The sequence below is a fragment of the Actinospineispora acaciae DSM 45401 genome, from assembly GCF_000620785.1.
Classification (GTDB): Bacteria; Actinomycetota; Actinomycetes; order Mycobacteriales; family Pseudonocardiaceae; genus Pseudonocardia; species Pseudonocardia acaciae.
Window position 1 is genome coordinate 750,177 of record NZ_JIAI01000002.1, and the last position, 111,725, is coordinate 861,901.

At 72.4% G+C, this 111,725-nt stretch carries 110 protein-coding genes and 1 pseudogene (1 of these 111 only partly in view); 55 read left to right on the forward strand and 56 right to left on the reverse strand.

The window, feature by feature from the left end; all coding sequences use genetic code 11:
• The 3 genes from N912_RS66995 to N912_RS63465 form a co-directional block, all read right to left on the reverse strand.
• The coding region (locus N912_RS66995) for a hypothetical protein (RefSeq protein ID WP_211261227.1) at positions 1-518 on the reverse strand (518 nt) is incomplete at its 3' end.
• Positions 511-1,056, reverse strand: coding sequence for a hypothetical protein (locus tag N912_RS63460; RefSeq protein WP_156993499.1), 546 nt, complete (start codon positions 1,054-1,056; stop codon positions 511-513). The genes N912_RS66995 and N912_RS63460, both read right to left, overlap by 8 nt.
• Positions 990-2,606, reverse strand: a complete 1,617-nt coding sequence (locus N912_RS63465; RefSeq protein ID WP_156993502.1) for an ATP-binding protein — start codon at positions 2,604-2,606, stop codon at positions 990-992. The genes N912_RS63460 and N912_RS63465 overlap by 67 nt, the downstream gene beginning before the upstream one ends.
• 156 nt (positions 2,607-2,762) lie before the next feature.
• Between N912_RS63465 and N912_RS0113150 the strand changes: the two genes are divergently transcribed.
• Complete coding sequence (locus tag N912_RS0113150) at positions 2,763-3,119, forward strand: hypothetical protein (protein WP_156993505.1); 357 nt, start codon at positions 2,763-2,765, stop codon at positions 3,117-3,119.
• Between the two features lie 24 nt (positions 3,120-3,143).
• Here the strand turns inward: N912_RS0113150 and N912_RS0113155 are convergent, their stop codons facing one another.
• The 4 genes from N912_RS0113155 to N912_RS0113170 form a co-directional block, all read right to left on the reverse strand.
• Positions 3,144-4,040 carry an amino acid ABC transporter permease gene (locus N912_RS0113155; protein ID WP_028922801.1) on the reverse strand — a complete coding sequence of 299 codons (897 nt, stop codon included), beginning with the start codon at positions 4,038-4,040 and terminating at the stop codon, positions 3,144-3,146.
• Entirely contained in the window at positions 4,037-4,684 is a 648-nt protein-coding gene (locus tag N912_RS0113160; protein WP_028922802.1) for an amino acid ABC transporter permease, read from the reverse strand. Before N912_RS0113160 ends, N912_RS0113155 begins: the two co-directional genes overlap by 4 nt.
• Before the next feature lie 185 nt (positions 4,685-4,869).
• Positions 4,870-5,760, reverse strand: coding sequence for a glutamate ABC transporter substrate-binding protein (locus N912_RS0113165; RefSeq protein ID WP_028922803.1), 891 nt, complete (start codon positions 5,758-5,760; stop codon positions 4,870-4,872).
• Positions 5,761-5,812: 52 nt separating this feature from the next.
• Positions 5,813-6,541, reverse strand: a complete 729-nt coding sequence (locus N912_RS0113170; protein ID WP_028922804.1) for an amino acid ABC transporter ATP-binding protein — start codon at positions 6,539-6,541, stop codon at positions 5,813-5,815.
• Between the two features lie 160 nt (positions 6,542-6,701).
• Here N912_RS0113170 and N912_RS0113175 point away from each other — a divergent pair, with 160 nt between their 5' ends.
• Both N912_RS0113175 and N912_RS51555 read left to right on the forward strand, forming a co-directional pair.
• Positions 6,702-7,382, forward strand: coding sequence for a response regulator transcription factor (locus N912_RS0113175; protein ID WP_028922805.1), 681 nt, complete (start codon positions 6,702-6,704; stop codon positions 7,380-7,382).
• Between the two features lie 9 nt (positions 7,383-7,391).
• Complete coding sequence (locus N912_RS51555) at positions 7,392-8,804, forward strand: sensor histidine kinase (RefSeq protein ID WP_051580120.1); 1,413 nt, start codon at positions 7,392-7,394, stop codon at positions 8,802-8,804.
• On the opposite strand, the gene N912_RS0113185 is transcribed toward N912_RS51555, so the two are convergent.
• On the reverse strand, positions 8,795-9,799 hold the full coding sequence (locus tag N912_RS0113185) for a TAXI family TRAP transporter solute-binding subunit (protein WP_051580121.1): 1,005 nt from the start codon (positions 9,797-9,799) through the stop codon (positions 8,795-8,797). The two genes, N912_RS51555 and N912_RS0113185, sit on opposite strands and share 10 nt — an antisense overlap.
• Positions 9,800-9,893: 94 nt before the next feature.
• Between N912_RS0113185 and miaB the strand changes: the two genes are divergently transcribed.
• Together miaB and N912_RS0113195 are read left to right on the forward strand one after the other, a co-directional pair.
• A complete protein-coding gene (gene miaB, locus N912_RS0113190) occupies positions 9,894-11,351 on the forward strand; it encodes a tRNA (N6-isopentenyl adenosine(37)-C2)-methylthiotransferase MiaB (RefSeq protein WP_028922807.1) in 1,458 nt (485 codons plus the stop codon).
• Entirely contained in the window at positions 11,351-11,824 is a 474-nt protein-coding gene (locus N912_RS0113195; protein WP_037064302.1) for an Rv2732c family membrane protein, read from the forward strand. Before miaB ends, N912_RS0113195 begins: the two co-directional genes overlap by 1 nt.
• On the opposite strand, the gene N912_RS51560 is transcribed toward N912_RS0113195, so the two are convergent.
• A complete protein-coding gene (locus N912_RS51560; protein WP_084210929.1) occupies positions 11,821-13,161 on the reverse strand; it encodes a DUF349 domain-containing protein in 1,341 nt (446 codons plus the stop codon). The two genes, N912_RS0113195 and N912_RS51560, sit on opposite strands and share 4 nt — an antisense overlap.
• Before the next feature lie 559 nt (positions 13,162-13,720).
• Here N912_RS51560 and miaA point away from each other — a divergent pair.
• The 4 genes from miaA to N912_RS51570 are packed head-to-tail and all read left to right on the forward strand — an operon-like array spanning position 13,721 to position 18,063.
• Positions 13,721-14,650, forward strand: a complete 930-nt coding sequence (gene miaA / locus N912_RS0113205; protein ID WP_028922809.1) for a tRNA (adenosine(37)-N6)-dimethylallyltransferase MiaA — start codon at positions 13,721-13,723, stop codon at positions 14,648-14,650.
• Between the two features lie 9 nt (positions 14,651-14,659).
• Entirely contained in the window at positions 14,660-15,505 is an 846-nt protein-coding gene (gene dapF / locus N912_RS0113210; protein ID WP_084210848.1) for a diaminopimelate epimerase, read from the forward strand.
• Between the two features lie 51 nt (positions 15,506-15,556).
• A complete protein-coding gene (hflX, locus tag N912_RS51565) occupies positions 15,557-17,029 on the forward strand; it encodes a GTPase HflX (protein WP_037064305.1) in 1,473 nt (490 codons plus the stop codon).
• Between the two features lie 23 nt (positions 17,030-17,052).
• Positions 17,053-18,063 carry an esterase-like activity of phytase family protein gene (locus tag N912_RS51570; protein ID WP_037064307.1) on the forward strand — a complete coding sequence of 337 codons (1,011 nt, stop codon included), beginning with the start codon at positions 17,053-17,055 and terminating at the stop codon, positions 18,061-18,063.
• 79 nt (positions 18,064-18,142) lie between these two features.
• Here the strand turns inward: N912_RS51570 and lexA are convergent, their stop codons facing one another.
• Entirely contained in the window at positions 18,143-18,892 is a 750-nt protein-coding gene (gene lexA / locus N912_RS0113225; RefSeq protein WP_028922811.1) for a transcriptional repressor LexA, read from the reverse strand.
• 245 nt (positions 18,893-19,137) lie between these two features.
• Between lexA and N912_RS0113230 the strand changes: the two genes are divergently transcribed.
• The 5 genes from N912_RS0113230 to N912_RS0113250 all read left to right on the forward strand — a co-directional run bounded on the left by N912_RS0113230 (position 19,138) and on the right by N912_RS0113250 (position 25,449).
• Positions 19,138-19,710: a LysM peptidoglycan-binding domain-containing protein gene (locus N912_RS0113230; protein WP_156993508.1), complete on the forward strand. Its 573-nt coding sequence runs from the start codon at positions 19,138-19,140 to the stop codon at positions 19,708-19,710.
• Between the two features lie 130 nt (positions 19,711-19,840).
• Positions 19,841-20,293 carry a transcriptional regulator NrdR gene (gene nrdR, locus N912_RS0113235; RefSeq protein WP_028922813.1) on the forward strand — a complete coding sequence of 151 codons (453 nt, stop codon included), beginning with the start codon at positions 19,841-19,843 and terminating at the stop codon, positions 20,291-20,293.
• 89 nt (positions 20,294-20,382) lie between these two features.
• On the forward strand, positions 20,383-24,321 hold the full coding sequence (locus N912_RS0113240) for a vitamin B12-dependent ribonucleotide reductase (RefSeq protein ID WP_028922814.1): 3,939 nt from the start codon (positions 20,383-20,385) through the stop codon (positions 24,319-24,321).
• Positions 24,322-24,393: 72 nt separating this feature from the next.
• On the forward strand, positions 24,394-24,633 hold the full coding sequence (locus N912_RS63470; protein ID WP_156993511.1) for a hypothetical protein: 240 nt from the start codon (positions 24,394-24,396) through the stop codon (positions 24,631-24,633).
• 60 nt (positions 24,634-24,693) lie between these two features.
• Positions 24,694-25,449 carry a ferritin-like domain-containing protein gene (locus N912_RS0113250; protein WP_051580123.1) on the forward strand — a complete coding sequence of 252 codons (756 nt, stop codon included), beginning with the start codon at positions 24,694-24,696 and terminating at the stop codon, positions 25,447-25,449.
• 1 nt (position 25,450) lies between these two features.
• On the opposite strand, the gene N912_RS0113255 is transcribed toward N912_RS0113250, so the two are convergent.
• Entirely contained in the window at positions 25,451-26,419 is a 969-nt protein-coding gene (locus N912_RS0113255; RefSeq protein WP_156993514.1) for a PAC2 family protein, read from the reverse strand.
• 112 nt (positions 26,420-26,531) lie between these two features.
• Here N912_RS0113255 and N912_RS51575 point away from each other — a divergent pair, with 112 nt between their 5' ends.
• The 3 genes from N912_RS51575 (at position 26,532) to N912_RS0113270 (ending at position 29,973) form a co-directional block, all read left to right on the forward strand.
• On the forward strand, positions 26,532-27,863 hold the full coding sequence (locus N912_RS51575; RefSeq protein ID WP_037064310.1) for an MFS transporter: 1,332 nt from the start codon (positions 26,532-26,534) through the stop codon (positions 27,861-27,863).
• 74 nt (positions 27,864-27,937) lie between these two features.
• Complete coding sequence (locus N912_RS0113265; RefSeq protein WP_028922817.1) at positions 27,938-28,912, forward strand: ATP-binding protein; 975 nt, start codon at positions 27,938-27,940, stop codon at positions 28,910-28,912.
• A gap of 101 nt (positions 28,913-29,013) precedes the next feature.
• Positions 29,014-29,973: a hypothetical protein gene (locus N912_RS0113270; RefSeq protein ID WP_028922818.1), complete on the forward strand. Its 960-nt coding sequence runs from the start codon at positions 29,014-29,016 to the stop codon at positions 29,971-29,973.
• Here the strand turns inward: N912_RS0113270 and N912_RS0113275 are convergent, their stop codons facing one another.
• The gene (locus N912_RS0113275) at positions 29,974-30,438 is read right to left on the reverse strand and encodes a winged helix-turn-helix transcriptional regulator (protein ID WP_028922819.1); all 465 of its coding nucleotides are present in this window, start codon (positions 30,436-30,438) and stop codon (positions 29,974-29,976) included.
• Between the two features lie 140 nt (positions 30,439-30,578).
• Between N912_RS0113275 and N912_RS0113280 the strand changes: the two genes are divergently transcribed.
• Positions 30,579-31,925: an SCP2 sterol-binding domain-containing protein gene (locus N912_RS0113280; RefSeq protein ID WP_028922820.1), complete on the forward strand. Its 1,347-nt coding sequence runs from the start codon at positions 30,579-30,581 to the stop codon at positions 31,923-31,925.
• Positions 31,926-31,979: 54 nt separating this feature from the next.
• Here the strand turns inward: N912_RS0113280 and N912_RS51580 are convergent, their stop codons facing one another.
• Positions 31,980-32,732 (reverse strand): PadR family transcriptional regulator, encoded by a 753-nt coding sequence (locus tag N912_RS51580; protein WP_051580124.1) that lies wholly within the window; start codon positions 32,730-32,732, stop codon positions 31,980-31,982.
• A gap of 173 nt (positions 32,733-32,905) precedes the next feature.
• On the opposite strand from N912_RS51580, the gene N912_RS60270 reads away from it, so the two are divergent.
• Both N912_RS60270 and N912_RS0113295 read left to right on the forward strand, forming a co-directional pair.
• Positions 32,906-33,424 carry a COG4315 family predicted lipoprotein gene (locus N912_RS60270; protein ID WP_084210849.1) on the forward strand — a complete coding sequence of 173 codons (519 nt, stop codon included), beginning with the start codon at positions 32,906-32,908 and terminating at the stop codon, positions 33,422-33,424.
• Between the two features lie 47 nt (positions 33,425-33,471).
• Positions 33,472-33,822, forward strand: a complete 351-nt coding sequence (locus N912_RS0113295) for a YkvA family protein (RefSeq protein ID WP_037064863.1) — start codon at positions 33,472-33,474, stop codon at positions 33,820-33,822.
• Here the strand turns inward: N912_RS0113295 and N912_RS0113300 are convergent.
• From N912_RS0113300 to N912_RS0113310, 3 genes are read right to left on the reverse strand one after another with little or no spacing between them, the layout of a single operon-like run.
• On the reverse strand, positions 33,779-34,627 hold the full coding sequence (locus tag N912_RS0113300; protein ID WP_028922822.1) for a helix-turn-helix domain-containing protein: 849 nt from the start codon (positions 34,625-34,627) through the stop codon (positions 33,779-33,781). The two genes, N912_RS0113295 and N912_RS0113300, sit on opposite strands and share 44 nt — an antisense overlap.
• Complete coding sequence (locus N912_RS63475; RefSeq protein ID WP_051580126.1) at positions 34,624-35,211, reverse strand: DUF6879 family protein; 588 nt, start codon at positions 35,209-35,211, stop codon at positions 34,624-34,626. The genes N912_RS0113300 and N912_RS63475 overlap by 4 nt, the downstream gene beginning before the upstream one ends.
• Positions 35,211-35,411, reverse strand: coding sequence for a hypothetical protein (locus tag N912_RS0113310; RefSeq protein ID WP_037064313.1), 201 nt, complete (start codon positions 35,409-35,411; stop codon positions 35,211-35,213). Before N912_RS0113310 ends, N912_RS63475 begins: the two co-directional genes overlap by 1 nt.
• A 111-nt stretch (positions 35,412-35,522) precedes the next feature.
• On the opposite strand from N912_RS0113310, the gene N912_RS0113315 reads away from it, so the two are divergent.
• On the forward strand, positions 35,523-35,741 hold the full coding sequence (locus N912_RS0113315; protein WP_028922824.1) for a hypothetical protein: 219 nt from the start codon (positions 35,523-35,525) through the stop codon (positions 35,739-35,741).
• Positions 35,742-35,750: 9 nt separating this feature from the next.
• On the forward strand, positions 35,751-36,695 hold the full coding sequence (locus N912_RS0113320; RefSeq protein ID WP_342670851.1) for an NADP-dependent oxidoreductase: 945 nt from the start codon (positions 35,751-35,753) through the stop codon (positions 36,693-36,695).
• A 2-nt stretch (positions 36,696-36,697) separates the two neighbouring features.
• On the opposite strand, the gene N912_RS0113325 is transcribed toward N912_RS0113320, so the two are convergent.
• The 4 genes from N912_RS0113325 to N912_RS51595 form a co-directional block, all read right to left on the reverse strand.
• A complete protein-coding gene (locus N912_RS0113325) occupies positions 36,698-36,901 on the reverse strand; it encodes a 2-hydroxymuconate tautomerase (RefSeq protein WP_028922826.1) in 204 nt (67 codons plus the stop codon).
• Between the two features lie 73 nt (positions 36,902-36,974).
• The gene (locus N912_RS0113330) at positions 36,975-37,742 is read right to left on the reverse strand and encodes a 2-keto-4-pentenoate hydratase (protein ID WP_037064315.1); all 768 of its coding nucleotides are present in this window, start codon (positions 37,740-37,742) and stop codon (positions 36,975-36,977) included.
• A gap of 4 nt (positions 37,743-37,746) precedes the next feature.
• The gene (locus N912_RS0113335; RefSeq protein ID WP_028922828.1) at positions 37,747-38,535 is read right to left on the reverse strand and encodes a 2-keto-4-pentenoate hydratase; all 789 of its coding nucleotides are present in this window, start codon (positions 38,533-38,535) and stop codon (positions 37,747-37,749) included.
• Positions 38,492-39,316 carry an IclR family transcriptional regulator gene (locus tag N912_RS51595; protein WP_064745246.1) on the reverse strand — a complete coding sequence of 275 codons (825 nt, stop codon included), beginning with the start codon at positions 39,314-39,316 and terminating at the stop codon, positions 38,492-38,494. Before N912_RS51595 ends, N912_RS0113335 begins: the two co-directional genes overlap by 44 nt.
• A 160-nt stretch (positions 39,317-39,476) precedes the next feature.
• Between N912_RS51595 and N912_RS0113345 the strand changes: the two genes are divergently transcribed.
• The gene (locus tag N912_RS0113345) at positions 39,477-42,977 is read left to right on the forward strand and encodes an indolepyruvate ferredoxin oxidoreductase family protein (RefSeq protein WP_245645265.1); all 3,501 of its coding nucleotides are present in this window, start codon (positions 39,477-39,479) and stop codon (positions 42,975-42,977) included.
• A gap of 2 nt (positions 42,978-42,979) precedes the next feature.
• Here N912_RS0113345 and N912_RS63480 read toward each other — a convergent pair whose 3' ends face one another.
• Entirely contained in the window at positions 42,980-43,138 is a 159-nt protein-coding gene (locus N912_RS63480) for a hypothetical protein (RefSeq protein ID WP_156993517.1), read from the reverse strand.
• A 102-nt stretch (positions 43,139-43,240) separates the two neighbouring features.
• Between N912_RS63480 and N912_RS0113355 the strand changes: the two genes are divergently transcribed.
• Positions 43,241-43,480 carry a type II toxin-antitoxin system Phd/YefM family antitoxin gene (locus tag N912_RS0113355; protein ID WP_028922830.1) on the forward strand — a complete coding sequence of 80 codons (240 nt, stop codon included), beginning with the start codon at positions 43,241-43,243 and terminating at the stop codon, positions 43,478-43,480.
• A complete protein-coding gene (locus tag N912_RS0113360; RefSeq protein WP_028922831.1) occupies positions 43,464-43,850 on the forward strand; it encodes a type II toxin-antitoxin system VapC family toxin in 387 nt (128 codons plus the stop codon). The genes N912_RS0113355 and N912_RS0113360 overlap by 17 nt, the downstream gene beginning before the upstream one ends.
• A 2-nt stretch (positions 43,851-43,852) precedes the next feature.
• Here N912_RS0113360 and N912_RS63485 read toward each other — a convergent pair whose 3' ends face one another.
• The 4 genes from N912_RS63485 to pruA form a co-directional block, all read right to left on the reverse strand.
• Complete coding sequence (locus tag N912_RS63485; RefSeq protein WP_156993520.1) at positions 43,853-43,999, reverse strand: hypothetical protein; 147 nt, start codon at positions 43,997-43,999, stop codon at positions 43,853-43,855.
• 75 nt (positions 44,000-44,074) lie between these two features.
• Positions 44,075-45,562, reverse strand: coding sequence for an APC family permease (locus N912_RS51600; RefSeq protein ID WP_051580127.1), 1,488 nt, complete (start codon positions 45,560-45,562; stop codon positions 44,075-44,077).
• 27 nt (positions 45,563-45,589) lie between these two features.
• Positions 45,590-46,504 carry a proline dehydrogenase family protein gene (locus tag N912_RS0113375; protein ID WP_028922832.1) on the reverse strand — a complete coding sequence of 305 codons (915 nt, stop codon included), beginning with the start codon at positions 46,502-46,504 and terminating at the stop codon, positions 45,590-45,592.
• 2 nt (positions 46,505-46,506) lie between these two features.
• The gene (gene pruA / locus N912_RS0113380; protein WP_028922833.1) at positions 46,507-48,132 is read right to left on the reverse strand and encodes an L-glutamate gamma-semialdehyde dehydrogenase; all 1,626 of its coding nucleotides are present in this window, start codon (positions 48,130-48,132) and stop codon (positions 46,507-46,509) included.
• A gap of 125 nt (positions 48,133-48,257) precedes the next feature.
• Here pruA and N912_RS51605 point away from each other — a divergent pair, with 125 nt between their 5' ends.
• Positions 48,258-49,922, forward strand: a complete 1,665-nt coding sequence (locus N912_RS51605; protein ID WP_051580128.1) for a PucR family transcriptional regulator — start codon at positions 48,258-48,260, stop codon at positions 49,920-49,922.
• Here N912_RS51605 and sthA read toward each other — a convergent pair.
• Positions 49,861-51,300, reverse strand: coding sequence for a Si-specific NAD(P)(+) transhydrogenase (gene sthA, locus N912_RS51610; protein ID WP_051580288.1), 1,440 nt, complete (start codon positions 51,298-51,300; stop codon positions 49,861-49,863). The genes N912_RS51605 and sthA overlap by 62 nt on opposite strands.
• A gap of 217 nt (positions 51,301-51,517) precedes the next feature.
• On the opposite strand from sthA, the gene N912_RS51615 reads away from it, so the two are divergent.
• Positions 51,518-52,579, forward strand: a complete 1,062-nt coding sequence (locus N912_RS51615) for a DUF4192 domain-containing protein (protein WP_051580129.1) — start codon at positions 51,518-51,520, stop codon at positions 52,577-52,579.
• Between the two features lie 16 nt (positions 52,580-52,595).
• Here the strand turns inward: N912_RS51615 and N912_RS62015 are convergent, their stop codons facing one another.
• The 6 genes from N912_RS62015 to N912_RS0113420 form a co-directional block, all read right to left on the reverse strand.
• The gene (locus tag N912_RS62015; protein WP_245645266.1) at positions 52,596-53,144 is read right to left on the reverse strand and encodes a flavoprotein; all 549 of its coding nucleotides are present in this window, start codon (positions 53,142-53,144) and stop codon (positions 52,596-52,598) included.
• A gap of 20 nt (positions 53,145-53,164) precedes the next feature.
• A complete protein-coding gene (locus N912_RS63490; protein ID WP_156993523.1) occupies positions 53,165-54,604 on the reverse strand; it encodes a helix-turn-helix domain-containing protein in 1,440 nt (479 codons plus the stop codon).
• 493 nt (positions 54,605-55,097) lie between these two features.
• Positions 55,098-55,694, reverse strand: a complete 597-nt coding sequence (locus N912_RS51625; protein ID WP_051580130.1) for a TetR/AcrR family transcriptional regulator — start codon at positions 55,692-55,694, stop codon at positions 55,098-55,100.
• Complete coding sequence (locus tag N912_RS0113410) at positions 55,691-56,500, reverse strand: alpha/beta fold hydrolase (RefSeq protein WP_028922835.1); 810 nt, start codon at positions 56,498-56,500, stop codon at positions 55,691-55,693. Before N912_RS0113410 ends, N912_RS51625 begins: the two co-directional genes overlap by 4 nt.
• Before the next feature lie 226 nt (positions 56,501-56,726).
• Complete coding sequence (gene galE / locus N912_RS0113415) at positions 56,727-57,695, reverse strand: UDP-glucose 4-epimerase GalE (RefSeq protein WP_028922836.1); 969 nt, start codon at positions 57,693-57,695, stop codon at positions 56,727-56,729.
• An 88-nt stretch (positions 57,696-57,783) separates the two neighbouring features.
• Positions 57,784-58,500, reverse strand: coding sequence for an iron-dependent transcriptional repressor DtxR (locus tag N912_RS0113420; protein ID WP_028922837.1), 717 nt, complete (start codon positions 58,498-58,500; stop codon positions 57,784-57,786).
• Between the two features lie 110 nt (positions 58,501-58,610).
• Here N912_RS0113420 and N912_RS0113425 point away from each other — a divergent pair, with 110 nt between their 5' ends.
• The 4 genes from N912_RS0113425 (at position 58,611) to N912_RS0113440 (ending at position 63,764) form a co-directional block, all read left to right on the forward strand.
• Positions 58,611-59,474 carry a sulfurtransferase gene (locus N912_RS0113425; RefSeq protein WP_028922838.1) on the forward strand — a complete coding sequence of 288 codons (864 nt, stop codon included), beginning with the start codon at positions 58,611-58,613 and terminating at the stop codon, positions 59,472-59,474.
• A complete protein-coding gene (locus tag N912_RS0113430) occupies positions 59,471-60,637 on the forward strand; it encodes an acetoin utilization protein AcuC (RefSeq protein WP_028922839.1) in 1,167 nt (388 codons plus the stop codon). The genes N912_RS0113425 and N912_RS0113430 overlap by 4 nt, the downstream gene beginning before the upstream one ends.
• Entirely contained in the window at positions 60,634-63,288 is a 2,655-nt protein-coding gene (locus tag N912_RS0113435) for a bifunctional acetate--CoA ligase family protein/GNAT family N-acetyltransferase (RefSeq protein ID WP_028922840.1), read from the forward strand. Before N912_RS0113430 ends, N912_RS0113435 begins: the two co-directional genes overlap by 4 nt.
• 191 nt (positions 63,289-63,479) lie before the next feature.
• Positions 63,480-63,764 carry a DUF1905 domain-containing protein gene (locus N912_RS0113440; RefSeq protein ID WP_037064318.1) on the forward strand — a complete coding sequence of 95 codons (285 nt, stop codon included), beginning with the start codon at positions 63,480-63,482 and terminating at the stop codon, positions 63,762-63,764.
• On the opposite strand, the gene N912_RS0113445 is transcribed toward N912_RS0113440, so the two are convergent.
• The 4 genes from N912_RS0113445 to N912_RS0113460 form a co-directional block, all read right to left on the reverse strand.
• Complete coding sequence (locus N912_RS0113445) at positions 63,761-65,434, reverse strand: fumarate hydratase (RefSeq protein WP_028922842.1); 1,674 nt, start codon at positions 65,432-65,434, stop codon at positions 63,761-63,763. The genes N912_RS0113440 and N912_RS0113445 overlap by 4 nt on opposite strands.
• A 41-nt stretch (positions 65,435-65,475) precedes the next feature.
• On the reverse strand, positions 65,476-66,288 hold the full coding sequence (locus N912_RS51630; protein WP_051580131.1) for a right-handed parallel beta-helix repeat-containing protein: 813 nt from the start codon (positions 66,286-66,288) through the stop codon (positions 65,476-65,478).
• A gap of 225 nt (positions 66,289-66,513) precedes the next feature.
• Positions 66,514-68,271: a hypothetical protein gene (locus N912_RS0113455; RefSeq protein WP_156993527.1), complete on the reverse strand. Its 1,758-nt coding sequence runs from the start codon at positions 68,269-68,271 to the stop codon at positions 66,514-66,516.
• 608 nt (positions 68,272-68,879) lie between these two features.
• Positions 68,880-69,890 carry a sigma-70 family RNA polymerase sigma factor gene (locus tag N912_RS0113460; protein WP_084210852.1) on the reverse strand — a complete coding sequence of 337 codons (1,011 nt, stop codon included), beginning with the start codon at positions 69,888-69,890 and terminating at the stop codon, positions 68,880-68,882.
• 170 nt (positions 69,891-70,060) lie between these two features.
• Between N912_RS0113460 and N912_RS60280 the strand changes: the two genes are divergently transcribed.
• The 3 genes from N912_RS60280 to N912_RS0113475 are packed head-to-tail and all read left to right on the forward strand — an operon-like array spanning position 70,061 to position 72,780.
• On the forward strand, positions 70,061-70,690 hold the full coding sequence (locus N912_RS60280) for a hypothetical protein (RefSeq protein WP_051580132.1): 630 nt from the start codon (positions 70,061-70,063) through the stop codon (positions 70,688-70,690).
• Complete coding sequence (locus N912_RS51640; RefSeq protein ID WP_037064322.1) at positions 70,680-72,296, forward strand: PHA/PHB synthase family protein; 1,617 nt, start codon at positions 70,680-70,682, stop codon at positions 72,294-72,296. Before N912_RS60280 ends, N912_RS51640 begins: the two co-directional genes overlap by 11 nt.
• Before the next feature lie 55 nt (positions 72,297-72,351).
• Complete coding sequence (locus N912_RS0113475) at positions 72,352-72,780, forward strand: helix-turn-helix domain-containing protein (RefSeq protein ID WP_028922845.1); 429 nt, start codon at positions 72,352-72,354, stop codon at positions 72,778-72,780.
• Here N912_RS0113475 and dtd read toward each other — a convergent pair.
• Together dtd and N912_RS51645 are read right to left on the reverse strand one after the other, a co-directional pair.
• Complete coding sequence (gene dtd / locus N912_RS0113480) at positions 72,777-73,223, reverse strand: D-aminoacyl-tRNA deacylase (RefSeq protein WP_028922846.1); 447 nt, start codon at positions 73,221-73,223, stop codon at positions 72,777-72,779. The genes N912_RS0113475 and dtd overlap by 4 nt on opposite strands.
• Positions 73,220-74,812 carry a DUF7782 domain-containing protein gene (locus tag N912_RS51645; protein WP_051580134.1) on the reverse strand — a complete coding sequence of 531 codons (1,593 nt, stop codon included), beginning with the start codon at positions 74,810-74,812 and terminating at the stop codon, positions 73,220-73,222. The genes dtd and N912_RS51645 overlap by 4 nt, the downstream gene beginning before the upstream one ends.
• 70 nt (positions 74,813-74,882) lie before the next feature.
• Between N912_RS51645 and N912_RS0113490 the strand changes: the two genes are divergently transcribed.
• The 3 genes from N912_RS0113490 to N912_RS0113500 are packed head-to-tail and all read left to right on the forward strand — an operon-like array spanning position 74,883 to position 76,098.
• Entirely contained in the window at positions 74,883-75,461 is a 579-nt protein-coding gene (locus N912_RS0113490; RefSeq protein WP_028922847.1) for an HhH-GPD-type base excision DNA repair protein, read from the forward strand.
• Positions 75,462-75,494: 33 nt separating this feature from the next.
• On the forward strand, positions 75,495-75,815 hold the full coding sequence (locus tag N912_RS51650; RefSeq protein ID WP_037064325.1) for a DUF3099 domain-containing protein: 321 nt from the start codon (positions 75,495-75,497) through the stop codon (positions 75,813-75,815).
• A gap of 25 nt (positions 75,816-75,840) precedes the next feature.
• Positions 75,841-76,098: a DUF3039 domain-containing protein gene (locus N912_RS0113500; protein WP_064745247.1), complete on the forward strand. Its 258-nt coding sequence runs from the start codon at positions 75,841-75,843 to the stop codon at positions 76,096-76,098.
• Here N912_RS0113500 and N912_RS51655 read toward each other — a convergent pair.
• Positions 76,062-77,123 carry a YihY/virulence factor BrkB family protein gene (locus tag N912_RS51655; protein ID WP_051580135.1) on the reverse strand — a complete coding sequence of 354 codons (1,062 nt, stop codon included), beginning with the start codon at positions 77,121-77,123 and terminating at the stop codon, positions 76,062-76,064. The genes N912_RS0113500 and N912_RS51655 overlap by 37 nt on opposite strands.
• Before the next feature lie 268 nt (positions 77,124-77,391).
• Between N912_RS51655 and N912_RS0113510 the strand changes: the two genes are divergently transcribed.
• Positions 77,392-79,191 carry a DEAD/DEAH box helicase gene (locus N912_RS0113510; protein WP_084210854.1) on the forward strand — a complete coding sequence of 600 codons (1,800 nt, stop codon included), beginning with the start codon at positions 77,392-77,394 and terminating at the stop codon, positions 79,189-79,191.
• Between the two features lie 80 nt (positions 79,192-79,271).
• Here the strand turns inward: N912_RS0113510 and N912_RS0113515 are convergent, their stop codons facing one another.
• Both N912_RS0113515 and N912_RS0113520 read right to left on the reverse strand, forming a co-directional pair.
• On the reverse strand, positions 79,272-79,454 hold the full coding sequence (locus tag N912_RS0113515; RefSeq protein WP_028922850.1) for a DUF7455 domain-containing protein: 183 nt from the start codon (positions 79,452-79,454) through the stop codon (positions 79,272-79,274).
• Positions 79,455-79,830: 376 nt separating this feature from the next.
• Entirely contained in the window at positions 79,831-80,040 is a 210-nt protein-coding gene (locus N912_RS0113520; protein WP_028922851.1) for a DUF7455 domain-containing protein, read from the reverse strand.
• 223 nt (positions 80,041-80,263) lie between these two features.
• Between N912_RS0113520 and N912_RS0113525 the strand changes: the two genes are divergently transcribed.
• The gene (locus tag N912_RS0113525) at positions 80,264-80,710 is read left to right on the forward strand and encodes a hypothetical protein (RefSeq protein ID WP_028922852.1); all 447 of its coding nucleotides are present in this window, start codon (positions 80,264-80,266) and stop codon (positions 80,708-80,710) included.
• Positions 80,711-80,768: 58 nt separating this feature from the next.
• On the opposite strand, the gene N912_RS0113530 is transcribed toward N912_RS0113525, so the two are convergent.
• Positions 80,769-82,220, reverse strand: a complete 1,452-nt coding sequence (locus N912_RS0113530) for an RNA polymerase sigma factor (RefSeq protein WP_084210855.1) — start codon at positions 82,218-82,220, stop codon at positions 80,769-80,771.
• 207 nt (positions 82,221-82,427) lie between these two features.
• Between N912_RS0113530 and N912_RS0113535 the strand changes: the two genes are divergently transcribed.
• Entirely contained in the window at positions 82,428-83,240 is an 813-nt protein-coding gene (locus tag N912_RS0113535) for an inositol monophosphatase family protein (RefSeq protein WP_028922854.1), read from the forward strand.
• Between the two features lie 117 nt (positions 83,241-83,357).
• On the opposite strand, the gene cei is transcribed toward N912_RS0113535, so the two are convergent.
• On the reverse strand, positions 83,358-84,017 hold the full coding sequence (cei, locus tag N912_RS51660) for an envelope integrity protein Cei (protein ID WP_064745248.1): 660 nt from the start codon (positions 84,015-84,017) through the stop codon (positions 83,358-83,360).
• Positions 84,018-84,297: 280 nt separating this feature from the next.
• Here cei and N912_RS0113545 point away from each other — a divergent pair, with 280 nt between their 5' ends.
• Positions 84,298-84,597 (forward strand): DUF4193 domain-containing protein, encoded by a 300-nt coding sequence (locus N912_RS0113545; protein WP_028922855.1) that lies wholly within the window; start codon positions 84,298-84,300, stop codon positions 84,595-84,597.
• A 44-nt stretch (positions 84,598-84,641) separates the two neighbouring features.
• Here the strand turns inward: N912_RS0113545 and N912_RS0113550 are convergent, their stop codons facing one another.
• Positions 84,642-85,148, reverse strand: coding sequence for a DUF3093 domain-containing protein (locus tag N912_RS0113550; protein ID WP_245645269.1), 507 nt, complete (start codon positions 85,146-85,148; stop codon positions 84,642-84,644).
• A gap of 25 nt (positions 85,149-85,173) precedes the next feature.
• On the opposite strand from N912_RS0113550, the gene dut reads away from it, so the two are divergent.
• Together dut and N912_RS63495 are read left to right on the forward strand one after the other, a co-directional pair.
• Entirely contained in the window at positions 85,174-85,701 is a 528-nt protein-coding gene (dut, locus tag N912_RS51665) for a dUTP diphosphatase (RefSeq protein WP_037064330.1), read from the forward strand.
• Complete coding sequence (locus N912_RS63495) at positions 85,702-87,648, forward strand: DUF3710 domain-containing protein (RefSeq protein ID WP_051580136.1); 1,947 nt, start codon at positions 85,702-85,704, stop codon at positions 87,646-87,648.
• A 9-nt stretch (positions 87,649-87,657) separates the two neighbouring features.
• On the opposite strand, the gene N912_RS0113565 is transcribed toward N912_RS63495, so the two are convergent.
• On the reverse strand, positions 87,658-88,386 hold the full coding sequence (locus N912_RS0113565) for an alpha/beta hydrolase (RefSeq protein WP_342670852.1): 729 nt from the start codon (positions 88,384-88,386) through the stop codon (positions 87,658-87,660).
• Positions 88,387-88,490: 104 nt separating this feature from the next.
• Between N912_RS0113565 and N912_RS0113570 the strand changes: the two genes are divergently transcribed.
• Entirely contained in the window at positions 88,491-88,874 is a 384-nt protein-coding gene (locus N912_RS0113570; RefSeq protein WP_028922858.1) for an OB-fold nucleic acid binding domain-containing protein, read from the forward strand.
• The gene (locus tag N912_RS51675; RefSeq protein WP_245645270.1) at positions 88,871-89,584 is read left to right on the forward strand and encodes a DUF3159 domain-containing protein; all 714 of its coding nucleotides are present in this window, start codon (positions 88,871-88,873) and stop codon (positions 89,582-89,584) included. The genes N912_RS0113570 and N912_RS51675 overlap by 4 nt, the downstream gene beginning before the upstream one ends.
• 6 nt (positions 89,585-89,590) lie before the next feature.
• On the opposite strand, the gene N912_RS0113580 is transcribed toward N912_RS51675, so the two are convergent.
• Both N912_RS0113580 and N912_RS0113585 read right to left on the reverse strand, forming a co-directional pair.
• On the reverse strand, positions 89,591-90,247 hold the full coding sequence (locus N912_RS0113580) for a potassium channel family protein (protein WP_028922859.1): 657 nt from the start codon (positions 90,245-90,247) through the stop codon (positions 89,591-89,593).
• Between the two features lie 5 nt (positions 90,248-90,252).
• Positions 90,253-90,915: a potassium channel family protein gene (locus tag N912_RS0113585; RefSeq protein ID WP_028922860.1), complete on the reverse strand. Its 663-nt coding sequence runs from the start codon at positions 90,913-90,915 to the stop codon at positions 90,253-90,255.
• Between the two features lie 99 nt (positions 90,916-91,014).
• On the opposite strand from N912_RS0113585, the gene N912_RS51680 reads away from it, so the two are divergent.
• Together N912_RS51680 and N912_RS0113595 are read left to right on the forward strand one after the other, a co-directional pair.
• Positions 91,015-93,093 carry an APC family permease gene (locus tag N912_RS51680; RefSeq protein ID WP_051580137.1) on the forward strand — a complete coding sequence of 693 codons (2,079 nt, stop codon included), beginning with the start codon at positions 91,015-91,017 and terminating at the stop codon, positions 93,091-93,093.
• Complete coding sequence (locus N912_RS0113595; protein ID WP_037064332.1) at positions 93,090-94,286, forward strand: class I SAM-dependent RNA methyltransferase; 1,197 nt, start codon at positions 93,090-93,092, stop codon at positions 94,284-94,286. The genes N912_RS51680 and N912_RS0113595 overlap by 4 nt, the downstream gene beginning before the upstream one ends.
• Before the next feature lie 31 nt (positions 94,287-94,317).
• Here N912_RS0113595 and N912_RS65150 read toward each other — a convergent pair whose 3' ends face one another.
• The 4 genes from N912_RS65150 to N912_RS0113615 all read right to left on the reverse strand — a co-directional run bounded on the left by N912_RS65150 (position 94,318) and on the right by N912_RS0113615 (position 98,367).
• Positions 94,318-95,097, reverse strand: coding sequence for a hypothetical protein (locus tag N912_RS65150; RefSeq protein ID WP_211261229.1), 780 nt, complete (start codon positions 95,095-95,097; stop codon positions 94,318-94,320).
• 387 nt (positions 95,098-95,484) lie between these two features.
• Complete coding sequence (locus N912_RS0113605) at positions 95,485-96,534, reverse strand: Gfo/Idh/MocA family protein (RefSeq protein WP_051580290.1); 1,050 nt, start codon at positions 96,532-96,534, stop codon at positions 95,485-95,487.
• A 43-nt stretch (positions 96,535-96,577) separates the two neighbouring features.
• Complete coding sequence (locus N912_RS0113610; protein ID WP_028922864.1) at positions 96,578-97,591, reverse strand: prenyltransferase; 1,014 nt, start codon at positions 97,589-97,591, stop codon at positions 96,578-96,580.
• A 14-nt stretch (positions 97,592-97,605) separates the two neighbouring features.
• Positions 97,606-98,367: an SDR family NAD(P)-dependent oxidoreductase gene (locus N912_RS0113615; RefSeq protein ID WP_028922865.1), complete on the reverse strand. Its 762-nt coding sequence runs from the start codon at positions 98,365-98,367 to the stop codon at positions 97,606-97,608.
• Between the two features lie 129 nt (positions 98,368-98,496).
• Between N912_RS0113615 and dxs the strand changes: the two genes are divergently transcribed.
• Positions 98,497-100,425 (forward strand): 1-deoxy-D-xylulose-5-phosphate synthase, encoded by a 1,929-nt coding sequence (gene dxs, locus N912_RS51685; protein WP_037064334.1) that lies wholly within the window; start codon positions 98,497-98,499, stop codon positions 100,423-100,425.
• Positions 100,426-100,452: 27 nt separating this feature from the next.
• Here dxs and N912_RS51690 read toward each other — a convergent pair whose 3' ends face one another.
• The gene (locus N912_RS51690; protein WP_425415290.1) at positions 100,453-101,178 is read right to left on the reverse strand and encodes an enoyl-CoA hydratase/isomerase family protein; all 726 of its coding nucleotides are present in this window, start codon (positions 101,176-101,178) and stop codon (positions 100,453-100,455) included.
• 98 nt (positions 101,179-101,276) lie between these two features.
• Between N912_RS51690 and N912_RS51695 the strand changes: the two genes are divergently transcribed.
• Positions 101,277-101,780: a GNAT family N-acetyltransferase gene (locus N912_RS51695; protein WP_051580138.1), complete on the forward strand. Its 504-nt coding sequence runs from the start codon at positions 101,277-101,279 to the stop codon at positions 101,778-101,780.
• Here the strand turns inward: N912_RS51695 and N912_RS51700 are convergent.
• Positions 101,699-102,484: a TetR/AcrR family transcriptional regulator gene (locus N912_RS51700; RefSeq protein WP_245645271.1), complete on the reverse strand. Its 786-nt coding sequence runs from the start codon at positions 102,482-102,484 to the stop codon at positions 101,699-101,701. The genes N912_RS51695 and N912_RS51700 overlap by 82 nt on opposite strands.
• A 205-nt stretch (positions 102,485-102,689) precedes the next feature.
• On the opposite strand from N912_RS51700, the gene N912_RS51705 reads away from it, so the two are divergent.
• From N912_RS51705 to N912_RS0113655, 4 genes and pseudogenes are all read left to right on the forward strand, one after another.
• Positions 102,690-104,108 (forward strand): amino acid permease, encoded by a 1,419-nt coding sequence (locus N912_RS51705; protein ID WP_084210857.1) that lies wholly within the window; start codon positions 102,690-102,692, stop codon positions 104,106-104,108.
• Positions 104,105-105,321, forward strand: a pseudogene (locus N912_RS51710) (P1 family peptidase). The gene N912_RS51705 and the pseudogene N912_RS51710 overlap by 4 nt, the downstream one beginning before the upstream one ends.
• 25 nt (positions 105,322-105,346) lie before the next feature.
• Positions 105,347-106,012 (forward strand): response regulator transcription factor, encoded by a 666-nt coding sequence (locus N912_RS0113650; RefSeq protein ID WP_028922866.1) that lies wholly within the window; start codon positions 105,347-105,349, stop codon positions 106,010-106,012.
• A gap of 96 nt (positions 106,013-106,108) precedes the next feature.
• Complete coding sequence (locus N912_RS0113655; RefSeq protein WP_028922867.1) at positions 106,109-107,206, forward strand: sensor histidine kinase; 1,098 nt, start codon at positions 106,109-106,111, stop codon at positions 107,204-107,206.
• Between the two features lie 81 nt (positions 107,207-107,287).
• On the opposite strand, the gene N912_RS51715 is transcribed toward N912_RS0113655, so the two are convergent.
• The 3 genes from N912_RS51715 to N912_RS0113670 all read right to left on the reverse strand — a co-directional run bounded on the left by N912_RS51715 (position 107,288) and on the right by N912_RS0113670 (position 110,198).
• A complete protein-coding gene (locus N912_RS51715; RefSeq protein WP_037064902.1) occupies positions 107,288-108,469 on the reverse strand; it encodes a ribonuclease D in 1,182 nt (393 codons plus the stop codon).
• 149 nt (positions 108,470-108,618) lie between these two features.
• Positions 108,619-109,272: a LuxR C-terminal-related transcriptional regulator gene (locus tag N912_RS0113665; protein WP_037064904.1), complete on the reverse strand. Its 654-nt coding sequence runs from the start codon at positions 109,270-109,272 to the stop codon at positions 108,619-108,621.
• Positions 109,273-109,610: 338 nt separating this feature from the next.
• Positions 109,611-110,198, reverse strand: coding sequence for a DUF3000 domain-containing protein (locus N912_RS0113670; protein WP_028922869.1), 588 nt, complete (start codon positions 110,196-110,198; stop codon positions 109,611-109,613).
• Between the two features lie 143 nt (positions 110,199-110,341).
• Here N912_RS0113670 and hemE point away from each other — a divergent pair, with 143 nt between their 5' ends.
• Positions 110,342-111,418: a uroporphyrinogen decarboxylase gene (gene hemE / locus N912_RS0113675; RefSeq protein ID WP_051580293.1), complete on the forward strand. Its 1,077-nt coding sequence runs from the start codon at positions 110,342-110,344 to the stop codon at positions 111,416-111,418.
• Positions 111,415-111,725, forward strand: partial view of a protoporphyrinogen oxidase gene (hemG, locus tag N912_RS0113680; RefSeq protein WP_028922871.1) — the beginning only. 1,165 nt of this gene lie beyond the right edge of the window; the window shows 311 of its 1,476 coding nt (coding positions 1-311); its start codon is at positions 111,415-111,417; its stop codon lies beyond the right edge, outside the window. Before hemE ends, hemG begins: the two co-directional genes overlap by 4 nt.

The window sequence follows — 111,725 nt, forward strand, 5'->3', positions numbered from 1 at the left end:
GCTCGACGCTCGACGCTCGACGCTCGACGCTCGACGCTCGACGCTCGCACAAGAATACCCGATGACCAGGGGAAATACGGGTGGCAGGCGACGGCCAGCCGGTCAGCGAGATCGGTCGCGGAGATCTCGATGTCCTCGGTGCGCGCATCGAGGCCGAACAACAGCGGACGCCCGGCCGAGGCCCGCGCGGCGGTCTCGACCAGGTCGTCGAGTCGGAGCATGCTCCTGGGCCGGCCTGGAACGCTGTCCGGCAGCACCAGCGCCCATATGTCACCGGCCCTGCGAACGAAACGAGTGACCGCGCCGCTCACGACGAGTAACAACGGATCGCCGGGTCGGGCCAGGTTCTTCGATATGGCGGCCAACATCGTCGCGGGCGATGTCAGCTGTCCCGGACGGACGATGCTGACCTCGGCCCCAAAACGGTCACGTAAGCCATCGGCCATGTCGTGCCACCGCTCCGGCCGTTCGGGAGCACAGCGCACCAGCATTGCCCTGGCGAACGGACGATCAGTCACCGCCGGTCGTCCAGTCCGTGAACCTCAGCCGGGGCTTTCCGGTTACCCGCATGCGGCGCCATGGCATCCACAGGCATCGGGCGGCTTCGGTGACCACCGCCTCCGCCTCGGCCTGTTCGCCACGTAACGGGAGGTATGCGGCGGCCCGCGCGGCTTCGGATGCGGTGTCACGGGCGCGGCGCACACGCCCGGCGAACAGGTGCAGGCGTGCCTCGGTGAGCTGGAGCCTGGCGAGCTGACGGCTGTCGCGGTACTCGGTGGCGATCGCTTTCGCCTGTGCCGTCAGGTCCTCGGCCTCGCGCTGATCGCCGCGCATCAGCCGCACCTCGGCCAGGTCCCGCAGCGCATACGCCTTGCCTCGCTCCCACGGCATGCGTTCGCACTCGTCGCGGAACCGGAGCACGGTGGCCTCGCATGCGTCCAGGTCGCCGAGGTGGAACTGGGCCGCGCCGACCAGGGACAGAATGTCGATCATGGTGTTGGGATCGCGGGCCTCCCGGGCCATGCGCTCGGCATCCTCCGACAGCACGACGTCCAACGCCTCTCTGGCCAGGCCCGCCCGGTAGAGCCGGAAACCTTCACAGCGCAGTTGCCGGGCGATCTCCCGCGCCGAGCCCGCTCGGCGCGCGATCTCCAGACCGGTCGCCGCGGCGCGCGCGGCCTCGGCATCCTCACCCCGGATCGCGTGTGTCGAGGACACCACCGAGAGCGCGAGCGACTGCTCCTCGACCAACCCGGCCGAGCCGGCCGCGCGGAAAGCCACCCGACCCAGCGTGATCCGATCATCGAACAGGCCGAGGGTGAGCAGGATGTCGTACACGGCGGCGAACAGATCGAGACACAGCCGGTGCTGGCCGTTGTCGGCCAGGTCCTGGATGAGCGTCCGGATCGCTTCGACATGGGTCGCCGCCCCGGCGGCGTCCTCCCAGTCTCTGCCGAACCGCTCCGCCAGCGCCCTGGCGAGGCGGGTGCGGGCTTGATCCTGTCGCTCGGTGTCGGTGTGGTCGAGGACGAATCGGCGCAGGGCCGGCGGGCATCGGTAGATCGTGCGGCCGAGCGCCTGGCGGACTCGACCAGCCCGTCGATCCACAGCCGGCGCAGGGCCAGCTTCGTGTCGGGCTCGGGCCGGGCCAGGGCGATGGCCACCTGGCTCAGGTCGGCGCCGGACACCAGGAGAGCGCACGTGGCCAGCGCGGCTCGCGCGTCCGCGGACAGTTCCGTCCAGATGACGCCGTACAGCGTGTCCATCCCGCCGGCGCCGGATTCGATCTCGTCGAGCAGCTCGGCGACCGTGCCGGGCTGGCCGGCACACGCGGTGACGAACAGCCTGATCGCGCGCGGGTTGCCGCCGACGAGCCGGTGCACCCGCGCCATGATGGACTCATCCGCGGCGCTCAGCCCGTCGACCTTGGACCGTTCGGCCTCCCGCACGACCAAGGCCCGCGCGTCCTCCCTGGGGAGCTCGGTCACCGTCACCCGAGGGCCGCTCAGCACGCCGACGGTGTTGGAACTGATGATCGCGCGCGACCCGGACGGCAGCATCTCGAACAGCTCACGCAGCGGCGCCGGCTCATCCGACCGCAGGCGCAGGTTGTCCACCACGAAGACGGTGGGGTTGGCGGCCAGGTACGAGCGGATCGCGTGCGCCTTCTCCGCCGGGGCGGTGGTCAGGGAGCGTACCCCGCTGTGCAGGCCCAGCTTCCGCGCCAGGTCAGGCAGGTCCGGGCAGGCGTTCTGCGCGTCGATCCAGAACAGCGCCGCATGCTTGGCCACCTTGCCCCGGCGGTTGCCGGTGGCCGCGAAGCGGTGTGCGGCCACCAGGACGAGCGCGCTCTTGCCCACACCGCGGCCGCCTTCGACCGTGATGATCGGTTCGCCGGAGGCCATGTACCCCAGGATCTGCGCGAGTTCGGCGACCCGGTCGACGAGCGTGACCGGGGCCGGCAGCAGGGTGGCCGGCCCAGATTCCTCGGTCGCTTTCGCTTTCCGTTCCCGTCGGTCGGCGAGAATTTTCGGTAGGCCGATCGCCGTAAGCGCAACAGCGATGACAGGGATCCAAATGCGGATTTCCGTAAGCACGTCCGGCATCGGCTCCCCCTTGGCACGTCGGACCCGCGGCACGTCGGCCGAAGATTACCGGTCGCCGGCTTCCCTCGGTGCCATACTTCAAGGATCGCTCCCGATCGGTGCGCGGAGGTGATGAGAATGTCGGCACGATGGACCGGCCAACACCCGCTCGTCACCGTGCACAGCTTCGTGATCGGCGATCGCCGTGTCGACGTCGACTCGGCCGAGCTTCGCGTCATCGCCTCGGCGGGTTACCGGCCGGGCCTGGTGCCGGAGGAGCAGGTGGCCACGTTCGGTGCCGACCCGAGCACCGAGCCCGGCGTGTACATCACCGGCGGCGAGAGCCACCCGACACGGTGGACGCGCGTCGATCACGTCGTCGCAATGCCCGCCACGGACGGCTCGCCGCTGTTGCGGTTTCGAGCGGTCGGCGGCAACAAGTTGCCCACAGCCTTCCTGGAAACGGCCAGGCGTACCCGCCGCGTCCTTGTCATAGTCGGCAACGCGGACCGGCGGACGGTCATCCTCTATTAGGAGGGTTATTCATATCCGGGAGGCTCAGACGCCGGCGCCGCCGCCCTGGGCCTGGGCGGACAGCACCTCGCTCTCGGCTTCGCCCTTGATCTTCGGGTCCAGGGCCAGCCGCTTCTTGCTGCGCCGGGTGCGCCGCTCCAGGTAGTTGGCCAGCGCCGAGAGCAGCAGGCACATCGTGATGTAGAGCGCCGCCACCACGATGGCGACCGGGATGATCGGCAGCCCCAGCTGGCCCTGGCTGCCAAGGAAGCGGGCCTGGTAGAGCAGCTCCGGGTACAGGATCAGGAACCCGAGCGCGGTGTCCTTGAGCACCACGACGAGCTGGCTGACGATCGTCGGCAGCATCGCGCGCAGCGCCTGGGGCAGCAGCACGTTGGTCATGACCTGCGTCTTGCGCATGCCCAGCGCAAACGCGGCCTCCCGCTGGCCGGTGGGCAGCGCGCGCACGCCGGCGCGGAAGACCTCGGCGAGCACCGAGCCGTTGTAGAGCATCAGGCCGAGCACCAGCGCCCAGAACACCGGGATGTCGACGCCGACGCCCCGGGACACCCCGTAATACAGGATGAAGATCAGGATCAGCAGCGGCACCGCGCGGAAGAACTCCACGATGACCGCGGCGGGGCGGTTGAGCCAGCGGTGGTCGGACAGCCGACCGGCCGCGAACACGGCCCCGAACAGCAGCGACAGCACGGCGGCCACCGCGAACGCCTTGAGCGTCGCCAGCAGCGACTGGATCAGCAGCACCTGGATGGTCTGGTACTCGATCCACTCCCAGACCCTGGCGTCGAACTGGCCGGTGACCGTGAGCCGGTAGAGCACGAAACCGACCAGCGCGAGCACCAGCAGGGTGCCGAGCACCCCGGTGCCGAGGTTGCGGGCGCGTGCCTTCGGGCCTGGCACGTCGTACAGCACGGCGGTCATCGGGCCACGCTCCAGCGGCGCTCCAGCCGTTGCTGGAAGGCGGTCAGCGGGATCACGAGTATCACGAACCCGGCGGCCACCCAGAGCAGCCCGACCAGCACGTTGTAGCCGCGCTCGGAGAGCGTCTGGTACAGGCTGCCGGCCTCGGCCACCGAGAAGCCGGCGGCGATGGTGGTGTTCTTCAGCAACGCGATCTCGATGTTCGTCAGCGGCGGGATCACCGAGCGGACCGCCTGCGGCAGGACTATCGAACCCAGGGTCTGGGAGAACGTGAAGCCGAGCGCCCGGGACGCCTCGGCCTGGCCGACCGGCACCGTGTTGATGCCGGACCTGACCACCTCACAGACGAACGCCGAGGTGTACACGATCAGAGCGGCGCAGGCCCTGGTGAAGAACGAGAGGTCCAGGATCTCCAGCCTCGGGTAGGCGAAGGCGAAGAAGAAGAACACCAGGGTCAGCGGCGTGTTGCGGACCGTGTTGACGTAGACGGTGCCGAACGAGCGCAGCACCGGGACCGGGCTGACCCGCATGGCCGCGAGCAGCATCCCGCCGATCAACGAGCCGATCGCCGCGATCACGAACAGCTCGACGGTCTGGAGAAACGCCTGCCCGAACAGTCCGAGGTTGTCCACGAGGACGTTCACGCCAGTACTCCCTGTCGGATTCGTCCGTTCCCCGGCGTGGACACCCGCCGCCGGGGAACGGACCTGAGACTCAGTGACTCCTATTCTGAGGGTTGTTCACGAATCGCCTTCGGCGATCAAACCGCCTGATCCAGCCACTCGGACGAGCCTCCGGCCCGCCCTCGCGCCAGGAGCGTGAACAACCCTCAGTACCTCTGCAGCTTCGGCACGCTGCTCGTGGTGCCGGACTTGCCCAGGGTGCCGTCGTAGATCTTCTGCCAGGTGCCGTCGTCGAACGACGCCTGCAGGATGTCGTTCACCTTGTCCCGCAGGGCCTTGTCGTCATGGTTCAGGCCGACCCCGTAGGGCTCGCTGGAGAACGAGTTGCCGACCAGCTTCAGCTTGTCCGGCGACTGTGCGGCGAAGCCCTTGAGGATCGCGTCGTCGGTGGTCATCACGTCGACCTGCTTGTTGAGCAGCTGGTCCACGCACTGGCTGTAGGTCTGGAACTGGACGATGTTGTTCGGCTCGGTGAGCTGCTGCTGCTGGACCCGCTGGATCGGCGTGGACCCGGTCACCGAGCAGACCTTCTTGCCCTTGAGGGTGTCCTTGCTGGTGATCGAGTTGTCGTCCTTGCGCACCAGCAGGCTCTGGCCGGCCTCGAAGTACGGCCCGGCGAAGGAGACCCGCTGCTTGCGGTTGTCGTTGATGGTGTAGGTGCCGACGTAGAAGTCCACCTCGCCCCGGGAGATCGCGTCCTCCCGAGCGGCCGACGGCACAGTCTTGTAGTCGATCTTGTCGGGGCCGTAGCCCAGCTTGGCCGCGACCAGCCTGCCGATCTCAACGTCGAAGCCGGAGAACTGGTTGGTGGTGGCGTCCTTGAACCCGAGCCCGGGCTGGTCGTCCTTGACGCCCATGATCAGCCGGCCGCGTTGCTTGATCTTGTCGAAGGTGGGGGAGCCCGGTACCTGGACGTTGGAGGCCACCTGCTGGTCGACCACGGGGCCGCCGCCTCCGCCGGGGGCGCCCTCCTTACCGCATCCGGTGAGTGACAGGGCGCCTACCAGGAGCCCCACGGCGAGCGTTCGCCACTTCATCTGCTTCTCCGTCTCGTGTCTTACGGGTGGGTCGTTGGAGCGCAGACTAGCCCTAATGGGTGAGGATTTTGCTCAAGAAGTCCTTCGCGCGCTCGGATCGGGGGGAGGTGAAGAACTCGTCGGGGCTGGCGTCCTCCACGACCTCGCCGTCGGCCATGAAGCAGACCCGGTTCGCCGCGCGGCGGGCGAAGCCCATCTCGTGGGTCACCACGAGCATGGTCATGCCGTCGCGGGCCAGGCCGGTCATGACGTCCAGCACCTCCTGGACCATCTCCGGGTCCAGCGCCGAGGTGGGCTCGTCGAAGAGCATGACCTTGGGGCGCATGGCCAGCGCGCGGGCGATGGCGGCGCGCTGCTGCTGGCCACCGGAGAGCTGGGCCGGGTACTTGTCGCGCTGGTTGGCGATGCCGACGCGGCCGAGCAGCTCCATGCCGCGCTCCTCGGCGTCCGCCTTCGACGACCTGCGCACCTTGACCGGGGCGAGCGTGACGTTCTCCAGGATGGTCTTGTGCGCGAACAGGTTGAAGCTCTGGAACACCATGCCGACGTCGGCGCGCAGCCTCGCCAGGTCCCTGCCCTCGGCGGGCAGCGGTTTGCCGTCGATCTCGATGGTGCCGTTGTCGATGGGCTCAAGCCGGTTGATCGCGCGGCACAGCGTGGACTTGCCGGAACCGGACGGGCCGAGGACCACGACGACCTGGCCGGCGTCGACCTCCAGGTTGATGTCCTTGAGCACGTGCAGCTCGCCGAAGTGCTTGTCCACGTGGACCATACGGATCATGGGGGCGCCGTTGGAGGTGGACGCGTCCTCGGTCATGTACGTCCTCCCGGGTCGTTGGGCGAAACCTAGGTGTCCCTGCCCACACTCGTCTAGGCGTTTGGGGAACACTTAGGGTCTCACTTGGGTCACGTAGGGGTGATCTATCACAGGGAGCGACACGGTGCGGATTCTGCTGGTCGAGGACGACGACCGGGTTGCGGCCGCGCTCAAGCCGGCGCTGCGTCGCCACGGGATGACGATGATACGGCTCTCCACCGGCCGTGACGTGCTGACACATCTGGCCGACGTGGACGTGGTGCTGCTCGACCTCGGGCTGCCGGACGTGGACGGCGTCGACGTGTGCCGCACCATCCGGGAGGCCACCGACCTGCCGATCATCATCGTGTCGGCCCGGGGCGAGGTGGACGACCGGATCCTCGGGCTGCACTCGGGCGCGGACGACTACCTGGTCAAGCCCTATGACGTGGGCGAGCTGGTGGCCAGGGTGGAGGCGGTCTACCGGCGGCGGCGGGCGGCGCTGCCCGGGGTCGGGACGCCCGAGCTGATCGAGATCGAAGGGGTGTCGCTGGACCTGGCCCGGCACACCGTGGTGGTGGACGGCGCCCAGGTGACGCTGTCCCGCAAGGAGTTCCAGGTGCTCGCCATGCTGGCCACCGCCGGCGGCGCGGTGTGCACCAGGAACCGGATCGTGGCCGAGGTGTGGGGGCGCAGCTGGCCGGGGGCGAACCGGACGCTGGACGTGCACGTGGCCACCCTGCGCACCAAGCTGGGACGCCCCGAGCTGGTGCAGACCGTGCGCGGCGTGGGGTATCGCCTGGGCCTGCCCGCCCCGGCGGAGTAGGGGCCACCGGTGCGTCGCCGGTTGCTGGTCACCGTCATGGTGATGGTGGCGATGGTGCTGGTCGGGCTCGGGGTGCCGCTGGCGCTCAGCGACGCCCGGACCGCCACCCAGCGCCAGTTCGTGGACCGGCTGGCCGACACCGTGCGGTTCGCCTCGCTGTCCCAGCGGGCGGTGGTGGAGGACGACCCGTCCGCGGTCGCGGCCGAGATGCGCCGCTACGACGAGGTGTACGGCATCGCGGTGGTGCTGCTGTCCCGGGACGGCAGGCCGCTGGCCGAGTCCCGCCCCGGGCTGGCGGTGGCCGATGCGGACCGGGTGTCGGTGGCGCTCACCGGCCGCCGCTCCGAGCCCTACCCGGCGATCATGCCGTGGACCGAGGGCGCGATGCTGCTGGCCGAGCCGGTGCTGGTGGACGGCGAGGTGCGCGGGGCCGCGGTCACGGTGTCGCCCACCGGCGCGCTGCGCAACGAGCTGCTGGCCGAGTGGCTGGTGCTGCTCGCGGCCGGGCTGATCGCGCTCGGGCTGGCCGCGCTGGCCGCGCTCCCGGTGGTGCGCTGGATCATGCGGCCGGTGCAGCTCCTGGACTCCGGGCTGCCCAGGGTGGCCGCCGCCGTGCTCGCCGGGCGGGCCGCCGAGCCGGTCGGGGACGGTCGCGGCCCGGCCGAGCTGCGCCGCCTGATCGGCTCGTTCGACAAGATGGCGGCCACCGTGAGCCAGGCGCTCGCCGCCCAGCGCGGGTTCGTCGCCGACGCCAGCCACCAGCTGCGCAACCCGCTCACCGCGCTGCGGCTGCGGCTGAACAACCTGGACAGCCACGTCGACCCGACCGCCGCCGAGGAGCACCAGGCCGCGATGGAGGAGGCCGACCGGCTGGCCGACGTGCTGGACGGCCTGCTCGCGCTGGCCAAGGCGGAGCGGGCCGCGGCCGAGGCGGAGACGATCGAGCTGGACCGGGCGCTGGACGACCGGCTGGACGCCTGGGGGGTGCTCGCCGAGCACGAGCGGCTGGCGCTGCGCCGGACCGGGGACACCGGGCTGCGCGCGCACGCCCCGGCGGGCACCGTGGAGACGGTGCTGGACGCGGTGCTGGACAACGCGATCAAGTTCAGCCCGCCGGGCGGCGAGATCGTCGTGCGCACCGAGGCGGACGGCGAGGACGTGCTGGTTTCGGTGCGCGACCACGGGCCGGGGCTGAGCGAGGATGAACTGGAGCGCGCCACCGACCGGTTCTGGCGCAGCCCGTCGCAGCACAACGTGGAGGGCTCCGGGCTCGGGCTGGCCATCGCGCGCAGCAGCGCCCGGCAGTGCGGCGGTGAGCTGAGCCTGCGGCGGCCGAGCGGCGGCGGGCTGCGGGTGGTGCTGCGGCTGCCGGCCGTCCCGGCGGTCAGCGGCGCCGGCGTGGTGGCGCAGGATCAGTCGTAGTCCTTGAGCTCGCGGTAGTAGCGCTCGGCGCCGGGGTGCAGCGGCACCGGCTGGGTGCCGATCGCGGAGCGGGTGTCGATGGCCCGGCCGGCGGGGTTCGCCCTGACCAGCCGCTCGCGCTCGTCGAACATGGCCTCCACCAGCCCGCCGGCCAGCTCGTCGGGCATCTGCGCGGCGACCAGCAGGAAGTTGCGCACCAGCAGGGCGGTCACCGGGGCCGGGATGCCGTAGGTGCCCGCCGTCACGGTGCCCACGTCGTACACCGGGTACCGGTGGCGGACCGCGGTGGCCACCTCGGCCAGGTCGAGCAGCCGGATCGGGCGCACCTTGGCCAGGGCGGTGAGCCCGACGGTGGGCAGCCCGCCGGTCCAGAAGAACGCCTCGATCCGCCCGTCGCGCAGCGCGGCCACCGACTCGTCCAGGCCGAGCAGGCTGGCCTGCAGGTCGTTGCCGGGGGACAGCCCGGCCGCCTCCAGCAGCCGCTTCGCCGCGACCAGCACGCCGGAGTCGGCGGCGCCCAGGGAGACACGGTGGCCGCGCAGGTCCGCGAGCCGGGTGATCGGCGAGTCGGCCGGCACCACCACCTGCAGCGCGTCGTCGTAGATCCTGGCCAGCGCCCTGGGCATCCGGCCGGGCGCGGACGGGGCGGCCAGCGCGGCGTCCGCCACGTCGGCGGTGGCGAAGATGACGTCCACCGAGCCGGCGCCCAGCAGCGTCAGGTTGTCCACCGAGCCGGCGGTGGGGCGCACCACCGGCCGCTGGGCCAGCTCCAGCCGGTTCTGCCAGGCGTCCGCCAGCGCGCCCCCGAGCGTGTAGTAGACGCCCTGGGAGAAGCCGGTGCCCAGGGTCAGCCGGGTGCCGGCCAGCCGGGAGCCGCAGCCCGGCAGGCTCGCCGCGACGGCGGTGGCGGCTGTGGCGGCGGAGGCGCGCAGCACGGCACGGCGCGGGATCCGGACCCGGCCCTGGGCACGGTCGCTGGCCGTGATGCGCGGCATCCGGGCATACTGCCGGGTGACCGGGGTCGCGCGCCACAGCGGACGGCCGATCCCGCGCCCTCCCGCCGGTATGTCCGGTCGTACCCTGGACGGCGTGACTCGCAGCTACGCGATCCGCACCTACGGATGTCAGATGAACGCTCACGACTCCGAGCGGTTGGCCGGCATGCTCGAGTCCGCCGGCTACCGGCCGGTCGCCCAGGACGGCGAACAGGCCGACGTGGTGGTGTTCAACACCTGCGCGGTGCGGGAGAACGCGGACAACCGGCTGTACGGCAACCTCGGGCACCTGCGGCCGGTCAAGGACGCGCACCCGGGCATGCAGATCGCGGTCGGCGGCTGCCTGGCGCAGAAGGACAGGGCCGAGATCGTGCGCAGGGCGCCCTGGGTGGACGTGGTGTTCGGCACCCACAACCTGGGCTCGCTGCCCGCGCTGCTGGAGCGCGCCCGGCACAACCAGGCCGCCCAGGTGGAGATCAAGGAGTCGCTGGAGGTCTTCCCGTCCACGCTGCCCGCGCGCCGGGAGTCGGCGTACGCGGCCTGGGTGTCCATCTCCGTGGGGTGCAACAACACCTGCACCTTCTGCATCGTGCCGTCGCTGCGCGGCAAGGAGGTGGACCGCCGGCCCGGCGAGGTGCTCGCCGAGGTGTCCGCGCTGGCCGCCGAGGGCGTGCTGGAGGTGACCCTGCTCGGGCAGAACGTCAACTCCTACGGCGTCGAGTTCGGCGATCGGGCCGCGTTCGGCAAGCTGCTGCGGGCCTGCGGGGACATCGACGGGCTGGAGCGGGTGCGGTTCACCTCGCCGCACCCGCGCGACTTCACCGGTGACGTGATCGCGGCGATGGCCGAGACGCCGGTGGTCTGCCCGCAGCTGCACATGCCGCTGCAGTCCGGCTCGGACGCGGTGCTGCGCGCGATGCGCCGCTCGTACCGGTCGGGTCGGTACCTGTCCATCCTGGACGAGGTGCGGGCGGCCATCCCGGACGCGGCGATCAGCACGGACATCATCGTCGGGTTCCCCGGCGAGACGGACGCCGACTTCGAGGCCACCCTGGACGTGGTGCGCGCGGCCCGGTTCGCGCAGGCGTTCACCTTCCAGTACTCGCCCCGGCCGGGCACCCCGGCCGCCTCGCTGGACGGCCAGGTGCCCAAGGCCGTCGTCTCGGAGCGCTACCAGCGGCTGGTCGCGGTGCAGGAGGAGATCTCCTGGGAGCTGAACCGCTCGTTGGTCGGGCGCACGGTCGAGGTGCTGGTGGCCGAGGGGGAGGGGCGCAAGGACGGCGCCACCCGCCGGATGAGCGGGCGGGCCAGGGACGGGCGGCTGGTGCACTTCGCGCCGGGGCCCGGGGTGCGGCCGGGGGACGTGGTGCACACCGAGATCACCTATGCCGCGCCGCACCACCTGGTCGCGGACGGGCCGCTGCGCGGCCACCGCAAGACCGCGGCCGGAGACCTCTACGAGCAGGGCAGGAGGCCGAGCCGGCCGACCGTGACCGGGCTCGGGTTGCCCGCGATCGGGCGCCCGGTGGCCACGGCTTCAGGAGGTGCGTGATGGAACCGGCGAACGGTTCGCTGGACCGGTTGGACAAGGAGCTTTCGGGCTTCCGGTCCTGGCCCCGGGTCGAGCCGGGGGTGTCGGCGATGGTGGTGGCGGTCGGCGTGCTGGTGTTGCTGGGCGGGTACGCGCTGCCCTGGGCCGGCTCGACCAGCGGCTGGAACGTGCTGGTCGGCAGCGGGCAGCTCGGCGTGCTGCCCCGGCTGTTCGTGATCACCTCGGTGTTGTTCGGGGTGCTCGGGTCGACCCTCGGGCTGATGACCCGGCTGTGGGCGGTGGGTTGGGCGTGCGCCCTGGGCGGCGGGTTCTCCGTGGTGAACGGGCTGTGGGCGGTGTGGTCGCGACAGACCGCCCCCGGAGCGCCCGGCCCCGGGGTCGGCCTGGTGCTGGCCGTGCTGGCGATGGCCCTGCTCACCCTGATGTGGGTGCGGATCGCCTGGACCCGGCCGGGCGGCCGCGAACACGGTTAACGCTGTACGGCCTTCTCGGCGGTGGCCAGCCACTCGCGCCACTGCTCGGCCTGGCCCTCGGCCTGCTCGGCGCGGCGGGTGTCCCCGGCCGCGCGGGCCTTGGCGGCCTGCGCCTCGAACTGCTGCACCCGGTCCCGGAACTGGGCGACCCTGGCGTCCGCCTCCGGGTCGCTGCGCCGCCAGCGGCGGTCCAGGTCGCCCCGGATGCGGTCCTCGGCGGCGCGCATCCGCTCCTCCAGCTCACGGATCCGCTCCCGGGGCACCTTGCCGGCCGCCTCCCAGCGCTCGTGGATGGAGCGCAGCGCGGCGCGGGCGCTGTCCGGGTTGCTGGTGTCGACCTGGGCGGCCTCGGCGAGCAGCTGCTCCTTGCGGGCGGCGTTGGCGGCGAACTCGGCGTCCCGCTCGGAGAACACCGAGGAACGGTGGCTGAAGAACGCCTCCTGCGCGGCCCGGAACCGCTGCCAGAGCGCGTCGTCGGCGTCCTTCTGCGCGCGGCCGGCGGCCTTCCAGTCCGCCATCAGCTGCTTGTACCGGGCCGCGGTGGCGCCCCACTCGGTGGACTCGCTCAGGCCCTCGGCCTCGGTGACCAGTTCTTCCTTGCGAGCCTTGGAGGCGGCCCGCTGGCGGTCCAGCTCGGCGAAGTGCGAGCCCCGGCGCCTGTTGAACGCGTCGCGGGCCCGGGAGAACCGCTTCCAGAGCTGCTCGTCGGCCTTGCGGTCGATGCCCCGGATGGTGCGCCACTCCTCCAGGATCGCCTTGAACCGGTCGCCGGCGTGCTTCCACTGGGTGGTGTTGGCGGCCAGGTCCTCGGCCTCGGCGGCCAGCCGCTCCTTGCGTTCGACGGCCTTCGCCCTGGACGCCTCGCGGGCCTCCTTCTCCCCGCTGATGGCCTCCTCGGCGCGCCCGACCAGCGCGTCCAGGTGCCTGGACAGCCCGGCCACGTCGCCGACCACGGCGGCGTCGGCGAGGCCGTCGCGGAGCTGGCGGGCGCTGGACAGGGTGTGCTTGGCGTCGCCGCTGCCGGCGGCCAGCCGGGAGGAGAGCAGCTCGACCTCGGTGAGCAGGTCGTCGAAGCGGCGGGCGAAGTGCGCGAGGCCCTCCGCCGGCGCGCCGGCCTGCCAGCTGCCGACCACCCGCTCGCCCTCCGGGGTGCGCAGGTAGACGGTGCCGTCGTCGGCCACCCGGCCCCAGCGGGACGGGTCGGTGCCGGCGGGCGGGACCGGGTGCACGATCGCGGCGGCCGCCGACGCCGGGGCGGGCGCGGGGGCGGCGGGTGCCGGGGCGGACGGGGGGTGCGGCGCGGACGGCGCTGGGGCGCGGGTCGCCTGGCCGGGCATCGGCATGGGACGCGGCCGGGGCGGGACCGGACCCGGCGTCCGACCGGCCGCCTGACCGGTCGCCGGCGGTGCGGGGCGCGGCGCGGGGGCGATCGGGACGGCCCGCGCCGGGTCGATCGCGGGCCGGTTCGTCTCCTCGGCCTCGGCGGCTCCCAGCTCCGCGCCAGCGGTGCCGGCCACGCCTGTCCAGATCCTCTCCTGCTGCCCCACGATCGGCCTCCCTGTTCCGGCCCGCTAGGTTCACGGCGGGCGCCCCGCGCGCGGCGGGGCCTTCACGTCGGGGTCGTGCTGTGACGCGCGACCCGTCCGCGATTCAAACAGCTCGGCCGGCCGTCCGAAACCAGATCGGGCCGATTCAGGCCCTCAGCGGCAGCTCCGGAGAGACGAGGAACCGAATCGACCCCCGGACGGGGCCGGATATAGCGAATATCCAGGTCATCCGGACCCGCGTGGGGCCGGGAGGCCGATCGTTAGGCTCGTCGACAGTGGGGTCGGCCGTGGGGAGGATGGTGGCGGTGGTGCGCGTGCCGCTGATGGTCTCTCAGCTCGCGGCGGCCCGATGAGCGGGCCCGTGCGGCTGGTCGCCGTCCTCGGCCCGACCGCGACCGGCAAGTCCGACCTCGCCGTGGAGCTGGCCACCCGGCTGGGCGGCGAGGTGCTCAACGCCGACGCCATGCAGCTGTACCGGGGCATGGACATCGGCACCGCCAAGCTCACCGTGGCGCAGCGGCGCGGCGTGCCACACCACCTGCTGGACGTCCTCGACGTCACCGAGACCGCGTCGGTCGCCGCCTACCAGCGCGACGCGCGGGCGATCGTGGAGCGGCTGCTCGCGGCCGGCCGCACGCCGGTGCTGGCCGGCGGCTCGGCGCTGTACCTGCGCGCGGTGCTGGACGAGATGTCGTTCCCCGGCACCGACCCGCGGGTGCGGCGGCGGCTGGAGCACGAGCTGGCCGAGGACGGGGCGGACGCGCTGCACGCCCGGCTGGCCCGGCTGGATCCGGAGACGGCGGCGGCGGTGCCTGTCGCGAACGGCCGGCGCATCGTGCGGGCGCTGGAGGTCATCGAGATCACCGGGCGGCCGCCGCGCGCCAGCCTGCCCGAGCTGGGACCGCCCCGGTACGACGCGGTGCTGCTCGGGCTGGACATGGTGACCGAGGAGCTGGACCGGCGGATCGAGCGGCGGGTGGAGCGAATGTTCGCCGCCGGGCTGGTGGACGAGGTGCGCGGGCTGGTCGGCGTTGGCCTGAGGGAGGGGCGGACGGCCTCGCGGGCGGTCGGCTACCAGCAGGTGCTGGCCGCGTTGGACGGCGGCGGTGACCTCGGTGACTTCGAGGTGGCCGCCGCCGAGACCGCGAGGGCCACCCGGCGGCTGGTGCGCAGGCAGCGGTCCTGGTTCCGGCGCGACGCTCGTATCGAGTGGCTGGACGCCTCGGAGGACCCGGTCGGGGCGGCGCTGCGCGGACTGCGGTCCGGCGTGGCTCAGTAGGCTGGGTGCATGGCCGATCCGGAGGCGGGCATCGCGTTCCGCAAGGGGCACGGTACGGAGAACGACTTCGTGCTGCTGCCGGACCCGGACGGCGCGCTGGAGCTGACCCCGGCGCGGGTGCGGGCGCTGTGCGACCGGCGGCGCGGGCTGGGCGCGGACGGGGTACTGCGGGTGGTCCGGAGCGCCGCGCTGGGCGAGCGCGAGCCCACCGAGGCGGAGTGGTTCATGGACTACCGCAACGCCGACGGCTCGGTGGCCGAGATGTGCGGCAACGGGGTACGGGTGTTCGCCCGGTACCTGGCCGAGGCCGGCCTGGTCGACGGCGACGAGCTGGTGGTGGCCACCCGGGGCGGGCCGAAGCCGGTGCGGTTCCTCGGTGACTCCGGCGAGATCGCCGTGGCGATGGGTGCGGTGCGGCTCGGGGGTGCGAGCGCGGCGACGGTGGGCGGCCGGAAGTTCGACGGGCTGGTGGTGGACGTCGGCAACCCGCACCTGGCCTGTGTCACGGACGCGGCCCTGGACGAGCTGGACCTGACGGTCGCGCCCGGCTATGACGCCGAGGTGTTCCCGTCCGGGGTGAACGTCGAGTTCGTCACCCCGCTGGCCGGCGGCGAGGCGCGGATGCGGGTGTACGAGCGCGGGGTGGGGGAGACCCGTTCCTGTGGCACCGGCACGGTGGCCGCTGCCGCCGCCGCGCTGCGCCACGACGGGCGCTCCTCCGGGACGGTGACGGTGCACGTACCGGGCGGCCGGCTGCGGGTCGAGCTGGCCGACGGGACGGCGACCCTGACCGGCCCGGCGGTGCTGGTCGCGGCCGGCGAGATCGACCCGGACTGGTGGCGTTCGGCGCGCTGACCGCCTTCGGCGGCGGAAATTGGGTGCGGACCGTGGGACCATGGATGACATATGAACGAACCGTCTCCGTACATCGAACCCTCGACCGGTGACCTGGAGCTCGAGGAACGGACCTCGCTGCGCCGGGTGGCCGGGCTGTCCACCGAGCTCGCCGACGTCACCGAGGTCGAGTACCGCCGGCTGCGGCTGGAGCGGGTGGTCCTGGTCGGGGTGTGGACCGAAGGCACCGCCGAGGCCGCCGACGCCTCGCTCACCGAGCTGGCCCGGCTGGCCGAGACGGCCGGCTCGACGGTGCTGGACGGCCTGGTACAGCGCCGGCCCCGGCCCGACCCGGCCACCTTCGTCGGCTCCGGGAAGGTCGAGGAGCTGCGCAACGCGGTCCTGGCCACCGACGCCGACACCGTGATCTGCGACGGCGAGCTGTCCCCCGGCCAGCTGCGCCAGCTCGAGGACAGGCTCAAGGTCAAGGTGATCGACCGGACGGCGCTGATCCTGGACATCTTCGCCCAGCACGCCCGCTCCAGGGAGGGCAAGGCGCAGGTCGAGCTGGCCCAGCTGTCCTACCTGCTGCCCCGGCTGCGCGGCTGGGGCGAGGCGCTGTCCCGGCAGGTCGGCGGCCGCGCGGCCGGCGGCGTCGGGATCGGCGGCCGTGGCCCCGGCGAGACGAAGATCGAGCTGGACCGCCGCCGGATCCGCCGCCGGATGGCCAAGCTGCGCCGCGAGATCGCCGCGATGCGCACCGTGCGGGACACCAAGCGCGGCTCGCGGCGGCGCAACGAGGTGCCCGCGGTGGCCATCGCCGGCTACACCAACGCCGGCAAGTCGAGCCTGCTCAACGCGATCACCGGGGCCGGCGTCCTGGTGGAGGACGCGCTGTTCGCCACCCTGGACCCGACCACCCGCCGCGCCGAGACCGCCGACGGGCGGGCGTACACCCTGACCGACACCGTCGGGTTCGTCCGGCACCTGCCGCACCAGCTGGTCGAGGCGTTCCGGTCCACCCTGGAGGAGGTCGCCCAGGCCGACCTGCTGGTGCACGTGGTGGACGGCTCGGACCCGATGCCCGAGGAGCAGATCAAGGCGGTCCGCGAGGTGCTCGCCGAGATCGGTGAACAGCAGGGCGAGCGGATGCCGCCGGAGCTGCTGGTGGTCAACAAGATCGACGCGGTGACCGACCTGCCGCTGGCCCGGCTGCGCCACCTGCTGCCGGACGCGGTGTTCGTGTCCGCCGCCACCGGCACCGGGATCGACCGGCTGCGCGAGACGATCGACACCCGGCTGCCCAGGCCGGACCACCAGCTCGAGGTGCTGCTGCCCTACACCGAGGGCTCGCTCACTGCGCGGGTGCACGAGCACGGCCAGGTGCTGGCCGAGGAGCACCGCGCGGACGGCACCTGGCTGCGCGCCCGGGTCGGCGACGAGCTAGCGTCCGCGCTGCGCGAGTACCGGGTACCCACCGCCGTCGAGGAGCCCGCGGTCGAGGAGCCCGCCGTCGCCGAGCCGTCCCGGAGTGTCGCCCGCTGACCGGACGCCGCGCGGGGGCTGTCATGGTGCTCGCCGCGACCATCCTGCTGGCCGGCGTGGCATCGCCAGGGCTCGCGTCCGCGCAACCGCCCGGCCCGACCCCGCTGTGCACCGTCACCGACTCCCGGCTGGCCGAGCTGTCCGGCCTGGCCACCGACGGCGGCGACCGGCGCTGGGCGATCGTGGACAGCGGCCGGCGGGTGCAGGTCTTCGAGCTGGGCGCGGACTGCTCGGTCCGCAAGGTGCTGACCGCGCCGCCGGACCCGTACGACGTGGAGGACCTGGCCAGGGCGCCCGACGGCACGTTCTGGCTGGCCGACACCGGCGACAACCGGCGCGCCAGGGACACCGTCGCGTTCATCACGCTCACCCCGGCCGGGGCCGCCGCCGTGCACCGGATGCGCTACCCGGACGGGCCGCACGACGCCGAGGCGGTGCTGCTCGGCCGCGACGGCGTGCCACTGATCGTCACCAAGGAGCCGCTCGCCCCGGCCGGCGTCTACCGCCCCGAGCGGCCGATCACGCCCGCGTCGAAAGAGACCGAGCCGGTCCCGCTGCGTCGGGTGGGGGAGGTGTCGCTGCCGGCCTCGGACACGGTCGGTGGGCCGGTCGGCGCCATCGGCGGGCGCACCGTGACCGGCGGCGCCACCACCGCCGACGGCAGGGTCGCGGCGCTGCGCACGTACACCGACGCGTGGCTGTTCGCCGCCCCGGACGGCGACCTGGTGGCCGCCCTGCGCGGGGCGCCGGTGCGGGTCCCGCTGCCCGGCGAGCCGCAGGGCGAGGCGATCGCGTTCGACGGCCGGGGCGGGCTGCTCTCCGGCTCGGAGACCAGGCAGGGTGCGCGTGGCGTGCTGCGGGTCGTGCCCGGTGCGGCCGCGCTGGTCGCCCCGGCGAGCGAGCCGACCGAGAGCGGCGGCAACGCCGTCACCGCCCCCGCGACCGGCTCGCTGCTGTCCTGGTGGCCGGTTGCCGCCGTGCTCGCGCTAGCGCTCGCTGCCGCCGCCGTGCTCCGCCGCGCCCGCCGCCGCTAGGGGTGCCCGCACACCCGCTTTGTCACCGGCACATGCGCTGCAACACGTGTGCGGCGTACACGGTGGGTGTGCGAGCCCATCACAGCCGCCGCAGGACGGCGACCACGCGGCCGAGGATGGTGGCGTCGTCGGCGGGGATGGGGTCGTAGGCGGGGTTGCTAGGCATGAGCCAGACGTGGTTGTCGCGGCGTTTGAAGGTTTTGACCGTGGCTTCGCCGTCGATCATGGCGGCGACGATGTCGCCGTTCTCGGCGACCGACTGCTGGCGTACCACCACCCAGTCGCCGTCGGTGATGGCCGCGTCCACCATCGAGTCACCGGTGACGGTGAGCAGGAACAGGGTGCCCTCGCCGACGATCTCGCGGGGCAGCGGGAAGACGTCGGAGATGGCCTCCTCGGCGAGGATCGGGCCGCCGGCGGCGATCCGGCCGACCACCGGCACGAACGTGGGCGACGGCCGGTGCGCGCGCAGCTCCTCGGTGACCTCCGTCTCGTCCTCGTCCGCGGCGCCGACGGTGACCACGCCCTCGGCCTCCTCGGGGCCGCGCACGTCCACCGCCCGCGTCCGGTTCGGGTCGCGCCGGAGGAACCCCTTGCGCTCCAGCGCGCGCAGTTGGTGGTGCACCGACGAGGTGGAGGTGAGCCCCACCGCGTCGCCGATCTCCCGAACGCTCGGCGGGTAGCCGAAACGCTCCACCCAGTCCCGAATGACCTCGAGGACCTTGCGTTGCCTGGGGGTGAGCGCGGCGGACTCCGCGCCCGGTGGGTCGGGGAAGGTGTGAACCTCCGCCCCGGTGCCCCCGGATTCCCCTGTCGACCCGCGCGCCATCGTCGCCGATCCTCCTCGCTGTTCCCGTGCCGCCGACCAGTGCCTATGCCACGGCGCCGGCCAGGTTCGGCCCCGACGGCCGACTCCGTTCGGATGAACGGTAGACCCGCGGTCGGACAAGTCCAAACACATGTTCGAACGACACGCCCCCAATTTTCCAGTTTTGTCGGGCCGTGGTGGTACACCTAATCGCACACGCGTTCGATCGAACGTGTGTGCGACGGACGTGACGCTGAGGAGGCGTGATGGGCGCGAGCGCGGTGCGGACGGTGGCGGCCGGCGAACCGGTTGGGCCGTCGGGCTCGGAGCGGCGGAGGGACAGGGTCGAGGTGGGGGTCGGGTCGCCGGTGCGCCGGGCGCGGCGGGCCGCGGCGTACCGGGGTGGCACGGCGCCGGCGCCCACCGGCCCCGGGCGGGTGGCCAGGCCGCTGCCGGGCCGAGGTGAGAGCCTGGGGGTGCGCCGGCCGACCGCGGCGCGGCCGGTGGCGGTGCGTCCGGCCCCGGTGCGGGCGGCGGTCGCGGGGCGGGGCACTGCGGCCGGCGGGGTGCGCGCGGTCGCGGCGGTCGTGCTGGTGGCGGTCGCCGCCGCGGTCGTGGTGTTCGCGCTCGGCCTGCTCGGCGAGGGTGTGCGGACCGCGCGGGTGCCGTCCACGGTGGGCACGGTCCAGGTGCGCGGCGACGAGTCGCTGTGGCAGGTGGCTCGCCGTGCTGCCCCGTCCGCCGATCCGGGCGCGGTCGCGGCGCGCATCGTCGAATTGAATGACCTCGGCTCACCGACCGTACAGGCCGGCCAGGTGCTGCTCAGCCCCATCGGGTGAGATTTTGTATATCTCCGGCATCTTGGGCTGACCGGCTTTGCGAACCCCTACATGTTGTGGTTACACTGCTGTAGTTCGGTCATCGTGCTATGTGGCTGAACAGGGATGTTGTGGGGGAGGATGTCCAGCGGTGCGTTGCCCGTTCTGCCAGCATGCGGACTCCCGGGTCATTGACTCCCGGGATGTCGACGAGGGGAAGGCCACTCGCCGCCGCCGAGCCTGCCCGGAGTGTGGGCGCAGGTTCACCACGGTGGAGGAGGCGGTGCTGGCCGTCGTCAAGCGCAGCGGCGTGACGGAGCCGTTCCTGCGTGACAAGGTGGTCAACGGGGTACGACGGGCCTGCCAGGGCAGGCCGGTCAGCGAGGACGCATTACAACACCTGGCCCATCGGGTCGAGGAGAGCATTCGGTCCAGCGGGGCCGCCGAGGTGCCCAGCCACGAGGTGGGGCTGGCGATCTTGGGTCCGCTGCGTGAGCTCGACGAGGTCGCCTACCTCCGCTTTGCCAGCGTGTATCGCTCGTTCTCCAGCATCGAGGACTTCGAGAAGGAGATCGCCGACCTGCGCGAGGCCAGTCCCGGATAACCGGTGGCCCCGGCCGCCGACCCCAGCCGGCGACCAGAGCTCACCACATGCACTCCGCCAGACCTGAAAGCCAGAGAGGGACGACACGCATGACCGACGCAGTGGGAGATCGGACCCGCCGGGGTGGCAAGGCCACCCGGGCCAGCGGCGCGAAGGGCCGAGGGGGCGCCAGCAGGACGGGCCCCGGTGGTACGGCGCTGCGGATCGAGCGGGTGCACACCACGCCGGGCGTGCATCCCTACGACGAGGTCAGCTGGGAGCGCCGGGACGTCGTGATGACGAACTGGCGGGACGGCTCGATCAACTTCGAGCAGCGCGGCGTGGAGTTCCCCGAGTCCTGGTCGATGAACGCCACCAACATCGTGACCAGCAAGTACTTCCGGGGCGCCGTGGGTACCCCGCAGCGGGAGAACAGCCTGCGCCAGCTCATCGACCGGGTGGTCTCCAGCTATGTCTCCGCCGGGATCCAGCACGGCTACTTCGCCACCGAGGCCGACGCCGAGGTCTTCGACCACGAGCTCACCTGGATGCTGCTGCACCAGGTGTTCAGCTTCAACTCCCCGGTCTGGTTCAACGTCGGCACCAGCTCGCCGCAGCAGGTCAGCGCGTGCCTGACGTACGACTCGCTGGTCAGCACCCCGGCCGGGCTGGTGCCGATCGGCGAGCTGGTGCAGCGCGACGCGGTCGGCACCAAGGTGTTCGACGCGCACGGCATCACCTCGATCCTGGCCACCAAGGCCAACGGGGTGCGCGAGGTGATCCGGCTGCACACCGCGGCCGGCCACCGCCTCGACGTCACGCCCGACCACCTGGTCTGGAAGTCCGAGCTGGACGGCGCCGGCCGCTGGGTGGAGGCCGGCGAGCTGGTCGCCGGTGACCACCTCGACTGGCACCGCACGCACTCCTACGGCGAGTCCGGCATCGAGGTGGCCCAGCTCGCGGAGGCGTCCCTGGCCGGCTGGCTGCAGGCGCACGGCGCGGTCTCCCGAGAGGACGGCGACGATGGAGAGACCCGTATCGACGCCGTCACCGTCACCCCGAGCGAGCTGAGCTGGGTCACCGCCATGCTCGCCGCCGTGTTCCCCGACGTGCCGCGGGAGGAGCACGCGGTCAGGACGACGCCGGACATGTCGCTGGACTGCCGGGGGACCAGGCTGCGGGGCGCGGCGCTGGACGGCTTCGCGCGGCGCTGGGGGCTGCTCGCGCACGGCACCGACATGACGGTCCCGGCGCACCTGTTCACCGCGCCGCTGCCGGTGGTCGCCTGCTACCTGCGCAGCCTGTTCCAGGCCGAGGGATACGTGTCCCGCCGCGACGGCTCGACGGTGGTCAGCATGGACCTGGCCAGCGAGCGGCTGGTCCGGGGCGTGCGCTCGCTGCTCGGCCGGTTCGGCGTGCTGGCCACCGTGGCCCGCGAGGCCGGCCACCGCTCCGGGCGGGAGGGCCTGTGGGGCGTCCAGATCGCCGACGCCGGCGACCGGCGGACCTTCGCCGACGAGATCGGGTTCATCGACCCGGTCAAGGAGGCCGAGCTGGAGGCGTCCTTCGAGCTGTCGGGGAAGGCGGCCCGGGACGTCCGGCGGGTGGAGATCGCGGCCATCGAGCGCCTCGGCGACCGTGAGGTCTACGACATCCAGACCGAGTCCGGCGAGTTCGTCACCGACGGCCTGCGGGTGCACAACTGCTTCATCCTCTCCGTGGACGACACCATGGAGTCGATCCTGAACTGGTACCGGGAAGAGGGCCTGATCTTCAAGGGCGGCTCCGGCGCCGGGCTGAACCTGTCCCGGATCCGTTCGTCCAAGGAGCTGCTCTCCTCCGGCGGCACCGCCTCCGGGCCGGTGTCGTTCATGCGCGGCGCGGACGCCAGCGCGGGCACCATCAAGTCCGGCGGCGCCACCCGGCGGGCGGCCAAGATGGTCGTGCTGGACGTGGACCACCCGGACATCGGCGAGTTCGTGCAGACCAAGATGCGCGAGGAGGAGAAGATCCGGGTCCTGCGCGACGCCGGCTTCGACATGGACCTCGGCGGCTCGGACATCGCCTCGGTGCAGTACCAGAACGCGAACAACTCGGTGCGGGTGTCCGACGAGTTCATGCGCTCGGTGGAGGACGACACCGAGTTCGGGCTGCGCGCCAGGCTGACCGGCGACGTGATCGACAGGGTCCGCGCGCGCGGGCTGTTCCGCGACATCGCCGAGGCGGCCTGGGCCTGCGCCGACCCCGGGCTGCAGTACGACGACACCATCAACGACTGGCACACCTGCCCGGAGTCCGGCCGTATCACCGCGTCCAACCCGTGCAGCGAGTACCTGCACCTGGACAACTCCAGCTGCAACCTCGCCTCGCTGAACCTGCTCAAGTTCCTCGGCGAGGACGGCGAGTTCGACGCGGACCGGTTCGCCAGGTCCGTCGAGCTGGTGATCACCGCGATGGACATCTCGATCTGCTTCGCGGACTTCCCGACCGAGGCGATCGGCGACACCACCCGCAGGTTCCGCCAGCTCGGCATCGGCTACGCCAACCTGGGCGCGCTGCTGATGGCCACCGGGCGGGCGTACGACTCCGAGGGCGGGCGCGCGCTGGCCGCCGCGATCTCCTCGCTGATGACCGGCACCGCGTACCGGCGCTCGGCCGAGCTGGCCGGCGTGGTCGGCCCGTACGACGGCTACGCCCGCAACGCCGACGCGCACCAGCGGGTGATGCGCAAGCACGCCGCGGCCAACGACGCCGTCCGCACCCTGCACCCGATGGACACCGCCGTGCACAAGCTGGCCACCAAGGCCTGGCAGCAGTGCCTCAAGGTCGGCGAGAAGAACGGCTGGCGCAACGCCCAGGCCAGCGTGATCGCCCCCACCGGGACCATCGGCCTGATGATGGACTGCGACACCACCGGCGTCGAGCCGGACCTCGCGCTGGTCAAGTTCAAGAAGCTGGTCGGCGGCGGGTCCATGCAGATCGTCAACCAGACCGTGCCGCGCGCGCTGACCGCGCTGGGCTACCAGCCCGAGCAGGTCGAGGCGATCGTCGAGTACGTCGGCGAGCACGGGCACGTGGTGGACGCGCCGACCCTGCGGCCCGAGCACTACGAGGTGTTCGACTGCGCGATGGGCGAGCGGTCCATCCCGGCCATGGGCCACGTGCGGATGATGGCCGCCGTGCAGCCGTTCATCAGCGGCGCGATCTCCAAGACGGTGAACATGCCGGAGTCGGCCACCGTGGAGGACGTCGAGGAGATCTACCTGCAGGGTTGGCGGCTCGGGCTCAAGGCCCTGGCCATCTACCGGGACAACTGCAAGGTCGGCCAGCCGCTGTCGGTGGCCAAGTCGAAGTCGGCCGAGAAGCCCGCCGAGGACGAGCCGGCGGTGGTCGTGGAGAACCGCCCGGTCCGGCGCCGGCTGCCCAAGAAGCGCCCCAGCCAGACCGTGTCGTTCACCGTCGGCGGCGCCGAGGGCTACCTGCACGCCGGCTCCTACCCGGATGACGGGCTGGGCGAGATCTTCATCAAGCTGGGCAAGCAGGGCTCCACGCTGGCCGGCGTGATGGACGCGTTCTCCATGTCCATCTCGGTGGGCCTGCAGTACGGCATCCCGCTGGAGTTCTACGTCTCGAAGTTCTCCAACCAGCGCTTCGAGCCGGCCGGCATGACCGACGACCCGGACATCCGGATCGCCACCAGCGTGCTGGACTACCTGTTCCGCCGCCTGGCGCTGGACTACCTGCCCTACGAGAAGCGCGCCCAGCTCGGCATCTTCTCCGCCGACGAGCGCACCGCGCAGGTGGCCGACAGCTACGGCGACGGGGACGTCGACCTGGAGGACCTGCGCAGCACCGTGGACGCCAGCCCCGCCTCGGCGTCCGAGTCCGACAAGGCACCCGCCGACGTGGGCAGCTCGACCGAGCTGATCGAACTGCAACAGGGCAAGCACGCCGACGCCCCGCTGTGCCTGACCTGCGGCACCAAGATGCGCCCGGCCGGCTCCTGCTACGTGTGTGAGGGCTGCGGCTCCACCTCGGGATGCAGCTGACGCGGTAGCCGACAGGCTCGTCCGCTCCCCGCGCTGGCGGCCACCCCCCGAAGAACCGGGCGGTGGCCGTCAGTGTGCGGTGTCAGGGGCCTGGCCAGGGTCAACCCCGATGCCACCGCCGCCCGCGAGGCGTTTACTGGAGGCATGCTGAAGGTAATCGGGATCGCGGCCCTGGTGATCATCGCTGTCGCGGTGCTCGGCTGGGTGGCGAAGGCGGTGCTCTGGATCGCGCTGATCGCCGCGCTGGTCGTGATCGGCGGCGCCGCCTACAAGGTGATCGCGAACAAGCGCAAGCGGGACGCGATCCGCTAGCTAGCGCGCCCAGGTCTCGTGCGTGGCCCAACCGGCGGCCTCCCGGCCCGGTCGTCCGTCATGAACCCGGAGGGTTCCGGGGAGCGGACGCGGGAGGCGATCGAGGCGTTGGGACGGTTCACCTGGTGGCTGCGAGACTTCGAGGTGCAGGCCGAGCGGCGGCACACATGCGGTGAGCCGGACTGGGGGCGGGGTGCGCGGCTCCACCGGGCGGTCATCCGGAGCATCCAGCGCTTCCAGGTGGGCGAGTCGGGCGACGGCGCGAACCTCATCGCCAAGGCGGACGCCGACCAGCACGCGGACTACGCGGCGGCGGTGCGGCTGTTCGTGGCCGAGGAGCGCGAGCACGCGCGGATGCTGGGGCGGCTGCTGGCGGCGGCGGGCACCCCGACGATCACCGCTCACTGGAGCGACGTGGTGTTCGTCCGGCTGCGGCGTGCGCTCGGGCTCCGGCTGGAGCTGATGGTGCTCATGGTGGCCGAGGTCATCGCGCTGCGTTACTACCGCGCGCTGCGGGACGGCCCGGAGGACGCGCTCACCACCGAGGTGGCCGGGCGGATCCTGGCCGACGAGGCTCGGCACGTGTCGTTCCACACCGTGCGGCTCGCGGCCTGGCTCGCGGACCTGCCCCGTGTTGCCCGGCCTGTGGTGGCCTGGTCGTGGTGGCTGCTCCTGCTCGGCGCGGCGGTCACGGTCGCGGTCGACCACGGCCCCGCGTTGCGCCGGCTCGGGGTGGCCAGGCGGACGTTCGTGAGCGAGGTGGCCGCCGAGTTCCGGTCCGTGGTCGCCAGGGTCAGGATCCTCTCCAGGCGCTGACCTACTCCGTGGGGCCGTTCTCGAACTCGGCGAGGAACCGTTCGACCTCGGCGCCCAGTTCTTCGGCGGTGGGCAGCGGCTCGTTCTTGGCCAGCAGCGACGGCCGGGCGTCGGCCTCCGCCGCCGAGTCGTAGCGCCGCTCCAGCGCCCGGACCACCCGGCTGGCCTGCTCCGAGCTGGCCACCTTCCGCTCGATGTCGGCGCCGATCTCCTCGGCCGCCTCGGTCAGCGCGTCGGTGGGCAGCAGCAGCCCGGTGCTCACGCTCACGTGGTCGAGCAGGGTGCGGGCGGCGTGCGGGTACTCGGTCTCGGCCAGGTAGTGCGGCACGTGCACGGCCAGGCCCATCGCGTCGTGCCCGGACTGGCCCAGCCGCAGCTCCAGCAGCGCGCCCGCGCTGCCGGGCAGCTCGGCGGTGGTGGCCCACTGCTCGCTGTGGTTGATCAGCTCGGGACGGGTGGCGTGCGCGGTCACCCCGGCCGGGCGGGTGTGTGGCACCGCCATCGGGATGGCGTTGAGCCCGACCGCGATGTCCACCCCGAACCGCTCGATCAGCTCGGTGACCGCCGCCGCGAACCGCTCCCACTGCACGTCCGGCTCCGGGCCGGTGAGCAGCAGGAACGGCGTGCCGGCCAGGTCGCGCAGGGCGTAGAGCGCCAGGATCGGCTCGTCGTAGTCGGCCCAGTGGTCACGGTCGAACGTCATGGTGGGCCGCCGCGAGCGGTAGTCCAGCAGCTGGTCGACGTCGAAGGTGGCGATCACCGTGCCCGGCAGCGCCGTCAGCAGGTGGTCCATGGCCAGCCGACCGGCATGCCCGGCATCGATGTAGCCGCCGAAGTGGTGCAGCATCACCCTCGGCTCCGGGGTGCCCGCCATGGGCACCGCGTCCGCCGAAGGGGCCAACGCCGCGTCGGCGTCTTCCTCGACCTGGTACAGCTCGGTGGGATCCAGCACAGTGGACCTCCTCCTCATGGTGCTTCACTCCGGCCGCGACCGGCCTCTCGAGAAGTGTCAACGCCGGGGAGCGTCAGATCCATCCCATTCCCGTGCCAGAAGGCCGTCGGCTCGGTCACGATGGAAGCAAATGGATACGCGGCTCTCGAACGTGAACAAACGTGGTCTCTACGTAGTCTGGTCGGTCGGAGTCTTCGCCTATCTGGTGGCGGTGCTGCAGCGTTCGTCGTTCGGGGTAGCCGGGTTGGATGCTACCGCGCGCTTCCACGCCGCACCCGCCGTGCTGTCCGCGTTCGTGGTGCTGCAGTTGGTGGTGTACGCCTGCCTGCAGGTTCCGGTGGGGCTGCTGCTGGACCACTTCGGCGCGCGGCAGCTCATCGTCGTGGGTGGCCTGACCATGATCGCCGGTCAGCTGGTGCTGGCGTTCTCCACCGCGCTGCCGGCCGCGTTCGCGGCGCGCGCCCTGGTCGGCGCCGGCGACGCGCTCACCTTCATCAGCGTGCTGCGGGTGGTCAACGCGTGGTTCCCGGCCCGGCGCTCGCCGCTGATGACCCAGCTCACCGCGCTGCTCGGGCAGTTCGGCCAGGTGCTCAGCGCGATCCCGCTGGTCGCGCTGCTGCACGGGCCGGGCTGGAGCGCGGCGTTCGCCTCGGCGGCGGGGTTGGGCGTGCTGGCGGTGGTGCTGGTGCTCGCGGTGGTTCGGGACCGCCCGCCGGGGACCGGGTCGGTGGCCAGGCCGGCGCCGTCGCTGGCGCTGGTGGGCAGGGGTCTGCGGGCGGCCTGGGGAGCCCCGGGCACCCGGCTGGGCTTCTGGTCGCACATGGGCACGCAGTTCTCCGGCACGGTGTTCGCGCTGCTGTGGGGGATGCCGTTCCTGGTGGCCGGCCAGGGGTTGACGCCGGTGCAGGCCAGCGCGCTGCTGACCGTGTTCGTGCTGGCCGGGGTGCTGGTGGCGCCGGTCATCGGCGAGCTCACCGCGCGGCACCCGATGCGCCGGTCCTGGCTGGTGCTCACCGTGATCGGGGTGACCGCCACCGCGTGGACGGCGGTGCTGGCGATGCCGCAGCCGGTGCCGCGCTGGCTGCTGGTCGCGCTGGTGCTGGTGCTCGCGGTGGGCGGCCCGGGCTCGATCGTGGGGTTCGACTACGCGCGCCAGTTCAACCCGGGCGGGCGGCAGGGGACCGCGGTGGGGATCGTGAACGTCGGCGGGTTCAGCGCCTCGGTGGTCGTGGTGCTGGCGATCGGGGTGCTGCTCGGCGCGGTCGGCGGGCCGGACGGCTACACCCCGGAGGCGTTCCGGGTGGCCTGGTGCGCCCAGTACGTGGTGTGGCTGGTTGCGGTGGTCGGGGTGCTGCGGTGCCGGCGGCTGACCCGGCGCCAGCTCGCGGCCGAGGGAGTTGTTGTGCCGCCACTGTTTGCCCGGCGGCGCGCGCGACCCGCTCGTCCGGCGAAGGTGAGCTGATCACCCGTTCGTGACAATGACTATCATCTTCGCGGAAGTCGGTCGGGTCGGGTGCGGAGAAGGGTAGATGCAGCGTGCGCGTCGCATTCGTGGGCAAGGGTGGCAGCGGCAAGACGACGCTCGCGGCGCTGTTCACCCGGTATCTGGCCGAGCTCGGACGGCCGGTGCTGGCCGTGGACGCGGACATCAACCAGCACCTCGGGCAGGCGCTCGGGCTGGACGAGGACGCGACGCCCCGGCCGCTCGGCGCGGACCTGGGCTGGCTGAAGGACCACCTGCGCGGCGGCAACCCCCGGCTGCCCTCGGCCGACGTCGTGATCAAGACGACGCCGCCCGGCCGGGGCTCGCGGCTGGTCCGGCTGTCCGAGGACGACGAGGTGCTGCGCCGCCATGCGGTGCGTTGCGCGGGCGGGGCGCGGCTGATGGTCACCGGAGAGTTCGACACCGAGGACATCGGGGTGTCCTGCTACCACTCCAAGACCGGCGCGGTGGAGCTGTACCTGAACCACCTGATGGACGGCCCCGGCGAGTACGTGGTGGTGGACATGACCGCCGGTGCGGACGCGTTCGCGTCCGGGCTGTTCACCCGCTTCGACCTGACGGTGCTGGTCAGCGAGCCGACCCAGCGCGGCATCGGCGTCTACCGGCAGTACCTGGCGAACTCGGCAGGGCACCGGTTGGCGCTGCGGGTGGTCGGGAACAAGGTGGCCGACCGGGCGGACGCGGACTACCTGCGCGAGCAGCTCGGGTCCGCGCTGCTGGCCAGCGTCGGGCACTCGGCGTGGGTGCGGGCCGCCGAGCGCGGCGCGCCGGAGCCGCTGGCGTCGCTGGAGCCGGCCAACCGGGCGGCGCTGGACGCGGTGCTCGCCGAGCTGGACGCCACCGAGCGGGACTGGGCGGCCTACCACCGGGGGACCGTGGAGTTCCACCTGCGCAACGCGCGGGCGTGGGCGAACCGCGCGTTCGGCCGCGACCTGGCCGACCAGGTCGACCCCGACTTCGTGCCCGGCCCGGTGGCTGCCGCCTCGGTGGCTGCCGGCACGGCCTGAGCGTCCCTCGGCGGCGTGCCAGCGCTTGACAGCACACGACCCGGCGGGTGGGATCATCGCACCTCTAACCCCCGGCGAGTGAACAGGTCGAGGAGCGTTGCATGGGACGGAAGCGCGCGCTGCGTCGCTCGATCCGCTCGCTTGCCCCGCTCGCGTTGGCCGCCGGCCTGCCGCCGGTCGTTCCGCTCGCGCTCGACGAGCCCGCCGCCGTCTTCGACGAGTGGGGCGGGCCGGTCACCTGGGACGTGCTGGTCGGCACCACCTCGGTGTGGCTGATGGTGGGCCTGGCCGCGCTCACGCTGCGGCTGTACGCCTGCCGGTTCTCCCCGACGGCGCAGCGTGCGGTCGCGCTGTTCAGCTGGGCCAGCGCCGGCGCCTGGCTGATCCACCTGGCCGGGCTGGTCGCTCGCGGGCTGGAGCGTCCGGGACCGCTGCCGTGGTGGGCGGGCCCGTGGGCGACCGTCGCGGGCGCGCTGCTGGCCGGGGCGACCGGCTGGCTCGTGGTCGGGCGAGGTCCGGCCGTGCCGATCACCGACGCCCCGCCCACCCCGGGCGCGCTGCGCATCGACCCGAGCGCCGAGGAGCGGGCGGTGTGGGCGCGCTCGTTGTTCTCCCCGCTCGCGCTGGCCGGGGCCGCGGTGTTGACGGTCGCCGGCGCGGTCGGGGTGGCGGCCGACGGGCTCGGGCTGGTCGACGTGTTCGTCGCCGGCCTGGCGGTCAGCACCGGCATCGGCTCGTGGGCGCGGATCCGGGTGGACAGGTCGGGGATCGTGATCACCCAGCCGGTGCTCGGCCGGGCCCTGGTCTCGGTGGACCGCGCGCGGATCGTGCACGCCTGGGCCGAGGACCGGGGCGCGGCCGGCCTGCCGCTGACGGCCTACGGCGTGTTCGAGTCCGGCCGCCGGTTCGGCTACCGGACCCGCTCGCGCGGCCCGGTGCTGTGCGCGGAGGTCTCCGACGGGCGGCGGCTGGTGGTCACGGTGAACTGCCCGTACCTGCCGGCGGCGCTGGTCAACACCGAGCTGGACCGGTGGCGCATCCCGGGGCAGCGGACGGGCTGATCAGGCGTTGTCCGGTGGGCGCGCGCCGGGGCCGGGCACCAGCTCCACCCCCTGGCGCACTGCCTGGCCGCAGTGCCCGCAGGTCAGCCCGACCACGAGGTCGCCGTCGCAACCGGAGTGCCTGGCCAGCCTTGGCGGTCCGTCCGGGCCGGCCAGGTGGGCGTCGCCCCACTGCATCAGCGACAGCACCGGCAGCGACAGCCCCCGGCCCCTGGCCGTCAGCCGGTACTCGAAGCGGTCGGGCCGGCGCTGGTAGCGCACCCGCTCCAGCACCCCGGCGTCGACCAGCCGCGCGAGCCGGTCGGTGAGCACGTTGCGGGCCAGGCCGAGGCTTTCCGAGAACTCCTCGAAGCGGCGCAGCCCGAGCAGCGCGTCCCGCACGATGAGCAGCGTCCAGCGCTCGCCGACGACCTCCAACGCCCGCGCCAGCGAGCACACCTGGCTGTCGTAGGTCCGTCCGAGCACGCGGTGCCTCCCGGGGGTCGTCGCGGCCACACTACGGTGGCTCAAGCAATGTTAGCAGTGAGAGTTGCTTCACGGGACTGACCTGCTCTAGATTGCGTTTCATCACGCTACTGACGCGCTCGACGGGAAGGCGCCGGACCATGGCCAAGATCGACTCACATCCCAACGTGATCGAGGTGCGCCGGCGTGCCGAGCAGGGCCGGGCCGAGGCGCCGCCGGCGGTGCTCGACGCGGAGTGGCTGCGCCGGCTGTGTATGGCGGCCGGGGCCGAGGACGTGGGCTTCGTCGACTTCGAACGGCCCGAGCTGGCCGACGAGCGGGTCCAGATCGAGCGGGCCTTCCTCGGGGCGAAGGCGGCGATCAGCTTCGTCTGCCGGATGAACCGGGAGAACGTGCGCAGCCCGGCGCGCTCGGCCAGCAACCTGGAGTTCCACCTCACCAACCACGACACCAACGAGGTCGGCCGGCGCATCGTCACCGAGCTGGAGTCGATCGGGGTGCGCGCGTTCAACGGCAACGTGGGCTTCCCGATGGAGGCGGACAGGTTCCCCAGCGAGCGGATCTGGGTGGTCGCGCACAAGCCGATCGCGGTGGAGGCCGGGCTCGGGCACATGGGCATCCACCGCAACGTCATCCACCCCAAGTTTGGCAACTTCATCCTGCTCGGCACGGTGGTGGTGGACACCGAGATCAGTGCCTATGACCGTCCGATCGACTACAACCCGTGCCTGGAGTGCAAGCTCTGCGTGGCCGCCTGCCCGACGGGGGCGATCAACCCGGACGGCCGGTTCGACTTCTCCGCCTGCATCACGCACAACTACCGGGAGTTCCTGGGCGGCTTCGAGAACTGGGTGGAGACGGTCGTCGAGTCGAAGGACGCGAAGGACTACCGGCAGCGGATGTCCGAGCCGGAGAACGCGTCGCTGTGGCAGAGCCTCGGGTTCGGGCCGAACTACAAGGCGGCCTACTGCGTCTCGGTCTGTCCGGCCGGCGAGGACGTCCTCGGCCCGTACCTGGACAGCCGCAAGACGCACCTGGCGAACGTGGTCAAACCGCTGCAGAACAAGGTGGAGACCGTCTACGTGGTGGCCAACTCCGACGCCGAGGCGCACGTGGCCAAGCGTTTCCCGCACAAGCGCATCAAGCGGGTGGGCAACGGGCTGCGGGCGCGCACCGTGGACGCCTTCGTGGTCGGCCTGCCGCTGATCTTCCAGCGCGAGGTGTCGCGCGGCCTGGACGCCACGTACCACTTCACCTTCACCGGCGCCGAACAACGCAAGCTTACGATCGTGATCCGCGACGGCGAGCTGACGATCGCCGAAGGTCACGAGGGCGAGCCTGACCTGCGGGTACGGGCGGACGCCGCCACGTGGTTCGGCTTCGTGGCCAAGGAGCGCTCGCTGGTCTGGGCGCTGCTCACCCGGCGGATCCGGCTCAGCGGGCCGCCTCGGCTGCTGGTGGCCTTCGGGCGCTGTTTCCCGAACTGAAAGCCGTGAGTGGCTAGGGGTGCCATAGCGCCCCTAGCCACTCACGGGTTGGGCTCAGTCCTCGGCGAGGAGGCGGTAGATCGTCTTGCGGGCTTCGGCGAGCGCGGCGGACGCGGTGGCCCGCTGCTCGTCGGTGCCGGCGGACATGATCTGCGCGACGGCGGCATGGAGCTGGCCGTACTGCGTGCGCAGGTTGGCCACCGACTCGCTGACCTCGTCGCCCGCCACGTTCCACACCTTGTCCAGCTCGGCGCGGTGCTCCTCGACGTAGCGGGTGCCCTCCTCGGTCAGGGCCACCGTGCGGCGGCCCTCGGACTCCTCGGTGCGCACCAGCCCCTCGTCCTCGAGTTGCTGCAGGGTCGGGTAGACCGAGCCCGGGCTGGGCCGCCAGGCGCCGCTGGTGCGCTCGGCGACCTCCTGGATGATCTCGTAGCCGTGCCGGGGCTGCTCGGCGAGCAGCGCGAGCACGGCCAGCCGGATGTCACCCCTGGACCGGCGGCCACGACGGCCGCCGCGCGGGCCACCGCCGAACCCGCCGAAGCCCGGTCCGCCGAACGGCGGGACGACCGGGCCGAAACCGGGTCCGAACCCCGGGCCGCCACCGGGCGGGCCGAACCCTGGGCCGCCGTGCGGGCCACCGTGGTGGCCGCCGTGCGGGCCGCGGAACCGGCCGCGCCGGCGGCCGCGGGGCTCGTCGTCGTACTCCTCGTCATCGCCCGGACCCCGCTGGGCGAAGGCGGCGAAGCGGCCGCCGTGCCGGAGGGCGCCGCGAAGCGCCGACCAACGGGGGTCCCAGGCTGCGTTCATGCTACTCATGGTGATACCTCCTGGATAGTTCAAGTCATGTCACGACTGTCGCCGTTGCATCAACGATATGTCGTTACGCATCGCTTGGCAAGTGACTCCGCTCACTGAGTGTGAACCGGGCTCGGGAGGCGGCCGTGTGTTCCGGGAAGCTCCCCGAACCGCGCAGGAGAGAGATGCCCCGGCTCACAGCACTGCTTGTGCTCGCGGCGCTGGCGCTGGCCGCGCTCGGCGCCTACGACGTCATGCGTGGCGACCCCGACCTCGCCACCGCCGCCGAGCCACCGCCCGCCCCGGCCGCGCCGCCCGCCCCCGCGCTCGACCTGGCGACCGCGCACACCCCCGTCGGCACCGTCGTGACCAGCGGCGGAAAGACGCTGTACCGGTTCGACAAGGACACCGCCAAGCCGTCCAAGTCCGCCTGTACGGGGCAGTGCGCGACCAACTGGCCGCCGCTGCTGGAGGACGGCAAGCCGAAGCTGACCGGGGTGGAGCCGGGGTTGGTGGGCATCGCCGTGCGCCCGGACGGCTCCCGGCAGGTCACGCTGGGTGGTTGGCCGCTGTACCGGTACTCAGGGGACAAGGCGCCCGCCGAGGTCCGGGGCGAGGGCATGGCGGGCGGCGCCTGGCACGCGGTCGGCGTGAACGGCAAGCCCGCCGCCGCGACCAAACCCAAGCCGCGCGGCGGGTCCTGACGCGGAACCGTGGGCGGTGGCGGCGCGTTGTGGAGGACGTGTCGGGGATGGTGAACGTTCGGCGGATCGGTGCGTTTCGTGCGCTCTGGGGCGCGCTGGTGCGGAGTCGTCGGCCCGGTGCGCCCGGGTTGGGCGAGCGGGCTCGGGCGCTGCCTCGGATGGTCGGGGGCGCGGTGAGCGGGCGTTATCCGGGGCTGAGCCGGGGGCGGTTGGTGCTGATCGTGCTCGGGCTGGCGTATCTGGTGTCGCCGGTGGACCTGGTGCCGGAGGCGGTGCTCAGCGTGTTCGGGCTGGGCGACGATGCGGTGGTCGGGTTGTGGCTGGCCGGGTGGTTCCTCGCGGAGACCGACCGGTTCATCGGCTGGGAGGTGTCAGCTCCAGCGCGAGCGCCGCAATGAAGTCGAACGCCTCCTGGCCGTGCAGCGCGACGTCCCAGAAGGCGTTGAAGGTCCGTTCGTAGGGCACGATGTCGTCGCGGTCTCTGATCGCGAGTTCCGCGCCGATGGTCTCCACCAGGACGAGCGTGTCGTCGAAGATGGCGAAGCCATGGTCGGCGGCGATGGGTAGCCGGGTGGAGAACGGAATGACAGCCAACTCGACGTTCTCCAGTCCGGAGAGCACCAGCAGCCGGTCCAACTGTGCGCGGAGCACGGCAGGTGGGCACAACCTGGCGCGCAGCGCCCCCTCGGTCATCAGGAACTGGAACTTGTGTTCCGGGTCGTAGAGGACCTCCTGACGCCGCATCCGGCTTCGAACCGCCTCCTCGACGTCCTTCGGCTCCCCGTCGAACTTGGAGACGCCGCTGAACATGTGTCGGGCGTAGTCGGTGGTCTGCAGGAGCCCGGGCACGATCGCGGTGGTCATGCTGCGCAGGTGGGTCGTCGCGTGGGAGAGGACCACGTGCGCGCGCTGTACCGGCGCGAAGCCGGTTCTGAGCTGGCGGCGCCAGGTGGCGTACTCCACGCGCAGACTACGGAGGTCCGCGACCAGTTCGTCGCGAACCTCCGCTGTCGTGTCGACCGCCTCGGCCCAAGCGCGGACGTCCTGGGCCGAGGCGGTTTGGCGGCCGTTCTCCAGCCGCGACACCTTGGACGCCGGCCAGCCCAGCCGCTCGGCCAGCTCCTTGCCGGAAAGCTCGGCGTCCTCGCGGAGCCGGCGCAACCGGTTGCCGAAACCGGCCCTTCCGTCGTGCTCGTCTGTCACTGTCCTCCAGTGGTCACCTCCGGACGCAGCCGGATTGGCGGTTCTGCCCTGGTCGGGTCTTCTGCAACGTAGTCCTTCCACGGCGTGGCATGCGTTAACGCCAGGTCGATCCACGCCTCGTGCCAGGCGATCATCTCTGGGTCGGTGATCAGCTGGGTCTCCAACAGTCGGTCGTCAGCGGTGTGCGGCATGAGCAGCAGCCGGGACGAGTCGAACACCCAGAAGTCGTGGTCCGGCAGGTCCAGCTCGTTGGCCCTACCTCGTGCCAGGTAGCGGATGTCCTCGCCGTTGCGCGCGTTCTGGGCGTTGCCCCAGATCATGAACCTGTTGTACGGCGTGAGCGGCTCGTTCATCACCCGTACCCGTTCGAAGCGTGCCCCGGCAGCGGTCTTGGCCTGTACGTTCTGGTCCCACTCGGTGAACCGGGCCGGGCGATCGGGAGGCTGCTGCCCGGACAGGAATGCCTCCCGATCCGGTGTTTCTTCCTCGACGTCGTATCGACTGCGGTTCTCAAGCCTGCGCGCCGAGTGTTCGACGGTGAAGAAGAGCCGGAAGAACTCCGCGTCGGTGAGCTTGACGGCCATCAGTCCTGCGTCCCGGGTAGGAAGCGAAACAAGGCCATCGGCACCTCGACCGCGTCTTCGGTGCAGGGGATCTTCATGGCGGCCAGCGCCGCCGGATCGGTCACCTTCCAGCCTTGGACCACGCAGGTGCCTCGGTCGGTGGCGTAGAGCGTGGGGCTCTTGCCGTCGTTGGACTCGGAGCCCAGCAGGGTCAGTTTCATGGCCTCTCCCTTGCTCGTCGGTGTGGCCATCGTCACGCCAACGCGCCACAAAGTCAAGCAATTGTGTGCAATTGCAAATCCTTGAGGCGCGACCTGTGGCAGGGTTCCCGCATGAGCGAAATCGCGCTGGTGCTGTCCGTCTTGGGATGCGTGGGTTGGCTGACGTTCCTGACCAGGGACCACCGGCGGCATGTGCGGCAGTGCGTGGACGGCGAACCCGTGTACCGCAAGCTGCCGGACGGGCGGGTGCGGTTCTCCTGGATGGTTGCCGAGCGGCTGGAGGAGTGCGAGCGGCGTGCCGGTGCGGACGGTTCGACATCCATCCGATAGACAAGCTTCATGGAGTTCATGCGTGCGGTCGTGCTGGACCGCTACGGCGACGCCGACGTGCTCTCGGTCGGGCGGCGTCAGGTCCCGGAGCCGTTGCCGACCGAGGTCCGGGTCAGGGTGGTCGCGGCCGGGGTGAACCCGGTGGACTGGAAGACCCGCAACGGCGACGGCATGGCCTCCGTGCTCGGTGACCCGCCGCAGGTGCTCGGCTGGGACGTCTCCGGCGTGGTGGACGCCGTCGCCCCCGGCGTGACCCGGTTCGCGGTCGGTGACCCGGTGTTCGGCATGCCGTGGTTCCCCCGGGCCGCCGGGGCCTACGCCGAGTACGTCACCGCGCCCTCGCGGCACTTCGCCGCCCGCCCCGACGAGCTCGACGAGGTGGCCGCCGCCGCGCTGCCCCTGGCCGGGCTGACCGCCTGGCAGGCCCTGGTGGACACCGCGCGGGTCCGAGCCGGCCAGCGGGTCCTCGTGCACGCCGCCGCCGGCGGGGTAGGCCACCTGGCCGTGCAGATCGCCAAGAACCTGGGCGCATACGTGATCGGCACCGCCACCACCGCACGGCACCGCCGCCTCGGCGAGCTGGGCCTGGACGAGGCGATCAACTACCAGGGAACCGCGTTCGAGCAGGTCGTCGAGCCGGTGGACGTGGTGCTCGACCTGGCCGGCGGCGAGGTCGCCACCCGCTCGCTCGACGCCCTACGCCCGAACGGCCTGCTGGTCAGCGTGGCCCGCCCCGCGGACGACACGTTCGCGCGCGCCGCCGACCGAGGCCTGCGCACCGCCCGCGTCCTGGTCGAGCCGGACGGCCACGGCCTCGAGAAGCTCGCCGAGCTGGTCCAGGCCAAACGCCTGCGCCCGCTCGTGGACCGCACCTTCCCACTCGACCAGGCCGCCGAAGCGCACCGGCTCAGCGAAACCGGCCACACCTTCGGCAAGATCGTCCTGACGGTCTGAGCTCAGCGCTTGCCGGCCGCCCGCAGCTCGGCCACCGACTCACCGCCCACGAACCAGAGGTCCGGCTCGCTCTCGCGCACCACCACCCGCACCGACTCCGCCGGCGCCCCCAACGACCGCTGCACCGCCTCCGTAACCTCCCGCCCCAACGCGGCCAGCTGCTCCGGCGTACGCCCGGCCAACAACGTGATCTGCACCAACGGCATATGCATCCTCCCAGGTCAGAACCCGTGAGTGGTTAGCGTTGCCATAGCAACGCTAACCACTCACGGGTGGTGATCAGCGGCAACCGAGTTCGAGGGTGCCGAGACGGTCGATGGCGGCGACCACGACGTCGCCGGGGGCAACGGGGACAGCGGCGGTCAGGCCGCCGGAAAGGACGACCTCGCCGGCGCGCAGGCCCTCGCCCCGAGCGGACAGCGTGCGGACCAGCCAGGCGACGGCGGCGGCGGGGTGGCCGAGCGAGGCGGAGCCGGAGGCGGTGGCCACTACCTCGCCGTTGTGCTCCAGCAGGATGCCGACCAGGCGCAGGTCGATCCCGGTCACCGGGACGGGGGCGCCGATCAGGTAGCGGGCGGCGGAGGTGTTGTCGGCGACCACGTCGGGCATGGTGAACCGGTAGTCGCGGAACCGGGAGTCCAGGATCTCCAGGCCGACGGCCACGCCGGAGGTGGCGGCCAGGACGTCGGAGGCGGTCACGTGCGCGCCGGACAGGTCGCGGCCGAGCACGAAGACGATCTCCGGCTCGGCGCGCGGCTGGATCAGCTCGGCGGTGTGCAGCGGGGCGCCGATGTCCAGCGCGTTCCCGGCGGCCAGGAAGCCGTAGATCGGGTCCGCCACGCCGACCTGGGCCTGCTTGGAGCGCGAGGTCAGCCCCAGCTTCCAGCCGGCCAGCGGACCGGCCTGGGCGCGCAGCTCGCGCTGGACGGCGTATCCGGTGGCCAGGTCCAGGTCGGGCAGCTCGTCGGTGAGCGGCTCCAGCGCGGTGCGGTCGGTGACGGCCTTGGTCAGGCGGGCGGCCAGCTCGGTCACGTTGATGTCGGTCATGTCGTCAGGCCCCCGTCACTCGCACCGTCACCGGCCCGAGCCGGTCGAACTCCGCTCGGAACACGTCTCCAGGGTTCATCGGCACCGCCGCGTGCAGCGCCCCCGTCATGATCAGGTGGCCCGGTTCCAGCGCGATGCCCTCGGCGCCGAGCACGTTCGCCAGCCAGGCCACCACCGCCACCGGGTCGCCGAGCGCGGCCGCCCCGGCGCCGGTGTCGACCAGCTCGCCGTTGCGGGTCAGGGTCATGCCGATCAGGCGGGTGTCCAGGTCGTCGACAGGCACCAGCCGGCTGGAGGTGGCGACGGCGCCGTTGGAGGCCAGGTCGGCCACGGTGTCCGCGAGCTTGATCCGCCAGTCCTGGATCCGCGAGTCCACGATCTCCATCGCGGCCGCCGCGCCGGCGATGGCCCGCCGCGCGTCGGTGATGCCGACCCCGGGGCCGGCCAGCCGGGAGCCGAGCACGAACACGATCTCCGCCTCGATCTTCGGCTGGATGAACCTTTCGACCGGCACGTCGTCGCCGTCGGCGTACACCGTGGAGGCCAGCACCGGCCCGTAGTCCGGGGAGTCGACGCCGATCATGCGCTGCATGGCCTTGGACGTCAGGCCGACCTTGTAGCCGATGACCCGGTCGCCGTCGGCGAGCAGCAGCGGCACCAGCTCGCGCTGGATGGCGTACCCGTCGGACATCCCGAGGCTCGGGTCCTCGTCGGTGAACGGCGGGATGGGCACCCGCGTCCGCCGCGCCTCATACAGCGCGCGGGCCTTTGCGGGTGCGTCCGTTACGGGCATCTCTCGGGTCTCCTGTCGTTGGTTCTGACCACCCAAGCCGGCGGGACACCGCCTCGCCGGCCTGCATCACCGCGAGCGCGAGCCGCCGGCGCGGCACTCCCCGGAACCGTACGACGGGCGCCCGGATGCTGATCGCGGCGACCACCGCCTCGGTGAGGTCGCGGATCGGCGCGGCCAGCGTGGCCACCCCGACCTCGCGCTCGTTGACCGACTCGGCCCAGCCCCGGGCGCGGACCATCGCCAGCTCGTCGCGCAGCCGTGCCCGGTCGGTGATGGTGTACCTGGTGAACGGGGTGAGCGTGGCGGTGGCCAGGAACTGGTCGCGTTCGGCGTCCGGGCGGTAGGCCAGCAGCACCTTCCCGGTGCTGGTGCAGTGCATCGGCCAGCGCCAGCCGGTCTCGGTGCCGGTGCGCAGCGAGCTGGCCGTCTCCATGTGTTCCACGTACACCACGTCGTCGCCCTCGGGAATGCCGACGTGCGCGGACTCACCTGTCTGCTCGCGCAGCCGGGCGAGCACGGACAGCGCCGCGGAGTGCAGGTCCATCCGGGCGCGGACGGCCTCGCCGAGCTCGAACACCAGGATGCTCAGCCGGTACCGGCCGGTGCGCCCGTCCTGCTCGACCAGGCCCTCGCGGCGCAGCGTGGTGAGCAGCCGGTGCACGGTGCTCTTGCCCAGCCGCAGCCGCCGCGCCAGCTCGGAGACGCCGAGCTCGCTCTCGGTGGCGAAGGCCTTGAGCAGTCGGGCGGCGTTGCGCACGGTGGACAGCGTCGCGTCAGGCATCACCGGTCGCCCGTCATGTTCTGGTATCTCCGAACATCAAGTGCTCGGTTCGGACGCTAGGCGGGCGCCGGGGACGCGTCAAGCGCTCCCGTTGCCGATCGGGCAGAGTGGTGCGCACAATCCCCGCCGAGGTGGTACGCGGTAGATCAGGAGCGAGCCGGTGACGTCAACGTCCGAAATGGGCACGGCCGTGCCCGTCGAGTTCTCGCTGGCGCAGCGGTACCGGGCAGGGGCGGGCCCGGTGCTGGTGACCGGGGTGCAGGCCATCGGCCGGATGCTGGCCGAGCAGCACGCCGCCGACGCGCGCGCCGGGCTGCGGACGATGTCGTTCGTCTCCGGATACCAGGGCAGCCCGCTCGGCGGCCTGGACCGGACGCTGGCCGGCGCGCCCGAGCTGGTCGAGACGGCGGGGCTGAAGCTGGTGCCGGCGGTGAACGAGGAGCTGGCGGCCACCGCCATCTGGGGCAGCCAGGTCGAGGTGCCGGGGCGCTCGCGGGGCGTGGACGGCGCGGTCGGGGTCTGGTACGGCAAGGCGCCGGGGGTGGACCGGGCCGGTGACCCGATGCGGCACGCCAACATCTGCGGCGCCGACCCGCGCGGCGGGGTGCTGGTGCTGGCCGGCGACGACCCGGCGTGCAAGTCCTCGACCATCCCCTGCATGAGCGAGCGGACGCTGGCCGGCTTCGGGCTGCCGGTGCTGTATCCCGGCACCGCCGAGGAGATCGTCCGGCTGGGCCGCTACGGGGTGGCGCTGTCCCGGGCGTCCGGGATCTGGGTCGGCATGAAGATCGTCGCGGACGTGGCGGACGGGGTGTGGACCGTCGACGGTGACGTCGGCGAGGTGGACATCACCGTGCCCGAGCTGGAGTGGGAGGGGCGGCCGTGGCAGTACGAGCAGGTGCCGATGCTGATCCCGCCGGCCTCGCTGCGCGCCGAGGAGCAGCTCTACGGGCCGCGCTGGGCGATGCTGCGCGCGTTCCTGGCGGCGAACCCGATCAACGCCGTGGAGCTGGACACCCCTGACGCCTGGCTGGGCATCGCGGCCGGCGGGAAGGCGTTCCACGACGTCCGCCAGGCGCTGCGCGACCTCGGGCTGGCCGACGACGACGCGGTCCGTCGGGCCGGGATCCGGCTGCTGCGCCTGGGCATGGTGCACCCGCTGGAGCGCGACCTGCTGCGGCGGTTCGCCACCGGGCTGGACAGCGTCCTGGTGGTCGAGGAGAAGACCGAGTTCGTGGAGTCCGCCGTCCGGGACGCGCTGTACCGGCTGCCGGGCGCGCCCGAGGTGCTTGGCTCTTACGATCAAGATGGAGCGCCGCTGGTGCCGGTCGCCGGGGAGATCACCGCCGCCGCGCTGGCCGGCCCGCTGCGCCGCGTCCTGCGGGCGCGCCCCCGGGCCGCCGAGCTGCTCGCGCCCCCGCCGCCGCCCGCTCGCGCCACGCTGGAGCTGCTGCCGGTCTCGCGCACGCCGTACTTCTGCTCCGGCTGCCCGCACAACCGCTCCACGCTGCTGCCGGAAGGCTCGGTGGCCGGCGGCGGGATCGGCTGCCACGCCATGGTGGCGATGGTCGGGCGCCCGGAGTCGCAGGTGTCCTCGCTGACCCAGATGGGCGGCGAGGGGGCGCAGTGGATCGGGCAGTCCGCGCTGTTGGACGGGGACGCGCACGCCTTCCAGAACATGGGCGACGGGACGTTCGCGCACTCCGGGCAGCTGGCGGTGCAGGCCTGCGTCGCGGCCGGGGTGTCGATCACCTACAAGCTGCTCTACAACAAGGCCGTCGCGATGACCGGCGGCCAGGACGCCGAGGGCGGCCTGGAGGTGCCCGCGCTGACCCGCAAGCTGGCCGCCGAGGGCGTCGCCAGGATCATCGTGTGCGCCGACGAGCCGGAGCGGTACCGGTCGATGGAGGCGCTGGCCGCGGGAGCCGAGCTGTGGCACCGGGACCGGCTGGACGAGGCGCAGCGGGTGCTGGCGGCGATCCCCGGCGTGACGGTGTTGATCTACGACCAGCGCTGCGCGGCGGAGTCGCGGCGGCTGCGCAAGCGCGGCGTGCTGCCGGTGCGGCCCACCCGGGTGGTGATCAACGAGGCGGTCTGCGAGGGCTGCGGCGACTGCGGGGCGAAGAGCAACTGCCTGTCCGTGCAACCGGTGGACACCGAGTTCGGCCGCAAGACCCGGATCGACCAGACCTCGTGCAACACCGACTACACCTGCCTGACCGGCGACTGCCCGTCGTTCGTGACGGTGGAGCAGCCCTCGGGCGGGGCGCGGCCGGCGTCGTCATCCGGGCGGCGTCCAGAGCCGCCGGAGGTTCCGGAGCTGTCCTGGCGGGCGCCGACGGGCACGGTGGACGTGTTCCTGGCCGGCATCGGCGGTACCGGCATCGTGACCGTCAACCAGGTGCTGGCCAGCGCGGCGGTGCGCGACGGGCTGGCCGTGCACGGGGTCGACCAGACCGGGCTGTCGCAGAAGGCCGGGCCGGTGGTGTCGCACCTGCGGGTGGCCGCCGACGCCGGCGAGCTGGCGCCGGCGAACCGGGTCGGGCCGGGGCGGGCGGACTGCTACCTGGCGTTCGACGCGCTGGTCGGCGCGGACGCGCGCAACCTTTCCTATGCCAGCGCGGACGCGACCACGGCGGTGGTGTCCACCAGCGAGGTGCCCACCGGCTCGATGGTGCGCGACGCCTCGGTGACCGCCCCGGAGGGCGGCTCGCTGCTCGACCGGATCGGCACCACCGTGCGCGAGCTGGTGGCGCTGGACGCGGCCGGTGCCGCGCTGGCGCTCTTCGGCGACGCCATGCCGGCGACGTTCCTGCTGGTCGGCGCCGCGTACCAGAAGGGCGCGCTGCCGTTCTCGGCGGCCGCCGTCGAGTGGGCGATCGAGCTGAACGGCGTGGCCGTGGCCGCGAACACCGCCGCGTTCCGCTGGGGCCGCGTCGCGGTGGCCGACCCCGACGCGTTCGCCGCCGCCACCACCCGCACCGCCGCCGGCGCCGCCGAACCGGTGGAGCTGCCCGCCGGGCTGGACCTGGGCGAGCTGGCCGGCGAGACGCGGCGGCTGGCGCGGGTCAGGGCCGCCGGGCTGGTCGGCTTCCAGGACGTGGCCACCGCGCGCCGCTACCTGGACGCGGTCCGCGCCGCCTGGCGGGCCGAACGCGCGCTCGGCGAGCGCACCGCGTACAGCGAGGCGGTGGCGCGCGGCCTGCACAAGCTGACCGCCTACAAGGACGAGTACGAGGTGGCCCGGCTGCTCACCGACCCGGAGTTCGAACGCCGGCTCGCCACCGAGGTCCCCGGCGGGACGAAGATGCGCTACCGGCTGCACCCGCCGCTGCTGCGCGCGCTCGGTCGGGACAAGAAGATCGCGTTCGGGCCGTGGCTGCGGCCGGCGCTGCGCACGCTCGCGCACGCCAAGCGGCTGCGCGGCACGCCGCTGGACCCGTTCGGCCGCACCGAGGTCCGCCGGGTGGAGCGCGAGCTGCGCGACTCGTACACCGCCATGATCCGCCGGCTCACCGACGGGCTGACGGCGGAGAACTACGACACCGCCGTGGCCGCCGCCGACGCCGCCGACCTGGTGCGCGGATACGAGCAGGTCAAGCTGGACAACGTGGCCCGCTACCGGGCCCGGCTGGCCGAGCTCGGGGTCGCCGACGGCTAGAGCTACGCCGTCTGCTCCACCTTCGGCAGCTTCGCGATCAGCTCCTTGATCGTGTGCTGCAGGTCCGCCTGGTCGTGCCCGAAGTCGAACAGGAACGAGCGCAACGCCGCGGTGAGCAGCGCAAGCTCGCGCTCTGTGACCTCAATCACATACGTACTCATGTGACCACGGTAGATCGCGCCCGCCCGGCACGCACCACTTCCCGTCGATGCACCATGCTCTGGACTAAACTAAGTCGGACTAGCTACGCTGTGGGCGTGGCGATGAACGTCAATATCCACGAGGCGAAGACCCACCTGTCGCGGCTGCTGGAGAGGGTCGCGGCGGGGGAGCGCGTTGTGATCTCCAAGGCGGGCAAGCCGATCGCCGACCTGGTGCCGCACCAGGCCTCGCGGGTCGCCTTCGGCGGGCTGAAGGGCCAGCTCAGCTACGACGACGCGGCGTTCGCCGAGGTCGACCCGGACATCCAGCGCATGTTCTACGGCGATGATGCTGCTTCTTGACAGCCAGGTCGTGCTCTGGGTCCTCGACGACAACCCCCGGCTCGGCGCCGACGCCAGGAACACGATCGGCTCGGCGCCCGGCGTGTTCGTGTCCGCCGCGACGGTCTGGGAGCTGACCATCAAGTCGATGCTCGGCAAGCTGTCGGTCCCCGCCGACCTGGCTGGGCACCTGGTCGAGCAGGGGTTCGCGCCGCTCAACGTCAACGCCGAGGACGCCGAGGCGATCCGCGACTTTCCCGAGCTGGCGCGACACGACCCGTTCGACAGGTTGCTGGTCGCCCAGGCGCACCGGGCCGGCCTGAGTCTCCTCACGGCCGACCGGGTGCTGCTGAAGCTGGACAGGGACTTCGTGGTCGACGCCACGGTGTGACGTCAGCGGGCGGTGCGGCGGAACAGCGGCACGAGCACGGCGGCCACCGCGTTCACCGCCACCGTCGAGACCACGGCGGCGGCGCGCCGAACGCGGCCGTCGCGGGCGGTCGACTGGGCGGGGACGACGGTGGCGGTGATCTCGGTCATGGTTCCTCCTCGGTGGGTTCCTGCCCATGCGTCGAACCAGCCCGCGCCGGATCAACACGTCCGGGGAGAAACTTTTCAGGGGCGCTCGTGCCTCGGCGGGTTGCCCTCCGACTCCGCCTGCTCGACCAGCGCCAGCCGCGAGTGCCGCCGGCTGTAGAACAGGTAGACGACCAGGCCGATGGCGAACCAGATGATGAACCGCAGGTAGGTCTTGGCCTCCAGGAACGCGATCAGCCAGATCGAGAAGGCGACGCCGATGATCGGAACGACCGGCATCCACGGCAGCCGGAACGCGCGGGGCAGGTCCGGCTGCCGGTAGCGGAGCACGATCACCGCGACGCACACGACGATGAACGCCAGCAGGATGCCGATGTTGGTGAGCTCGGCGGCCTCGTTGATGTTGAGCAGCCCGGCGATCACGGCCGAGGCGATGCCGAGCACCCAGGTGACCCGGCTGGGCACCTGGCGGGTCGAGTGGGTCTTGCCGAACCACGCCGGGAGCAGGCCGTCGCGGCTCATGGAGTACCCCACCCGGGACGCGCCGAGCAGGAAGGTGAACATGACGGTGAGGATGCCGAGGATCGCGCCGACCGCGATGACGATCGCGACGGCGTTGAGCCCGACGGAGGCGAACGCGCTGGAGAACGCGGCCTTGGTGTCGATGTCCGAGTAGCGGACCATGCCGGTCAGCACCAGGCAGGCGAGCACGTAGAGCACCATCGAGACGGCCAGCGAGTAGAGGATCGCCTTGGGCATGTGCCGCTGCGAGTCGGTGGACTCCTCGGCCGCCGTGCTCATCGCGTCGTAGCCGAACACCGCGAAGAACACCGTCGCCGCCCCGGCGAACGCACCGGCCAGGCCGGACGGGAAGAACGGCTGGTAGTTGCCGGCCTTGATGTGGAACACCCCGACCACGATGACCAGCAGCACGATGCCGACCTTGAGGTAGACCAGGCTGGTCTCGAACCGGGCGGCGCTGCGCATCCCCCGGTTGAGCACGTACGCGATCAGCAGGCAGAGCAGGACGGCGAAGAGGTCGATCTTGTACGAGCCGCTGGGGACCCCGGCCGGTTCGGTGCCTGGCGCGCCGGACATCCACAACGGCAACTTGATGTTCAGGTATCCGAGCAAGGCGTTGAAGTAGCCCGAGATGCCGATGGCCACCACCGACACGATCGCGGTGTACTCCAGCAGCAGGTCCCAACCGATGAACCAGGCGATCGGCTCACCGAGCACCGCGTAGCCGTAGGTGTACGCGGAGCCGGCCCGGGGGATCAGGCCGGCGAACTCGGCGTAGGACAGCGCCGCCGCCGCGCTGGCCACCCCGGCGATCAGGAACGAGATCAGCACCGCCGGGCCGGCCGGGTGGTCCTTGTGGTTCGCCACCGAGCCGGCCAGCGCGAAGATGCCCGCCCCGATGATGCCGCCGACGCCGATCGCGGTGAGCTGCCACAGTCCTAACGTCCGCTTGAGCCCGCCTTCCGCCGGTTCCTCGGCGATGTGCTCGATGGGCAGGCGGCGGAATACTCCGGTACCACCTGACGTGGGCGACGACGTCGTCATGGTTTCCCCTCTTGGTGGTGCTGATAATCAGTGCCGGCTGGTGAGCGAGCGGAGGAAGAACATCATGTTGGCCGGACGCTCGCCGAGCCTGCGCATGAAGTACGGGAACCAGGCCGAGCCGTAGGGCAGGTACACCCGCACCCGGCGGCCGGCCTGGGCGAGCGCGCGCTGCGCCCTCGGGCGGACCCCGTAGAGCATCTGGAACTCGAAGTTGCCCCGCGCGGCGGCCAGTTCCTCGGCGTAGGTGATCAGCGCGGGGTCGTGGGTGGCCACCATCGGGTAGCCCTGGCCGTTCATCAGGACGCGCAGGCAGCGCCGATAGGAGGCGTCCACCTCGGCGCGGTCCCGGTACGCCACCGAGGACGGCTCGTCGTAGGCGCCCTTGCACAGCCGCACCCGCGAGCCGGGGCCGGCCAGCTCGGCGCAGTCCGCCTCGGTGCGGCGCAGGTAGGCCTGGAGCACGGCGCCGGTGTCCGGGAAGTCGCGGCGCAGCGCGCGGACCGTCTCCAGGGTGGCGTCGGTGGTGGTGCGGTCCTCCATGTCCACGGTGACGGTGGTGCCCACGGACGCCGCCCGCGCGCAGATCGACGCGGCGTTGTCGGTGGCCAGCTCGGCGCCGCCGTTCGGGAGCGCGGCGCCCAGCGCGGACAGCTTGATCGACACCTCCACCCGGTCCGCCATGCCCTCGGCGCCCACCCGGTCCAGCAGCGACAGGTACGCCGACGTCGCGTCCTCGGCCTGGGCGCGCGACGTCGTGTTCTCCCCGAGGTGGTCCATGGAGACGAACCTGTCGGCGGTGAGCTGGCGGGCCACGGCCAGCGCGCGGTCCAGGTCGGCGCCGGCGACGAACCTGTCCACCACCGGGCGGGCCAGCGCGGAGTGTTCGGCGGCCGAGCGCAGCCCGGGCGAGCGGGCGGCCGAGAGCAGTGCGGACCTGAGCATCTTCACCCCTGGTGCGGGTAGCGGACGGTCTTCGGCGGGTTCAGGTTCTCCTTGATCGAGCGCGGGCTGGTCCAGCGCAGCAGGTTGAACACCGAGCCGGCCTTGTCGTTGGTCCCGGACGCGCGCGCACCGCCGAAGGGCTGCTGGCCGACCACCGCGCCGGTGGGCCGGTCGTTGATGTAGAAGTTGCCGGCGGTGAACCGCAGCGCCTCGGTGGCCCTGGTCAGGGCGGCGCGGTCGGTGCCGACGATCGCGCCGGTCAGCCCGTACGGCGCGCCCTTGTCGACCACGTCCAGGATCCGGTCGAACTCGGCATCCTCGTACACATGCACCGCCAGCAGCGGGCCGAAGTACTCGGTGCGGAACAGGTGGTGGTCCGGGTCGCGGCCGACCACCAGGGTGGGCTTCACGAAGTAGCCCTCGGCGTCGTCCGCGGTGCCGCCGGCCAGCACCTCGCAGTCCGGGTCGGACGCCGTGCGGCGCAGCACGTCGTCGAGCTTGTCGTAGGACCGGCGGTCGATCACCGCGCCGAGGAAGTTGGACAGGTCGGCCACGTCGCCCATCGGCAGCGAGCGCACCTCGTCGACGATGTCGTCGCGCATCCGGTCCCACACCGAGCGCGGCACGAACGCCCGCGAGGCCGCCGAGCACTTCTGCCCGGAGTACTCGTAGGCGCCCCGCACCAGCGCGGTGCGCAGCACGTCCGGGTCGGCCGAGGCGTGGGCCAGCACGAAGTCCTTGCCGCCGGTCTCGCCGACCAGCCGGGGGTAGCCGCGATAGCGCCCGATGTTTGCCCCGACCTGGCCCCACAGGTACTGGAACGTCGCCGTCGACCCGGTGAAGTGGATGCCGGCCAGGTTCTCGTCGGCCAGCAGCACCTCGGACAGCGCCTTCCCGTCCCCCGTCATCATGTTGATCACGCCGGGCGGCATGCCGGCCTCCTCCAGCAGCCGCATGGTGTACCAGGCGGCGAGCGTCTGGGTCGGCGAGGGCTTCCAGATCACCGTGTTGCCCATCAGCGCCGGCGCGGTGGGCAGGTTGCCGGCAATGGCGGTGAAGTTGAACGGCGTGATGGCGTAGACGAAGCCCTCCAGCGGGCGGTGGTCCATCCGGTTCCACACGCCGGGGGAGGAGTTCGGCTGCTCGGCGAGGATCCGCCGCGCGTAGCTGACGTTGAACCGCCAGAAGTCGGCCAGCTCGCACGCCGAGTCGATCTCGGCCTGGATCGCGGTCTTGGACTGGCCGAGCATGGTGGCCGCGTTCAGGGTGTCGCGCCACGGGCCGGAGAGCAGGTCGGCGGCCCGCAGCAGCACCGAGGCCCTGGCCTCGAAGGGCAGCTCGCGCCACGGCGCGGCGGCGCGCAGCGCGGCGTCCACGGCGAGCTTGGCGTCGTCGGCGGTGGCGGTGCCGAAGGTGCCCAGGACGTGGGCGTGCTTGTGCGGCTGAACGACGTCCACGGAACGGCCGGCGCCGAGCCGCTGGTCGCCGTCGATGGTCTGGGTGAGCTCGTGCTCCCGGCCGGCCAGCTCCGCCAGGCGGGCGGTCAAGCCGGCTCGCTCGGGCGAGCCTGGTGCGTAGTCCCGGACCGGCTCGTTGCGCGGCGCCGGGGTCGTTGCGATCGCGTCCATGATGTCCGCACCTCTGCACGTCGGAGACCTGGGTAAGTGCACGCAAGGTATCCACGCGCGACCTGCGGAACGTTGGCCGAAGGGTTATAGTCGGCGTCACTTCGTTGTCGGATCGGACAATCTTGATGGCTGGCGCTCGGCTGGACCTGCTGCTCGACGGGATCGAGGGCACGCTGGCGGACCTCCCGGTGGTGCCGGCGTCGGGCTGCCCGTCGGTGGTCGGGCTGGCGATCCTGGACCCTGACGACGAGTTCGGCGACCACCACGACGAGCTGGTGCTGGTCATCGGCGCGCGGGGGCGGGAGTCGCTGCCGTTCCTGAGGGCGGCGGCGCGCAGCGGGGCGGTCGCGGTGGCCGTCAAGACCGGGCCGTCCGGGGCGGTGAGCGAACTGGCCTCGGCGGCGACCGAGGCGGGGGTGGCGCTGCTGGCGGTCCGGCCACAGGTGCGGTGGGACCGACTGGGTGCGCTGTTGCGCGAGCGGCTGGAGGCCTGGGAGTTCGGCGCCGGGGCGGGGCCGGCACCGGAGCCGTCGGGGGAGGGCCTGTTCGCGCTGGCCGAGGCCACCGCGCTGGTCACCGGCGGGATCGTGAGCATCGAGGACACCGGCAACCGGGTGCTGGCCTACTCCCGGTCCGAGGGCGGCGTGGACGAGCTGCGGCGGCTGTCCATCCTGGGCTGGCAGGGGCCGGAGAACTACATGGCCATGCTGCGTGAGTGGGGCGTGCTGGACCGGCTGCGCGCCGGCGAGCAGGTGGTCCGCGTCGAGGAGCACCTGGAGCTGGGGGTGCGGCCCCGGCTGGCCATCGGCATCCGGGCCGGCGCGCGCTACCTGGGCACCATCTGGGTGCAGCAGCGGTTCGACCCGGTCAGCGTGCCGTTCGCGGCGAAGGCCGAGGACGCGCTGGTCGGCGCCGCGCGGCTGGCAGCCGCCGAGATCCTGCGCCGCCGCGCCGGGCACGGCGGGGCGCCCGCGCACGACCACTTGGTCGAGCTGCTCACCGGGCGGGCCAACACCGACCTGGTCGCCGGGCGGCTGGGGCTCGACCCAGCGGCCGCCGCGCTGGTGGTGGCCTTCGACGGGCCGGTGGAGCCGGACGCGCCGTCCCGCGAGCTGCACCGCGACCAGGTCCGTGACGTGGTGTCCATGTACGCCACCGCGTACCACCGGACGGCGCTGGTCGGGGTCGTGGACGGGCGGGTGTACGCGGTGCTCTCCGGGGTGGCGCCGGACCGGGTGGGGCCGGCGCTGTTGTCCTGGGTGCGCGACGTGGTGGACGTGATCCGGTCCCGCACCGGGTTGCCGTGGCGGGCCGGGGTCGGCTCACCGGTGGCGGCGCTCGGCGGGCTGTCCGGGGCGCGCGCCGAGGCCGACCGGGTGCTCGACGCGCTGGCCCGGTCCGGTTCCTCGGCCTCGCGGGTGGCGACCATCTCCGACCTGCGCGCGGAGGTACTGCTCGGGGAGCTGCTGGACCTGCTCGGGCAGCGGCCTGAGCTGCGCCATCCCGGGGTGGCCGCGCTGGTCGAGCACGACGCGCGGCGCGGCGGCGAGCTGGTCGGGTCGCTGCTGGCGTACCTGGACGCGCTGGGCGACGTGCGGGTGGCGGCGGCCGCGCTGCACGTGCACCCGAACACGCTGCGGCACCGGCTGCGGCGGGCGCGGGCGGTGTCCGGGCTGACCCTGGAGGACCCGCGCGAGCGGCTGTCCTGCCACCTGCAGCTGGTGCTGGTCAGTCGGATGTCACGGCCGGCTCGGGCGCCGGTGCCGGCGCGAACACGTCCAGCGCCCTGATCTTGTTGAACACGTCCAGCGCGGCGACCTTGTACGCCTCGGACAGGGTGGGGTAGTTCAGCACCGTGTCCACCAGGTAGTCCACCGTGCCGCCGCAGCCCATGATGGCCTGCCCGATGTGCACCAGGTCGGTGGCGTTGGTGCCGAACACGTGCACCCCGAGCAGGGTGCGGTCCTCGGTGGAGACCAGCAGCTTGAGCATGCCGTAGGTGTCGCCGACGATCTGCCCCCTGGCCAGCTCGCGGTACCGGGACACGCCCACCTCGTAGGGCACCGAGGAGCGGGTCAGCTCGTCCTCGGTGGCGCCGCAGTAGGACACCTCCGGGATGGTGTAGATGCCGATCGGCTGCAGGCCGGCCAGCTCGCGCGCGGGCTCCCCGAACGCGTGGTGCGCGGCGAGGCGGCCCTGGTCCATGCTGTTCGCGGCCAGCGCCGGGAAGCCGATCACGTCGCCGACCGCGTAGATGTGCTCGACCGCCGTCCGGTAGTTGCCGTCCACCTTGATCCGCCCGCGCGCGTCGGACTCCAGCCCGGCCTCGCGCAGGTTCAGCTCCTCGGTGACGCCCTGGCGGCCCGCGGAGTACATCACCGTCTCGGCCGGGATGCGCTTGCCGCTGGCCAGGCTGGTCACCGTGCCCTTCTCGGAGACCTCCACCCTGGAGACCTCCTCGCCGAACCGGAACGTCACGGCCTGGTCGCGCAGGTGGAACTTGAGCGACTCCACCACCTCGGGGTCGCAGAACTCCAGCATCCGGTCCCGGCGCTCGACCACGGTGACCCGGGTGCCCAGCGCGGCGAACATCGAGGCGTACTCGATGCCGATCACCCCGGCGCCGACCACCACCATCGAGCCGGGCACCCGGTCCAGGTGTAGCACGCCGTCGGAGTCCAGCACGTGCAGGTCGTCGAACTCGACGTGCTTCGGGCGCGCCGGCCTGGTCCCGGTGGCGATCACGATCTTCTCGGCGGTGACGGTGCTGTTGTCGCCCCGGCCGGCGCCGGTGACCCGGATCGTGTGCGGGTCCAGGAAGCTGGCGGTGCCCTGCAGGATGTCGACGTGGTTGCGCAGCAGCTGGGCGCGGACCACCTGGACCTCGCGCCCCACCACGTGCTGGGTGCGGGCCATCAGGTCGGCGATGGTGATCTCGGACTTGACCCGGTAGCTCGCGCCGTAGAGGTCGCGCAGGGCGAACCCGGTCAGGTAGAGGACGGCCTCGCGCAGCGTCTTGGACGGGATGGTGCCGGTGTTCACGCACACCCCGCCGATCATGTTGCCGCGCTCCACCACCGCGACCCGTCTGCCCAGCTTGGCGGCGGCGATGGCGGCCTTCTGGCCACCGGGCCCGGACCCGATCACGACGAGGTCGTAGTCGTACATCGGCTTCCCCTCCACGGCCGGCGAACTGCGCGGTTCCAGCCTCACGCCGGCACCCTCCGTTGGCAAGGGCTTCGCTCGCCTCCTACCGGTCGCGCAGGGTAGTCCGTCGGCCCGGTCGGGCGCGGTCCGCTGTCCACAGCGCCGCGGCGAACCGGGGTTGTCCACAGCCGCGCCGCGCCGGCCCACGCGCCCCGATCGGCCCACGCACCCTGGTCGCATGAACCTCGACACCGGCCGCCCCGCCGACGAGCAGGTCAACCTGCGGCTGCGCGACCCGGCCGACCTGCTGATCGCCGTCCCCTACCTGCTCGGTTTCCACCCGAGCGATTCACTGGTGCTGGTCGGCACCCGGGCGGACGAGGGCGTCCGGATCGAGCTGACCCTGCGGGTGGACCTGCCGCCGCCGCACGCGGTGGCCGCCGTCGCGCGCGGCGTGGCCGGCGGCCTGGCCGCCCGCCGGTGCGACGAGGCGCTGGTCGTGGTGGTCGGTGGCGGCGACGGGGAAGGCCCGCCGCGCCGGGACCTGGTGGACGCGGTGACCGAGGCCTGCGCCGAGGCGGGGGTGGTGGTGCAGGCCAGGGCGTGGGCCGCGGAGCTGGTGGCCGGCGCGCGGTGGCGGTGCTACGAGAAGTGCCGCTGCGCCGGTTCGCTGCCCGATCCGGCCAGCTCCCCGCTGGCGCCCGCGATGGTCGCCGCCGGCCAGGTCACCTACCGGGACCGGGCCGAGCTGGAACGGATGGTCGCGCCGGCCGACGAGTCCGTGCTGGCGCGGCGCTCGGCGCTGCTCGACCGGCGGGTGGACGAGGCGTCCCGCTCCGGCGACCCGGTGACGCCGAGCGGGCTGGCCGCCCTCGACCTGCTGGCCCGCTGGGTGGAGGACGCCCAGAGCGGCCGGCTGGAGATGGACGACGAGGACGTGGTGGACCTGTGCCTCGCGCTGGCCGAGCCGCTGGTCCGGGACGCGGCCTTCGGCCTGGCGCTCGGCCCGCAGGCCCTGGCGGCAGAGGGCCTGTGGTCCGTACTGGTCACCGAGGCGCCGGACCCCGAGGCGGCCGAGCCCGCCGTGCTGCTGGCCTGCTGCGCGCTGCTGCGTGCCGACGGGGCGCTGACCAGCGTCGCGCTGCAGCGTGCCCAGCAGGCCTGGCCCGGCCACCGGCTCAGCGCCATGCTCCAGTCCGCCCTGGAGGCCGGGCTCGGTCCGGACGAGCTGCGCGACTGGATCAGCAATGGCAGCAAGCGCGCGCTCGCACTCCTGACCCGCCGCGCGGACCCCCGATGACGTTCGATCGCCCTGCTCAACCAGAAGAGGGGGTAAATGTCCCGCCATTCGTCGCCAAGTCGAGCGCAAGGCGCCAAGGGAACGCCGCCGCTCGCTCCGATCCGGTACCGGGCGGGTGCGACTCCCATTGCCCCGGGCCGAAGATGACCGTGACGCCTTCGTCGCGCAGCCGTGCGACGCTCTCCTTGAAGGGGGTACGATTCGACAGGTTCGTATTGACAAAGGGTACCGCGACGATTGGTACGCCGTAGCTGACCGACTCGGCGAGAATGTCCAAGGCGTACGTGTCGGCTATGCCATGTGCCCACTTGTTGATCGTGTTGAAGCTGGCCGGCGCCACGATCACGGCGTCCGCCCGTGGCAGTGAACCGCGAGGTTCATCCGGTTCTCGGTGTTCACTGCGGACCGGCCGCCCCGTCTGACGTGCTAACTCCTCAAGGTTGATGAACCGCGTAGCCGAGGGAGTGGCGATCACGCAGGGCTGCCATCCGCGTTCCTTGGCTGCTGACACCAACACGGTTACGTCGGCGGCCGGACCAGCTCCGCAGACGACGAGGTACAGCACGGGAGGGTCGTTGTGTGGGGTCATGCCTGCAGGCACCCCGTCTGCGTGAGCAGGCTGCGTATCTGTTGTGCGACCGGTGCCGGGGCATACGAGATCAAATCGACAGCGAACTTCGCAACTGACGGCCGGGTGACTTCCTCAGGGGCAGTCTTCGTGGCCATTTGAAGCGCTTCGTAGGCGCGATCGAACTTCCCCCATTGTGTGAACGCTTTCGCGACATCGATGTAGAGTCCGGCTCGACGTTCAGTGATGACGATGCTGCCCGGGTCGATCGCCCGTGCATAGTCGATCGCGCTACCCGCGTCGCCAAGCTCAACCAGGAGATTCACCCGGTGCAGTAGGACGTTCGTGGGGCCGAAAGCCGTCCAATGATAGTTGTGATCCCCGCCGATTCTGGCGGCCGCAGCCGCGGCTTCGTCGAGTAGTTCTATTACGCTGCCGCGATCTTGTTCCTTTCCTGCCGCGATCGCTCCGCGTAGTAGAAGCGAGCCGTACACGGACAGTGAGGGTCCGTCGTTGTTTCTGTGACGTGCTAGATGTTGAGCTACGTCCTTGGCAAACGTTGCCGCTCGGACGGCATGTCCGCTCGCCGTAAGAGTGTGAGCAACGATTCGTGCGGCAGAGCCTATGGCAAGCGGATCTTCACTCTCTTCGGCGGCTCGAATGCTGCGGTCTGCCGCGAGGCTTGCCAAGCCGACATCCCCAAGCTTCAATAGCACGCTTGATGCGGTGTGGTGGGCATCGGCCGATAGTGCGAGGGTGTGGCGCTTCTCATCTCCAGAGTAGAATTTGCTAGCGAAGGAGAGCGAATTGAGGAGTGCAGGGATATCTCGGAGAGTTGTCGCGTACTGGCATCCTTGATATAGATTCTTCGCCTTCTTGGTCTGCGCGGTGAGCGTGTCGAGTTCTGGTACTGAGCTGCTCGACCGCGGGGCGAATGATCTGTATGTCGTCAGCGCGCGGGAAAGAGACGCTAACGCGTCGTTGCCGCCTACTCTGTCCCCTGATAGTCCGAGCAAGGTCACACCTGCGGTGCCTAGCAGATCTCTTCGCCGCGTCGCTTCGCCCTCCGTTCTCAAGTCGAGGATCTTGTCCCAGCGTCCATGTTCCTCGTGCCCGACGTGCGCTGCCGCGGTGACTGGCGGTTGTATCAGCTCAACGGCTTCCAGCCTGACCGACGAGGTGTCGTCGGCGGCAGCCTCGCCTTCGTCCGGCGCGGCGGTCTCCGAGGCAGACAAGTCGAGATCGAGCACCTGTTCGATCACGGTCGCCCATACGTAGCCTGGGTTGCGCTCGCCGCACTCCCACTTCGAGACGTACTTGGCCGTGGTGGCGGAGCGGAACCCCGTGGCTCGGTTGAGCATGTCCGCGAGCTTGGCCTGCGACCAGCGTCGTTGCTCGCGGGCGAGCTTGATCTGGAGCCCGATGACGGTCCGGGCTGCCGCGTCGGTATCAGGCACGATGTGCTCACGTCCCCGTTGCGAATTGATGGGACATAGTATGCCCCGGCCGGCGCGAGCGTTGGGGGACTGTCCAGGGGTTCTTCGGGGGAGCCGTCGAACGGTGGATTGACGGCATGCGCTCGAAGAGAGTTGGCGACTATCCCTCAGTCTGGGATTTTCTGAGTTTCTACCTGATCAGGTGGCGCAGCGCCCGCGCCCTGCGTCGGGCCAGGCAGAGTAGCCGAGTCTCCCATGGTTGAGTCGGAGAAGTGCGCGTGTGGTGTCAGCCTGAAAGTGCCACCCGAGGGCGAGTGGTGGTGGCCTCATGCCGACCCTGAACCTGGATCAGACGTTCGAGCCGTGGTCCGCTACGGCGAACACCCATACATGAACCACGTTATCCGGACAAAGAGTTGGGCTTTGTCCGGCAGGCAATTGTCATCCGGTGGTTCGCGCCAAGGTGGTTTAGAGGGAGGGGGCCGACGCGTCTTGAAAGACTCTTGTTGAACGGCTACTCGCGGATTCGGGTCCGATGACGGCTCGGGTGGCCGTCGCTGCGTGGTTGCAGGAACTGGGCCAGTGCGTTTCTGATGGTGTCCTGGCGTTGTCCGGCGGCGAGCTCGAGCAGGGCGGCCTCCACGACCAGTCCGTTCCACAGCGCGGCGCCCTCGGCGGGATGCGTCCAGCCCATCGCGGCGAAGTCCGGCGTGATGAGCTCGGTGGCCTGCCGGTTGCGCTCGGCGATGGCGTCGCCGATGGCCGGCTCGGCGCGGGCTTCGAGCAGCAGCGCGCGGATGCCGCGATGCCGCAGGCAGTTGTCCAGGTAGGCACCGGCAGCGGCGAGCAGCCGGTCGCGTCCGGGGGAGAGGCCCGCGACCGCGGCGAGGATGTCGGCGAACAGCCGGTCATGGAACTCCCGGTGCACGGCGACCAGAAACCCGGCGCGGTCGGTGAAATGGTGGAAGAACGTCCCCTTGGCCACGCCGGCTTCGTCGACGATCAGGTTGACGCTCAGCTTGGCCAGCCCGGTCCGTTCACCCAGGCGCAGGCCGGCCTCGACGATCTGCTCGCGGGTGAGCGCGGCACGCCGCTGCCGGCTGGTGGTCATGCTCCGGTCCCTGCCGTGACCTGTTCGATGAACGGTTCGACCAGGTCGACGAAACCGGCCGGGTCGGAGGCGAACACTACGTGCCCGGTGTCGAACGTCTCGAACCGCGCCCCGGGGATGGCGGCCCGGGTGTCGTGTCCGGTCCGCAGCGGCAGGACGATGTCGCGCGAGCCCCAGACGAGCAGGGTCGGCATGGTCAGCCGGGGTCCTTCGGCGCGCAGGTCGTATGCCGGGTCCGGAAAGCCGCGCCACACCTCGGCGGCCAGGCGAGAGCCTTCGGCGGTGCGCGCCAGGTCGCGCACCCGGGTGGCGACCGCCCGCCCGTGGCCGTTGCGTGCCCTCATGTAGCCCGTGACCAGGTGCGGATACAGCAGCCGGTTCAGCCACGGGGTGCCGAGCGCCCGGCAGCCCAGCCGGAGCATCGCGGTCTGCCGGACGAACCCGGCCGTGTTCACCAGGACCAGCCCGGCGACCCGCTCCGGCTGGTCCAGGGCGAGCCGGGCGGCCGCATAGCCGCCGACGGAGTTGCCGATCAGCACGGCCCGCTCCAGGTCGAGACCGTCGACCAACTCGGCGAGCACGGTGGCGAACAGCGGTCCGGTGGCCGGCGCGCCCCCGGCGACCGGCTCCGACCGGCCGTGCCCCGGCCAGTCCACCGCGATGGTGCGGTACCGGGCCGACAACCGGTCGGCCACGGGGTCGAAGTCGACGTGGTCGTGCAGGGTCGCGGCCAGCATCACGATGGGCGTCCCGCTGCCGCGCTCCGCGTAGTACACCCGCCCCGCCGACGTGCTGATGAACGGCATTGCTCGCCTCCGACAAGCCTCGGTGACCGACCGGTCGGTCACCGAAAGCTTAGACGGCGGGCGGTTCACGGACAACGCCGAATGAAGACCACCGACGATCTGTTCGAGGTTGAGATCGTCGGCGTAGTCGATGCCGGTGACGGCCACGTGGGTAACACGCGGCGGTCACGCTGTCGCCGTATCACCTCGCCACGAAACCGAGGCCCAGCCTTACGCGGCCGTCGGCTCAGGCGTCGTGGGGCAGTCGCTCGCTGGCGAAGCGCCAGGCGTCGGTGACGATGCGGGTCAGGTCGGAGCGGGTCGGGCGCCAGCCCAGCTCGCGGTGGGCCAGCTCGTTGGAGGCGACCAGCACGGCGGGGTCGCCCGCGCGCCTCGGCGCGGGCTGGGTGGGGATCGGGTGGCCGGTCACCTCGCGGCAGGCGTCGATCACCTCGCGGACCGAGAAGCCGGTGCCGCTGCCGAGGTTGTAGATCCGGTGCTGCTTGGGGGTGGCGTGCTGCAGCGCCAGCACATGCGCCTCGGCCAGGTCGTCGACGTGGATGTAGTCGCGGATGCAGGTGCCGTCCGGGGTCGGCCAGTCCTCGCCGTAGAGCTGGACGGACGCGCGCTGGCCGGCGGCGACCTGGAGCACGATCGGGATCAGGTGGGTCTCGACGGCGTGCCGCTCGCCGAAGCGGCCGTAGGCGCCGGCCACGTTGAAGTAGCGCAGGCTCACCCCCGCCAGGCCGTACGCGGCGGCGTAGGAGGTGATCGCGTGGTCGATGGCCAGCTTGGTGGCGCCGTAGGTGTTGGTGGGCCGGGTCGCGGAGTCCTCGGTGATCGGCACCTGGTCGGGCTCGCCGTAGGCCGCCGCCGTGGAGGAGAACACCAGCCGGGGCGTGCCTGCCTCGCGCATCGCCTCCAGCAGCGCGAACGTGGTCAGCACGTTGCCCCGCCAGTACCGGTCGGGGTGCTCCATCGACTCCCCGACCAGGGACTTGGCCGCGAAGTGCAGGACCCCGTCGACGCCCTCGGCCAGGATCGGGGCGGCGGCCTCCGCCAGGTCGCCCTCGACGAACCGGCACCCGTCGGGGACGGCGTCGCGGTGCCCGGTGGACAGGTCGTCCAGCACCACCACCTCGTGCCCGGTGTCGACCAGATGCGCCGCGCACACGCTGCCCAGATACCCGGCCCCGCCGGTCACCAGCACTCGCACGCCAGTCCTACCCCCGCTCGGTCTCGGTCCAGGTGTTCGGCGCACACGTTCTCACGCCGGCCTCCCGGCGCGGTCGTCGGGCGGTCGCTCAGCGCGCCCGGACCAGCACGGCGTGCGCGAGCAGCGGCTGGACCGAGGCCTGCTCGCCCTCGGCGCGCACCGGCACGGCGTCACCGAACCGGCTGATGGTGCCGACCACCACGTCCTGGCCGGGCACGATCCCGGCGGACTTGAGCTCGGTCATCAGGTCTGAGTCGGCCTGCACGTGCTCGGCGATCCTGCGGACCTCCACGTCGCCGCCGCCCCGGCGGGCGAACTCGTCGAGCCGTTGCAGCCCGAGCTCCATGACCGGGGCCGCCGCCACCGTGTCGGCCTCGCCGTCCGGCTTGCTCAGCTGGTCGAGGCCCGGGATCGGGTTGCCGTACGGGGAGACCGTCGGGTCGCCGAGCAGCCGGACCAGCTTGCGCTCCACGGCGTCGCTCATGACGTGCTCCCAGCGGCAGGCCTCCGCGTGCACGTGCTCCCACTCCAGGCCGATCACGTCGGTCAGCAGCCGCTCGGCCAGCCGGTGCTTGCGCATGACCGAGATGGCCCGGGCCCGGCCGGTGGGGGTGAGCTCCAGGTGCCGGTCACCGGCGACGATCACCAGACCGTCCCGGGACATCCTGGCGACCGTCTGGCTCACCGTGGGCCCGCTCTGGGCGAGCCGCTCGGCAATGCGCGCCCGAAGTGGGACGATGCCCTCCTCCTCCAGCTCGTAAATCGTGCGGAGGTACATCTCGGTGGTGTCAATGAGCTCGTTCACGGTGCCGCCCTTCGTCTACACCCATGGTATCCGTTTGACGAGGCCACAGATTCGCCCGACCCGACCGGGTGACTGGGCTCGACGGAGCAGAAAGGAGCAGGATGGGCCGCGTGTCACCGCTGATCTCAGCCGCGAGCCTCGCACGGGAGCTCGCCGAGGTTCCGGAGGGCCGCCGGCCCGTTCCGCTGGACGTCCGGTGGCGCCTCGGCGGCCCGCCCGCCGAGCCCGACTACCTGGCCGGGCACCTGCCCGGGGCGCGGTTCGTCGACCTGGGGACGGTGCTGGCCGACCCACCGGGGCCGGCCGGGCGCCACCCACTGCCCGACCCGGACCGGCTCGCGGGCGACCTCGCGGCGCTAGGGGTCTCGGACGGGTCGTCGGTGGTCTGCTACGACGACGCCGACGGCTCGGTCGCGGCCAGGGCGTGGTGGCTGCTGCGCTGGCTGGGCGTCCCGGCCGACCGGGTGCGGGTGCTCGACGGTGGCTACCTCGGCTGGGTCGGGCAGGGGTTCCCGGTCACCAGCGAGGTGTCGTCGGTGGCGCGCGGCTCGTTCACGCCCCGGCCGGGCTCGATGCCGGTGCTGGACGCCGACGCCGCAGCCGACACCGCCCGGCGCGGGGTGCTGCTCGACGCCAGGGCGCCGGCGCGCTACCTCGGGGAGAACGAGCCGGTCGACCCACGCGCCGGCCACATACCGGGCGCGCGCAACGCCCCGTTCGCCCAACACGTGGGCGCGGACGGCCGGTGGCTGGACCCCGAGCGGCTGGCCGAGCACTATCGCGGGCTCGGCGTCGAGGACGGGGCCGACGTCGGCGCGTACTGCGGCTCGGGGGTGACGGCGACGTCGGTGCTGCTCGCGCTGGAGCACTCCGGGCTGCGGCCACCGGATCACCCGGCGGCGCTCTACCCCGGGTCCTGGTCGGAGTGGAGCGCGGACCCGGACCGCCCGGTCGCGGTCGGGGAGGCACAGTGACCCCGCCCGCCGTGGTCTGGACGCCGGAGCTGCTCGGCTACCGGCTCAGCGACACCCACCCGCTCGACCCGATCCGGCTGGACCTCACCATGCGGCTGGCCACCGGCCTCGGCGTGCTCGACGGCATCGAGCCGCTCGCCCCGGAGCCGGCCCCCGACGACCAGATCGAGCGGGTGCACGAGCCGTCCTACCTGGCCGCCGTCAAGTCCGCGCCGGAGGCGCACTTCCCGGTGGGCCACGGCCTCGGCACCCCGGACAACCCGATCTTCTTCGGCATGCACGAGGCCAGCGCGCTGGTCTGCGGCGGTTCGCTGCTGGCCGCCAGGGAGATCGCCGGCGGGCGGGTGAACCGGGCGGTGAACATCGCCGGCGGGCTGCACCACGCGATGGCCTCGGCGGCCGCCGGGTTCTGCGTGTACAACGACTGCGCGGTGGCCATCTCCTGGCTGCTCGACCACGGCTTCGACCGGATCGCCTACCTGGACACCGACGTGCACCACGGCGACGGCGTGCAGGCGGCCTTCCAGCACGACCCCCGGGTGCTGACCATCTCGATCCACCAGCACCCGATGACCCTCTGGCCGGGCACCGGCTGGCCCGGCGAGGTGGGCGAAGGGGACGCGGCCGGCACCTCGGTGAACCTGGCGCTGCCGCCGGGCACCCGGGACGGCGCCTGGCTGCGCGCCTTCCACGCGGTGGTGCCCTCGCTGCTCACCGCGTTCCGGCCGTCGATCCTGGTCACCCAGTGCGGGGTGGACACCCACTACGAGGACCCGCTGGCCGAGCTGAACCTGACGGTGGACGGGCACCGGGCGATCTACCGGGCGCTGCGCGAGCTGGCCGAGACCACGGCCGGCGGCAAGTGGCTGGCCCTGGGCGGCGGCGGGTACAGCCTGTTCCGCACGGTGCCCCGGTCCTGGACACACCTGCTGGCCACCGTCCTGGACCGCGACGTGGACGTCGACCGGTCCATCCCGGCGGACTGGATCGCGCACACCGCCGGGCTGACCGGCGTCCCGGTGCCGACGACGATGGGCGAGGGCGGGTCCGTCGAGTTCGAGTCGTGGGGCAGCGGCGGCGACCCGGTGGACCCGGCGGTGATGGAGACCCGGCGGGCGGTGTTCCCGCTGCACGGCCTCGACCCGGACGACCCGAGGGACTGACGGTGGCCGACACGCCGACCTACCCGAGGCACTGGGAAGCGGACGTGGTCGCCTCCGACGGCGGAGTGGTGCACCTGCGCCCGATCCTGCCCAGCGACGCGGACGCGCTGGTCGAGTTCCACGGCAGGCTCTCCGACCGCACCCGCTACCTGCGCTACTTCGGGGCGTACCCCCGGATCCCGCCCAGGGACCTGGAGCGGTTCACCGTCCTCGACCACCGCGACCGGGTGGCCTTCGTCGGGCTGCTCGGGCAGGAGATCGTCGCCGTCGGCCGCTACGTGAAGCTGGACGGCTCGTCGGCCGCCGAGGTCGCGTTCGTGGTCCGCGACGACCACCAGGGCCGCGGCCTCGGCTCGATCCTGCTCGAACACCTGGCGGCGGCCGCCAGGGAGAGCGGCGTGCGCCGGTTCGAGGCCGAGGTGCTGGCGGAGAACCACCAGATGGTGCGGGTGTTCCGGGACGCCGGGTACCAGGTCAGCCGCGAGTTCAGCGACGGCGTGCTGCACCTGGAGTTCGACGTCGACCCGACCGAGCGATCGGTAGCCGTCCGGGACGCCCGCGAGCAGGCCGCCGAGGCGCGCGGCGTGCACAACGCGCTGCACCCCCGCTCGGTCGCGGTGATCGGCGCCTCCACCGACCCGGAGAAGATCGGCCACGCGGTGCTGGCCAACCTGCTGCGGGCCAACTTCACCGGCCCGGTGTTCCCGATCAACCCGGACGCCCGCTCGGTGCGCGGGGTGCGGGCCTACCGGTCGGTCACCGAGGTGCCCGACGAGGTGGACCTGGCGGTGGTCGCGGTGCCCGCCGCCGGGATGGACGAGGTGATGGACTCCTGCCTGGAGAAGGGCGTCAAGTCGCTGCTGGTGCTCAGCTCCGGGTTCGCCGACGCCGGCGCGGACGGGTCGGACGCGCAGCGCCGGCTGGTCGCCGAGGCGCGGGCGCACGGCATGCGGGTGATCGGGCCGAACGCGCTCGGGGTGGCCAACGCCTCGCCCGACGTGCGGCTCAACGCCACCCTGGCCCGCGAGCTGCCCGGCAGGGGACGGGTCGGGTTCTTCTGCCAGTCCGGGGCGCTGGGCATCGCCATCCTGTCCGGCGTGCGCGCCCGCGGGCTCGGGCTGTCCACCTTCGTCTCCGCCGGCAACCGCGCCGACATGTCCGGCAACGACCTGCTGCAGTACTGGCAGACCGACCCGGACACCGACGTGGTGCTGCTCTACCTGGAGACGTTCGGCAACCCGCGCAAGTTCGCCCGGCTGGCGCGGCGGCTGGCCAGGAGCAAGCCGGTGGTCGCGGTGAAGAGCGGCCGGTTCGCCGCGCCGCTGCCCTCGTTCGGGGCGAGCCCGCCGCCGGCCGACGAGACCAGCGTGCAGGCCCTGTTCGAGCAGGCCGGCGTGATCCGGGTGCAGACCCTGGCGCAACTGTTCGACACCGCGCTGCTGCTCGCCTACCAGCCGCTCCCGACCGGCCCGAGGGTCGCCGTGGTGGGCAACTCCAGCGCGCTCGGCGTGCTGGTGGCCGACGCGCTGCTCGACGAGGGGCTGGAGCCGGCCGGCCCGCCGGTGGACGTCGGCGCGGCGCCCACCCCCGAGCAGTTCGCCGAGGCGGTGTCCGCCGCGGCGCGCTCCGAGGACACCGACGCGCTGGTCGTGGTGTTCGTGCCGCCGGTGGCCACCCCGGGGGCGGCGTACGCGCAGGCGTTGTGCGCCGAGGTGGCCGCCGTGGACAAGCCGGTGGTGAGCACCTTCCTCGCCGTCGAGGGCGTCCCGGCGGAGCTGGCCGTGCCCGGGCCGGACGGCCAGCCCGGCCGCGGCTCGGTGCCCAGCTACCCGAGCCCGGAGCGGGCGGTGGCCGCGCTGGCCAGGGTGCTGCGCTACGCCCGCTGGCGGGACGCGCCACTGGGCGAGTACGTCCGGCCCGACGGCATCGACACCGACCGGGCGCGCGCCCTGGTCGCCGAGCACTACCGGGGCGGCGAGGCCCCCGTCCCGCTGGATGACGCCGCGACGGCCGCGCTGCTCGCCCACTACCGGATCGAGGTCACCCCGTTCCGGCTGGTCGACTCCGCGGAGGCGGCGACCGCGGCGGCCGGGGAGCTGGGCTACCCGGTGGCGGTCAAGGGGATCGGGGACCGCTGGCAGGGTCCCGAGCTGATCGGCATCAGGCTGGACCTGGGCTCGGCGGCCGGCGTGGTCGCGGCATACCACGACCTCGCCAGGGTGACCGGCCGCCAAGAGCTCTACGTGCAGCGGATGGCCCCGAAAGGCCCGTCCTGCACGCTCGAGGTGGTGGACGACCCGTCGTTCGGCTCGCTGCTGTCGTTCGGGCTGTCCGGCATCGCCACCGAGCTGCTCGGCGACCGCGCGCACCGGGTCATCCCGCTGAGCACCGCCGACGCGCACGACCTGATCCGGGCGCCGAGGGCCGCGCCGCTGCTGGCCGGCTACGGCGGCGCCGAACCGGCCGACCTGGCCGCGCTGGAGGACCTGGCGCTGCGGGTGAGCTGCCTGGCCGAGGACCTGCCCGAGGTGCGCTCGCTGCGACTGCGCCCGGTGCTGGCCGCCCCGACGACCGCGTCCGTCACCTCCGCGCGCGTCGTGCTCGGCCCGCCGCCGACCCGACACGACGGCGGCCCCCGCCGCCTCCGTTAGCGGCGCCCAGGCGGCGCCTCGCGGCGTTGTCGTCGGGGGCCGATACAAACCCGGTATCGGCCCCCTCCTCCGCCTTGCGATGCATCCACCTGGATCGCCGCTAACGGACCGTTCGTACTTGCCCCGGTGAGTTTCGGCGTTCCCGGTGGTCGTACCTGGTGAGAGTTCACCGATCACGGGAGGAAACGGCGATGGCGAGCAAGGCAGGGGCGTTGGACAGGGAGTTCAGCGCGACGCTGGTCAAGAGCTCCAGCGACGGCGGGTGGACCTACGTGGTGATGCCGGGGTCGGCGGAGTACTTCGGTACCAGGGGGCTGGTCAAGGTCAGGGGGACCATCGACGGCCACCCGTTCCGGAGCTCGTTCATGGCGCTCGGGGACGGGACGCACAAGCTGCCGGTGAAGGCGGACGTCCGCAAGGCGATCGGCAAGGGAGCGGGCGACGCCGTCACCGTCCGCCTGACCGAGCGTCTCTAGCGGAAGCTGACCTGGAGCGTGGGCTGGCTGGTCGAGGCGAAGAAGTCGTTGCCCTTGTCGTCGACCACGATGAACGCGGGGAAGTCTTCCACCTCAATCCGCCAGACCGCCTCCATGCCCAGCTCGGGGTACTCCAGCACGTCCACCTTGCGGATGCACTCCTGGGCCAGCTTGGCGGCCTGCCCGCCGATCGAGCCGAGGTAGAACCCGCCGTGCTCGGCGCACGACTCGGTGACCTGGCGGGACCGATTGCCCTTCGCCAGCATGACCAGCGACCCGCCGGCGGCCTGGAACCGGGGCACGTAGGAGTCCATCCGGCCGGCGGTGGTCGGGCCGAACGAGCCGGAGGCGTAGCCGGCCGGGGTCTTGGCCGGGCCGGCGTAGTAGACGGGGTGGTCGCGCAGGTAGGCGGGCATCGGCTCGCCGGCGTCCAGCCGCTCGGCGATCTTGGCGTGCGCGATGTCCCTGGCCACGATCATCGGGCCGGTCAGCGCCAGGCGGGTCTTGACCGGCAGGCGCGACAGCTGCGCCCGGATCTCGGACATCGGCCGGTTGAGGTCCACCCGGACCACGTCCGAGGCCCCGTTCGAGGCGTTGGCCAGCTCGTCGGCGCTGGTGTCCGGCAGGTACCTGGCCGGGTCGCGCTCCAGCTGCTCCAGGAACACCCCGTCGGCGGTGATCTTCGCCTTGGCCTGCCGGTCGGCCGAGCAGGACACCGCGATGCCGACGGGCAGCGAGGCGCCGTGCCGGGGCAGCCTGACCACCCGCACGTCGTGGCAGAAGTACTTGCCGCCGAACTGGGCGCCGATGCCGAAGTTCCTGGTCAGCTCCAGGACCTGGGCCTCGAGGTCGCGGTCGCGGAACGCGTCGCCCAGCCCGGAGGGCCGCTCGGGCAGGGTGTCCAGGTAGCGCGCCGAGGCCAGCTTGGCGACCTTCAGGGTGTACTCGGCGGACATCCCGCCGACGACGACGGCCAGGTGGTACGGCGGGCACGCCGAGGTGCCCAGCGAGCGCAGCTTCTCGTCCAGGAACGCGGCCAGCCGCGTCGGGTTCAGCAGCGCCTTGGTCTCCTGGTAGAGGAACGTCTTGTTGGCCGACCCGCCGCCCTTGGCCAGCACCAGGAACTCGTAGCGGGGCTCGGCGCCGGCCAGGTGGTACAGCTCGACCTGGGCGGGCAGGTTGGTCCCGGTGTTGCGCTCGTCCCAGAACCCGGTCGGGGCCATCTGCGAGTAGCGCAGGTTCAGCTCCTGGTACGCCTCGAACACGCCCCGGGACACGGCGGCCTCGTCGGTGTCACCCGTGCCCGCCGTCAACACGCCTTCGCTGCGCTTGCCGATCACGATCGCGGTGCCGGTGTCCTGGCACATCGGCAGCACGCCGCCGGCCGACACGCAGGCGTTGCGGATCAGGTCGGTGGCCACGAACCGGTCGTTCGGGCTGGCCTCCGGGTCGTCGATGATCGCCCGCAGCTGCGCGAGGTGGGACGGGCGGAGCAGGTGCTGGATGTCGGTGACGGCGGCCTTGACCAGGCCGGTCAGGGTGGTGGGCTCGATCCGGAGGAACTCGCGGCCGTCGACCCGCAGCGGCGTCACGCCACCCAGGTCGAGCCGGCGGTACTCGGTGTCGTCCGGGCCGAGAGGCAGCACGTCAACGTAACTGAACTCGGGCACCGCCTCACGTTACCTGCCGCCACGCGCCGCCTCAGCGCTCGCTATCCCCGGGGGCCCTGGTAACCGCTCTTCGAGGAGTCGTCCACCCAGATCTCGGACTCGATATGCGGGGCGATCTTGTTCCCGCCCACCCGGGCGCCGGTGGACTTGTTCTTGAGGATGATCCCGTTCTCGACGTCACCGACGATCTCGTTGTCCTGCACCGTCACGTTGCTGACATCGTCGAACAGCAGCGCCTGACCGGCTCCGTTCTGGCAGAAGTTGTTGCGGAACACGATGTTCGTCGTCGTTCCCTCGCCGCTGCCGTCGCCGGCCTCGCTGTTCGGCCCCTCGGCGATCAGGCAGATGTTGGCGATGTCCTCGAACCTGTTCGCCTCGATGAGAATGTCCCGGCTGGCCGGGTACTGCTCCGAGGTGGCGAAGGTCTGCAACGCGTCGGCATGTCTCTCCTTGGTGCCGACGGTGTTGCGAACCAGGTTGTGCAGAATCCTGATGTTGGTCCCGAAGAACCGGATCCCGTCCCCATCGCCCTCCCTGGGGCTGACGATCGCGCTGTTCTGAACGGTGATGTTGTTACCCCGCAGCAACATGCCCGGAGCCTTCGGCTTGTCGGCGTTGACCCCGTCAATGAGCACGTTGTCGGCCTCGACCGTCACTCCCTCGGTGACGACCTTCCCGCCACCGAGCACGGAGATCGGCTGCGTCGGCGTCCCGGAACGCCGGACCTCGACGCGCCCCACGTTCCCGGACAGGCAGACCCGGTCACCGGGCGCCGCCTCGGCGAGCGCCCGCTGCGCGCTGGCCGGATCCGCCGCCTGCTTGGTGCAGTCCGCCTGCGCAATCGGCGTGCCCACACCGGGCGCCCCCGGCGCGGCCGGCGGAATCGGAGCGGTTGGCGACGACGGCGCGCTCGGCGAGGACCCCTCCGGCCCCCCGCCCCGGGACGGTTCGCCGCCACACGCGGCAAGAACCAGGACGGCGGCCAGACCGCAGCCAAGCGACACCGGGTGTGATAGCGACCTCATACCCACAGGCTACGGGTCGCACCGACGCGGGGTTCTAGTGTCGTTTACACGACACTAGGAGCGACCCCGGCCCTGGGCGCCTTGGTCCGGGTCGGAGACCAGGGTCAGCCTGAAACCGGGGACCTGATCGCCGGCGTGCGGGTAGAGCTCGCCCTTCAGGTCGGTCAACCTTCTCTGTGCATCGGCGTCTCCGAGCTCGGCCAGCTTCAACAGGATCTTCGTGGCCCTGTCGACGTCCCCGTCGGCATGCAGACGCACCGCCAGATCGTGGCCCGATATCGAGTCCCCTGCCGAGTACCAGGTGCCCAGCAGCTGATTCGCTTCGAACGACCGATTCGTTGTGTCCAGCAGGTTGATGAGACTACGGCGGGCTCTGGAGTTCCGCGCCGCCGCTCCATCCCGAAGTACGGGCTCGACCTCATCGCTTCGGCCGGAGGCGTCCAGGTGCTGTACGAGCCGGAAAATGGAGAAGTAGTCGCCTTCAACAACGCCCTGCCGAAGAAGGGTCTCTGCCTCCGCTTCCCGGGCGGACTGAAGGAAGAACTTGATGAGTGGCTGCCGGAACTGTGTGTACCCGGCATCGATTGCTTCGATCAGTACCGTCTCCGCATACTTCAATGAGTCGGCGGCATCAAGGATTCTGACGAGTTTGGCCGCCGCGCCAAATTCTTTCGAGCGAAGCTTCTGGTGTAGTTCGAGTGCCGCCACCCGCGCGCGGCCCTCGTCTCGTGCGACCGAGTTGACCACCTTCTGCTGGCCTTCTTTGCCTTCGGTTGCGTCGAGTTGATCGTAGTCGTCGAGAATCGATGCGAATATCTGCCCTTCGGCGTACCAGGCGAGCTCCGGTCGGTCGGTGTACTCCGGAACCCCATCTATCACGCGGACGTAGCACGTCGTCCTGTCGTTCCAGACCCTCTCGAATGCGCTGTCGGCCAGGCGGCCCAGCGTCAGTTGCACCGATGGGTCACCTTCGCCCACAACGCGTATGAAAGGCCCGTCCATCGCGTTGACGCCGGGCCAGAGCGAGCCCAACAGCCGGGTGTGGTCATAAGAGAAGAGGCACATCGGAGGCCGCGCGTCGTAGGCCTTGACCTGTATCTTGCCTTTGACGTCCGGGTGCTGGTGGAAGATCCTGTTGAACTCGCAGAGCTCATTAGCGATGCTGCGCGGTGCGGTGTCCTCGTTGCCGGGGTCGAGCTCCAGGCTTCGGAGCCTGGCGAACGTGGAGGTGTGCTGGACGACGAGAATACGTATCTCACACCCCTCCCGAGCCTTTGCGACGAGGACCTCGCCCAACGACAGCAGGCATCCCACCCAGGTGGAGATTATTCGAATCGAGCGCCTGGCTCTTCCGAACTCGTCGACCAGGTCGACTTCCTGCAGCGACGCATGAACATGAGTGATCCCCGCGGCGTGGAAGTTCTGTAACGAACTGTTCGAGCTGAGCGCGGTCGCCCGCAGGCGTTCATCGAGCGATCCACCCTCGAGAAACCTGGCTATTTCCGACAGGCGAGTGGCGATACGTGAGGTATTGCTGCTCAAGCGTTCCTCCAGTGCGCCCGAACGCTTGACTTCCCGCTGGATCACACTCAAGCCGTCATCCATTTTTTCGATCTTTGTAACTCGCAAGATCAGCAATGTCATCACCATGAGCGCGAGCAGGCCGCTCGCGGTCTGCACCAGAGTCTCGTTGCTGATGGATGTGACATTAGCCTTGATGAACACCGCGATCGCCGCGGCGACGGCAACAATATCGGGGAGGTAAACGAGATTCTTGCGGAGAAAGGGCCTTATATGCCTGGAGTCTTCCACGCTAGCTCCTAAGGCCGGCTGCTGTGACTCGGGGCACTGAGTGTGGCGCATGATCAAGGAGTGGTCAATCCGCCCCGCGGCGTGAGCAGCTACATCTCGGTAACGATGACCCGGCCGGCGATGAAACGCGATCTCCATCGCGTTCAAGCTTTGTCGAAGCAAGTAATACTTGCATCTGGCGAGTAGCGCCATATGATCTCAGAAATGATCAGATCGGCCGTAGCGATGCGGCCGGGTTTCGCGAAGGTGGCTCATTCCGTGCGAGCAGCCCCATGGAACTGACCCAACCGAGGGACCTCCTGGCGCAAGCGATCGCCGGGCGGGACCGTAGCGAACGGTGGCGCGCCCGCCCGGGCCGGTCGGTGGCTCGCCGGCCTCGTCAAAAAGTCAACGGGACGACACCGCTGCCTCGTCACGGGCTCGTAAGCAGCAGTGTCGTCCCGTTGACCATCGCTAGAACCAGGCGCTGGTCCAAACCCAACGCGCCCACGCCGGGTCAGGAGGAGCTCGCACCGTGGGGGGCCTGGGGGGCTCGGCCCCCCAACGTCACCGCTGAGACCGCCCGTGGCGAGCGCTCCCCGCGAGCACACCTCACCCCAACCCCGGTCTCAGCTTGCGTAGGCGCGCAGCCGGTTCGCCCGGTCGCCGACGCGGAGCTTGGCCATGACCTCGCGCTCGATCTGGCGGACCCGCTCCCGGGACAGGCCGAAGGTGCGGCCGATCTGGTCCAGGGTGCGCGGCTGGCCGTCGTCGAGCCCGTAGCGCATCCGGATCACGTTCTGCTCGCGCTCGTCCAGGGTGGCCAGCACGCGGCGCAGGTCGTCGTGCAGCAGGTGCGAGATCACGGTGGTCTCGGCGTCGGTGGCCTCGGCGTCCTCGATGAAGTCGCCGAGCGGGGCCTCCTCCTCGGTGCCCACCGGCATGTCCAGGCTCACCGGGTCGCGCGAGTGGTCCAGCAGGTCGGAGATCTTCTCGACCGGCAGGCCGGACTCGTCGGCGATCTCCTCGTGGGTGGCGTCGCGGCCGAGGCGCTGGTGCAGGTCCCGCTTCACCCGGGCGATCTTGTTGACCTGCTCGACCAGGTGCACCGGCAGCCGGATGGTGCGGGCCTGGTCGGCCATGCCCCGGGTGATGGCCTGGCGGATCCACCAGGTGGCGTAGGTGGAGAACTTGAAGCCCTTGGCGTAGTCGAACTTCTCCACGGCGCGGATCAGGCCCAGGTTGCCCTCCTGGATCAGGTCCAGCAGCGGCATGCCCCGGCCGGTGTACCGCTTGGCCAGCGAGACCACCAGTCGCAGGTTGGCCTCCAGCAGGTGGGTACGGGCCCGTTCGCCGTCTCGTACCAGCGCCCGCAGGTCCGCGGCGCGCCGAGCGGGTATGTTCTGTTCTGTGTTCAGAACGTGGTTGGCGAAAACCCCGGCCTCGATGCGCTTGGCAAGGTCGACTTCCTGCTCGGCGGTCAACAGGGCGCGCTTGCCGATCCCGTTGAGGTAGACACGCACCAGGTCGGCGGCTGGACTCTGGGCGTCCAGCTCTTCGGCGGACGGCTCGAGCTCTGGGCTCGCCGACGCCGGAGTCGTCGCGACCCCGGGTTCGATGACGTTCGTTGGCGCGGTCATGTGCGGTCCCTCCCTACGCGTGCCGCTACGGACTGACTCCTGGGTGCCCGTTTCGCGGCTCACCATGTAATACGCATCAGGGGGGACAATCGTTCCCAGTTCGGGTACGTGGTCTAGCACACTGCCGGCCGTTCCTGAGAACCGGCTGGGGAATCGGCTACGGTCCCGGCATGGCACGGACGGATCCGGAGCTGGTGGCGGGGCTGGTCGGCTGGCTGGACGGGCAGCGGGGCGTCACGCTCGCGGCCGGGCTGACCGAGGCGGAGCTGGACCGGGCGGAGCGGGCGTTCGGGGTGCGGATGCCCGGGCTGTGGCGGGCGGTGCTGGCACGGGCGTACCCGGTGACCTCGACAAACGACGGTATCGCGTGCCCGGACTGGCGCTTCGGGGACGAGCCGGGCACCCGGGAGCTGGTGGACGGCCCCGTCGAGGGCCTGCTGTTCGACGTCGAACAGAACGGCTTCTGGTGGCACGGGTGGGGGGACGCGCCGGCCGGCCGGTCGGAGCGGCTGAGGGTGGCTCGCCGCCGGCTGGCCGAGGTGCCCAGGCTCACTCCGCTGGTCGGGCACCTCTACGTCGGCCCCGACGACGCCTCGCCGGTGTTCAGCATCGTGCAGGCGGACCTCTACGTGCCGGCGCTCACGCTCGCCGACCTGGTTACCGGCCGTGACCAGAGCGAGGTGCCGGCCGAGCGGTACCCGATCGGGTCGGTGCCGTTCTGGAGCGAGCTGCACGCCTACGCGGCGCTGGGCCACGACAAGGACTCCCGGTTCGCCGGGCTGGCCACCGGTGGTCTCTGAGCCGGTGGCGGACTGGGTCGCCCGGCGCGACCCTGCGGGGTTCGGCGGCGCGCTGTTCCGCGCGGGCGCCTCGCTGGCCGGCCGCCCGTTCCCGGTCGCCACCGCCACCCTCGACTACCTGTCGGGGACGCTCGACTCCCTGGCGCGCGCCCTCGACGACGGACCGGAGCCCGCGAACGCCTGGTTCGCCCTGTGCGGCCGCCAGCACGCGCTGCTTGCCAGGTACCTGCGCGCGCTGGCGAGCACCGCCGAGCTGGACCGGGACGGCCGGCGGAAGGTGGATTTCGCGGTCGAGCAGCTCGTCGAGGCGCTCGCGCCGTCCAACTTCCCGCTGACCAACCCGACGGTGCTGCGACGCGCGCTCGACACCGGCGGGAAGAGCCTGGTCCTCGGCGCGCGCAACATGGTCCGCGACCTGGTGACCAACCATGGCGCCCCGCGCCAGGTCACGCCGGGACGGTTCCGGGTCGGCAGGGACCTGGCGTGCACCCCCGGCAAGGTGGTCTTCCGGAACCGGCTGGTCGAGCTGATCCAGTACGAGCCGCGCACCGAGACGGTGCACCGGGTGCCGATGCTGTTCAGCCCGCCGTGGATCAACAAGTACTACATCCTGGACCTGGCCCCGGGCCGCAGCCTGGTGGACTGGGCGGTGCGCCACGGCCACACCTGCTTCGCGCTCAGCTACCGCAACCCGGACGAGGGCCTGCGCGGCCTGGACATGAGCGACTACCTGCGCGAAGGCCCGCTGGCCGCGCTCGCGGTGATCGCGGAGATCACCGGGGAGCCGGAGGCGAACGTGGTCGCGCTGTGCCTGGGCGGCACCCTGGCCGGGGCCAGCGCCGCCTGGCTGGCAGCCAGGGGCGAACCCGGCGTCGCCTCGCTGACCCTGATGAACACCCTGCTGGACTTCGCCGAGCCGGGCCCGCTCGCGCCGTTCACCGACCAGCGCGCGGTGTGGGGCCTGGAACGGGTGATGCGCCGCGCCGGGTACCTGCCGGCGGAGTGGATGAAGGCCACCTTCGACGCGCTGCGCCCGGCCGAGCTGGTGTGGAACTACGTGGTCAGCGGGTGGCTGCTCGGCGAGGAGCCGGTGCCGCTTGACCTGCTGGCCTGGAACGCGGACGCCACCCGGATGCCGGCGGCCATGCAGCGGGAGTACCTGCGCGGCTGCTACCTGGAGAACAGGCTGGCCACCGGGCGGATGGAGCTGGCCGGCGAGCGGCTGGACCTCGGCCGGGTCCGCCAGGACGCCTACCTGGTCGCCGCCGAGGCCGACCACATCGCCCCGTGGCGCTCGGTCTACGCCGGCGCGCGGCTGCTCGGCGGGCGGGTGCGGTTCGTGCTGTCCAACGCCGGGCACATCGCCGGCGTGGTCAACCCGCCGGGTTCGGACAGGTCGCGGTACCTGAGCGTGGCGCCCGACGAGCTGCCGGCGGACGCGGAGGGCTGGCGGCGGCGGGCGCGGGAGCGCGCGGCGAGCTGGTGGGAGGACTGGACGCCGTGGATCGCGGCGCGCGCGGGCGGGCGGCGCCGGCCCCCGCCGACGGGCAGCCGCGCCCACCCGCCGCTGGCGGACGCCCCGGGCTTGTACGTCCATTCATCGTGACGGCCTCCTCACACGCCACTGGGTCAACCGATCGATCGGGTACCACAATGGGGGGATGAGCGAGCAACCGTCCGACGACTCAGCAGACGGGGCCAAGCGCCCCCGCGCCGATCCGTGGGCGGCGCAGATGGACGCGCTGGGCGAGTTCATCCGCGCGCAGCGACACCTGGCGAACCTCTCGCTGCGCGAGATGGCCGGCCTGACCAGGGTGTCCAACGCCTACCTGAGCCAGATCGAGAGGGGCCTGCACCAGCCCTCGCTCAAGGTGCTGCGCTCCATCGCCGACGCGCTGCACCTGAGCACCGAGCAGATGCTCGCCCAGGCCGGCTGGATGATGTCCGGCAACGGCCACAGCCCGGATCCGCCCGAGCCGCCCGTCGACACCGAGGGCTGCATCCGCCGCGACCCCCGGCTGTCGCCGGCGCAGCGGGAGGCGCTGATCGGCGTGTACCGCAGCTTCCTGGACGGGTCCTCGCCGGCCTAGCCGGCCCCGCCGTTCGGCGGCACCTCGACGAGCACGGTGAACGGCCCGTCGTTGACCGACTCCACGGCCATCATGGCGCCGAACCTGCCGGTGGCCACCCGCGCCCCGCGCTCGCGCAGCGCCGTCACCACCGCGTCGACCAGCTCCGTCGCGCGCTCCGGCGGCGCGGCGGCCGACCACGAGGGGCGCCGGCCCTTGCGGGTCTCGCCGTAGAGGGTGAACTGGCTGACCACCAGCAGCGGCGCGCCGGAGTCGGCGCAGGACCGCTCGTCGCGCAGCACCCGAAGCTCGTGCAGCTTGCGGGCGATGGTGCCGGCCTGCTCCGGGCCGTCCTCGCGGTGCACCCCGAGCAGCACCAGCAGGCCGGGCTCGTCGATCTCGCCCACCACCTCGCCGTCCACCCGGACCGCCGCGCGGGTCACCCTGGCGGCCACCGCCCTCATCCGTAGGCCTGCCCCACGCCGGCGGCCACCGGGGAGGAGACCTCCGACCACTGCGCCGGGACCAGCAGCCCGTGCCGGACCAGCTCGCGCACCGCCGGCAGGCTGGCCGCCACCAGCTCGTCGGTGGGCCGGTCGTGCGCGACCGCGAGCAGCGCCAGCAGCTCGCCGAGCGGCAGCATGCCCTGGCAGCCGGCCAGCAGCGCGGCGGCCGGCTCGTCCACCTCGTGCCGCCACCCCGGACCGTCCACCCGGCGCACCACCCGCAGGCCGGGCCGCCAGCCGTCGGGGCCGGGCTCGGCGTGCTGCTCCAGGCGCACCGAGGGCGCCACGGCCAGCCGCGCGGACAGCAGCCCGTCGTCGTCGCCGTGCCGGCGCAGCCAGTCCACCCGGTCCAGCCAGCCCGCGGTCTCCACGCCGAGCGGGTCGGCCAGCGCGTCCCGCACGTCCTCGCACAGCACCGTCGGCTCGGCCCCGCCCCGGCCGGTGCGGCGCAGCGTGACGAACCCGAACCCGACGCCCTCCACGCCCTGGGCGTCGAACCAGGTCAGCCACTCCTCGGCCTCCCTGCGGCCGATCCGCGAGGCCGGGTCGATCCCGGAGTCGCGCAGCCAGGTGCCCACGTACATGGCGGGGTCGGCCACCTCGCGCTGCACGAACCAGGCGTCCACCGCGCCCGAGGCGGGCAGCCAGGAGCACACCCGCTCCGGCCAGTCCTGCCCGCGCACGTGCAGCCAGCAGGCCAGCAGCTGGGCCACCCCGCCCTCGGCGAGCAGCCCCGGCAGCGCCCCGACCAGCCTGGCCGCCACCTCGTCGCCGGCCAGCCCTGAGTCGCGGTAGGTGTGCCGAACCCGGGGCGGGCCGGCCACGAACGGCGGGTTGCTCACGATCTGGTCGAACCGCTGGCCGGCCACCGGCTCCAGCCAGGAGCCGCCGCGCAGCTCCACGTCCACGCCGCTGAGCTCGAAGGTGGCGGCGGCCAGCGCCAGCGCGCGCGGGTTCACGTCGGTGGCCACCAGGCGCTCGGCGTAGCGCGCGCCGTGCAGCGCCTGCACCCCGCACCCGGTGCCCAGGTCCAGCAGCCGGCCCACCGGGCGGCGCACGGTGGCCCTGGCCAGGCTCAGCGACGCCTGCCCGACGCCGAGCACGTGGTCGGCGGGCAGCGCGCGGGCGGCCCCGCTGAGCCGGCCGAGGTCCAGGTCGGAGACCACCCACCAGGACCCGTGGTCGTCGCCGTGCGGGCGGACGTCCAGCGCGGCGGCCAGCCCGGATCCGGACCCGGAGCCGTTGGTGGTCGAGGCCGGGCCGCGCCGCAGCAGGCCGGCGTGCAGCGCGTCCGCGACAGTGACCGGGGCCAGCGCCTCGGCCACCGCGTCCTCCGGCTCGGTGTCGCCGAGCAGGAACAACCGCACCAGGGTGCCGAGCGGGCCGCCCGCGCGGCTGGCCAGGCGCGCTGGCACCGGCTCGTCACGGCCCAGCGCGGCGTGCGCGGTCTCGCCGAGCAGCTCGGGCACGCCGTCGACCTGGTAGCCGGTTCGCTCGAAGGCCGCGCGCAGGCCCGCGCACAGGTCGGGTGTCAACCGGGGAAGCATGCCTGAATCCTGTCATCGTTGGTTTGGCGCGTGTCGGCACCTCCTCTCTCGGCCGTGGGATGCTTGTCCGATGACGACGACGCTGTGCCTCGCGCAGGACCCGGAGGCGGACGAGCTGCTCGCCAGCAGCCCGCTGGCATTGCTGTTCGGCATGCTTCTCGACCAGCAGATCCCGATGGAGAAGGCGTTCCGGGGGCCGAAGGACATCGCGGACCGGATGGGCGGGTTGGACGTCCGGGTGGTCGCGGAGACCGACCCGGAGCAGTTCGCCTCGGTGGTCGCCCAGCGCCCGGCCGTGCACCGCTTCCCCGGCTCGATGGCCAAGCGGCTGCAGACCCTCGCCCAGTACCTGATCGAGCACTACGACGGCCAGGTGGAGGCCATCTGGACGCGCGACGACCCGGACGGCGCCACGGTCCTGAAGCGGCTCAAGGAGCTGCCCGGGTTCGGCGAGCAGAAGGCGAAGATCTTCCTGGCGCTGCTGGGCAAGCAGCGCGGCGTCACCCCGGCGGGCTGGCGGGAGGCCGCCGGCAACTACGGCGACCAGGGCGCCTTCCGGTCGGTCGCGGACGTGGTCGACCAGCAGAGCCTGGGCAAGGTCAGGGCGTTCAAGCAGGAGATGAAAGCGAAGGCCAAGGCCAAGGCGTAGCGTGGACCCCGCGACGAGCCGGGAGGTGGTGTCGTGAAGCACCCGGAGCCGGACGACACCCCGATTGTGATCACCGACGCCGCCAGGTCGCACGACGACGAGCTGACCGCGCGCCGCCGCCGGTACTCGATCATGATGGGGCTGCGCGTGCCCTGCCTGGTGCTGGCCGCGCTGTTCTACCAGACGCCCTGGCTGGCCGCCGGGCTGATCATCCTGTCCATCCCGTTGCCGTGGATGGCGGTGATCATCGCCAACGACCGGCTGCCGATCAAGCGGTCCGGCTTCCGGCGCTACCGGGGCGAGCTGGAGGCACCGCCACAGCGGTCGGAGGAGCGCAGGGGTCTCGATCCCTGACGGCCCGCCGCGGCATGATGGTGACGTGAGCACTTCGACCCAGACGCTGCCCGACGTCGACACCCGCCCCGAGGGCACCGACTCCACGGGTGACGACGACCCGAAGATGTTCCACTACGTCCGCAAGGAGAAGATCACCGAGAGCGCCGTGCTCGGCAACATGGTGGAGGCGCTGTGCGGGGAGCGGTTCCCGGTCACGCGCTCGCCCAAGCCCGGCTCACCGGTCTGCCCGGACTGCAAGAAGATCTACGAGTCGCTGCCGCCCGGGGGCGGCGAGGAGTAGCCGACCCGGGTGCCCGACGGCCGGGCCCGCCTCGGCGCCGGCGCGTCCCCGCCGCGCAGCGCGACGGCCAGCCTGCGGATGCCCAGCTTGGTCTGGATGCGGTGCCGGCGCTCGCTGGGGTGCACCGGCCAGATCTCCTGGATGGCGTTGTTGAGCTGCGCGCCGAGCACCACCGCGAACCCGATCAGGAACGCGAACAGCAGGAACGCGATCGGCGTTGCCAGCGCCCCGTAGGTGTAGCCGGTCCTGGTGATCGCCGAGATGTAGACGCGCAGCCCGGTGGCGGAGATCGCGAACACCAGCATGGCCAGCACCGCGCCGGGTAGCAGCCGGAGGAAGGGCAGGCTGCGCGGCAGCGCCGCCTTGTACAGCGTGGTCAGGCCCACCACGATCACCACCAGCACGGCCGGGGTGTAGAACATGTTGATCAGGTTCAGCGCCGACGAGGTCCACGAGCTGGGCAGTATCTTGCCGAGCAGCTCGGGCCCGAGCGTCACCAGCGGCAGCGTCACCACCATCACCACCAGCGCGGCCAGGTAGATGAGCAGCGCGAAGATCCGCTGCCAGACCGGGTGGCGGATGCTGTACTGCTCGTGCGCGAAGGTGATCGAGTCGACCAGCGAGGACACCGCCGAGGAGCCGGCGAACAGCGCGATCAGGAAGCCCACCGAGACGATGTCCGGGCGGCCCTGGCGGAGGATGTCCACCACTGTGGGTTCGATCGCCTGGGTGACAACCTCATGGCTGAAGATGGTGTTGGAGAACCGGACGATGCCGTGCTGCACCGAGCTGAGCGTCTCCGGGCCGAACCAGCCGGCCACGTAGCCCATGCTGCCGAACAGCCCGAGCAGCAGCGGCGGCAGCGACAGCGCCTCCCAGTAGGCGGCCTGCGCGGCCATCGCGAAGATGCCGTCGTCCCAGGACTTGGACAGCGTGCGCGCCATCAGGCGCCGGCCCTTGGAGCCGGTTCCCGCGCCCGCGTCGGCGGCCTTCTTCGGCTCGCCGGAGTCGTCCTGCGTCCTCATGTCACCTTTCAGTGTGCTGTACCGGGCTCGATACATCGACCTCGGTGTCCCCGCCGCGCGCCGCGCCGACCGGGGACAAGATCACGAAGGGCGTCGATTAGAGTTCGGGTGCCCGCGCGGCGCCCGTCCTCATCGACGCGGCCGTGGGCGGGCTCGCCACCGCGAGAGGTGGCTGGAGGGGAATCCGGACGGACCCGACGCGGCAGCGCCGCCGCGTCCGGACGCCGGTGCCCGGGGGCCATCACCGGCCGGGCGCCGGCAGCGAGGCATGGCACGGCCGTCGTCCTGTGGGGGATGGGCGCCGGGGGAGAGGAGTCGCGTGTCGGAACCGGGTTCATCGTCGGCGGTGGTCACGGAAACAGCCGGACCCGGGCTCCGGGCCTGGCAGCGGCGCGCGCTGGCCCGCTACCTGGCCGCCCGGCCCAAGGACTTCCTGGCGGCGGCCACCCCGGGCGCGGGCAAGACCACGTTCGGGCTGCGCATCGCCTCCGAGCTGCTCGCCGACCGGACGGTGGGCGCGGTCACGGTGGTCACCCCGACCGAGCACCTGAAGTACCAGTGGGCGGAGGCCGCCGGTCGGGTCGGCATCGCGCTGGACCCGGAGTTCCGCAACACCAGCGGCGCCACCTCGGCCGACTACCACGGCGCCGTGCTCACCTACGCGCAGGTGGCCGCGCACCCGACCCTGCACCGGGTGCGCACCGAGAACCGCCGCACCCTGGTGGTGCTCGACGAGGTGCACCACGCCGGGGACGCCAAGTCCTGGGGCGACGCGGTCCGGGAGGCGTTCGAGCCGGCCGTGCGCCGCCTGGCGCTGACCGGCACCCCGTTCCGCAGCGACGACAACCCGATCCCGTTCGTGACCTACGAGCCGGACGGCGAGGGCGTGCTGCACAGCAAGGCCGACCACTCCTACGGCTACTCCGACGCGCTGCGCGACGGCGTGGTCCGGCCGGTGGTGTTCCTGGCGTACTCCGGGCAGGCCAGCTGGCGCACCAGCGCGGGCGAGGAGTTCACCGCCCGCCTCGGCGAGCCGCTGACCGCCGAGCAGACCGCGCGGGCCTGGCGCACCGCGCTGGACCCGAACGGCGAGTGGATCTCCGCCGTGCTCGGCGCCGCCGACACCCGGCTGTCCCAGCTGCGCTCCGGCGGCGTCCCGGACGCCGGTGGCCTGCTGATCGCCTCCGACCAGAGCACCGCCCGCGCCTACGCCGGCCTGCTGCACCGGCTGACCGGCACGCCCCCGGTGCTGGTGCTCTCCGACGAGGCCGGCGCCTCGGCCCGGATCGCGGCGTTCGCCGCTTCCGACGACCGCTGGCTGGTCGCGGTGCGGATGGTCAGCGAGGGCGTGGACGTGCCCCGGCTGGCCGTCGGCGTGTACGCCACCAGCGCGTCCACCCCGCTGTTCTTCGCCCAGGCGGTCGGCCGGTTCGTGCGCGCCCGCCGGCCGGGGGAGACGGCCAGCGTGTTCCTGCCCAGCGTGCCGGCGCTGCTGGAGCTGGCCAGCGCGCTGGAGGCGCAGCGCGACCACGTGCTGGGCAAGCCGGACCGGCCCAAGGAGGGCTGGGACGACGAGCTGCTGGCCGCCGCGCAGGCCGAGCGGGACGAGCCGGGCGAGGACGAGAAGGCGTTCACCTCGCTGGGCGCGGACGCCGAGCTGGACCAGGTCATCTACGACGGGTCGTCGTTCGGCACCGCCACCTTCGCCGGCACCGACGAGGAGCACGACTTCCTGGGCCTGCCGGGCCTGCTGGAGCCGGACCAGGTGCGGGCATTGCTGCGGCAGCGCCAAGAGCGCCAGCTCGCGGACCGCTCCGCCGCGTCCGCATCGCCCGAACCGGCCGCGCCGGCACCGGCGGCGTCACGGCCGGCGGTCTCGGTGCGCGAGCGGCTCAACGGGCTGCGCAAGGAGCTCAACACCCTGGTCGCCCTGCACCACCACCGCACCGGGAAGCCGCACGGGGTCATTCACGGCGAGCTGCGCCGCTCCTGCGGCGGCCCGCCGACCGCGATGGCCACCGCCGAGCAGCTCGAGGAACGGATCGCCACGCTGCGCACCTGGCGCTGAGCCTGAGTACGACGAAGGGGGCGAGGACCGGTCGCGGTCCCCGCCCCCTTCGGCGGTGGTCGGTTGTGGGTGTCGCGGCGTCAGGCGCCGGACTGCAGCTCGACTGCCAACTCGCGGAGCTTGGCCTCGTGGGCGCGCGCGTGGTGCCCGCAGAACAACAACTCGCCGCCGGACGGCAGTACGGCGCGAACCTTTGCCGCTGCCCCGCAGCGGTCGCAGCGGTCGGCGGCGGTGAGCTCGGGCCGGACAAGTGTTCCTGGCATTGGCTGCCTCCTCCGTCTCCGACACCGGTCTTACCCGGTGCCCTCGTGCGGGACGTCACCGCGCGTGCGCGATGCCGACACTCTTCCAGACGTTTGGCACCTGTGCACGTGTTCCCGACACAGACGCGACCTCCGTCACGGTGATGTGGCGCCTGAATCGGCGTACTGGGGCCCGCCGCGCGGCGCGGACGGCGTACGGCGGCGGGCCGCTGTCCAGGCACTCTGGCACCGTCCGTCACAGCTCGTGGCCGGTTGGTCTCCCTGGGTGGACCGTGTCCGACCATCAGGAAGGAGACGATGAGCACACGATTCTCCGGCGGGCTCGCGCGTGTCCCGGCGGATCTCACCGTGCGTCACCGTGGGCCGGCACCGGTGCCTAGGAACGTGTGGCGCCCACCGACTCGAGGGTGACCGCCGCCTGGCGCAGCCGGGCCTCGTGTGCCCGGGCGTGCTGGCCGCAGAACAAGAGCTCACCGCCGTTGGACAGGACGGCTCTGACCTTGGCCACCGCGCCGCACCTGTCGCACCGCTCGGAGACCGGGAGTGGCTGGGTTCCGCGTAGTGACGCGGCCTCGATGGCAGACATCGCGGTCTCCATTCTCTTGTATGGCGAAGTTGTACCCGAAACGTCGACGGCCAAACTTCCGCTGTTACCCCACCTTCTCGGTCGGGTTACCCCCAGCGAGAGTGTCGGGCGTTGCCGGGGCGGTTCGGGGGTGTCCTCCATCGCACCGGACCCGGGCCGGGATGGATGCTATCGGCGCAGGTCAGAAGCCTGTTCGAAGCGAATCCCGGAGGGGGAGTGCGTGATGATCAGCCAGCTGCGTCGTCGGTTCGGCCAGGAGCCGGAGCGGACTCGTACGGGTGAATCCGAGGCCTGGCTCGAGGACTGCCGGCGCCGGGAGGTCACGGCGCTGTGGCGGGAGGGCTGCATCGCGGCCGGGCTCTGCGACCACATCCCGACCGCCAGCGGATGGACGTCGGCGGTGCCCCGGATCGGCACCATCGTCAGGACCGGCGACCCCACCGTGTTCACGGTCCGGCTGCGGCCCGGCCAGTTGGCAGCCGACGTGCTGGCCGCCGCGCCGCGCCTGCTGGCCGCGATGGGCATGTCCGAGCTGCGGGTCAGCGACCTGGCGCCGATGTGGGTGCGGGTGACGCTGCTGGCCGGGGCCGTGTCCCGGGCCGAGCCCGAGGGTCCCGCTCCCAGCGTGCTGCACCACCTGCGCCCGCACGGGACCCGGCTGGCGGCCTGAGACGACGCGGGCCTCCGAGCCGGGGTGCGGCTCGGAGGCCCGTATCGGGGTGTCTTGCCTAGTCCAGGTAGTCGCGGAGAACCTGCGACCGCGACGGGTGGCGCAGCTTGGACATGGTCTTGGACTCGATCTGGCGGATGCGCTCGCGGGTCACGCCGTAGACCTGGCCGATCTCGTCCAGGGTGCGCGGCTGGCCGTCGGTGAGGCCGAAGCGCAGCCTGACCACGCCGGCCTCGCGCTCGGACAGGGTGGCCAGCACGGACTGCAGCTGGTCCTGCAGCAGGGTGAACGACACCGCGTCCACCGCGACCACTGCCTCGGAGTCCTCGATGAAGTCGCCGAGCTGGCTGTCGCCCTCGTCGCCGATGGTCTGGTCCAGCGAGATGGGCTCCCGGGCGTACTGCTGGATCTCCAGCACCTTCTCCGGGGTGATGTCCATTTCCTTGGCGAGCTCCTCGGGGGTCGGCTCGCGGCCGAGGTCCTGGAGCAGCTCACGCTGGATTCGACCCAGCTTGTTGATCACCTCGACCATGTGCACCGGAATACGAATGGTGCGGGCCTGGTCGGCCATGGCGCGGGTGATGGCCTGGCGGATCCACCAGGTGGCGTAGGTGGAGAACTTGTAGCCCTTGGTGTAGTCGAACTTCTCCACCGCGCGGATCAGGCCGAGGTTGCCTTCCTGGATCAGATCGAGGAAGGCCATTCCGCGCCCGGTGTAGCGCTTGGCCAGCGAGACCACCAGCCGCAGGTTGGCCTCGAGCAGGTGGTTCTTGGCCCGCTCCCCGTCGCGCACGATCCAGCGCAGGTCGCGGCGCATCTGCGGGGCGGCGGTCTTGTCCGTGTCGGCCATCTTGCGCAGCCGCTCGGCGGCGTAGAGGCCGGCCTCGATCCGCTTGGCCAGCTCCACCTCCTCCTCGGCGTTGAGCAGCGCGACCTTGCCGATCTGCTTGAGGTATGCGCGGACGGAGTCCGCCGAGGCGGTGAGCTCGGCGTCCTTGCGGGCCTGCCGCAGCGCCTCCGACTCCTCCTCGTCCCAGACGAAGTCGCCGGACTTGCGGGCGGCCGGGGAGGCGCTCTTACCAGGCTCCTCGGCGACGTCGTCGTCCTCGTCGTCGTCCGAGGCGGCGATGCTGATCGCCGCTCCGTCCGCCCCTTCCTCGGAGGCGTCGACCTCGTCGTCCTCGTCCAGGGCGACGTCGGAGTCGACATCGGTGAGGTCGTCGACGTCGGGGCTGGCGGCGTCGAGGTCCATGTCCTCGCCGTCGGCGAGCGCGGCCTCGTCGGCCGGCGCGCCCTTGGCGGACTTCGTCTTGGCCCGGCCCGACTTCTCGGGCTTGGCGGTCTTGGCGGTGCCGCGGGATCGGGTTGCCGTCTTGGTTCCGGTCGCGGAGGTCCGGCGGGTCCGCCGGGCGGGGGCCGCCGCGCCGTCGACGGTCGGATCCGGTTTGGTTACGGGTTCTACGGCTGCCACAGGGGCCCTTTCGCGACGTTTCGGCTTGGCGAGTGACATTCCGAACTGGCCGGCTGCCCTCAGCTCCAGGGGTGCCCGTCGAGCCTGTCCGACCAATTGGCCGGTACGCCCCGGCGCGGGCACAGCGACATTGTAACGAGCACCCGGCAGACCTCGCTGGCCTCGGGCTCCGGCGCGTTGCCCCGGAGTTTCCGACAGTGGCGTCGGAAGTGCTGTGCGCGCCGGTGAATGTGCTCGAATAGCGTCATGGACAGGAGCGATCCGGAGGCGTTGCGCGCGGTGGCGACGCGGCTCGCGGGCGAAGCGGCCGAGGTCGCGGCGGGGTTGCGGGCTCGGGCCATCACCCAGGTGCGGACCAAGTCCACCGACACCGACGTGGTGACCGCCGCCGACACCGAGACCGAGCGGCTGCTGCGCGGGCGGCTGGCCGAGCTGCGGCCCGGTGACGCGGTGCTGGGCGAGGAGGCCGGCATGGACGGGGCCGCTTCGCCCGCCGAGGGACAGCTGTGCTGGGTCATCGACCCGATCGACGGCACCGTCAACTACCTCTACGGCTACCCCTGGTACGCGGTGTCGGTGGCGGTCACCAGGGACGGCGCGGCGCTGGCCGGCGCGGTGGTCGAGCCGGCCTCGGGGCGGGTGTGGAGCGCGGCGGCCGGCGGTGGCGCGAGCCTGGACGGCGAGCCGCTGCGGGCGTCGGGCGCCGAGCGGCTGGACCTGGCGCTGATCGGCACCGGGTTCAGCTACCACCGGGGCCGGCGGGTCCGGCAGGGCGAGCTGGCCACCGGGCTGCTGTCCCGGGTGCGCGACATCCGGCGCGGCGGCGCGGCATCGCTGGACCTGTGCGCGGTGGCCGCCGGCTGGCTGGACGGCTACTACGAGCACGGCATCAACCCGTGGGACTGGGCGGCCGGCGCGCTGGTGGCCAGCGAGGCGGGTGCGGCCGTGCACGCGCCGGACCCGGCGGCGCCGTTCGGGGACGCGATAGTGGTGGCCGCCCCGGGCATCGACGCCCAGCTCACCGACGCGCTGTCCGAGCTGGGGGCCGGCGGGGTCTAAGGCCCGCGAGTCGCGCGTTTGGGCACACTGAGTCGCGTGTTTGAGCACACGGGGGTGTGTGCTGGAACGCGCGACTCACTGTGCTGAGACGCGCGACTCGCGGGGGTTGGTTGGGGGTCAGCAGCGGACGGCGCGGGCTTTGGCGAGGAGTTGGGGGTCTACGGAGACGGGCTGGCCGGAGGGGGCGCTGAGCTGGCTCAGGGCGTCCTTGGCCGCCTTGCCCGCGTGGACCTCGCCGAACAGCGTGCCGACCGCCACGTCCACCGTGTCGTCGGCGCGGTTGTCCCTGATCAGCGCCAGGCAGGGGAGCACCAGGCCGATGGTGCGGGCCGCCGGGGCGCCGTTCGGGCCGTAGCGCAGGTTGCCCCGGCAGGCGAGGTTGCCGGTCGGGTAGAAGGGGTCGTTGTTCGGGTCGCCCGCCTCGGTGAAGCCGAGGTCGCCGAGCTGGCTGGCCACCAGGTTTGCCTGGCCGCGCTGCCCGCCGCCGTTGAGCACCCGGATCCGGACGGTGGTCGGGGACGCGGGCGCGACCTGGTCCAGGGCGGACGGCGGCTGCGCGACCCCGATCTCGGGCTGGCCGGGCGGGGCCGCGCTCGGCGGCGGGCACACCGCGCCCGACGGGGCGTCCCCGGCGGTGCTCAGCACGACCGTCCAGGTGACGACCACCAGCACGGTGAGCACGCTGACGACGACCGCCACCGGGCGCGCGCTGCGCCGCTGGTAGGGCTTCGGCTGGGGGTAGCGCGCGAGCCAGCCCCATCGTTGCGAGGGAGGCATCACGCGGCGGGCTTTCCGGTCACAGCGAGCACCCTAATTGTGACGGCGGGCAAAGAACGGGGCGACGCGAGCTAATCGCGGTGGGTTCTGACGGATCGCTGAGCTACCCTCTGCGCCTGGCGACGCCGGCGAACCCAGGGGACGGGCGAGCGGAGGGCGGATAGCACCGCCGTTTTCACCAGGATGAGACGCGCGTCACCCCAATGCCGGGCACAAAAGACCGGGCTGGGACGTTGTGCCGCAGCACGACAGAGAGACAGAGTTGTTGAGGGTGGGAGCAATGGCGACCGACTACGACGCACCGCGCCGCAATGAGACAGATGACATGGCGGAAGACTCCCTCGAGGAGCTGAAGGCGCGTCGGAACGAAGCACAGTCCGCGGTGGTCGACGTGGATGAGTCGGACACGGCGGAGAGCTTCGAGCTGCCCGGGGCCGACCTCTCCGGCGAAGAGCTGACGGTGAAGGTACTGCCCAAGCAGGCCGACGAGTTCACCTGTTCGAGCTGTTTCCTGGTGATCCACCGCAGCCGGCTGGCTGCGCACCACAACGGGCAGCCGATCTGCATGGACTGCGCCTAGACCGACGTGGCTGAGTCGACACGCGCCGTACGGCGTGGGTCGGGTCAGCCGGAACGACCGGTCCGGAGGCACCGCAGGAGTGCCTCCGGGCGGCGGGCGCTGAAGATCCAGTACGGCGTTGGGTCGGCTGGGTCGTTCAGCGTCACGCGCACCATCGAACCTATCCACGGGCGGTGCAGCACATAGGCCGACGGGTCCAGCTCGGGACCCAGCGCCACCTGCTTGTCCTTGGCGGGGACCACCGACGCATCGGCGATGAACCGGGCGGGCAGCCGCGCCGGCCCGACCCTCAGCAGTTGCTCGCCGTCCCGCCGCTCGGTCAGCGTGATCCGAACCCGGCCGAGCCGCAGCAGCGCCGTCGCCAGCAGCGGCACCATCACCAGCACCGGTATCCAGGCCGGCACCCCGGGATGGCCGAGGCGGACGCTGACCTCGATCAACGCGATCACCGCGAACCCGGCCGGCCACCACCACCAGGGCACCGACAACCGTTCGTCGAACCGCGGGGCGCCGGAGGGCGCAGGCCGGGTCATGTGGCGGCGGGTGGTCACTCGGCTCAGGGTAACGTCGCGCGCCGTGGGTGAGGGCAGCGGCGTTACGGACGGTGTACGGGTGCGGCTGACCCGGTTGGATCCGGGCGTGCCGATCCCGAGCTACGCCCATCCGGGCGATGCCGGGGCCGACCTGGTCACCGTTTGTGACATCGAGCTGGCGCCCGGCGAGCGAGTGACAGTAGGTACCGGGGTGGCCATCGCGCTCCCCGAGGGCTTCGCCGCGTTCGTCCACCCGCGCTCCGGGCTGGCCGCGCGCTCCGGGCTGTCGGTGGTCAACACCCCTGGCACGGTGGACGCGGGGTATCGCGGCGAGATCAAGGTCTGCCTGATCAACCACGACCTTCGGGAACCGGTGCGGCTGCGCCGGGGCGACCGGATCGCCCAGCTGATCGTGCAGCGGGTCGAGCGGGCGGTGTTCGACGAGGTGTCGGAGCTGCCCGGGTCGGTGCGCGGGGACGGGGGGTACGGCTCCACGGGGGTCGCCTCGGAATCGTCCAACGGAGCGGCGCGGCTCGCGGGGCAGGGACCGGCCGACGGCGGGGGGCGATAGGTGTTCGGACGCGCCCGCCAGGAACCTGACGATCTCGAAGACCTACCACCCGTCGAACCGAGGCGACCGATCGGCGACCGTCGCAGATCGGCGGATACCGGCCCGTTCGACGCGGACGAGCCGGGCGCCTCCACGGTGGACGGTGGCCTGGACTTCGGTTCGCTGCGGGTGCCGATGCCGGCCCGGGCGCAGTTGCAGGTCGAGCAGGGCGCCGGAGAGCTGCTGCGGGCGGTGCACGTGCTGGTGCCGTCCGGCCGGGTGAGCCTGAGCGCGCTCGCCGCGCCCCGGTCGGCGCCGCTGTGGCGCGGGCTGTCCCAGGAGATCGCGGACTCGCTGGCCAAGGACGGCGCCAGGGTGCGGTCGGAATGGGGGGAGTGGGGCCGGGAGGTCCAGGCCGGGTCGAACGGGGCGCTGTCCCGGTTCATCGGGGTGGACGGGCCGCGCTGGATGCTCTACGGGGTGGCCACCGGGCCCGCCGACGGCGCCGACGAGCTGGCCGACGCGCTGCGGGAGATGATCAGGGGCACGGTCGTGACCAGGGGGCCCGACCCGTTGCCGGTCAAGACGGTGTTGCCGCTGCGGCTGCCCGAGCACCTGGAGGAGCGCGTCGAGCAGGCCAGGGAGCAGTCCCGGCAGCCCTCGGTCCCCGAGCCCGCGCCGCTCTCGCCGTCTGTGCCGTCCGCGCCGCCCGGGCCGCCCGCCCAGGCGGAGCCGTCGCGCCCGGTGGGCCGTCCCCCGGCGCCGCCCCCGTCCGCGCCGGGGCAACCGGCCGCGTCGGGCCGGCCGGCGCGGATCGGGTGGCCGGGCGAGCCGGCTTCGCCTCCCGCGCCTCAGGGGCCGCCGGGTCGGTCGCCCGCCGCGCCGCCGGCCGCCGCGCGCCTGGGGGCACCCCCGCCGTCCGCGCCTCCGAGGTGGCAGCCGTCCGCCCCGCCACCGAGCCGGCCCGGTGATCCGTTCGCGGGTTCGCCGACCAGGGGCATGCCACCCCAGGCCGGGCCGCCGGCCGGTTCGTCGCCCGGCCCACGGCGCATGGGGCTGCCGCCCATCCCGACGGCCGGGCCGTTGGACACCAACGGGACGCCCATGCCGCCTCCCGACGCGACGTGGACGTTCGCGAGGCCGGTCGTCAGCGCCGACCAGGTGGCCCAGCAGCCGGCCTGGGCGCAGCTCAGCGACGCGCCGGCGTTCTGGCCGGAGGCCTCGCCGGCGCGTCGGCCGGGACAGCCACCTGGCCGGCCGGGACACGTCTCGCCCGGCCTCGGACACCCCCCGCCCGGTCCGGGTCGCGGCCCCCGCGGTCCGGAGTACCCGCCACCCCGGCCGGCGCACGGACCCGGACCTTTCCCGCCCCCCGGGCCGGAGCGGGCGTTCCGGGGGCCGGAACGGCCCTTCGACAGGCCGGACTTTCCGCCGCCCGGGCCGGACTTCCCACGGTCGGGCGCGGACTTTCCGCGAGGCGAGCCCGACCATCTTTCGGCAGGTTCGGACTTCCCGTCGGTCATGTCGGACTTTCCATACCCCGGCGCCGATTTCCCACCGCCCGCGCCAGACCATCTCCCGGCTCGGCGCGACAACCCCCCGCCCTGGGCCAATGAACCCCCACCCTGGGCAAACGAACCCCCGCCGTGGGCCGATCACTCCCCGTCGTGGCCCGAGCACCGCTCGCACGGCACACCCCCGCCCGAATATCCACGGTGGGACCACCAGCCGCCTCGGCCGGAGCTCCCGCCGCCCGGGCCGAGCCACTCGTCGTCGGCGCCGCCCCCGCCCGAGCGCGGGCACTACGACCCCGGGCAGGAGCCCAGGCCCAGCGAACCCAGGAAGCGCGCCGAGCCGAGCCTGCTCGACTCCACCGACGCCCTGCACATGGCGCTGACCACGGACGTGGCGGTCACCCAGGACCGGCTGCCCCGGGTGGAGCGGCGACGGCGCCACCGCGAACCCTGACCGGTCCCGTCAGGCGAGCGCGCGGGCTCGCAGCCAGGCCAGTACCGAGGCGCGGCCGATGCTCGCCCGGTCCCGGCCCAGCGCCGCCAGCGTGCTGGTGACCAGCGCGGACCGGGGCGTCAGGTCATGCCAGTGCTGGGCCACCGCCAGCGGGTGCACCGGGTCGTCCCGCAGCCCGGCCAGGCCGACCGGCACCCGCAGCCCGGCCAGCTCGGCCTCGGTCGGCCCCACGGCGGCCGCCGCCGCCTCCAGCGAGCAGGCCAACCCGTCGCCGTGGCGCCGCCACGCCCTGGCCAGCTCGGTACCCAGCCATTCCGGCGTGCGCGCCCGGGTGGTCTCGATGGTCGCCGCCAGCCCGTCGCGCCGCAGCGCCGCCGCGCTGGCCGCCGCCGCGGTCGCCGCCGGCGCCGCTCCCGGTGGCCCGGTCCAGGCCGGCAGCGCCAGCAGCAGCCCGGCCAGCCGAAGCCCGCTCGACGACGCCGCCGCCCAGCGCGCGGCCACCTGAGCGCCCAGTGACACCCCGCCGACCAGCAGCCCGTCCCCGCCCTGCGCCGCCCGGTCCAGCGCCCGCAGGTAGCCGTCCACCACGCCCACGCCGGGGCTCGGCGCGGGCGCCAGCAACGGGATGCCGAGCGCGCGCAGCGGCCCGCCGAACGCGGCGGTGACGAACACCTCGTCCGACCCGGTGCCCGGAAGCAGCACCGCGAGCCGGACCCCGGTGACGTGTGACATCGGCATGACCACGATCGTGCCGGAACGTTTATAGAACGGCGGCAGCGGTTACGCTGGGGGCGAGCCGGCCGGAGTGTGCCGGCTCCCCTTCGCATTCCCCGGGAGAGGGCATGGGATCCACCGACGGTGGCCTCCTGAAACGGTTCCTTCGCAAGCTCACCTCGGACGTCGAGGACCTTGACGCCGACGACCTCTCCCGAGACGCCGAGCGGTCCGGCGCGCAGAAGGCGTGCGACTGCCGCTGCGGGGACGAGGTCACCATGGTCGGTAGGCTGCGGACCGTGGAACTGAGTCCGAAGGAGGCATCCGCGACCTTGCAGGCCGAGCTCTACGACGGCACGGACGGAGACGGCGTGACGCTGATCTGGGTGGGCCGCCGGCGCATCCCCGGCATCGAGCCCGGCCGCCGGATCAAGGTGCGCGGTCGGGTGGCGGTACGCAACGGCCGCAAGGTGCTCTACAACCCCTACTACGAGCTGCGACAGGCCTCGTGAGCGGTCGTCACGCGCGCGGGAACGAGGCCGAGACGGCCGCCGAGCCCGAGGCCACCACGGAGCTGACCGAGCCGACTGAGCCGACTGAGCCGACCAAGGAAGCTCCCCGCGAGACGATCCTGCAGCAGCTCGGCGGGGTGTCCGGGATGATCTACTCCACGGTCCCCGTCGTGGTGTTCGCCGTGGTGTTCTCGCTCACCTCGCTGGTGCCGGCGCTGATCGCGGCGGTCGGGGTGGCGGTGGCCATCGCGGTCTGGCGGCTGGTCAGGGGCGAGCCGCTGCAACCGGCGGTGTCCGGGCTGTTCGGGGTGGGGATTGGCGCGTTCATCGCCTACCGCACCGGGCAGGCGAAGGGCTTCTTCCTGCTCGGCATCTGGTACAGCGCGGTGCTCGCCGCCGGGTTCCTGATCTCGGTGCTGGTGCGCTGGCCGCTGGCCGGGGTGATCTGGCACGGCATCAACGGCGACGGCCAGGGCTGGCGCGCGGACAAGGACCTGCTGCGCGGGTACTCGCTGGCGACCCTGCTCTGGGCGGTGGTCTTCGGGTCGAAGTTCGCGGTGCAGAACTGGCTCTACGACACCGACCAGACCGGATGGCTGGCCTTCGCGCGCATCGCGATGGGCTACCCGCTGGCCGGCCTGGCGCTGCTGGGCACGTTCTGGGCCGTCCAGCGCGCCCGGCGCAAGAGCGGCCAGGCGCGCCCGGCCTGAGACGGGCTAGCCCAGCAGCGCCGCCCGGATCTCCTCCTCGACGGCGGCGGAGGCCACCAGCAGCAGCTCGTCCAGGGCCTCCAGCGAGTCGTCGGGCTGCGGCACGATCACCCGCCCGCCGCGCAGCACCGCCACCAGCGCGGCGTCCACCGGCAGCTTCAGCTCGCGCACCGGGCGGCCGGCCAGCGGGGTGGTCTCCGGCAGCGTCACCTCGACCAGGTTGGCCTGGCCCTGGCGCAGCGTCATCAGCCGCACCAGGTCGCCCACGCTGACCGCCTCCTCGACCACGGCGGCCAGCATCCGGGGCGTGGACACCGCGACGTCCACGCCCCAGTTCTCGTCGAACAGCCACTCGTTGCGCGGGTCGTTCACCCTGGCCACCACGCGGCGCACCGCGAACTCCATCTTGGCCAGCAGCGAGACCACCAGGTTCACCTTGTCGTCCCCGGTGGCCGCGATCACCACGTCACAGCTCTGCAGCCCGGCCTCCTCCAGCGAGGACAGCTCGCAGGCGTCCGCGTTGACCCACTCGGCCCGCTCCACGCTCTCCGGCTCGATCTCGGCGAGATCGCGCTCGATGAGCATCACCTCGTGCCCGTTGTCCAGTAACTCGGTGGCGATCGAACGCCCGACCGCGCCGGCTCCGGCAATGGCGACCCGCATCTGAGTCAACTCCCCTCGGGCTCGCGCGTCGCGGCCGCCGTGACGTCGCTGACGGTTCCGGACACCACCGCCATGTAGAGGGTGTCGTCGGCCTGGATCACCGTGTCCCGCATCGGCAGCAGCCCGGAGCCGAACCGCAGGATGAACGCCACCCGGCCGCCGGTGGCCTGCTCCAGCTCGTCCACCGGCCGCCCGGCCCAGCCCTCGTGCACCGGCAGCTGGATGACCGCCACGGTGCCGGACGGGTCCCGCCAGGCGCTGCTCACCCCGTCCGGGAGCAGCATCCGCATGAACCGGTCGGTGGTCCACGGCACCGTGGCCACCGTGGGAATGCCCAGCCGCTCGTAGACCTCGGCACGGCGGGCGTCGTAGATCCGGGCAACCACCCGTTCGATACCGAACGTCTCCCTGGCCACCCTGGCCGCGATGATGTTCGAGTTGTCCCCGCTGGAGACCGCCGCGAACGCGCTGGCCTGCTCCACCCCGGCCCGGCGCAGCACGTCACGGTGGAAGCCGATCCCGCACACCTGCTGGCCCCGGAAGTCGGCCGCCAACCTGCGGAAAGCCTTGGCGTCCCGATCGATGATCGCGACCTCGTGCCCCTGCCGTTCCAGGCCGGCCGCCAGCGAGGACCCGACCCGGCCGCAGCCCATGATCACCACTCGCATGGACCCAGTCTCCCTCGAATTGCCGCTGGCGTTCGGCGGAACCCTAACCGTTGCCTGTCCGGCCAGCACCCGTAAGCAAGCGGCGCATAGGCTGCCGGCGTGCCGAAGGTAACCACCGCGCTCAAGCGGATCCTGGTGGGGCGGCCGCAGCGCAGCGACAAGCTCGGGGACACCTTGCTGCCCAAGCGGATCGCGCTGCCCGTGTTCGCCTCCGATGCGCTGTCCTCGGTTGCCTATGCGCCCGAGGAAATCTTCCTGACCCTGTCCATCGCCGGCATCTCGTCATACGCCTTCTCCCCGTGGATCGGCCTGGCCGTGGTCATCGTGCTGCTCACGGTGGTCACCAGCTACCGGCAGAATGTGCACGCGTACCCGTCGGGTGGCGGGGACTACGAGGTGGCCACCGTCAACCTCGGGCGCTACGCCGGGCTCACCGTGGCCAGCGCGCTGCTGGTGGACTACACGCTCACGGTGGCGGTTTCCATCTCCTCGGCGGCGGCGAACATCGGGGCCGTGGTGCCGTTCGTCGGTACCCACAAGGTGGCGTTCGCGGTGGCCGCGATCGTGCTGCTCACCGCGATGAACCTGCGCGGCATCCGGGAGTCGGGCACCACGTTCGCGATCCCCACCTACCTGTTCATGTTCGGCATCGGGGCCATGATCATCTGGGGCCTGACCCGGATCCTGATCTTCGGCCAGGACGTGGCGGTGGAGAGCTCGAACATGCAGCTGGTCGCCGAGGGGGACCACCTGACCGGGTTCGCGCTGGTGTTCCTGGTGCTGCGCTCGTTCACCCAGGGCTGCGCCGCGCTGACCGGGGTGGAGGCGATCAGCAACGGGGTGCCGGCGTTCAAGAAGCCCAAGTCCCGCAACGCGGCGACCACGCTGCTGCTGCTCGGCACCATCGCGGTGACGATGGTCATGGGCATGATCGCGCTGGCCCAGCTGACCGGCGCGAAGCTGGCCGAGGACCCGGCCAGCCAGCTGCGCGGCGCGCCGCCCGGCTACCAGCAGCAGACCCTGGTCGCCCAGCTCGCGGACGGCGTGTTCGGCGCCTTCCGGCCCGGGTTCTATTTCGTGGTGGTGGTCACCGCGCTGATCCTGGTGCTGGCCGCGAACACGGCGTTCAACGGCTTCCCGGTGCTCGGCTCGATCCTGGCCCAGGACCGGTACCTGCCCCGCCAGCTGCACACCCGGGGCGATCGGCTGGCGTTCTCCAACGGCATCGTGTTCCTGGCCGGGTTCGCGATCGTGCTGGTCGTCGCCTTCCAGGCCGAGGTGACCAAGCTGATCCCGCTCTACACGGTCGGGGTGTTCGTCTCGTTCACGCTGTCCCAGACGGGCATGCTGCGGCACTGGAACCGGCTGCTGGCCACCGAGACCGACCCGGCGGCGCGGCGGCGGATGCGCCGCTCGCAGGGCATCAACGGGTTCGGGCTGAGCATGACCGGCGCGGTGCTGATCCTGGTGCTGGTCACGAAGTTCAGCTCCGGGGCGTGGATCGCGCTGGCCGCGATGGGCGGGGCGTTCGGGCTGATGCTGGCCATCCACCGGCACTACTCGACGGTGTCCGCCGAGATCCAGCTCGGCGACGAGCTGCCCGTGCTGCCCGCGCGCAACCACGCGATCGTGCTGGTGTCCGGGCTGAACCAGGCCAGCATCCGGGCCGTCGGCTATGCCCGCGCCACCCGCCCGGACGTGCTGGAGGCGGTCACCGTGAACGTGGACGACAAGGACACCCGGGCGCTGACCAAGGCATGGGAGGACCGCTCGATACCGGTGCCGCTCAAGGTCGTCGAGTCGCCGTACCGGGAGATCACCCGGCCGGTGCTGGAATACGTGCGGCGGATCCGCAGCAACAGCCCGCGCGACGTGGTCACCGTGTTCATCCCGGAGTACGTGGTCGGGCGCTGGTGGGAGCAGCTGCTGCACAACCAGAGCGCGCTGCGGCTCAAGGGGCGGCTGCTGTTCCAACCGGGGGTGATGGTGACCAGCGTGCCCTGGCAGTTGGCGTCGTCCGAGCGGGCCAAGATGCGGGCCAAGCAGCGGCGGCGTCCGGAGAGCGCGCCGGGCGCGGTCCGGCGGGGCTATCCCGGCGTGCGGGACGGCGTGATCGGCGGCCCGGGTTCCGGGGGCACGTCCGGGTCGGTGGACCGGGCGTCGGCGAGGCCGCGATGACCGGGGCTTCGGCGGCGGTGCGCGCGGACTCGTGGTTGGACCGGGTGCTGGAGGTGGACGTCGGGGCGGTCGCGCACGGCGGTCACTGCGTGGCGAGGTGCGACGGGCGGGTGGTGTTCGTCAGGTACGCGCTGCCGGGCGAGCGGGTGCGCGCGGTGGTGACGGAGGACCGGCACGGGTCGTTCTGCCGGGCGGACGCGATCGCGGTGCTGCGGCCGTCGCCGGACCGGGTGGAGGCGCCGTGCGAGTGGGCCCGCGCCGGCGGTTGTGGCGGGTGTGACTTCCAGCACGTCGACCCGGCGGCGCAGCGGGCGCTGAAGGCGGCGGTGCTGGCCGAGCAGCTGCGCCGGCTGGCCGGGGTGGACCGCGAGGTCGAGGTGGAGGAGCTGCCCGGCGGCGCGCTGGGCTGGCGGCACCGGGTCCGGCTCGCGGTCGGGTCGGACGGCCGGGCCGGGCTGCGCGCGCACCGCTCGCACGAGGTGATCCCGATCGCGGACTGCCCGCTGGCCCCGCCGGGCATGCTCCCGCCGGTGCTGGAGCGGCGGTTCTCGCCCGGTTCGTCCGTCGACGTGGAACGGGACGCCGCCGGTGAGACGCATGTGGGTGACGAGCGCGGCGAGCCGGTGGTGAGGCGGGCCGGGGGACGGGAGTGGTCGCTGCCGCCGGGGGTGTTCTGGCAGGTGCACCCGGCGCTGGCGGACACGCTGTGCGCGGTGGTCGCGGACTGGGCGGACGCGCCGGCCGGCGGCCGGGCCTGGGACCTCTACGGCGGCGTGGGCGTGCTGGCCTCCGTGCTCGCCACCGCCGTCGGCGCCGAGGGCGAGGTCACCGTCGTCGACACCGACCGGTCCGCCGTCGACGCCGGCCGCGACGCGCTGTCCGACCTGCCGTGGGTGCGCTGGCGAACCGGTCGGGTGGAGCGGGTGCTCGGCTCGTTGGCCGCCGAGGGCCGCCCGGACGTCGTGGTCGCCGACCCGCCGCGCCGCGGCCTGGGCCGCGCGGTGCTCGACCCGCTCGCCGACGCGCGGCCGTCTCGGCTGGTCTACGTCGCCTGCGACCCGGCCGCGCTGGCCCGCGACGTGGCGCTGCTGGCCGAGCGCGGCTACCGCCTGGACCGGCTGCGGGCCTTCGACGCGTTCCCGATGACCCACCACTTCGAGACCGTCGCGTTGTTCGCGGCGGCTGACGGGTGACGCGGCGCACCCGACATGTGGAGCCGTCGACTCAGTCCGGGTCGCTCACGTCGTACCGGCGGAGCCAGCCGGCGTCGCCGCCCCCGCACACGGCGGCCACACCCGCGGCGAGCCATATCATCGTCGGAATGAAGTCATCTCCGGTCTCGTCGGCAAGCTCTTGAGCCGTGAGGTCCCCGGATTCCGGCGCTCCTAGGATTCCCGCGCCGCGTCGAGCCAGATCGGCCGCTTCAGCCCCGAGATGGGACTCGACCCAGCCCACTGCGTCTGCCGCCAGCGTTGGGCGGGAAAGCTCGTCACGCGCTCCGGTCAGCCATGCGGCAACGATCGCAAACGCTATGGACGTGCCCAGTGCTTCGGCGTCCTCGTCTTCTTCGGCGGCCGCGATATCGGTGTTCGTGACCCGGGTCGCGAACTCGCGTGCCGGTTCCGGCCGGGTGCTGACCAGCGTTCGCTCGACGGCGGCCTCGAGTTCGTCAGCCAACAACGCGACCAGGTCACCGATCCCGGAGTCGTCGGCGTTCTCCTCCCAGTACCGTTCGACCGCGCTCTCCCAGGCCTCGACCTCAGCGGCGGAGAAGAGGTGCTGGTTCTCCTCGGTGACGATGTAGCCGAGATCTCGCGCCGCGTTCAACTTCGCGGGGTCGACGCCTGTCCCGTCGCCCTCCCCGATCAACCTGTCCAGCTCGGCCGTCCATGCACCGGGAGACAGCGGCTGTGGCTCGCTTGCGTGAGGATCGAAGAAAATCGGGTCCTTGGGGCCTGGATCGCGTCCGAACTTCGCACGGAACGCATCAAGCCGTTGCTCCAACACCGCACTGATATCGGCGCCCGCCCGGGACCTGGGATCTCATCGAACGATCCTCCCGCCGTCGGACAGCCGTTCCTGCTGGACGAACCGCGGATCTCCGGATCGCTCAACGATCAGTTGAGCATGCCGTTCACGCCGTGCTTCCTCGTCGGCCAGCCGTCGCTGTCGCGTCTTGACCTTCAGGGCTCGACGTTGTTGTGCGGAGCCTTTCCGTTTCTTACTGGCCACGGGCCGCCTCCTCGGTGTCACGGGCCGGACATCGTCCCGCACCACCCCGACAAACCTGATTCGAGGTCCGCGCACCGGAACGGCCGTCCTTGGCCAGCACGCCCAGCGCCAGGCCGGCGCTCTTGGCGCGCTACTCCGGTCTCGGTGCGGGACGCGTCGCTAATCCACTGACGGCACCGGGACCGGCTCGCCGCCACGCCGCAGCGACTCCGCCCCCACCACGCCGACCAGCGACGCCGCCACCGCCGCCCGCACCGGCACCAACGGCTCGGCGCCGTGCTCGATCGTGTCCCGGAACGCGGCCAGCACGGCCACCGTCCCCTCGGCCGCGCGTTCGACGGGCTCGCCGCCCAGCGGCATCGGCTCCGGAACGACGACCTCCTCGCGCACCTGACCGGCCGGCGCCGCCCACGGCTCCATCCGGACCCGGACCGACCAGGCGTCGTCCCCGCGCCCCCGGACGTTCTCCACCAGCCCCCGGTCGCCGCGCACCGACAGCCAGCTCCAGTGGCTGTCCGGCTCGCCCTGCAGGAACCCGTGGCGGGCCACCGCGAGCGCGCCGGTGGACAGCCGCACCACCATGACCACGGCCGTCGGCCGGGCCGAGTCGACCACGGCGTGCGCGGCGACCTGGACCGGGTAGGCGCCGGTGGTGGCCAGGATCGGGGACAGCGTGTGCGTGCAGTACGCGGTCGCTGAGATCCGGTTGCGCCAGTGGTCGGCGGGGCCGAGCAGGCCGGTGATCGCCTCCGGCGAGAGGCCGTGCAGGTAGTCCGCCTCGATCAGCTCGACCCGCCCGATCTCACCTCGGCCCACCAGCTCGCGGATCAGCCGCACGTGCGGCAGGCAGACGTAGTTCTCCGCGAAGGAGTAGCTGGCCGGGGAGGAGTCGGCGGCGGCGATCAGCCGCTTCCCCTCCTGCTCGCTCGTGCACGCGGCGGTCTCGGACAGCACGTGGACGCCGCGGTCGAGGAACTCGACGGCCAGCGGCGCGTGGGTGTCGAAGTCGCCGGCCAGGATGACGCCGTCCAGGTCGAGGCCGAGCAGGTCCCGCCAGTCCGGGGAGCGGGACGGGATCTCCTCGGCCGCGTCCAGCCGCGCCGGGTCGAGGTCGCAGCCGGCCACCACGTCCAGCCCGGTCCGCGTCGCCCACCGCGCGAGATGGCGCCCCTGCCCGAGCCCGACGACGCCGATGCGAGATCCAGTCATGACCGACAGCATGCCTGTTGCTGGCCGGTCTGTAGACCGGGTTTCAGGTGGGGACCAGCAGCTCCACGGCCAGGCCCAGGACCAGCAGGGCGCCGGCCTGGCGGGTGTGCAGCCAGGCCAGGGCGGCGTACCAGAGCGGCCAGACCGGGAAGTTCGCCGGCGGGTGCTCCGGCGGCGGGCGGCGGAACCGGGGCCAGATCCGGACCAGCCTGGGCAGCGCGGCGAGCGCCAGCAGCGCCGGCCACGGCATCGCGCCGACCAGCACGCACAGGCCGACCAACGGGTAGAACCCGGCCATCAGGGCGAGCGTGGCCGCCCGCGCCCGCCGTTCGCCGAGCAGCACCGGCAGCGTGTGGATGCCCAGCGGCCGGTCGTAGGAGATCTTGTCGGTGTGCTTGCCCATGAGCACCGCGACGCAGAGCAGCCCGTACGGCAGTGAGGCCACCAGCACCGGCCAGCCGACGTGCCCGACGGCGGCGTAGTACGTGCCGCACATCATCAGCGGCCCCCACACCACCAGCACGTCCGGCTCGCCGAGCCCGCGCTTCTTGAGCCGTAGCGGGGGAGCGGTGTAGGCCACGCTGAGCACGAACCCGGCGACCGCGAACGCCACCACCGGCCAGCCCCTGGCCAGCGCGAGCACCACCAGGATGGCCAGGTCGGCGGCGTTCACCAGGACCACGGCCGTGACCAGCGCCCGGCGGGTGACCAGCCCGGCCAGGATCGGGTGCGGGGCGTAGAGCGCGCGCGGATAGCCCTCGCTGTCCGAGCCGGCGCCGGTGTCGTACAGGTCGTTCATCAGGTTGTTGGCCAGGTGCGCGAGCGTGATGCCGAGGACGGCCAGCACCAGCCACCGCCAGTCCAGGCCCGGCTCGCCGATCGCCAGCAGCGCCGCGACCAGGCCGGCGACCAGCGTCATCGGCAGCACCGCCGCCCGGGTGACGACGATCCAGCGGGTCACCGGGTCGAGCGCGTCGACCGGCCCCGGCGGCGGGTTCGTGGTGCGCAGCGCGTACCCCCAGGACGCCGGCCGGCTCCGGTGTGTGGCGTCGGTCACTCGTGTGAGAGTACCTACCAGGGCACCGGTCCGTCGTCGTTGAAGAAGCCGCCGGTCGGGCCGTCCGGACCGAGGGTGGCCAGCCGGACCGCGACGCGAGCCCCGGCCGCCGCGGTCCGGACCGCCGTCGGGTTCAGCTCGGTGGCGCACGGGCCGGGGTCGGCGGCGTTGACCAGCAGCGCGGTGTCCCGGTACTCCCTGGCGTACTGCACGGTCACCGCGTTCAGGGCGGTCTTGGACGGGATGTAGCCGATCGACGGCGGGATCTTGCCCAGTGGGCCGTCCGGGTCGCTCATCGCGGACAGCGAGCCCAGGCCGCTGGACACGTTCACGATGCGCGGCGCGGACGAGCGGCTGAGCAGCGGCAGCATCGCGTTGGTGACGGTGATCACACCGAACACGTTGGTCTCGAACACCGCGCGCACGACGTCGAGGTCCGCGCCGCTCGGGAGGTGCCTGGTGTCGCCGGTGCACGCGGCCCTGGCCGCCTCGTCGTACGTCGCGGCGTTGTTGACCAGCACGTCCAGCCGCCGGAAGTGGATGTCGAGGTGCGTCGCGGCGGCCCCGACCGAGTCCGGGTCGGTGACGTCCATCACGATCGGGCGCACGTCGCCGGCGCCGGCGGCGCGCAGCGTCTCGGCGGCCTTGACGCCCCAGGCCCGGTTCCGCGCGCCCAGCAGAACGGTCATGCCACGCTTCGCGAGCTGCGCCGCGACCTGGTAGCCGATCCCCTTGTTGGCGCCGGTGACGAGGGCGACCGTGCGGCGTGCTGGCATGACACGAACGGTGCCAGTTCAAGTCGACTTGAGCGCAAGTAATCAATCCATTGCCTGATGGGAACGGGTGCCCAACAGGCTCGGCATGCTGTCAAAACCGGAGCGCTACTGCTCCGTAGACTCACACGGGTGTCTGCGCTGCGAAACCTGAACGGCCCAGCCGACCTGAAGCGGCTCAGCGTCTCCGAGCTGCAGTCCCTCGCCGGTGAGATCCGGGACTTCCTGGTGACCACGGTGTCTCGCACCGGGGGCCACCTCGGCCCCAACCTCGGTGTCGTTGAGCTCACCATGGCCCTGCACCGGGTGTTCGACTCACCGCACGACGCGTTGATCTTCGACACCGGGCACCAGGCCTACGTGCACAAGATCCTTACCGGTCGCTGCGACGGGTTCGACAGGCTGAAGGCCACCGGCGGGATCTCCGGGTACCCGAGCCGGGCGGAGAGCGAGCACGACCTGGTGGAGAACAGCCACGCCTCCACCTCGCTGTCCTACGCCGACGGGATGGCCAAGGCGTTCGCGCTGACCGGCGCGCGCCGGCACGTGGTCGCGGTGGTGGGCGACGGCGCGCTGACCGGCGGCATGTGCTGGGAGGCGCTGAACAACATCGCGGCCAACCGGGACCGCAACCTGGTGATCGTTGTCAACGACAACGGCCGCTCGTACTCGCCGACCATCGGCGGGCTGGCCGACCGGCTGGCCGCGCTGCGGCTGCGGCCCGGCTACGAGAAGGTGCTGGACGCCGGCAAGCGGGCGCTGGCGCAGACCCCGGTGGTGGGCCCGACGGTGTACAGCGGGCTGCACGCGCTCAAGGCCGGGATGAAGGACGCGCTGGCCCCGCAGGAGCTGTTCGCCGACCTGGGGCTGAAGTACCTGGGCCCGGTGGACGGGCACGACCTGGGGGCACTGGAGTCGGCGCTGCGGCGGGCTCGCGACTTCGAGGGCACGGTGATCGTGCACGCCGTGACCCGCAAGGGCTACGGCTATCCGCTGGCGGAGAACGACGAGATCGAGCAGATGCACAGCCCGGGGGCGTTCGACCCGGCCACCGGCGCGCCGGTCGGTCCGTCCAAGGCGGGCTGGACGAAGGTGTTCGCCGAGGAGATCGTCCGGCTGGGCGCCGAGCGCGACGACCTGGTCGCGATCACCGCCGCGATGCTGCACCCGGTCGGGCTGGCCCCGTTCGCGGAGGCCTACCCGGACCGCTGCATCGACGTGGGCATCGCCGAGCAGCACGCGCTGACCTCGGCGGCCGGGCTGGCCATGGCCGGGATGCACCCGGTGGTCGCGCTGTACTCCACGTTCCTGAACCGGGCGTTCGACCAGCTCCTGCTGGACGTGGCGCTGCACCGCCAGCCGGTCACCCTGGTGCTGGACCGCTCCGGCGTGACCGGCAACGACGGCCCCAGCCACAACGGCATGTGGGACCTGTCCATCCTCGGCGTGGTGCCCGGCATCCGGGTGGCCGCACCCCGCGACGCGGTGAGCCTGCGCCAGGAGCTGCGGGAGGCGGTCGCGATCGAGGACGGGCCGACCGTGCTGCGCTACCCGAAGGGCGCGGTGATCCCGGAGATCCCGGCGGTGCGCCGGGTGGACGGGGTGGACGTGCTGCGGTCGTCGGACCCGGAGCGCGCGGACGTGCTGCTGGTCTGTGTGGGGGCGTTCGCCGAGCTCGGGCTGTCCGCCGCCGACCGGCTCGCCGACCAGGGCATCGGGGTGACGGTGGTGGACCCGAGGTGGGTGCTGCCGGTGCCGGACGCGGTGGTCGGCCTGGCCCGCGAGCACCGGCTGGTGGTGACCGTGGAGGACGGCGGCGGGCACGGCGGGATCGGCTCGGCGGTGGCCGCCGCGCTGCGCGCCGCCGAGGTGGACGTGCCGCTGCGCGACCTGGCGCTGCCGCAGCGGTTCCTGGACCACGGCAGCCGGGGCGATGTGCTCGCGTCCGTGGGCCTGACCGCCCAGGACGTGTCCCGCCGGGTCACCGAGTGGGCGTCCGCCCTCCCGGCCCCGGAGCCCACGCCGGACGCGCCGTCCGCGAGCCGGCCCGGCGAGAAGTAGGCCGCGCGCTCACCCGGCGCGGGCCGGCTACTTCCCGCCGTCCACCCGCAGCGCGTGCTCGACCTCCATCCGCAGCACCGTCTCGAGCGCGTGGTCGACGCCGTGGTCCACGGCGCGCTTGGCCGCCTGGGTGGCGGCCCGGGGCGCCTCGGCCAGCCGTCGTGCCCAGTTGTGCGCGGTGGTCGCCAGCTCCTCGCCCGGCACCACCGCGTTGACCAGCCCCCACCGGGCGGCCTCCTCGGCGTCCACGGGGTCGCCGAGCAGCAGCAGCTCCTTGGCCTTGAGCGGGCCGACCAGCAGCGGCAGCAGCCGGGCGATGCCGCCGGTGCCGGTGAGCCCGAGTCCGGCCTCGGGGAACCTGAACGTCGTCCCGGTCGCCGCTATCACCAGGTCGCAGCCCAGGGCGAACTCCGCGCCGGCGCCGATGGCGTGGCCGTGCACGGCGGCGATCACCGGGGCGGGGCAGGCCCGGATCCGCCTGGTGACGTCCTGGATGCGGTCCAGCCGGGCGGGCAGCGTCGCGGGGTCCTCGGCGGCCTTGAGGTCGTGACCGGCGCAGAACGCCCTGCCCCGGCCGGCCAGCAGGACCGCGCCGACGTCCGCCCCGGTGACCGCCTCCAGCGCGCCGACCAACTGCTCGACCAGCGCGGCGTTCACCGCGTTCAGGCGGTGCGGCCGGTTCAGGTGGATGACCCCGATGCCGTCGTGCACCTCGGTCTCGACCACCGTTCGTGCGGGCTCGGCCATCGGCATGTCTCGCGTCGTCTCCTTGCTTAATCGATCGATCGATCGGCTATGGTCGTCACGCTAAGCAGGCGTACCGAGGGACGTCAACTCGACGAGGAGGTCCGATGCCGGTCCGTGACGCCACCCCCGTCGACCTGCCGGTGATCCGGGAGCTGTTGGTCGACCACGCGGCGAGCGAGGCGAACGTGACGATCGACGCGGAACGGGACGAGCTGGCCGGCGCGCTGTTCGGCGCCCGGCCGGTGGTGCGGGCGACGCTGGCGGAGACCGCCGGCCCGGCGCGTGAGGTCACCGGCCTGGCGCTGTGGTACCCGACCTTCTCGTCGTGGACGCTGCGCACCGGCATCTGGCTGGAGGACCTGTTCGTCCGGGAGGCCCACCGCGGCGGCGGCGTGGGCCGCGAGCTGATGGCCGACCTGCGCGCCCGCACCGGCGGCCGGGTGGAGTGGGAGGTCGCCGTGGACAACGGCCGCGCCGAGCGGTTCTACCGGCGGCTGGGTGCCGGGCCGGTGTCGGGCTGGACCCGCTACCGCTGGCTGCCCCCGACGTCCGGTTCGGCCGGTTCGGCCGGTTCGACCGGTTCGACCGGTGAGTCCGGGGTGGGCTGACCGGCGCGGCGCGGCGCGCGCGGTTCCCTGGCGCGCATCTGGGGCAGCCGGATCTGCCAGATCTCCTCCACCAGGCCGTGGATGTCGGCGGCGGCCGGCAGCGACGCCTCGGCCAGCTGCCGGGGCGGCACGCCGAGCAGCTGCAGGGCCAGCTGGGCGTGCGTGGCGGCGATGGTGTCCAGGTCGAGCGGGCCGTCCGGGGTGTACCACTTGGGCACGCCGGAGCACATCTCCAGCAGCGCCATCCGCGCGAACCGCTGGTCGGGAACCCAGAACAGGCCCTGTTCGCAGCCCTGGGCGATGGGGCGGCGCCAATGGTCCTCGTAGCCGTCCCGGTACTCGACGACCGCAGCCCTGCGGTCCGGGCCGAGCGCCGCGATCTCGTTGTCCACCACCGTGGTCTCGTCCCGGTGCAGGGCGTGGGTGATCACGTGCACGTGCACCAGTCGGACGATCACCTCCGGCGGGGACGGGTCGCCCTCGGTGACCCGCTCGGCGGCCTTGATCAGCCGTTCCAGGCAGGTCCGCATGATGCCGAAGAGCAGGTCCTCCTTGGTGCCCATGTAGTGGTAGAGGCTCGCCGAGGACAGGTTGGCGGCGTCGGCCAGCTCGCGGATGCCGGTGCCGTGGAACCCCTTCGCCGCGAACAGCCGCACCGCGGCGTCCCAGACCTGACGCTGGGTGTCCCCGTCCGTGCTCGCCACCGCCATCTGCCTGCCCGAACCCCTTCGTGAACCGGTCGATTGATCGATCAGTTTACCCGCGCGGGTCGCCGGCGGCCGACGTGCGCGAGGCGGCCTCGACGCCGGTCGGCCCGGGTATTCCGCGACGCTCAGGTCTTGACCTGTGTATTTCACGTCACATACGGTCTCCGTTCGTATCCCGATCGATCGATCGGTAGGAGACGTGATGACAGACGAGGCACCGTCCATCCAGCGCTCCCGAGCCGAGCCCGCACCCGGCCACCGGTCGCGGCGCGCGCTGCGGCCGGCACTGGCCGACCGGCAGATGAGCATGATCGCCATCGGCGGGGTGATCGGCGCCGGGCTGTTCGTGGGCAGCGGCAGCGTGGTCAACCAGGCCGGCCCGGCGGCGCTGGTGGCCTACGTGGTGTCCGGCGGGCTGGTCGTGCTGATCATGCGGATGCTCGCCGAGCTGTCCGTGGCCGCGCCCACCACCGGCTCCTTCGCCAGCTACGCCGCCGGTGAGTTCGGCAGCTGGAGCGGCCTGGCGGTGGGCACGCTGTACGCCTACTCCTGGTGGGTCACCGTGGGCATCGAGGCGGTCGTGGGCGGCGGTCTGTTCCACGGACTGGTGCCGGCGGTCCCGGCGTGGGCGGCGGCGTGCGCGTCGGTGGTGGTGCTGGCCGGGGCGAACCTGCTCGCGGTGCGCGCGTACGGCGAGGCCGAGTTCTGGTTCGCGCTGGTCAAGGTCGTGGCGATCGTGCTGTTCATCGGGCTCGGGCTGGCCGCGATCGCCGGGCTGCTGCCGGGGGTGGCGGCACCGGGCACGGCGAACCTGCTCGGGCACGGCGGGTTCGCGCCGCACGGCTGGTACGCGGTGCTGCCGGCGATCCTGGTGGTGACCTTCGCGTTCAACGGCGCCGAGGTGGTCACCATCGCGGCGGGGGAGGCGGTGCGCCCGGTCGAGGCGGTGCGCCGGGCGATCCGGTCCACGGTGGCCCGGATCCTGGTCTTCTACATCGGCTCCATCGTGGTGATCGTGACGCTGCTGCCGTACGACGACGCGGGGGTCACCCGCAGCCCGTACTCGGCGGTCCTGGAGCACCTGCGGCTGCCGCACGCCGGCCTGGTGATGGACCTGGTGGTGCTGGTGGCGGTGCTGTCCTGCCTGAACTCCGGGATCTACATCTCGTCGCGGATGATGTGGGCGCTGGCCGAGCGGGGCGAGGCGCCCCGGTTGCTGGCCCGCACCACGGCCGCCGGGGTGCCGGTGCCGGCGGTGCTGCTGGCCTCGGCGGCCGGCCTTGGCACCGCCGCCGCGAACTACTTCGTGCCCACCAGCGCGGTGTTCGACTTCCTGGTGGACTCCAGCGGGTCGGTGACCATCCTGGTCTACCTGGCCATCGCGCTGACCCAGCTGCGCGGCCGGGCCAGGGCGCGGCGGGCCGGGCGGGTGCCCGCCGTGCGGATGTGGCTGTTCCCGTACCTGTCCTGGCTGGTGGTGCTGGCCCTGGCGGCGACGTTCGTGTTGCTGCTGATCGACCAGGGCACCCGGCGCTCGCTGCTGCTCACCCTGTCGGCGGCGGTCATCGCGGTGGCCGCCGGAGTCGCCAGGCAGCTGAGGCGGAAAGGGAGCCCTCGATGATCAGCCGTCGTCGCCTGCTGCAGGCGTCCGGGGTGGCCGCCGGCACCGGGGCGGTCGGCGCCGGCATCGGCGTGGCGGCGACCCACCGGGCAGCACCCGAGTCGTCGGCGGAGGCGCTGGAGCGGGTCCGGGCCGGCGAGCGGGTGCGGCTGCGCGACCTGGGCATCCAGATCGGCGTCCTGCCGACCGGACGGTGGAACGCGATCACCGACGTGCCCGGGGTGAAGGTGGGGTACAAGACGATCGTGCGGGACCAGCCGAAAATCGTCCGCACCGGCGTCACCATCATCGTGCCGCGCGAGGAGCCGATGCAGACGAACTGGTGCCACGCCGGCTGGTTCTCGCACAACGGCAACGGCGAGATGACCGGCACCCACTGGCTGGACGAGACCGGGCTGCTCAGCTCGGTCATCGGCATCACCAGCACGCTGCAGGTCGGCGTGGTCCGCGACACCCTGGTCAAGATGGGCATCGAGACCAACCCGGACCTGGAGTTCATGCTGCCGGTGGTGGCCGAGACCTACGACGGCGAGCTGAGCGACCCGTCCGCGTTCCCGATCACCGAGCAGGACGTGCGGGACGCGGTCAACTCGGCGGCGTCCGGGCCGGTGGCGGAGGGCAACGTGGGCGGTGGCACCGGCATGAGGTACTTCGACTTCAAGGGCGGCAGCGGCACCTCGTCGCGGGTGGTGGAGTACAAGGGCGCCAGCTACACGGTCGGCGCGTTCGTGCAGGCCAACTACGGCGAGCGGCGGTACCTGCGGGTCAACGGCGCCCCGGTCGGCAAGGAGATCCCGGACGCGCCCGAGGCGGAGCCGGCCCGCACCACTCGTGCATCGCCGTGCTGGCCACCGACGCGCCACTGCTGCCCGAGCAGTGCCGGCGCCTCGCGGTGCGCGCCGGGATCGGCCTGGCGGCCACCGGGAGCGTCGCGGACAACGAGTCGGGCGACATCTACCTGGCGTTCTCCACGGCCAACGCGGTGCGGCAGGGGGCCGGGGTGGACTACAACCAGTCGAGGTCGATCCCCGAGGGGGAGATGACGCCGTTCTTCCACGCGGTCTCCGAGGCGTTCCAGGAGGCCGCGCACAACTCCGCGTGCATGGCCCAGACCATGGTCGGGTTCAAGGGCACCGCGCCCGCGCTGCCGCTGGAGCGGCTGGTCGAGGTGGTCAGGGCGCACGGCCTGTTCGGTGGCGGCTTCCCCGGCTGAGCCCGGCTGGCTCTACCCTGTCGGGGTGCGGGTGCTGATCGTTGAGGACGAACAACCGCTGGCGGACGCGCTGGCCAGGGGGCTGCGCCGGGAGGGCATGGCCGTCGACGTCGCCTACGACGGGGACAGCGGCCACGAGAAGGCGGCGATCACCCGCTACGACGTGGTGGTGCTGGACCGCGACCTGCCCGGCATGCCCGGCGACGAGCTGTGCGCGCAGCTGACCCAGGACGGCGGCATCACGCGGGTCATCATGCTCACCGCCAGCGGCACGCTCGCGGACAAGGTCGAGGGCCTGTCGCTGGGCGCGGACGACTACCTGGCCAAGCCGTTCGACTTCCCGGAGCTGGTGGCGCGGATGCGCGCGCTGGGCCGGCGCGCCACCCCGGCCACGCCGCCGGTGCTGGCCGCCGGCGACGTGGTGCTCGACCCGGCCCGGCGGACGGTGAAGCGCGGCGGCGAGCCGGTCGAGCTGACCCGCAAGGAGTTCGGCGTGCTGGAGGTGCTGCTCGGCGCCGGCGGGGCCGTGGTGAGCAGCGAGGAGCTGCTGGAGCGGGTCTGGGACGAGCACGCCGACCCGTTCACCACCACGGTGCGGGTCACGGTGATGACGCTGCGCAAGAAGCTCGGCGAGCCCGGCATCATCGAGACGGTGGTCGGCTCGGGCTACCGGGTTCCGTCGGCGGGGTAGGACGGCGCCGTGCGCGGGGATGTCCTCGCCCGTTCGCCGTCGGTACGGCGCTGGTCTCGCCGCTGGTCTCAGCGCTGGTCGAGCCGAGGGCCGGGGCTGCGGCTGCGGCTGACGGTGCTGTGCACGGCCCTGGCCGCGTGCGTGAGCGCGTTGCTGCTGTGGCTGGGGTGGCTGCTGGTGGGCGGCGTGATGACCGCCGTGCCGACGCTGCCGCCGGGCACCACCGTCCGGGTGCGTGACCTGCCGGTGCCGGCCGAGGCGCTCAGCCGGGCGCTCGCCGACGCCGCGCGCAACGACGTGCTGCGCACCGGGCTGGTGGCGTTCCCGCTGGTCGTGGCTGCTGCCGCGGTGCTGTCGTACGTGGCGGTCGGCCGGGTGCTGCGGCCGCTGCGGGAGGTCACCGGGACCGCGCGGCGGCTGTCCGCCGAGTCGCTGGACGAGCGGATCGCGCTGCCCGGCAGGTACGGCGAGGTGACCGAGCTGGCGGAGAGCTTCGACGCCATGCTGGACCGGCTGCACGCGGCGTTCGAGATGCAGCGCCGGTTCGTGGCCAACGCCAGCCACGAGCTGCGCACCCCGCTCGCGGTGATGCGCACCGAGGTGGACGTCACGCTCGCCGACCCCCTCGCCGACGTGGCCGAGCTGCGCCGGATGGCCGAGGTGGTGCGCGGCGCGACCTACCGGGCCGACGCGTTGGTGCAGGGCCTGCTGCTGCTCGCGCGCACCGAGGCGGGGGTGGCCGGGCCGGCCGTCGAGGTGGACCTGGCCGCGCTGGTCAAGCCCGCGCTGGCGGCGGTGCGCGCGGAGGCGGACGAGCGGCGGCTGCGGGTCCGGCTGGACTGCGCGCCCGCCGTGACCGCCGGCGACCCGGCGCTGCTGGAGCGGGTGGTGGGCAACCTGGTGGAGAACGCCGTGCGGCACAACCTGGAGGGCGGCTGGCTGGAGGTGGCCACCGACGCGGACGCCGGGTGGGCGCGGCTGCGGGTCAGCTCCAGCGGCGTGCCGGTGACCGAGGCGCGGGTCGGCGAGCTGTTCGAGCCGTTCCGCCGGGGTGCCCCCCGCGCCGCCGGCTCCGGCTCCGGCCTGGGCCTGTCGATCGTGCGCGCGGTCGTCTCCGCACACCGAGGCACCGTCACCGCCGCCCCCGTCCCCGACGGCGGCCTCACCGTCACCGTCCACCTCCCCGCCGCCTGAGGCCGCGCGGCACACACTGAGTGCGCGCCGCACACCTGTTGGGGCGTGTGTGCGGCGTCGACACCGGGTGTGCCGCGCGACTTAGGGGCGGGCGGTGAGGGCGTGGGCCAGGGGGGTGGCGGTGAGGGCGATCTGCCACTCGCGGGCGCGGCCGGCGCGCAGGGCGTCGGTGACGGGCTCGGCGGGGGGCCGCCAGCACAGGCGGCGCAGCAGGTCGGGCTGGAGCAGGTTCTCCACCGGGATGTCGTGGCGCTCGCTGAGCTCGGCGACGGCGGCGCGGGCGGCGGCCAGGCGGGCGGCGGCCTCGGGGTCGCGGTCGGGCCAGCGGTTGACCGGCGGCGGGCCGTCGGCGGGCAGGGTGGCGGCCGGCAGGTCGGCGTTGGGCAGCGTGGCGGCCCGGTTCACCGCCGACCACCAGTAGCTCGCTAGCTTGCGCTGGGCGCGGCCACGGAAGATCGGGAGCTTTGACAGCTCCGCGGACGACGGCGGGGCGGTCACGGCGGCCTCGATGATCGCGGAGTCGGGGAGCACCCGGCCCGGCGCGATGTCGCGGCGCTCGGCCAGGTCGTCGCGGGCCTGCCACAGCTCCCGGATGGTGGCGAGCTGGCGCGGCCGGCGGACCCGGTGGATGCCCGAGGTGCGCCGCCAGGGGTCGGCGCGGGCGGGCGGGGGCGGCGCGGTGCGCACCGCCTCGAACTCCTGGGCCGCCCACTCCCGCTTGCCCTGCTCGGCGAGCATGGAGTCCAGCACGTCACGCAGCTCGATCAGGACCTCGACGTCCAGCGCGGCGTACACCAGCCAGTCCCTGGGCAGCGGCCGGGTGGACCAGTCGGCGGCGCCGTGGCCCTTCTCCAGGCGCAGCCCGAGCAGCGTCTCGACCATCGGCCCGAGCCCGACCCGGGGCAGCCCGGCCAGCCGGCCGGCCAGCTCGGTGTCGAACAGCCGTGTCGGGCGCAGGCCCAGCTCGGCCAGGCAGGGCAGGTCCTGGGACGCCGCGTGCAGCACCCATTCCGGGCCGTCCAGCACCTCGGCCAGCGGCCCGAACCGCCCGGCCAGCGGGATCGGGTCGATCAGGAAACTGCCCGCGCCGGCGCGGCGCAGCTGCACCAGGTACGCCCGCGCGGAGTAGCGGAAGCCGGAGGCACGCTCGGCGTCCACCGCGACCGGCCCCTGCCCGGCGGCGAGCCGCTCCGCGACCGCGTCCAGCGCGGCCACCGAGCCGACGACCTCGGGCAGGCCGTCCGCCGGTGCGAGCAACGGCACCGGCTCGGGCGCGGCCGGATCGACCTGGGCATGAGTTGACCCGGCCGCCGCGCCGGCGTCCTCCCGCACGTCGCGAACGCCCGCCGCTCCCTGACGGACCGGACGTGGAGGAGGCGTAGCCGGGGCGCGGCTGGCCGGGCCAACCGAGTTCAGCGGATGACTCCCGCGCGCATCGCCAGCGCCACCATCTGCGCCCGGTCACCGGTGCCGAGCTTGCGCCCGATGCGGGACAGGTGGCTCTTGACGGTCAACGCGGAGAGGTTCAGCGCTTCGCCGATCTCCTTGTTGGACTGTCCGTCGGCGACGAGCTGGAGCACCTCGACCTCGCGGGCGGAGAGCTCGCGGGGCGTGTTGTCGGTGCCGGGTACCCGGGAACCGGTGGCGAGCAGCGGGGCGACCGTCGGGTCGGCGTAGACGCCGCCGTCCAGCACCCGCTTCACGCCGTCGGTGACGATCGCCGCCGACGCCGACTTGAGCAGGTACGCCTGAGCCCCGGCCTGGAACGCCGAACGCACCGCGTACGGGTCGTCCGACGAGGCGAGCACGACCAGCCGGTTCCACCCCTGCGACCGCAGCTCGGTGACCAGATCCAGGCCGCTGCCGTCAGGCAGCCCCAGATCCAGCACCGCGAGGTCGCACGGCCCACTGGACTGTGCCCTGGCCCGAGCCTCGGCCACCGTGGCGGCCTCGTGCACGGTTCCGGCGCCCATGGTGCGCAACCGCGCCGCGATCGCCTCGCGGAGCAGCGGGTGGTCGTCGACCACCAGCACCGTGAACAACTCTTCCCGCGGATGCGGGACCATGGCGGGCGGCAGCACGGTATGCGCACCACTGTTGGTGCGCATAGGCGTGCCTTGGCCGACAACAGCCACGTCACTACCTCCCTGGAGTCGGTCGTGCCCCCCGACCGGCACCGGGACCTCGTCCGATCGGCTCTGCGGGCCGCGCGTCCGAGGAGGTGTCGTGGACGCAGGGTAGCCCCCAAGCGGCCTAACCGCGCGGATTCGACGAAACTTTTCCATTCGAGATCTACGGCGTTGGTCGACGTTCATCACTCTTCTGGGCCAACGATCTGACTGCGAAGCGTGACATTGGACTGAACCGCCGTCAGTCGATCTCGTGGGGAGCACTGAGTCCGAGATCAACTGTGACGGTCCGTCATCAAAGATACGCCCACCTCTGGTAACCCGATCGCGTGGGTCACGAGTCGGTAAAACGCCTCGGCATGACGACCGAACTCGGAGTCGGTCGGAGTCCAGGACGCGCGCAGCTCGACGTCGTCGCTCCGGGTCGGTCCCGGGATGTCCCCAAAACGCGCTGAGCAGGTACGAGTCACCGTTCCGCCGAGCGCCGTGTAGCTCGCGTAGGCGCCGTCGAGCGCATCGGTCAGCCAGGACCAGCCGACGGCGAGCAGCAGCGGATCGTCGGCCTGCTCGACGTCCAAAGGGGCGCGCAGGTAACAGACCATCCGGAAGGTGCCGGCCCAGGCGTCCCGGGCATCGGGGTCGTACAGGAGCACCAGCCGACCGGTGGCGTCCACGTCGGCGTCGAGGGAGCTGACCGGGGTGTGGACGTCGTCGGCGAGCTCCACGCCCAGCGCGAAGCTGTGCGGCGCGAGGCGGCGTGGCGCGGCGATGTCCACCAGGCGCAGCTCCGGCCGAGGCTGGACGGCACGCAGCGCGTCCACTGCCTGGCGGAAGATGGGCGGACTCACGACGATCGAGGGTATGTGGCCAAGGGCACCGCGGCGGGCAGGCGCGCCGCCGGCCGTGCGAGGATGGGCGGGACATGTCCGAGCTTGCCGCACCGCAGAACCCGCTCGTCGAGCAGACGGCCTCCGATGTGACGCCAACCACACTATCAGCCGTACGGCTGGATGGGGCGGCGGTCGCCACGACCGGTGCACGTGCGCGCCGTGACCTCACCGGTTCGGCCCTATTGGCCGTCACTCGCGGTGAGCAGCCAAATCACCCGCCCGTGTGGTTCATGCGGCAGGCCGGCAGGTCGCTTCCGGAGTACCGGGCGCTGCGCAAGGACACCGCCATGTTCGAGGCCTGCTTCACCCCGGAGCTGGCCTGCGAGATCACCCTGCAGCCGGTGCGCCGGCACCGGGTGGACGCGGCGATCCTGTTCAGCGACATCGTGGTGCCGCTCAAGGCGGCCGGGGTCGGGGTGGAGCTCGTCGCGGGCACCGGCCCGGTGGTCGCCGAGCCGATCCGGACCGCCGCCGACGTGGCCGCGCTGCCCGAGCTGGAGCCCGACGCGGTCCGGCCGATCGCCGAGGCGATCCGGCTGCTGCTCGCCGAGCTGGGCACCGGCCCGGACGGCACGCCGCTGATCGGGTTCGCCGGCGCGCCGTTCACCCTGGCGTCGTACCTGATCGAGGGCGGCCCCAGCCGCAACCACGAGCGCACCAAGGCGCTCATGCACTCCGACCCGGACACCTGGCACGCGCTGGCCGGCCGCCTCGCCGGCATCACGCTGACCTTCCTGCGCGCCCAGGTCGCGGCCGGGGTGGACGCGGTGCAGCTGTTCGACTCCTGGTCCGGCGCGCTGTCCGAGCGGGACTACCGGCGGTTCGTGCTGCCGCACTCGGCGGCGGTGCTCGGCGGGCTGGCCGGCGCCGGGGTGCCCCGGATCCACTTCGGGGTGGGCACCGGCGAGCTGCTCGGCGCGATGGCCGAGGCGGGCGCGGACGTGGTCGGGGTGGACTGGCGGGTGCCGCTGGACGAGGCCGCCCGCCGGATCGGCCCCGGGCGTGCGGTGCAGGGCAACCTGGACCCGGCCGTGCTGTTCGCCGGCTGGGACGTGGTGGAGGCCGAGGTGCGGCGGATCGTCGCCGAGGGCCGGGACACGCACGGGCACGTGTTCAACCTGGGTCACGGCGTGCTGCCGGACACCGACCCGGACGTGCTGACCCGTGTGGTGGAGCTGGTGCACTCGCTGTGAGCGGGGCCGCGCCGCACGTGGCTGTGGTCGGCGGCGGGATCTCCGGCCTGGCCGGCGCGCACCGGCTGCGCACGCTCCTGGGTCCGTCCGCCCGGATCACGCTGATCGAGCGGTCGGACCGGCTGGGCGGCGTGCTGCGCACCGTGGACCTGGCCGGGGTGCCGGTGGACGTGGGCGCCGAGGCGTTCCTGGCGCGCCGCCCGGAGCTGCCCGCGCTGGCCGCCGAGCTGGGTCTGACCGACGAGCTGGTGCACCCGTCCCCGGCGAAAGCGACCGTCCGCGCCGCCGGCCGCACCCAGCCGCTGCC

Excerpts from the sequence above, each read along its gene's own strand:
- N912_RS0113170 (WP_028922804.1), bottom strand. The coding sequence starts at position 6,541 with ATGATCCGTATGGTCCACGTGGACAAGCACTTCGGCGAGCTGCACGTG.
- N912_RS0113185 (WP_051580121.1), bottom strand. The coding sequence starts at position 9,799 with ATGCCGCGCATCACGGCCAGCGACCGTGCCCAGGGCCGGGTCCGGATC.
- N912_RS51625 (WP_051580130.1), bottom strand. The coding sequence starts at position 55,694 with ATGACCACCAGCCGGCAGCGGCGTGCCGCGCTCACCCGCGAGCAGATC.
- N912_RS0113460 (WP_084210852.1), bottom strand. The coding sequence starts at position 69,890 with ATGACCGCGCCAACGAACGTCATCGAACCCGGGGTCGCGACGACTCCG.
- N912_RS60270 (WP_084210849.1), top strand. The coding sequence starts at position 32,906 with ATGCCCCGGCTCACAGCACTGCTTGTGCTCGCGGCGCTGGCGCTGGCC.
- N912_RS51615 (WP_051580129.1), top strand. The coding sequence starts at position 51,518 with ATGAACCTCGACACCGGCCGCCCCGCCGACGAGCAGGTCAACCTGCGG.
- N912_RS0113535 (WP_028922854.1), top strand. The coding sequence starts at position 82,428 with ATGGACAGGAGCGATCCGGAGGCGTTGCGCGCGGTGGCGACGCGGCTC.
- N912_RS0113615 (WP_028922865.1), bottom strand. The coding sequence starts at position 98,367 with ATGCCAGCACGCCGCACGGTCGCCCTCGTCACCGGCGCCAACAAGGGG.
- N912_RS0113440 (WP_037064318.1), top strand. The coding sequence starts at position 63,480 with ATGGCGAGCAAGGCAGGGGCGTTGGACAGGGAGTTCAGCGCGACGCTG.
- N912_RS0113515 (WP_028922850.1), bottom strand. The coding sequence starts at position 79,454 with ATGCCAGGAACACTTGTCCGGCCCGAGCTCACCGCCGCCGACCGCTGC.
- N912_RS51645 (WP_051580134.1), bottom strand. The coding sequence starts at position 74,812 with ATGCTTCCCCGGTTGACACCCGACCTGTGCGCGGGCCTGCGCGCGGCC.
- N912_RS63475 (WP_051580126.1), bottom strand. The coding sequence starts at position 35,211 with ATGGCCGTCAAGCTCACCGACGCGGAGTTCTTCCGGCTCTTCTTCACC.
- N912_RS0113475 (WP_028922845.1), top strand. The coding sequence starts at position 72,352 with ATGAGCGAGCAACCGTCCGACGACTCAGCAGACGGGGCCAAGCGCCCC.
- sthA (WP_051580288.1), bottom strand. The coding sequence starts at position 51,300 with ATGTACGACTACGACCTCGTCGTGATCGGGTCCGGGCCCGGTGGCCAG.
- cei (WP_064745248.1), bottom strand. The coding sequence starts at position 84,017 with ATGCCTCCCTCGCAACGATGGGGCTGGCTCGCGCGCTACCCCCAGCCG.
- N912_RS51560 (WP_084210929.1), bottom strand. The coding sequence starts at position 13,161 with ATGCCCGGCCAGGCGACCCGCGCCCCAGCGCCGTCCGCGCCGCACCCC.
- N912_RS0113255 (WP_156993514.1), bottom strand. The coding sequence starts at position 26,419 with ATGAGGAGGAGGTCCACTGTGCTGGATCCCACCGAGCTGTACCAGGTC.
- N912_RS0113250 (WP_051580123.1), top strand. The coding sequence starts at position 24,694 with ATGAACCCGGAGGGTTCCGGGGAGCGGACGCGGGAGGCGATCGAGGCG.
- N912_RS0113595 (WP_037064332.1), top strand. The coding sequence starts at position 93,090 with ATGACCGGGGCTTCGGCGGCGGTGCGCGCGGACTCGTGGTTGGACCGG.
- N912_RS60280 (WP_051580132.1), top strand. The coding sequence starts at position 70,061 with ATGGCACGGACGGATCCGGAGCTGGTGGCGGGGCTGGTCGGCTGGCTG.
- miaA (WP_028922809.1), top strand. The coding sequence starts at position 13,721 with ATGAGCGGGCCCGTGCGGCTGGTCGCCGTCCTCGGCCCGACCGCGACC.
- N912_RS0113240 (WP_028922814.1), top strand. The coding sequence starts at position 20,383 with ATGACCGACGCAGTGGGAGATCGGACCCGCCGGGGTGGCAAGGCCACC.
- N912_RS51695 (WP_051580138.1), top strand. The coding sequence starts at position 101,277 with ATGCCGGTCCGTGACGCCACCCCCGTCGACCTGCCGGTGATCCGGGAG.
- dapF (WP_084210848.1), top strand. The coding sequence starts at position 14,660 with ATGGCCGATCCGGAGGCGGGCATCGCGTTCCGCAAGGGGCACGGTACG.
- N912_RS51690 (WP_425415290.1), bottom strand. The coding sequence starts at position 101,178 with ATGCCGATGGCCGAGCCCGCACGAACGGTGGTCGAGACCGAGGTGCAC.
- N912_RS0113335 (WP_028922828.1), bottom strand. The coding sequence starts at position 38,535 with ATGCCCGTAACGGACGCACCCGCAAAGGCCCGCGCGCTGTATGAGGCG.
- N912_RS0113510 (WP_084210854.1), top strand. The coding sequence starts at position 77,392 with ATGGCACGGCCGTCGTCCTGTGGGGGATGGGCGCCGGGGGAGAGGAGT.
- N912_RS51605 (WP_051580128.1), top strand. The coding sequence starts at position 48,258 with ATGGCTGGCGCTCGGCTGGACCTGCTGCTCGACGGGATCGAGGGCACG.
- N912_RS0113280 (WP_028922820.1), top strand. The coding sequence starts at position 30,579 with ATGGCCAAGATCGACTCACATCCCAACGTGATCGAGGTGCGCCGGCGT.
- N912_RS0113330 (WP_037064315.1), bottom strand. The coding sequence starts at position 37,742 with ATGACCGACATCAACGTGACCGAGCTGGCCGCCCGCCTGACCAAGGCC.
- N912_RS0113565 (WP_342670852.1), bottom strand. The coding sequence starts at position 88,386 with ATGCCGATGTCACACGTCACCGGGGTCCGGCTCGCGGTGCTGCTTCCG.
- N912_RS0113270 (WP_028922818.1), top strand. The coding sequence starts at position 29,014 with ATGGGACGGAAGCGCGCGCTGCGTCGCTCGATCCGCTCGCTTGCCCCG.
- dtd (WP_028922846.1), bottom strand. The coding sequence starts at position 73,223 with ATGAGGGCGGTGGCCGCCAGGGTGACCCGCGCGGCGGTCCGGGTGGAC.
- N912_RS63480 (WP_156993517.1), bottom strand. The coding sequence starts at position 43,138 with ATGAGTACGTATGTGATTGAGGTCACAGAGCGCGAGCTTGCGCTGCTC.
- N912_RS0113360 (WP_028922831.1), top strand. The coding sequence starts at position 43,464 with ATGATGCTGCTTCTTGACAGCCAGGTCGTGCTCTGGGTCCTCGACGAC.
- N912_RS51600 (WP_051580127.1), bottom strand. The coding sequence starts at position 45,562 with ATGACGACGTCGTCGCCCACGTCAGGTGGTACCGGAGTATTCCGCCGC.
- N912_RS0113165 (WP_028922803.1), bottom strand. The coding sequence starts at position 5,760 with ATGAAGTGGCGAACGCTCGCCGTGGGGCTCCTGGTAGGCGCCCTGTCA.
- N912_RS51655 (WP_051580135.1), bottom strand. The coding sequence starts at position 77,123 with ATGAGGACGCAGGACGACTCCGGCGAGCCGAAGAAGGCCGCCGACGCG.
- N912_RS51575 (WP_037064310.1), top strand. The coding sequence starts at position 26,532 with ATGGATACGCGGCTCTCGAACGTGAACAAACGTGGTCTCTACGTAGTC.
- N912_RS0113585 (WP_028922860.1), bottom strand. The coding sequence starts at position 90,915 with ATGCGAGTGGTGATCATGGGCTGCGGCCGGGTCGGGTCCTCGCTGGCG.
- N912_RS0113665 (WP_037064904.1), bottom strand. The coding sequence starts at position 109,272 with ATGGTCCCGCATCCGCGGGAAGAGTTGTTCACGGTGCTGGTGGTCGAC.
- N912_RS63485 (WP_156993520.1), bottom strand. The coding sequence starts at position 43,999 with ATGACCGAGATCACCGCCACCGTCGTCCCCGCCCAGTCGACCGCCCGC.
- N912_RS51580 (WP_051580124.1), bottom strand. The coding sequence starts at position 32,732 with ATGAACGCAGCCTGGGACCCCCGTTGGTCGGCGCTTCGCGGCGCCCTC.
- N912_RS0113545 (WP_028922855.1), top strand. The coding sequence starts at position 84,298 with ATGGCGACCGACTACGACGCACCGCGCCGCAATGAGACAGATGACATG.
- N912_RS0113580 (WP_028922859.1), bottom strand. The coding sequence starts at position 90,247 with ATGCGGGTCGCCATTGCCGGAGCCGGCGCGGTCGGGCGTTCGATCGCC.
- pruA (WP_028922833.1), bottom strand. The coding sequence starts at position 48,132 with ATGGACGCGATCGCAACGACCCCGGCGCCGCGCAACGAGCCGGTCCGG.
- N912_RS0113195 (WP_037064302.1), top strand. The coding sequence starts at position 11,351 with ATGGAACCGGCGAACGGTTCGCTGGACCGGTTGGACAAGGAGCTTTCG.
- N912_RS0113570 (WP_028922858.1), top strand. The coding sequence starts at position 88,491 with ATGGGATCCACCGACGGTGGCCTCCTGAAACGGTTCCTTCGCAAGCTC.
- N912_RS0113410 (WP_028922835.1), bottom strand. The coding sequence starts at position 56,500 with ATGCCGTTCATCAGCACGTCGGCGGGGCGGGTGTACTACGCGGAGCGC.
- N912_RS0113355 (WP_028922830.1), top strand. The coding sequence starts at position 43,241 with ATGAACGTCAATATCCACGAGGCGAAGACCCACCTGTCGCGGCTGCTG.
- N912_RS0113530 (WP_084210855.1), bottom strand. The coding sequence starts at position 82,220 with ATGTCACTCGCCAAGCCGAAACGTCGCGAAAGGGCCCCTGTGGCAGCC.
- hflX (WP_037064305.1), top strand. The coding sequence starts at position 15,557 with ATGAACGAACCGTCTCCGTACATCGAACCCTCGACCGGTGACCTGGAG.
- N912_RS0113520 (WP_028922851.1), bottom strand. The coding sequence starts at position 80,040 with ATGTCTGCCATCGAGGCCGCGTCACTACGCGGAACCCAGCCACTCCCG.
- N912_RS0113310 (WP_037064313.1), bottom strand. The coding sequence starts at position 35,411 with ATGAAACTGACCCTGCTGGGCTCCGAGTCCAACGACGGCAAGAGCCCC.
- N912_RS0113605 (WP_051580290.1), bottom strand. The coding sequence starts at position 96,534 with ATGACTGGATCTCGCATCGGCGTCGTCGGGCTCGGGCAGGGGCGCCAT.
- N912_RS0113295 (WP_037064863.1), top strand. The coding sequence starts at position 33,472 with ATGGTGAACGTTCGGCGGATCGGTGCGTTTCGTGCGCTCTGGGGCGCG.
- N912_RS0113315 (WP_028922824.1), top strand. The coding sequence starts at position 35,523 with ATGAGCGAAATCGCGCTGGTGCTGTCCGTCTTGGGATGCGTGGGTTGG.
- N912_RS0113230 (WP_156993508.1), top strand. The coding sequence starts at position 19,138 with ATGGGCGCGAGCGCGGTGCGGACGGTGGCGGCCGGCGAACCGGTTGGG.
- N912_RS0113525 (WP_028922852.1), top strand. The coding sequence starts at position 80,264 with ATGATCAGCCAGCTGCGTCGTCGGTTCGGCCAGGAGCCGGAGCGGACT.
- N912_RS0113375 (WP_028922832.1), bottom strand. The coding sequence starts at position 46,504 with ATGCTCAGGTCCGCACTGCTCTCGGCCGCCCGCTCGCCCGGGCTGCGC.
- N912_RS51705 (WP_084210857.1), top strand. The coding sequence starts at position 102,690 with ATGACAGACGAGGCACCGTCCATCCAGCGCTCCCGAGCCGAGCCCGCA.
- N912_RS51570 (WP_037064307.1), top strand. The coding sequence starts at position 17,053 with ATGGTGCTCGCCGCGACCATCCTGCTGGCCGGCGTGGCATCGCCAGGG.
- N912_RS0113490 (WP_028922847.1), top strand. The coding sequence starts at position 74,883 with ATGACGACGACGCTGTGCCTCGCGCAGGACCCGGAGGCGGACGAGCTG.
- lexA (WP_028922811.1), bottom strand. The coding sequence starts at position 18,892 with ATGGCGCGCGGGTCGACAGGGGAATCCGGGGGCACCGGGGCGGAGGTT.
- N912_RS0113155 (WP_028922801.1), bottom strand. The coding sequence starts at position 4,040 with ATGACCGCCGTGCTGTACGACGTGCCAGGCCCGAAGGCACGCGCCCGC.
- N912_RS0113320 (WP_342670851.1), top strand. The coding sequence starts at position 35,751 with ATGGAGTTCATGCGTGCGGTCGTGCTGGACCGCTACGGCGACGCCGAC.
- N912_RS0113325 (WP_028922826.1), bottom strand. The coding sequence starts at position 36,901 with ATGCCGTTGGTGCAGATCACGTTGTTGGCCGGGCGTACGCCGGAGCAG.
- N912_RS51595 (WP_064745246.1), bottom strand. The coding sequence starts at position 39,316 with ATGCCTGACGCGACGCTGTCCACCGTGCGCAACGCCGCCCGACTGCTC.
- N912_RS63465 (WP_156993502.1), bottom strand. The coding sequence starts at position 2,606 with ATGCCGGACGTGCTTACGGAAATCCGCATTTGGATCCCTGTCATCGCT.